At 65.1% G+C, this 115343-nt stretch carries 88 protein-coding genes, 1 tRNA gene and 5 pseudogenes (2 of these 94 running past the window's edge); 43 read left to right on the top strand and 51 right to left on the bottom strand.

Annotation, left to right across the window (positions count from 1 at the left end; genetic code table 11):
* Positions 1 to 2026 carry the 3' portion of a 5-methyltetrahydropteroyltriglutamate--homocysteine S-methyltransferase gene (metE, locus tag G6N08_RS11490; protein WP_163757394.1) on the top strand. It extends 251 nt beyond the left edge of the window, so the window shows 2026 of its 2277 coding nt (coding positions 252-2277); the start codon falls outside the window, past its left edge; its stop codon occupies positions 2024 to 2026.
* 91 nt (positions 2027 to 2117) lie between these two features.
* On the opposite strand, the gene G6N08_RS11485 is transcribed toward metE, so the two are convergent.
* Positions 2118 to 3875, bottom strand: a complete 1758-nt coding sequence (locus G6N08_RS11485) for a DUF3556 domain-containing protein (protein WP_163757392.1) — start codon at positions 3873 to 3875, stop codon at positions 2118 to 2120.
* A 122-nt stretch (positions 3876 to 3997) separates the two neighbouring features.
* Between G6N08_RS11485 and G6N08_RS11480 the strand changes: the two genes are divergently transcribed.
* A complete protein-coding gene (locus tag G6N08_RS11480) occupies positions 3998 to 5419 on the top strand; it encodes an RtcB family protein (protein ID WP_163757390.1) in 1422 nt (473 codons plus the stop codon).
* A gap of 2 nt (positions 5420 to 5421) precedes the next feature.
* Positions 5422 to 5838, top strand: a complete 417-nt coding sequence (locus G6N08_RS11475) for an archease (protein WP_308494709.1) — start codon at positions 5422 to 5424, stop codon at positions 5836 to 5838.
* A gap of 255 nt (positions 5839 to 6093) precedes the next feature.
* Here G6N08_RS11475 and G6N08_RS11470 read toward each other — a convergent pair whose 3' ends face one another.
* Positions 6094 to 6600 carry a DoxX family protein gene (locus G6N08_RS11470; protein ID WP_163757387.1) on the bottom strand — a complete coding sequence of 169 codons (507 nt, stop codon included), beginning with the start codon at positions 6598 to 6600 and terminating at the stop codon, positions 6094 to 6096.
* A 429-nt stretch (positions 6601 to 7029) separates the two neighbouring features.
* Here G6N08_RS11470 and G6N08_RS11465 point away from each other — a divergent pair, with 429 nt between their 5' ends.
* Positions 7030 to 8730, top strand: a complete 1701-nt coding sequence (locus tag G6N08_RS11465; protein ID WP_163757385.1) for a pyruvate, phosphate dikinase — start codon at positions 7030 to 7032, stop codon at positions 8728 to 8730.
* Positions 8723 to 9328, top strand: coding sequence for a MarR family transcriptional regulator (locus tag G6N08_RS11460; protein ID WP_163757383.1), 606 nt, complete (start codon positions 8723 to 8725; stop codon positions 9326 to 9328). The genes G6N08_RS11465 and G6N08_RS11460 overlap by 8 nt, the downstream gene beginning before the upstream one ends.
* Positions 9329 to 9875: 547 nt before the next feature.
* Here G6N08_RS11460 and G6N08_RS11455 read toward each other — a convergent pair.
* The 3 genes from G6N08_RS11455 to G6N08_RS11445 all read right to left on the bottom strand — a co-directional run bounded on the left by G6N08_RS11455 (position 9876) and on the right by G6N08_RS11445 (position 12078).
* Positions 9876 to 10781 carry an alpha/beta fold hydrolase gene (locus G6N08_RS11455; protein ID WP_163757381.1) on the bottom strand — a complete coding sequence of 302 codons (906 nt, stop codon included), beginning with the start codon at positions 10779 to 10781 and terminating at the stop codon, positions 9876 to 9878.
* A gap of 92 nt (positions 10782 to 10873) precedes the next feature.
* The gene (locus tag G6N08_RS11450) at positions 10874 to 11440 is read right to left on the bottom strand and encodes an Rv1363c family protein (protein ID WP_163757379.1); all 567 of its coding nucleotides are present in this window, start codon (positions 11438 to 11440) and stop codon (positions 10874 to 10876) included.
* Positions 11437 to 12078, bottom strand: coding sequence for an Rv1363c family protein (locus tag G6N08_RS11445; protein WP_163757377.1), 642 nt, complete (start codon positions 12076 to 12078; stop codon positions 11437 to 11439). The genes G6N08_RS11450 and G6N08_RS11445 overlap by 4 nt, the downstream gene beginning before the upstream one ends.
* Before the next feature lie 37 nt (positions 12079 to 12115).
* On the opposite strand from G6N08_RS11445, the gene G6N08_RS11440 reads away from it, so the two are divergent.
* From G6N08_RS11440 to G6N08_RS11430, 3 genes and pseudogenes are all read left to right on the top strand, one after another.
* Positions 12116 to 12283 carry a hypothetical protein gene (locus tag G6N08_RS11440; protein ID WP_163757375.1) on the top strand — a complete coding sequence of 56 codons (168 nt, stop codon included), beginning with the start codon at positions 12116 to 12118 and terminating at the stop codon, positions 12281 to 12283.
* Positions 12261 to 12504, top strand: a pseudogene (locus G6N08_RS20245) (IS607 family transposase); the annotation flags it as partial. The gene G6N08_RS11440 and the pseudogene G6N08_RS20245, both read left to right, overlap by 23 nt.
* Before the next feature lie 96 nt (positions 12505 to 12600).
* Positions 12601 to 13470, top strand: a complete 870-nt coding sequence (locus tag G6N08_RS11430; protein WP_163760494.1) for an alpha/beta fold hydrolase — start codon at positions 12601 to 12603, stop codon at positions 13468 to 13470.
* A gap of 60 nt (positions 13471 to 13530) precedes the next feature.
* Here G6N08_RS11430 and gnd read toward each other — a convergent pair whose 3' ends face one another.
* Together gnd and G6N08_RS11420 are read right to left on the bottom strand one after the other, a co-directional pair.
* A complete protein-coding gene (gene gnd / locus G6N08_RS11425; protein ID WP_163757373.1) occupies positions 13531 to 14559 on the bottom strand; it encodes a phosphogluconate dehydrogenase (NAD(+)-dependent, decarboxylating) in 1029 nt (342 codons plus the stop codon).
* 25 nt (positions 14560 to 14584) lie between these two features.
* Entirely contained in the window at positions 14585 to 15988 is a 1404-nt protein-coding gene (locus G6N08_RS11420; protein WP_163757371.1) for a glucose-6-phosphate dehydrogenase, read from the bottom strand.
* Positions 15989 to 16160: 172 nt separating this feature from the next.
* Here G6N08_RS11420 and G6N08_RS11415 point away from each other — a divergent pair, with 172 nt between their 5' ends.
* A complete protein-coding gene (locus G6N08_RS11415) occupies positions 16161 to 16979 on the top strand; it encodes an adenylate/guanylate cyclase domain-containing protein (RefSeq protein WP_163757369.1) in 819 nt (272 codons plus the stop codon).
* 613 nt (positions 16980 to 17592) lie between these two features.
* Complete coding sequence (locus G6N08_RS11410; protein WP_281352787.1) at positions 17593 to 18375, top strand: RNA polymerase sigma factor SigF; 783 nt, start codon at positions 17593 to 17595, stop codon at positions 18373 to 18375.
* Between the two features lie 66 nt (positions 18376 to 18441).
* Here the strand turns inward: G6N08_RS11410 and G6N08_RS11405 are convergent, their stop codons facing one another.
* The gene (locus G6N08_RS11405; RefSeq protein ID WP_163757365.1) at positions 18442 to 18651 is read right to left on the bottom strand and encodes a hypothetical protein; all 210 of its coding nucleotides are present in this window, start codon (positions 18649 to 18651) and stop codon (positions 18442 to 18444) included.
* Between the two features lie 54 nt (positions 18652 to 18705).
* Here G6N08_RS11405 and G6N08_RS11400 point away from each other — a divergent pair, with 54 nt between their 5' ends.
* Entirely contained in the window at positions 18706 to 19386 is a 681-nt protein-coding gene (locus tag G6N08_RS11400) for a guanylate cyclase (protein ID WP_163760492.1), read from the top strand.
* Here G6N08_RS11400 and G6N08_RS11395 read toward each other — a convergent pair.
* The 3 genes from G6N08_RS11395 to ychF all read right to left on the bottom strand — a co-directional run bounded on the left by G6N08_RS11395 (position 19383) and on the right by ychF (position 21595).
* Positions 19383 to 19706, bottom strand: a complete 324-nt coding sequence (locus G6N08_RS11395) for a putative quinol monooxygenase (RefSeq protein ID WP_163760490.1) — start codon at positions 19704 to 19706, stop codon at positions 19383 to 19385. The two genes, G6N08_RS11400 and G6N08_RS11395, sit on opposite strands and share 4 nt — an antisense overlap.
* A gap of 214 nt (positions 19707 to 19920) precedes the next feature.
* Complete coding sequence (locus G6N08_RS11390; RefSeq protein WP_371869056.1) at positions 19921 to 20403, bottom strand: peptidoglycan endopeptidase; 483 nt, start codon at positions 20401 to 20403, stop codon at positions 19921 to 19923.
* A 118-nt stretch (positions 20404 to 20521) separates the two neighbouring features.
* Entirely contained in the window at positions 20522 to 21595 is a 1074-nt protein-coding gene (ychF, locus tag G6N08_RS11385; protein WP_163757364.1) for a redox-regulated ATPase YchF, read from the bottom strand.
* A 138-nt stretch (positions 21596 to 21733) separates the two neighbouring features.
* On the opposite strand from ychF, the gene G6N08_RS11380 reads away from it, so the two are divergent.
* Positions 21734 to 22813 carry a DUF6542 domain-containing protein gene (locus tag G6N08_RS11380; protein ID WP_163757363.1) on the top strand — a complete coding sequence of 360 codons (1080 nt, stop codon included), beginning with the start codon at positions 21734 to 21736 and terminating at the stop codon, positions 22811 to 22813.
* A gap of 79 nt (positions 22814 to 22892) precedes the next feature.
* Here the strand turns inward: G6N08_RS11380 and G6N08_RS11375 are convergent, their stop codons facing one another.
* Positions 22893 to 23894, bottom strand: a complete 1002-nt coding sequence (locus G6N08_RS11375) for a 4-hydroxy-3-methylbut-2-enyl diphosphate reductase (RefSeq protein ID WP_163757362.1) — start codon at positions 23892 to 23894, stop codon at positions 22893 to 22895.
* Positions 23895 to 23982: 88 nt separating this feature from the next.
* On the opposite strand from G6N08_RS11375, the gene G6N08_RS11370 reads away from it, so the two are divergent.
* The 3 genes and pseudogenes from G6N08_RS11370 to G6N08_RS11360 all read left to right on the top strand — a co-directional run.
* Positions 23983 to 24594: a lipid droplet-associated protein gene (locus G6N08_RS11370; protein WP_163757361.1), complete on the top strand. Its 612-nt coding sequence runs from the start codon at positions 23983 to 23985 to the stop codon at positions 24592 to 24594.
* On the top strand, positions 24591 to 25835 hold the full coding sequence (gene xseA / locus G6N08_RS11365; RefSeq protein WP_163757360.1) for an exodeoxyribonuclease VII large subunit: 1245 nt from the start codon (positions 24591 to 24593) through the stop codon (positions 25833 to 25835). Before G6N08_RS11370 ends, xseA begins: the two co-directional genes overlap by 4 nt.
* Positions 25825 to 26055, top strand: a pseudogene (locus G6N08_RS11360) (exodeoxyribonuclease VII small subunit); the annotation flags it as partial. The gene xseA and the pseudogene G6N08_RS11360, both read left to right, overlap by 11 nt.
* An 80-nt stretch (positions 26056 to 26135) precedes the next feature.
* Here the strand turns inward: G6N08_RS11360 and G6N08_RS11355 are convergent.
* From G6N08_RS11355 to G6N08_RS11340, 4 genes are all read right to left on the bottom strand, one after another.
* On the bottom strand, positions 26136 to 27875 hold the full coding sequence (locus G6N08_RS11355; RefSeq protein WP_163760488.1) for an AMP-binding protein: 1740 nt from the start codon (positions 27873 to 27875) through the stop codon (positions 26136 to 26138).
* A gap of 566 nt (positions 27876 to 28441) precedes the next feature.
* On the bottom strand, positions 28442 to 29554 hold the full coding sequence (pe, locus tag G6N08_RS11350; RefSeq protein ID WP_163757358.1) for an acyltransferase PE: 1113 nt from the start codon (positions 29552 to 29554) through the stop codon (positions 28442 to 28444).
* Between the two features lie 68 nt (positions 29555 to 29622).
* Complete coding sequence (locus G6N08_RS11345) at positions 29623 to 32625, bottom strand: MMPL/RND family transporter (RefSeq protein WP_163757357.1); 3003 nt, start codon at positions 32623 to 32625, stop codon at positions 29623 to 29625.
* 105 nt (positions 32626 to 32730) lie between these two features.
* Positions 32731 to 34152, bottom strand: coding sequence for a condensation domain-containing protein (locus G6N08_RS11340; protein WP_163757355.1), 1422 nt, complete (start codon positions 34150 to 34152; stop codon positions 32731 to 32733).
* 289 nt (positions 34153 to 34441) lie between these two features.
* Between G6N08_RS11340 and G6N08_RS11335 the strand changes: the two genes are divergently transcribed.
* Together G6N08_RS11335 and G6N08_RS11330 are read left to right on the top strand one after the other, a co-directional pair.
* Entirely contained in the window at positions 34442 to 45523 is an 11082-nt protein-coding gene (locus tag G6N08_RS11335) for a type I polyketide synthase (RefSeq protein WP_163760487.1), read from the top strand.
* Between the two features lie 285 nt (positions 45524 to 45808).
* On the top strand, positions 45809 to 46570 hold the full coding sequence (locus tag G6N08_RS11330) for an SDR family NAD(P)-dependent oxidoreductase (protein ID WP_163757353.1): 762 nt from the start codon (positions 45809 to 45811) through the stop codon (positions 46568 to 46570).
* Positions 46571 to 46610: 40 nt separating this feature from the next.
* Here the strand turns inward: G6N08_RS11330 and G6N08_RS11325 are convergent, their stop codons facing one another.
* Positions 46611 to 47408 (bottom strand): dienelactone hydrolase family protein, encoded by a 798-nt coding sequence (locus G6N08_RS11325; protein ID WP_163757351.1) that lies wholly within the window; start codon positions 47406 to 47408, stop codon positions 46611 to 46613.
* A 14-nt stretch (positions 47409 to 47422) separates the two neighbouring features.
* Positions 47423 to 48058 carry a DUF4245 domain-containing protein gene (locus tag G6N08_RS11320; protein ID WP_163757349.1) on the bottom strand — a complete coding sequence of 212 codons (636 nt, stop codon included), beginning with the start codon at positions 48056 to 48058 and terminating at the stop codon, positions 47423 to 47425.
* A gap of 121 nt (positions 48059 to 48179) precedes the next feature.
* Between G6N08_RS11320 and glpX the strand changes: the two genes are divergently transcribed.
* On the top strand, positions 48180 to 49256 hold the full coding sequence (gene glpX / locus G6N08_RS11315; RefSeq protein ID WP_163757347.1) for a class II fructose-bisphosphatase: 1077 nt from the start codon (positions 48180 to 48182) through the stop codon (positions 49254 to 49256).
* 30 nt (positions 49257 to 49286) lie between these two features.
* Positions 49287 to 50711 carry a class II fumarate hydratase gene (locus G6N08_RS11310; protein ID WP_163757345.1) on the top strand — a complete coding sequence of 475 codons (1425 nt, stop codon included), beginning with the start codon at positions 49287 to 49289 and terminating at the stop codon, positions 50709 to 50711.
* Positions 50712 to 50887: 176 nt separating this feature from the next.
* Here G6N08_RS11310 and G6N08_RS11305 read toward each other — a convergent pair.
* The 5 genes and pseudogenes from G6N08_RS11305 to G6N08_RS11285 all read right to left on the bottom strand — a co-directional run.
* Positions 50888 to 51767, bottom strand: a pseudogene (locus G6N08_RS11305) (polysaccharide deacetylase family protein); the annotation flags it as partial.
* A gap of 25 nt (positions 51768 to 51792) precedes the next feature.
* Positions 51793 to 53085, bottom strand: a complete 1293-nt coding sequence (gene phoH2 / locus G6N08_RS11300; protein ID WP_163760485.1) for an RNA 5'-3' helicase PhoH2 — start codon at positions 53083 to 53085, stop codon at positions 51793 to 51795.
* Positions 53086 to 53465: 380 nt separating this feature from the next.
* The gene (locus tag G6N08_RS11295; protein WP_163757341.1) at positions 53466 to 54293 is read right to left on the bottom strand and encodes an acyl-ACP desaturase; all 828 of its coding nucleotides are present in this window, start codon (positions 54291 to 54293) and stop codon (positions 53466 to 53468) included.
* A gap of 137 nt (positions 54294 to 54430) precedes the next feature.
* The gene (glyA, locus tag G6N08_RS11290; RefSeq protein ID WP_163760483.1) at positions 54431 to 55711 is read right to left on the bottom strand and encodes a serine hydroxymethyltransferase; all 1281 of its coding nucleotides are present in this window, start codon (positions 55709 to 55711) and stop codon (positions 54431 to 54433) included.
* Positions 55712 to 55907: 196 nt separating this feature from the next.
* The gene (locus tag G6N08_RS11285) at positions 55908 to 57374 is read right to left on the bottom strand and encodes a glycine hydroxymethyltransferase (RefSeq protein ID WP_163757339.1); all 1467 of its coding nucleotides are present in this window, start codon (positions 57372 to 57374) and stop codon (positions 55908 to 55910) included.
* A gap of 409 nt (positions 57375 to 57783) precedes the next feature.
* Between G6N08_RS11285 and coaA the strand changes: the two genes are divergently transcribed.
* Positions 57784 to 58722, top strand: coding sequence for a type I pantothenate kinase (gene coaA, locus G6N08_RS11280; protein ID WP_163757337.1), 939 nt, complete (start codon positions 57784 to 57786; stop codon positions 58720 to 58722).
* A gap of 85 nt (positions 58723 to 58807) precedes the next feature.
* Here coaA and G6N08_RS11275 read toward each other — a convergent pair whose 3' ends face one another.
* Both G6N08_RS11275 and G6N08_RS11270 read right to left on the bottom strand, forming a co-directional pair.
* Positions 58808 to 59044 carry a hypothetical protein gene (locus G6N08_RS11275; RefSeq protein WP_163757335.1) on the bottom strand — a complete coding sequence of 79 codons (237 nt, stop codon included), beginning with the start codon at positions 59042 to 59044 and terminating at the stop codon, positions 58808 to 58810.
* 65 nt (positions 59045 to 59109) lie between these two features.
* A complete protein-coding gene (locus G6N08_RS11270; RefSeq protein WP_163757333.1) occupies positions 59110 to 59904 on the bottom strand; it encodes a (2Z,6E)-farnesyl diphosphate synthase in 795 nt (264 codons plus the stop codon).
* A 132-nt stretch (positions 59905 to 60036) separates the two neighbouring features.
* Between G6N08_RS11270 and trhA the strand changes: the two genes are divergently transcribed.
* Positions 60037 to 60774: a PAQR family membrane homeostasis protein TrhA gene (trhA, locus tag G6N08_RS11265; RefSeq protein WP_163757331.1), complete on the top strand. Its 738-nt coding sequence runs from the start codon at positions 60037 to 60039 to the stop codon at positions 60772 to 60774.
* Positions 60775 to 60976: 202 nt separating this feature from the next.
* On the opposite strand, the gene G6N08_RS11260 is transcribed toward trhA, so the two are convergent.
* The 4 genes from G6N08_RS11260 to mca form a co-directional block, all read right to left on the bottom strand.
* Positions 60977 to 61405, bottom strand: coding sequence for a nuclear transport factor 2 family protein (locus tag G6N08_RS11260; protein ID WP_163757329.1), 429 nt, complete (start codon positions 61403 to 61405; stop codon positions 60977 to 60979).
* 13 nt (positions 61406 to 61418) lie between these two features.
* Positions 61419 to 63419 (bottom strand): thioredoxin domain-containing protein, encoded by a 2001-nt coding sequence (locus G6N08_RS11255; protein ID WP_163757327.1) that lies wholly within the window; start codon positions 63417 to 63419, stop codon positions 61419 to 61421.
* Positions 63420 to 63485: 66 nt separating this feature from the next.
* Positions 63486 to 63851, bottom strand: a complete 366-nt coding sequence (locus tag G6N08_RS20735; RefSeq protein ID WP_246216739.1) for a hypothetical protein — start codon at positions 63849 to 63851, stop codon at positions 63486 to 63488.
* The gene (mca, locus tag G6N08_RS11245) at positions 63848 to 64720 is read right to left on the bottom strand and encodes a mycothiol conjugate amidase Mca (protein ID WP_163757325.1); all 873 of its coding nucleotides are present in this window, start codon (positions 64718 to 64720) and stop codon (positions 63848 to 63850) included. Before mca ends, G6N08_RS20735 begins: the two co-directional genes overlap by 4 nt.
* Before the next feature lie 456 nt (positions 64721 to 65176).
* Between mca and greA the strand changes: the two genes are divergently transcribed.
* On the top strand, positions 65177 to 65671 hold the full coding sequence (gene greA, locus G6N08_RS11240; protein ID WP_163757324.1) for a transcription elongation factor GreA: 495 nt from the start codon (positions 65177 to 65179) through the stop codon (positions 65669 to 65671).
* 74 nt (positions 65672 to 65745) lie between these two features.
* Here greA and G6N08_RS11235 read toward each other — a convergent pair whose 3' ends face one another.
* The 4 genes from G6N08_RS11235 to G6N08_RS11220 form a co-directional block, all read right to left on the bottom strand.
* A complete protein-coding gene (locus G6N08_RS11235; RefSeq protein WP_371869055.1) occupies positions 65746 to 66894 on the bottom strand; it encodes a cystathionine gamma-synthase in 1149 nt (382 codons plus the stop codon).
* Between the two features lie 129 nt (positions 66895 to 67023).
* Positions 67024 to 67722 (bottom strand): RDD family protein, encoded by a 699-nt coding sequence (locus G6N08_RS11230; protein ID WP_163757319.1) that lies wholly within the window; start codon positions 67720 to 67722, stop codon positions 67024 to 67026.
* Between the two features lie 189 nt (positions 67723 to 67911).
* Positions 67912 to 69306, bottom strand: a complete 1395-nt coding sequence (locus G6N08_RS11225) for a cystathionine beta-synthase (protein ID WP_163757317.1) — start codon at positions 69304 to 69306, stop codon at positions 67912 to 67914.
* A 103-nt stretch (positions 69307 to 69409) separates the two neighbouring features.
* A complete protein-coding gene (locus G6N08_RS11220; RefSeq protein ID WP_163757314.1) occupies positions 69410 to 70456 on the bottom strand; it encodes an alpha/beta hydrolase in 1047 nt (348 codons plus the stop codon).
* A gap of 239 nt (positions 70457 to 70695) precedes the next feature.
* Between G6N08_RS11220 and G6N08_RS11215 the strand changes: the two genes are divergently transcribed.
* On the top strand, positions 70696 to 71670 hold the full coding sequence (locus G6N08_RS11215; RefSeq protein WP_163757312.1) for an SGNH/GDSL hydrolase family protein: 975 nt from the start codon (positions 70696 to 70698) through the stop codon (positions 71668 to 71670).
* A 188-nt stretch (positions 71671 to 71858) separates the two neighbouring features.
* On the top strand, positions 71859 to 73076 hold the full coding sequence (locus G6N08_RS11210) for an acetyl-CoA C-acetyltransferase (RefSeq protein WP_163757310.1): 1218 nt from the start codon (positions 71859 to 71861) through the stop codon (positions 73074 to 73076).
* Between the two features lie 137 nt (positions 73077 to 73213).
* On the opposite strand, the gene G6N08_RS11205 is transcribed toward G6N08_RS11210, so the two are convergent.
* Positions 73214 to 74080 (bottom strand): Bax inhibitor-1/YccA family protein, encoded by an 867-nt coding sequence (locus tag G6N08_RS11205; RefSeq protein WP_163757308.1) that lies wholly within the window; start codon positions 74078 to 74080, stop codon positions 73214 to 73216.
* Between the two features lie 212 nt (positions 74081 to 74292).
* Here G6N08_RS11205 and G6N08_RS11200 point away from each other — a divergent pair, with 212 nt between their 5' ends.
* The 3 genes from G6N08_RS11200 (at position 74293) to G6N08_RS11190 (ending at position 77371) form a co-directional block, all read left to right on the top strand.
* On the top strand, positions 74293 to 75330 hold the full coding sequence (locus tag G6N08_RS11200; protein WP_163757306.1) for an enoyl-CoA hydratase/isomerase family protein: 1038 nt from the start codon (positions 74293 to 74295) through the stop codon (positions 75328 to 75330).
* A 10-nt stretch (positions 75331 to 75340) separates the two neighbouring features.
* The gene (locus tag G6N08_RS11195; protein ID WP_163757304.1) at positions 75341 to 76114 is read left to right on the top strand and encodes an enoyl-CoA hydratase; all 774 of its coding nucleotides are present in this window, start codon (positions 75341 to 75343) and stop codon (positions 76112 to 76114) included.
* Between the two features lie 219 nt (positions 76115 to 76333).
* On the top strand, positions 76334 to 77371 hold the full coding sequence (locus G6N08_RS11190; RefSeq protein ID WP_163760481.1) for a patatin-like phospholipase family protein: 1038 nt from the start codon (positions 76334 to 76336) through the stop codon (positions 77369 to 77371).
* On the opposite strand, the gene G6N08_RS11185 is transcribed toward G6N08_RS11190, so the two are convergent.
* The 8 genes from G6N08_RS11185 to G6N08_RS11150 form a co-directional block, all read right to left on the bottom strand.
* Positions 77368 to 78225 carry a patatin-like phospholipase family protein gene (locus tag G6N08_RS11185; RefSeq protein ID WP_163757302.1) on the bottom strand — a complete coding sequence of 286 codons (858 nt, stop codon included), beginning with the start codon at positions 78223 to 78225 and terminating at the stop codon, positions 77368 to 77370. The two genes, G6N08_RS11190 and G6N08_RS11185, sit on opposite strands and share 4 nt — an antisense overlap.
* 2 nt (positions 78226 to 78227) lie before the next feature.
* Positions 78228 to 79094, bottom strand: coding sequence for a class II glutamine amidotransferase (locus tag G6N08_RS11180; protein WP_163757299.1), 867 nt, complete (start codon positions 79092 to 79094; stop codon positions 78228 to 78230).
* Between the two features lie 74 nt (positions 79095 to 79168).
* A complete protein-coding gene (locus G6N08_RS11175) occupies positions 79169 to 80227 on the bottom strand; it encodes an NAD(P)H-dependent amine dehydrogenase family protein (protein ID WP_163757297.1) in 1059 nt (352 codons plus the stop codon).
* 51 nt (positions 80228 to 80278) lie between these two features.
* The gene (locus G6N08_RS11170; protein ID WP_163757295.1) at positions 80279 to 81910 is read right to left on the bottom strand and encodes a long-chain fatty acid--CoA ligase; all 1632 of its coding nucleotides are present in this window, start codon (positions 81908 to 81910) and stop codon (positions 80279 to 80281) included.
* Between the two features lie 163 nt (positions 81911 to 82073).
* On the bottom strand, positions 82074 to 82301 hold the full coding sequence (locus G6N08_RS11165; RefSeq protein WP_163757294.1) for a YncE family protein: 228 nt from the start codon (positions 82299 to 82301) through the stop codon (positions 82074 to 82076).
* A complete protein-coding gene (locus G6N08_RS11160) occupies positions 82283 to 83173 on the bottom strand; it encodes a YncE family protein (RefSeq protein ID WP_163757293.1) in 891 nt (296 codons plus the stop codon). Before G6N08_RS11160 ends, G6N08_RS11165 begins: the two co-directional genes overlap by 19 nt.
* Positions 83174 to 83713: 540 nt before the next feature.
* Complete coding sequence (locus tag G6N08_RS11155) at positions 83714 to 84016, bottom strand: DUF732 domain-containing protein (protein WP_163757292.1); 303 nt, start codon at positions 84014 to 84016, stop codon at positions 83714 to 83716.
* Positions 84017 to 84564: 548 nt separating this feature from the next.
* Positions 84565 to 84638 (bottom strand) — tRNA-Leu (locus G6N08_RS11150).
* A 794-nt stretch (positions 84639 to 85432) separates the two neighbouring features.
* On the opposite strand from G6N08_RS11150, the gene G6N08_RS11145 reads away from it, so the two are divergent.
* The 6 genes from G6N08_RS11145 to G6N08_RS11120 all read left to right on the top strand — a co-directional run bounded on the left by G6N08_RS11145 (position 85433) and on the right by G6N08_RS11120 (position 90925).
* Entirely contained in the window at positions 85433 to 86344 is a 912-nt protein-coding gene (locus tag G6N08_RS11145; protein WP_163757291.1) for a PPE family protein, SVP subgroup, read from the top strand.
* Positions 86345 to 86390: 46 nt separating this feature from the next.
* On the top strand, positions 86391 to 87593 hold the full coding sequence (locus G6N08_RS11140) for a PPE family protein (protein WP_163757290.1): 1203 nt from the start codon (positions 86391 to 86393) through the stop codon (positions 87591 to 87593).
* Positions 87594 to 88628: 1035 nt separating this feature from the next.
* Positions 88629 to 88928, top strand: coding sequence for a PE family protein (locus tag G6N08_RS11135; protein WP_163757288.1), 300 nt, complete (start codon positions 88629 to 88631; stop codon positions 88926 to 88928).
* Positions 88929 to 88942: 14 nt separating this feature from the next.
* Complete coding sequence (locus tag G6N08_RS11130; RefSeq protein WP_163757286.1) at positions 88943 to 90184, top strand: PPE family protein; 1242 nt, start codon at positions 88943 to 88945, stop codon at positions 90182 to 90184.
* Between the two features lie 140 nt (positions 90185 to 90324).
* On the top strand, positions 90325 to 90621 hold the full coding sequence (locus G6N08_RS11125) for a WXG100 family type VII secretion target (RefSeq protein ID WP_163757283.1): 297 nt from the start codon (positions 90325 to 90327) through the stop codon (positions 90619 to 90621).
* 19 nt (positions 90622 to 90640) lie between these two features.
* Positions 90641 to 90925, top strand: coding sequence for a WXG100 family type VII secretion target (locus G6N08_RS11120; protein WP_163757281.1), 285 nt, complete (start codon positions 90641 to 90643; stop codon positions 90923 to 90925).
* 70 nt (positions 90926 to 90995) lie between these two features.
* Here the strand turns inward: G6N08_RS11120 and G6N08_RS11115 are convergent, their stop codons facing one another.
* Positions 90996 to 92327, bottom strand: coding sequence for a PPE family protein (locus tag G6N08_RS11115; protein ID WP_163757279.1), 1332 nt, complete (start codon positions 92325 to 92327; stop codon positions 90996 to 90998).
* Positions 92328 to 92817: 490 nt separating this feature from the next.
* On the opposite strand from G6N08_RS11115, the gene G6N08_RS11110 reads away from it, so the two are divergent.
* From G6N08_RS11110 to G6N08_RS11075, 8 genes are all read left to right on the top strand, one after another.
* Positions 92818 to 93591 (top strand): response regulator transcription factor, encoded by a 774-nt coding sequence (locus G6N08_RS11110; protein WP_163757277.1) that lies wholly within the window; start codon positions 92818 to 92820, stop codon positions 93589 to 93591.
* Positions 93588 to 95084: a sensor histidine kinase gene (locus G6N08_RS11105; RefSeq protein WP_163757275.1), complete on the top strand. Its 1497-nt coding sequence runs from the start codon at positions 93588 to 93590 to the stop codon at positions 95082 to 95084. The genes G6N08_RS11110 and G6N08_RS11105 overlap by 4 nt, the downstream gene beginning before the upstream one ends.
* 275 nt (positions 95085 to 95359) lie before the next feature.
* Entirely contained in the window at positions 95360 to 95449 is a 90-nt protein-coding gene (locus tag G6N08_RS11100) for a K(+)-transporting ATPase subunit F (protein WP_163757273.1), read from the top strand.
* Positions 95449 to 97119: a potassium-transporting ATPase subunit KdpA gene (gene kdpA / locus G6N08_RS11095; RefSeq protein ID WP_163757271.1), complete on the top strand. Its 1671-nt coding sequence runs from the start codon at positions 95449 to 95451 to the stop codon at positions 97117 to 97119. The genes G6N08_RS11100 and kdpA overlap by 1 nt, the downstream gene beginning before the upstream one ends.
* Before the next feature lies 1 nt (position 97120).
* Complete coding sequence (gene kdpB, locus G6N08_RS11090; protein WP_163757269.1) at positions 97121 to 99253, top strand: potassium-transporting ATPase subunit KdpB; 2133 nt, start codon at positions 97121 to 97123, stop codon at positions 99251 to 99253.
* 1 nt (position 99254) lies between these two features.
* Positions 99255 to 100172 carry a potassium-transporting ATPase subunit C gene (locus G6N08_RS11085; RefSeq protein ID WP_163757267.1) on the top strand — a complete coding sequence of 306 codons (918 nt, stop codon included), beginning with the start codon at positions 99255 to 99257 and terminating at the stop codon, positions 100170 to 100172.
* A 7-nt stretch (positions 100173 to 100179) separates the two neighbouring features.
* Positions 100180 to 102726: a DUF4118 domain-containing protein gene (locus G6N08_RS11080; protein WP_246216738.1), complete on the top strand. Its 2547-nt coding sequence runs from the start codon at positions 100180 to 100182 to the stop codon at positions 102724 to 102726.
* 49 nt (positions 102727 to 102775) lie between these two features.
* Complete coding sequence (locus G6N08_RS11075; protein WP_163757263.1) at positions 102776 to 103456, top strand: response regulator; 681 nt, start codon at positions 102776 to 102778, stop codon at positions 103454 to 103456.
* A 68-nt stretch (positions 103457 to 103524) separates the two neighbouring features.
* Here G6N08_RS11075 and G6N08_RS11070 read toward each other — a convergent pair whose 3' ends face one another.
* The 5 genes from G6N08_RS11070 to G6N08_RS11050 all read right to left on the bottom strand — a co-directional run bounded on the left by G6N08_RS11070 (position 103525) and on the right by G6N08_RS11050 (position 107833).
* A complete protein-coding gene (locus G6N08_RS11070; RefSeq protein WP_163757261.1) occupies positions 103525 to 104472 on the bottom strand; it encodes a Ppx/GppA phosphatase family protein in 948 nt (315 codons plus the stop codon).
* 52 nt (positions 104473 to 104524) lie between these two features.
* Positions 104525 to 105016, bottom strand: a complete 492-nt coding sequence (locus G6N08_RS11065) for a DUF501 domain-containing protein (RefSeq protein WP_163757259.1) — start codon at positions 105014 to 105016, stop codon at positions 104525 to 104527.
* On the bottom strand, positions 105009 to 105668 hold the full coding sequence (locus tag G6N08_RS11060) for an FtsB family cell division protein (protein WP_163757257.1): 660 nt from the start codon (positions 105666 to 105668) through the stop codon (positions 105009 to 105011). Before G6N08_RS11060 ends, G6N08_RS11065 begins: the two co-directional genes overlap by 8 nt.
* Before the next feature lie 34 nt (positions 105669 to 105702).
* Positions 105703 to 106992 carry a phosphopyruvate hydratase gene (gene eno, locus G6N08_RS11055; RefSeq protein ID WP_163757255.1) on the bottom strand — a complete coding sequence of 430 codons (1290 nt, stop codon included), beginning with the start codon at positions 106990 to 106992 and terminating at the stop codon, positions 105703 to 105705.
* 109 nt (positions 106993 to 107101) lie between these two features.
* On the bottom strand, positions 107102 to 107833 hold the full coding sequence (locus G6N08_RS11050; RefSeq protein WP_163757253.1) for a lytic transglycosylase domain-containing protein: 732 nt from the start codon (positions 107831 to 107833) through the stop codon (positions 107102 to 107104).
* Positions 107834 to 108021: 188 nt separating this feature from the next.
* On the opposite strand from G6N08_RS11050, the gene efeU reads away from it, so the two are divergent.
* Complete coding sequence (gene efeU / locus G6N08_RS11045) at positions 108022 to 108921, top strand: iron uptake transporter permease EfeU (RefSeq protein ID WP_163757251.1); 900 nt, start codon at positions 108022 to 108024, stop codon at positions 108919 to 108921.
* A gap of 272 nt (positions 108922 to 109193) precedes the next feature.
* Here efeU and G6N08_RS11040 read toward each other — a convergent pair.
* Together G6N08_RS11040 and mfd are read right to left on the bottom strand one after the other, a co-directional pair.
* Positions 109194 to 110141: pseudogene (locus tag G6N08_RS11040) on the bottom strand (nucleoside triphosphate pyrophosphohydrolase); the annotation flags it as partial.
* Between the two features lie 56 nt (positions 110142 to 110197).
* A pseudogene (gene mfd / locus G6N08_RS11035) lies at positions 110198 to 113882 on the bottom strand (transcription-repair coupling factor).
* 106 nt (positions 113883 to 113988) lie between these two features.
* Here mfd and G6N08_RS11030 point away from each other — a divergent pair.
* Positions 113989 to 115272, top strand: a complete 1284-nt coding sequence (locus G6N08_RS11030) for a diaminopimelate decarboxylase family protein (protein WP_163757244.1) — start codon at positions 113989 to 113991, stop codon at positions 115270 to 115272.
* A 4-nt stretch (positions 115273 to 115276) separates the two neighbouring features.
* On the opposite strand, the gene G6N08_RS11025 is transcribed toward G6N08_RS11030, so the two are convergent.
* Positions 115277 to 115343, bottom strand: partial view of a TetR/AcrR family transcriptional regulator gene (locus G6N08_RS11025; protein ID WP_163760479.1) — the 3' end only. The gene runs 527 nt beyond the window's last position; 67 of the gene's 594 nt are visible here — the last part of the coding sequence; the start codon falls outside the window, past its right edge; it ends in the stop codon at positions 115277 to 115279.

Here is a 115343-nt window from a genome sequence, read left to right as displayed (position 1 = left end):
GGCGCGGGTGGCGCATCTTTCCGATGAGCTGGACCGCTACTTCGCGGCGGCGCGGGGCACCGATGAGGTCGCGCCGCTGGAGATGACCAAGTGGTTCGATACCAACTACCACTACCTGGTTCCGGAGATCGGCCCGGGCACCCAATTCACGCTGCACCCGGGCAAGGTGCTCGCTGAGCTGAAAGAAGCGCTAGCGCAGGGAATTCCCGCACGCCCGGTGCTCATCGGCCCGCTCACGTTCCTGCTGCTGAGCAAGCCGGTGGACGGTGCGGGTGCGCCGATCGAGCGGTTGGACGAGGTGGTGCCGCTCTACTCCGAGCTGCTGTCGCTGCTCGCCGGGGCCGGCGCCGCCTGGGTGCAGCTCGACGAACCGGTGCTGGTGACCGATATGCATGCCGGCGCGGCCGCGCTGGCCGAGCGCGTCTATACCACGCTGGGGTCGCTGACCGACCGGCCCGGTATCCATGTGGCCACCTATTTCGGCGACCCGGGCGCTGCGCTGCCCGCGCTGGCGCGCACACCCGTTGAGGCCATCGGCGTTGACCTGGTCGCCGGGGGCGGCGCCCCCGTGGCCGCGATCCCGGAGCTGGCCGGCAAGCTTGTGGTGGCCGGCATCGTCGACGGGCGCAATGTGTGGCGTACCGACGTGGAGGCGGCGCTGAGCCGCCTGGCCACGTTGCTGGGCTCGGTGGGCAACCTCGCGGTCTCGACGTCATGCTCCACCCTGCATGTGCCGTACTCGCTGGCTTTGGAAACCAGTGGCGCGCTGGACGACAACTTGCGCAGCTGGTTGGCGTTCGGCGCTGAAAAAGTGCGTGAAGTCGTGGTGCTGGCGCGTGCGCTGCGCGAGGGACGCGACGCGGTGGCCGACGAGATCGCGGCCTCCAATGCTGCGGTGGCGTCGCGCCGCTCGGATCCCCGCCTGCACAACGAGCAGATCCGCGCCCGCATCGACACGCTCATGGCCTCGGGCACCAAACGCGGCAACGCCGCTGAGCGTCGTGAGAGCCAAAACGCCCGGTTGCACTTGCCGCCCCTGCCGACCACCACGATCGGCTCGTTCCCGCAGACCCCGGCGATCCGCAAAGCCCGCGCGGCGCTGCGGAACGGCGAGATCGACCGGGAGGAATATGAGCGGCGGATGAAGACTGAGATCGCCGAAGTCATCGCGCTCCAGGAACGGCTTGGCCTGGATGTGCTGGTTCACGGCGAACCCGAACGCAACGATATGGTCCAATACTTCGCCGAGCAGCTCGACGGTTTCTTCGCCACCGACAACGGCTGGGTGCAGTCCTACGGCACCCGCTGTGTCCGCCCGCCGATCCTCTACGGCGACGTGTCGCGGCCGCACCCGATGACGGTCGAGTGGATCACCTACGCGCAGTCGCTGACCGGCAAGCCGGTCAAGGGCATGCTGACCGGGCCGGTGACGATCCTGGCGTGGTCGTTCGTGCGCGACGACCAGCCGCTGGCCGATACCGCGTATCAGATCGCCCTGGCGATTCGCGATGAGACGGTGGATCTGGAGCGGGCGGGTATCGCCATCATCCAGGTCGATGAGCCTGCGCTGCGGGAGCTGCTGCCGCTGCGCCGGGCCGAGCAGGACGCGTACCTGCAGTGGGCGGTGGGCGCCTTCCGGCTGGCGACCTCGGGGGTCTCCGACTCCACCCAGATCCAGACACACCTGTGCTATTCGGAGTTCGGTGAGGTCATCGGCGCTATCGCGGAGCTGGACGCCGATGTCACGCTGATCGAAGCGGCCCGCTCGCATATGGAAGTGCTCGACGACCTCAACCAGGCTGGCTTTTCCAACAGCGTGGGGCCCGGGGTCTACGATATTCATTCGCCGCGGGTGCCAAGCACCGATGAGATCGCGAACTCGCTGCGTGCCGCGCTGAGAGCAGTGCCGGCCGAACGGTTGTGGGTTAACCCCGACTGCGGGTTGAAGACCCGAACCGTCGACGAGGTGACGGCGTCGCTGCGCAATATGGTCGCCGCGGCCGCACAGGTGCGGGCCGACATCTGATCGCACGGTTCGCCCAGCGTGCACTGGCGGCGGAAAAATCGTCGAACCTCGCCACAGTTGCACGCTCGGCGCGCGATGGGGTGGACCTGCCCTAATCGCTGCCGCCCGCATCGACAGCAGAAGTGGACAGCACGTGCACCGGTAGGTCGTCCTCCCACGGCTGGCGGGTCACCATATCGGCCACCCGCACATAGCCCCGCTCGAATTCGCCGGTGGCGGCGTCGACTAACCGGTACTCCTGGGTTTGACGGTGAATCGGCTGGGCATCCAGCAGCACAACCCGCACTTCCCCGGGTTCGAAATGGCAGCGCTCCTGCATCGCGGCGATCAGCTGCTCGTTATGCATGTGGCCGTCGCCGAAGTTCCAACCGATCGCGGTGCTGCAGATCCGTTCGCCGTCGGTGATGACATAGTCGTCCTCGTTCTCCCCGGCCATGGCGCGATGGGCCAACGTGAACAGGGCCCGGCCGTGGGTGTTCATAGCGCGAAAGGCATACCCGAGATACATCGGAATCTGGGCTCGCTCCTTGCCGTAGTACCGCTCTAGCTGGGCGGCCGGCATACTGGCGATGGCGACGAGGCCGCGGTTGATCTTCTCGTCGGCGGAAGGTTTCACACACCACAGGGTGGTGTCCCAGTTGCCGGCGTAATAGCGCATCCCCGGCAGGAACGAGATCTTGCGCGGGAACAGATTACCCGCGATCACGATCCCGGTGATCACAACGAACAAAACGGCCAGCGGAACAGGCTGTTTCAGGTTGCTGAGCCCGAGATTGGCGTACGCGACGAACAACGCCCCGATGCCGTAGATCATGAACACGTTCCACTCCAACGGCACCCCCATCGGGATCGCGGTCAGGATCGCCAGATGAAAGCACACCATTACCGCCGCCGCTACCGCGGTCAGCCAGCCGCCGCGGGAGAAGAACAACACCACCGGCACACACATCTCCACGGTGGTGCCGCCGTGGGCGACGATCCGCGACAAAATACCGGGCCGCAGGTCGTCGGGGAACTTCTCGAAGAACGCCCGCTTCAGCGACTTCGCCCGAATGAGCGGATTGTTGGACATCATCGTGGAGATCACGAACGGGAAATGGTGGTTGAGTTTTGAGGTGGCCGCGCCCATCCAGATGACGACGAACACCACTTTGGCGGCGACGATCATGTCGACAGGGCTCCAGGCCGTGAACAAGAAGGTGACCGCCAGCGTGGCGTACACCTCGCCGCGCGCGGCCAAAAAGATGACTTTGTCGCGCAGGCCGAGCACGGCGAGCAGGCCGAGGATCACCCAGATCTGCCAGACCGGCAGTACGCCGATAGCGGTGCCGAGCTCGGGTATCGGCCCGGTGCCGTCCGAAAACAGGGCAACCAGAATCATTATCAGCAGCGCCGCGTAGAGCGCGACATCGGCACCAGTACGTGCACTCCCCCGGGTGAACGGAACTTTGCCGGGCCACGGCGGAAGCCGGATGGTGTTAGGCCGCAACCAGTACAGGATCGAGCCCATCGGCGGGAAGAACCGGTTGTTCAGCGGCCCGAAGCCACACCCCAGTCCGACGACTTCAAACAGCATCGTGTAGAGCACGACCTTTTCGAACACGATCGGCTCCCACCACCACGAGGCCACCTCAGTGAATCCGCCGATACCCGGGGTCGCCAGCGCGAACAGCCAGCCACCGAGGATGTAGAGGCCGATCTTGATGACGTAGAACAGATGCAGCGCGACCGGCGTGCCGAACCCCACCTCGGCCCAGTGCCGTGCCATCGGGCGGATCTTCTCGCTGCGGGTGCCTTTGCTCCATTCGGCCATGTCGATCTGCGGCAGTTGAGGCCTGAGAAATCCCATGACCACAAAGATTAGAACGTGTTCTAGACGCGGGGCTATGGGTTTCCGCGTAAGAAGGGGTTAGCGGGTTCGGTGGCCCGCCCCGTACAGTGTCAGACGCTCACAAGCGACAGGAATCGACGATGGAATTGGTGCAGGAAACGCCATTTCGGTTCCGGATCAACCCGTCCGGCGCCATGAGGGTGCCCGGGGTGATTTTCGCTTCGCCGTCGCTGCTGCCCGACACTCATCTGCAGCCGCTGCTGCAGCAGGTGGCGAACGTGGCGACTCTGCCGGGCATCGTGGAGGCGTCGTACGCGATGCCGGACATCCACCTCGGCTACGGCTTCCCGATCGGGGGCGTGGCGGCTACCGCTGTGCGCGAAGGCGGGGTGATCTCCCCCGGCGGAGTGGGATTCGATATTTCCTGCGGGGTGCGGTTGCTCGCGTCCGATCTGCAGCGAAACGACTTCGCCAAAGTCGCCAGCCTGGTAATGGACGGCTTGAGTCGGCGTATTCCGCGCGGTGCGGGCCCGGGAGGGGTGTGGTCCGACCTGAGCGACCGGGACTTGGACGAGGTGCTGCGGGGTGGTTCCCGCTACGTGGTCGAGCATCGGGTCGGGTCCCAGCGTGACCTGGACCGCTGCGAGGACGGCGGCGGGTTCGAGCACGCCGACCCAGCCGCGGTCAGCGAGCAGGCGCGCGCCCGGGGACGGCATCAACTCGGCAGCCTGGGTTCTGGTAACCACTTTCTGGAGGTGCAGGCGGTAGCCGAGGTGTTCGACGAAGCGGCCGCCCACGCTTTCGGGCTGCACGCCGGACAGGTGTGTGTGATGATCCACTGCGGCTCGCGGGGACTCGGCCACCAGATCTGCACCGACCAGGTGCGGACCATGGACCGCAGTATGTCACGTCACGGCGTGCACGTGCCGGATCGTCAGCTGGCTTGCGCGCCAGTAGATTCCACAGAGGGCCGCGCCTACTTGGCGGCAATGCACGCGGCGGCGAATTTCGCGCGCGCCAACCGCCAGCTTCTCGGCTCAGCCGCCAGCGACGTGTTCCGCTCGGCCACGGGCGAAGGATTGAAGCTGGTCTACGACATTTCCCACAATCTGGCCAAGATCGAGCGCCACGAGGTTCATGGCCGGAGCCTCGAGCTTTGTGTGCACCGCAAGGGCGCCACCCGGGCGCTGCCCCCCGAACACCCCGACCTACCGACGGATTTGAAAGACGTCGGGCAACCGGTGCTGATACCCGGCTCGATGGGGACCTCCTCCTACGTGTTGGCCGGGGTGCGTGGCGGTGGCGCGTTTCATTCCACCTGTCATGGCGCCGGTCGGCGGCTCAGCCGGCACCAGGCTGCCCGCTCGGTGAGCCCGAAGGCGCTGCGAGACCAACTCGAACGGCGACAGGGCATCCTGGTGCGGGGCGCTTCATCACGCGGACTGGCTGAGGAAGCACCCTCTGCCTACAAAGATGTTTCCGAGGTCGTCACGGTCGCTGAACAAGCCGGACTCTGTCGTACTGTGGCCCGGTTGGTGCCCCTGGGTGTGGTGAAAGGCTGACCGTGCCGAACAGCGGGCACCGGGCTGTGCCCCATCCAGCGGACGTGACGATCGAGGCATGGGGGCCTACCTGCGAGGCTTGTCTGGGCGAGGCGATCAGCGCGCTGGTGGACAGTTTCGCCGATCTTTCCCGAGCACAGCCGGTGGACACCGTGGTCGTGGATCTGCCCGCCGGCGACGCGGCTGACCGTCTGGTGACCGCGCTCGACCACGTGATCTACCTTCTCGACACCCAGGGACTGATTCCCCTGGCCACCAGCGTCGACATCGGCCCGGCCACGCTGCGGTTAACCATGTCGGTGGCCCGGATCGACAGCGTCGAGCTGATCGGAGCAGCGCCCAAGGCGGTGTCCTTGTCCGGGCTTGAATGCACGCAGCTCGGCGGGCAGTGGCGCTGCCGCGTGACGATCGACGTGTAAAACGCCGAGACGACTTCGCGGTACGAGCAGCCCGGGGCGACATCGTGTGCCTGCTCCCGGTGCGGCCACCGGCCGCGTCGGACACACGCCGGTACTGGTCGCGTCCGGCGTCAAGCGGACCGCTGACCAGCGATCACCGGCGGTTTAGGCCGCCGGTGATTCGTTCGTGTTACCCGGCCGGCAGCGTGCACAACAGCCGCTTTCGTGCCGACCCGGTTTCCCGAAATGGTCTGCTGGCTACCACGGCGTAGTCGGCTAGCCGGCCTGTTTCACCGGCGGCCGGTAGAAGATCAGCAACTGGCCGACGGCGCCGGCAAGGCCCAGCAACACGGCCAGCAGCAAACCGGCCCAGCCGTCCAGCCAGTTATGCCCAAAGATCAGCTGATCGAGGCTGAGTTTCCCGGCCCCCAAAGTAGCTACGGCGACGGCGCACGCGGCCAGCACAAGGTTGTACTCCCAGCCTTCTTTGACGATGAAAAAGCCGTTGGGCCGGTGCACAGTCCAGGCGGCCACCAGCATCAGGGCGACAAATCCCGCCGCCGGGATTGGCGTCAGCAGCCCGGCGGCCAGCCCTAGCCCGGCGGTCGTCTCGGCGGTGGCAGCGACTACGGCGTGAAACGTTCCAGGCTTCATGCCGATGCTTTCAAACCAGCGCGCGGTCCCCGGTATCCGGCCGCCGCCGAAGAACTTGTTCAGACCATGGGCAGCCAACGTGAGGCCCAGCACCAGCCGCAGGATCAGTAACGCGACATCAGTAGTCATAGTTTCAAAGGTAGTTCAGGTGGCAACAATGTCGCCGGACGGGTTGGTTTACCGGTGTGATGTGTGGGCGCCGTGTTCATCGGCCTCGCTGCGGCAAGCCGGGTTGAGCGTCGCCCTTTGCGCCGCAGCGGCACAGCAAACCGGGCGAAGCGGCTACCGCAGGACCGAACCGGCGACCGGCGAGTCGTCACCTCGGCGTCGACACCGGTGACGCCGCCGACCGCACCCTGCTCGGGCCGCTGCAGCGATACCCAACTACTCTGGACCCACCTGGAGCTGTGTCGCGAGCTGGGCACCACGCTTCGGCTTCCGCCACGGCCCGTCCTGCGGGGCGGCCCACCCGGGTGTGGGCACCACAGCCGGTGTTTCGTGTCTGCCGAGCGGGTGGAGAGGGCCCGACACAGGTATTAAGCGACGAGGATTATCAGCATGACTCGTGTCGTACCGGGGAACGGTGCGCACCACCGCACGTCGAGCACACGGTCGGCGAGCCGCCGGACTGCACCCACAGTCGTGCTGTTGGACGGCGGCGCAAACCAGCCGGCGGATATTGTGGGCACCAAAGGCCACAGTATCGACATGATGCGCCGCCACAGATTGCCGGTGCCGCCGGCGTTTTGCATCACCACCGAGGTCGGCGCTCAATATCTGGTCCAACCTGAAGCGACGATCAACGCGATCTGGGATGACGTGCTGGCCCACATGAGCCGGCTGGAGGCCGAAACCGCGCGCACGTTTGGCCGGGGACCGCGTCCCTTACTAGTCAGCGTGCGCTCCGGTGCCGCCCGATCGATGCCGGGCATGATGGACACGGTGCTGAATCTGGGTGTAAACGACGCGGTCGAGCACGCCCTGGCCGAGTCGAGCACTCCCGCGTTCGCCCGCGACATCCGCCAGCGGTTCCTCCGTGGCTATCGTCGTGCTGTCGGTGGCGGCATACCTTCGGCTGATCCGTACGCCCAGCTGCGCGGTGCCATACAGGCCGTGTTCGCCTCCTGGAACGCTCCCAGGGCCATCGCCTACCGCACCCACCACGGCCTCGATGATCGCAGCGGCACCGCTGTGGTGGTCCAGGCGATGGTTTTCGGGAACATGGGTGCCAATTCCGGCTCCGGGGTGGTGTTTTCACGCAACCCGATCACCGGCGCCAACGAGCCGTTCGGCGACTGGTTATCGGGCGGCCAAGGTGATGACGTCGTGTCGGGCACAGTCGACGTCCAGCCGATCGTGACCCTCAGGCACGACCAACCTTCTGTGTACGCCGAACTGATGGCTGCTGCGCGCAGCCTGGAACACCTCTGTTCAGACGTGCAACAAATCGAGTTCACGGTCCAACACGGTGCCCTGTGGCTGCTGCAGACGCGCGACGCCGAACGGTCACCCCGGGCGGCGGTGCATTTTGCCCTGCAGTTGCGTCGGGAGGGACTCATCGACGACACCGAAACGCTGCAGCGAGTGAGCCAAGCCAATATCGAGACACTGCTGCGCCCGTCGCTGCAACCGCAAACACGGCTAGCGGCGCCACTTTTAGCCAAAGGGCTGCCGGCATGTCCCGGGGTGGTATCGGGCCGGGCCTATACCGATGTCGAGGAAGCGGTGCAGGCGGCCGACCGTGGCGAATCGGTCATCCTGGTCCGCACCTACACCACACCCGACGACGTTCCCGGCATGCTCGCAGCGCGCGGCATCGTCACCGAGGTTGGCGGCGCCTCCTGCCATGCGGCAGTGATCAGCCGCGAATTCGGTCGGGTAGCTGTCGTCGGCTGTGGCCACGGGACCGCTGCAGCGCTGGCCGGCAAACAGATCACCGTCGACGGCACCGAAGGCGAAGTTCTCGGCGGCGTTCTGGATCTCTCCGCGTGGTCGGAGACTGACTCACCCGAACTCGGCGAATTGGCCGACATCGCGCGCCGGATCAGCCCGTTGCGGGCGCACCCCGATGGTGACTACCCGCGGCTGGATGACGATTCCGACGCTGCGGTGCGCACGGCGATGGCAGCCGGACATGCCGACGTGGTATCGCCCACCCCGCTTGTCACCATGTTGACGGCGTTGCGGGTAGCCGGTCACGGTAAACCCAGCGAGTCCGAGTACGGCTCTGAGCCCACGCGTTCGCGACGCGATGAGTGAATTGACTGTGTTGCAGGCGGTCCGGCTGAAAGGCCGGGTTACGTTTACCGAACTAGCTGCGACCTTAGTGGAGGATGCCGCCGGCGTCGCCGAGACAGTCGAGCAGCTGATTGCCTCGGGCCTGATGGTCGGTGGTGCCGTGTTGAAGCTCACCGACCGGGGGCGCGCGCGACTGTCCGAGTTGCTGGACGAGGAGCGCACCGGCGTCGACGCCACCGCCCTGGCCGCCGTCTACGACGAATTCCGGCCGGTGAATGCCGATTTCAAGGCAGTTGCCACTGATTGGCAACTTAAAGCCGGTGAACCCAACACGCACGACGACTCCGACTACGACGCAGCAGTCCTTAACCGACTCAACGACCTACACCAGCGTGCCATGGCGATCATCGCGGCCGCCGCGGGGCACGTGCCACGGCTGGGTGTCTACGCCGTGAAGTTGCAACGCGCGCTGGACAAGATCAACTCCGGTGAAACGGTCTGGTTGACGCGACCCATGATCGACTCCTACCACACCGTGTGGTTCGAACTGCATGAGGAACTGATCCTCGTCACCGGACTGACGCGGGAAGACGAAGCCAGCGCCGGTCACGCGCAGTAATTTCAAGGGTGGCGTCCAGCCGTTGCAGGTAACCGTCGTTATCGCCGACCGCCGACTCGGCAGGACGGTGTCACCGATACCGCGCACACCGTGGGTCAGCCCCATTGATGGTGAGAACGCGGGGTATCCGCCGTGGGTATTACCGGCGCATCGCCGAAACGCAGGTCCGCTGCACCGCGGCGCAGGCTGGACACCACCGTGTTGCCGGTGACCGGCAACGGTTTCGCCTCGCCGGTGAACCGGGCCACCCCCAACGCAGGAGCGGGGCGGCTACTGAAGCAAAAGCCTGGTCGGCGGAGGGGCCCGGCTGGATGCCCGAATCGCCGGTGGGCATCGGCCAATTCTGCGCCGATCGGCTCGACACGAGTCCCTAGCTGAAGTTGCGGGTACAGCCCTATGACCACATTGCCGAAGTGGTTATGTGCATGTGACAGAACAGGTTTAGCCATAGGGACCTCGGCTGCCGGCGCAGGCCCGACGGCGGCGATCCCGCGCGTTGTCACGGCAGCCGCCGGGCCAAGGTTGACCGGCGCGGCATCCACGGCTCTCAGGACACCGGGCCGATGAACGCCAGCACTAACTCGGCGACCTTTTCGGGCTGTTCGAGCTGCAGGAAATGCCCGGCATTCTCAACGATGGTCGCCGCACTGCCCTCGGGCAGCGCCTTTTCCGCCCAGCGAACGAAAGCTGGTGCAGCGCAACCGTCGTCGCGACCGTGCAGATAGAGCGTCGGTAGCCGGGGTGGCTGAGTCCAGTACCGGTGGAGTTCGGCATAGTGTGCCGGAGGTCGGGTGTTGCGAATGGTGGCACGGTAGGGTCCGAGCGCGGCCCGCCAACCCGCCGGTGCCCCTATCGCAGCGTCGACGTGGCGCAGATCCTCCTCAGCGTCGTAAGCGGGCGACCATCGTTTCCACAGCAGCGGCGGCACCCAGGAAGCAGAACGCTCCGGCAGCCAAGGCAATTGGAAATAGGCGATATACCAGCTGCGCAGGAACTGATGCGGTAGCTGCCCGATCAGCCGGCCACGGTCGGGCACCCGGCTGAGGGGACGGAACGCCGCCGCCGGTGGCACAGACATGATCACCGCCCTGGCGAACGGGCTGTCCGGCATCGCGGCCAATCCGGTGGCGGCGATCGCGCCCCAGTCGTGGCCTATCACCACATCGCGAGCCGTACCCGCGGCCGCCGACCGCACACGCAACGCATCATCCATCAGCGCCCCGATGTGATAACTGCCGTCAGCGGGGATCGAGGACGGCGCATAGCCACGCATGAACGGTGCGACTACCCGCCAGCCGGCCTCGGCCAGCCGTGGTGCGAACTTGCGCCATCCGTATGCTGTATCGGGAAAACCGTGCAAACATAGCGCCATCGGGGCGTTGGGGGCCCCCCATGTCAACGCCTTCACATCCACCACCGGGGTCTGCACGTCAAGCCAGCGTGGTTCAGTCATCGCGTGGTCCTCCACGACGAGTATTACCCGGCTTAGGCGCCATCCCCGGGCGCCCGAGCCGGCCAACGGCATCAGCGGCGCTCACGTCCCACCTAAAGCTGATCGAATCCGGAGACCAGCCAACGTCCACCGACCTTGTCGAGGGTCACCCGCACGCTGGAGGTGGCGTGAGCCGGCGGGGAAGTGCCCGCAATGACGGTCTGGTCGACGAAGACCAGTACCACGGCGTGGTTTTCGGTCGCCGACACTGCAGCGGCTGCGGGGATCCCGGCAACCGCGGAGATGTGCTTTTCTTTCGCGTTGGGTATCAGCACATCCTGAGTCACCTGTGTGTACGTTTCGCGAAAGCCGCCGGTCAACCGGTCGCGTGCGGCTGCCACATCCCTATCGACGGTGTCGGACCGAAACGACAGCAAGGCGTTGGTGGTTTGCCTTGCGGCCGCGACAGATTCGAGACGGGCCAGGTCGGCCTCCCGGATCGATGAATCCGCCCACTTCAGCACGCCTGCCACCACCGCGAGCAACAGCGCCAGGCCGGGAAGCACAGCGGAGACCACCAGGTGCGCCCAGTTGACGCGTCGCCGGGCCGCGGTTGTCCGTTGCGTCGCGGCGTTCTCGTCATTGGTGCCGGCGTGGCCGGTGTGCGGCTGCTTCGTCATGATACGAACGCGACGTGAGAAACCTTGGCTGCGCCGCCCACCTTCTTCACCGTGATCCGCATCCGCCACGCCTGCGGCTGCTCCTGGCCGGTCTTGGCGTCCACCGGCTGCACCGTCACCGCGACAAGCACGTGGCCCTCGTCGCCAGCCTCGGATTCCAGACCGGCCTCGGCGACGGTGCCCACCAGTTTCGACCGCGATTGCCTGAGATTGTCGATGAAGGCTTGTGACCGGCGGGAGAAGTTTTCGTAAAAGGTGCCGGTCGCCAAGCCGAGGATGCGCTGCACATCGGCGTCGGCATGCTCATAGTCGACCGTGCTGAGATTTACCGCGCACTGGCGCGCCGCCTGGACGAACAGGTCACGGTTCGCCGCGGCAGTGTGTCCTTCGTAGGCGCGGCAACCGAGCCAGCCGGCCAGCCCGGCCAGCGCTGCCACAAATACCAGCCCGGCCGCCAGCGCCCACCGGTCAACCGGGATCAAGCGCCGGGCAGGGGCCGGCGGCGGACTGTGCCCGGCCGCGCCGGCTTGCTGCCCTTCAGCGCCGTCGCCGGCCGGCTCATCCACATCCCGCTGCGGCGAGGCGCCCGCCGCCGAAACGGTGTCCTGCGGGCGCGGGGTCGCGGCGTCGTCTGCCATGTTGGCTCCTCGTTGGCGCATCGGGACAATTCGACCGATGAGGGGTACCCGTACCCGTGGCGTCAAACCTAACCTGCCCCGGCATCACTTGACACCCACGACCGCGACCACAGCTGAGGGCTGCCAGCTGTTGTGGGGTGAGTGGCCGGTAGCTGTCGGTGGTGTGCTGCAGAAACAGGTGTATGAATCTGGCGGTGTGGGCTGAGCGCAACGGTGTTGCGCGGGTGACCGCGTATCGCTGGTTTCGGGCCGGGTTGTTGCCGGTTCCGGCGCAGCATGTGGGCGGGCTGATTCTCGTCGATGAGGAGCCGCTCGGCGCGGTATGTCGAAGCGGCACTGGCCGCGCAGGGCCGTGTGCTGGTGGCGGTGGGCTCGGCGGAGGTCGATGACGACCCGGTGCGCGATATGACCGAGATCCTCAACGCGCGCGCCACGGTGAGCAGGAGCCGGCCCGATCGGGTCCCTGCCCGGGCAGGATCCGCTATCGGTAACGTCAGGCGGGTAGCAACCGAGAGGACATTCGTGAGCACCCGGAGCAGCACACCGCAGACCGTCGAATTTTCTGGTGTCGGCGGGATTACTCTCGTCGCCGACGAGTGGAACCGCGGCTCAGGCTCAGCGGCTGAGCGGCCAAGCATACTGATGCTGCACGGCGGCGGCCAGAACCGATTCTCCTGGAAGAACACCGGCCAAATACTGGCCGACGAGGGTTTTCACGTCATCGCACTCGACGCCCGGGGACACGGTGACAGCGATCGCGCGCCCGGTGCCGACTACGCCATTGAAACCTTGACCGCCGACGTCATGCATGTCCTCGACGCCATTGGCCGGCCGGTGGTGCTGATCGGGGCCAGTATGGGCGGGCTCACTGGCATTCTCGCTGCCGACCGGGCCGGGCCGGACCGGGTGACAAAACTCGTGCTGGTCGACGTGGTGCCGCGGTTCGAGAAGAGCGGCAGCGCCCGTATCCGCGAATTCATGTTCAACCATCTGCATGGTTTCGATTCACTCGAGCAGGCCGCCGACGCCGTCGCCGCATACCTGCCGCACCGCAGAAGGCCGCGCAGTCCGGAAGGGCTGAAAAAGAATCTGCGCCTGCGCGATGGCCGCTGGTATTGGCACTGGGATCCGGCGTTCATGACCAAACCCGGAGACGACCCCACACTGCGCACCGAGAAGCTCGAGCAGGCGGCCATCAATCTGAAGATCCCGATCCTCCTGATCCGCGGCAAGCTTTCTGACGTGGTCAGCCCCCAAGGTGTTCGCGATTTCCTGGCCAAAGTGCCCACCGCGGAATTCGTCGAACTCTCCGATGCCGGGCATACGGCGGCCGGTGACGACAACGACGCGTTCAGCGAAGCGGTCGCTGCCTTCGTCAAGCGGTCACCGTGACACAGCAGTTGAACAATGCATTTTTCGGAAACCCATGACACAACGGGTCATTCGACCGCGCTACTCACCCGGTTTCTCATCGTGGCCGCCGAATTGTTTGCGCATTGCTGACAGTGCTTTGTCGGCGAACTCGTCGAGACGACGCGACGCGAAACGCGAGTACAGCGCCGACGTCAACACCGGCGCGGGTACGCCTTCGTCGATCGCGGCGATAGAGGTCCATCGGCCCTCCCCGGAGTCGGAGACCCGCCCGGCGAAGTCGCTCAGCTCCGGCGATTGGTGCAGGGCAATCGCCGTCAGGTCCAGCAGCCAGGAACCGATCACACTGCCGCGGCGCCACACCTCGGCGACCTCGGGGATGTCGATGGTGTATTGGTAGAACTCCGGATTGGCCAGCGGTGCGGTTTCGGCGTCACCCTTGCCCTTTTCGATGCGGGTTCCAATGTCCGCGTTGCGCAAGATGTTCAGCCCTTCGGCGAGCGAAGCCATCATCCCGTACTCGATACCGTTGTGCACCATTTTGACGAAGTGTCCCGCCCCGGATGGGCCGCAGTGCAGATAGCCCTTCTCCGATTGCGCGACCTCGCCGTGCCGGCCGGGGGTGCGCGGCGCCGCATCCACCCCCGGGGCGACGGTGGCGAAAATCGGCTCGGCGTGCGCGAACGCGTCGGCGTCGCCGCCGATCATCAGGCAGTAGCCGCGCTCCCGGCCCCACACACCGCCGCTGGTGCCGCAGTCCAGCAGACGAATCCCCTTGTCAGCGAGAATCTGTGCATGCCGGATGTCATCACGGTAGTAGGAGTTTCCGCCGTCGATGACGACATCGCCCGCTGCCAGTGTGGTGGCCAGCTGCGTGATCACCTCGGTGGTGATGTCCCCCGCGGGCACCATCACCCACACCAGTCGCGGGGGGGCGAGTTTTTCGGCGAGCTCCGCGAGCGATGACACCCCGGTGATGTTGTCCTCGCCCGCCAGCGCCTTGACCGCGTCAGGATTGTGGTCGTAGACCACGCACTGGTGCCCGTCTTTGACCACCCGCCGAACAATGTTCGCGCCCATCCGCCCCAACCCGATCATTCCTAGCTGCATTTTCTCCCCAATTCTCGGTGAACTTTCAGCTCCGTTTGCTCTTCGGCAGCCATGGCTCGCGCCAGCCGTGGTGGTCACGCTGCAGTGACTGGGCGGCCTGCGGCCCCCACGAACCGGGTTCGTAGGGGTGCACCTGACCGGGCCTGTCCAGCAGTGGCTGCACGATCCGCCAGGTCTCCTCGATACTGTCTTCACGGGCGAAAAGCTGGTGGTCGCCGATCAACCCGGCGTGCAGCAGACGCTCATAAGGGCGCACGGGTTCGCCGAGATCCTCGGCGAACGAGGAGTCCAGATGCACGTCCTGCCACGAGCGGCTGCCCCGGGCCGACAATTGCAGGCGCATTCCCGGATCGGGGTCGATGCGCAGCACAAGTTGGTTGGGCGCCACCCGAGTGGGGCTGGGCAGGAACGCCAACGCCGGGGTGCGATGCAAAAACAACCTGACCTCGGTTACCTTCACCGGCAGCGCCTTGCCCGCACGCAAGAAGATCGGCACACCCACCCAGCGCCAGTTGTCGATTTCTGTCCGCAGCGCCACAAAGGTCTCGGTTTGCGAATCGGCCGCCACCCCCGGCACCTCGGTGTAACCCCGATACTGGCCCCGCACATACCGCGCCGGATCCATCGCGGGCATCGCCCGGAAAACCTCCGCCTTTTTATCGTTGAGATCGTCTGCGCTCGGACCCACCGGCGGCTCCATCGCCACCAGGGCCAGCACCTGCAACAAGTGGTTTTGCACCACGTCACGCAGCGCGCCCACTGCGTCGTAGAACGTGCCCCGGTCATCGACACCGAAATCCTCGGCCATCGTGATGTGGATCTCCGAGATACTCTGGCGGTCCCACAACTCCACCAGCGCCTGGTTGGCAAACCGCAAATACTCCAGCTCGACAACCGGCTGCTTGCCCAGGAAATGATCCACCCGCAGGATCTGCTCCTCGCTCAGCACCGCGCGCAGTCGGCTGTTGAGCTCCCGCGCGGAAGCCAGATCGTGGCCGAAAGGTTTTTCCACTGCGACGCGTGAGCGCTCCAACAAGCCCGCCTTGCCCAGGTTCTCCACGATCGGGGCGAACAGCGCCGGCGGCATTTCCAGGTAGTACAGACAGCAGCGGTCGGAGCCGATCTGTTCAGCAAGTGAAAGGTAGAGTGCCTCGTCGGTGACATCACCGTGCAGATAGGACAGCCGCTTGGCCAGCCGGGCGAACACGCGCTCATCGAACACCTCACCGGATGCACGGATCGCCTCACGCGCCCGGTTGACCAGCGCCTCGAGGCTTATCTCATCACTGGCCACACCCAGGATCGGGCATTTCAGCAGTCGGCGGCGTTCCAGGCGGTACAACGCCCGAAATGTCATCTTGCGGGCCAGGTCTCCGGTAATCCCGAAGATCACTAGCAGATCTGCGGAACCGCCACCGCGTACGGCCAATCCACTACCTCCATGACATCGCACCGATAACTCGCTCCCCGCGGCGGCCAAGCTCAACCCTAGGCAAGGTCGGTTTGGGTAACAACCGCGGCCGGTACGGCGGTGCGCGATCGACCGGAGAGCACACCAACCCACGCGGCGTGTCACCGACCCGCGGCCCGCGTCGGCAAGAATGCCGGGTATGGGTGCTGCCCCGGCGAGCGCGGTCTATGCTCTCGCTGCTCTCGCGGTGATCGAAGCAGCGGGCCTGGTCGCGGTGTCGGGTCTGCTGGTCCGCAGCCGGCGTGAGGCCGACGCGTTGCGGCGCCGAGTCGACACCCGAAACCGGCTGCTGGCCAGTAGTCGCGAAGCTGTCAAGACGGTTTGGCACACGGCTAACCTGGTGCGCCGAGAAGGTTTAGGGGCCGCGGTGCGCAGTTCCATCGAGGAACTCGCCGACTGGGCAGAAGTCGAGCGTCCCGATCTCGCCCGCGTCACCCACGATGGACGGGTGGTTATCCTCTTCACCGATATCGAGGGGTCCACCGCGCTCAACGAAAAAATTGGCGATCGTGCGTGGGTCAAGTTGATCGCCGCCCACGATAAGCTGGTGCGCCGACTTGTCGACCAGCACGCTGGACACGTGGTGAAAAGTCAAGGTGACGGCTTCATGATCGCCTTCTCGCAGGCCGAGCAGGCGGTCCGGTGCGGCATAGCTATCCAGCGCGCCCTCCACGGCCAGGCAACCAGTAAGCGGAATAACGGCCTGCGCGTGCGGATAGGCATCCACATGGGCCGGTCGGTGCGCCGTGGTGACGATCTCTTCGGTCGCAACGTCGCGATGGCGGCACGTATCGCCGGACAGGCTGCAGGCGGCGAAATCCTGGTCAGTCAGCCCGTACGAGACGCCGTCAGCGACGGCGGCGAGCTCTGCTTCGACGAGGGTCGCGACACCGAGCTGAAGGGCTTCACCGGCCGTCACCGCCTGTACCGGGTCGACACTCGACGGTGACCGGTCGCTCGGCGACCGAATTTCCGGATCACCCCAGTGCCCAGCGATTCGCGCGGAGAACCATTACCGCATTGTCGTCGCTCAATCTGGTTTGGCACCGGTGAGAAGCACGAGCAAGTGTCAGGCGACTAGCTTTTTGCCCGGCCGCAAAGCCACATAAATCCGGAAATGCCGGAATTCCTGATTCAGCAGCGTGTTATCCACGAATCCCAATACGCAGATGACGTGGTACTGAGATACTTATCCACGGAGTTACGCGCACCCTGATGACGGATCGAGTGGATCTGGCTGCCATGAATATGGTCAGCTGCCCGGCCCAGATGTAGGCAATCTCACTGGGTAACTATTTTGGCTTACGAATTTCATAGAGATCTCCTGAAAAAACGCTTAGATGATGTGCTCTCTCTCAACTAGCGACTTAATATGGGCGGCGGACCAGTTGATTGTGATGCACCCGGCACTTCGCAGCGCGGTTCGCGGGCGCGGTACCGCCGTTTTGTCCGATGCGCTGGGGCCGTACGCCCTCCCGGTTGCGCAGACGACTGGGCCCACTGCCACCGCCACCACCCGGCTGACGGCTGCTGGTGTCGCGGCTAACACCGATCTGGCGGAGGTGATCGCTGTGGGAGGTCCAGCGCTGCGATCGAATGACTACGCCGATGTTGTGGACATGTTTGGTGAGCTGGCCGCGTTTGATGCCGGCTCGCCGGAGTTTCAGCGTCAGCGCGACAAGATCGTGGAACGCTGTTTGCCGTTGGCCGATCACATCGCGCGGCGCTTCGAAGGCCGCGGCGAGCCGCGTGAGGACCTCGTGCAGGTGGCACGGGTGGGGCTGGTGAACGCGGTCGCGCGGTTCGATGTGGGCGCGGGATCCGATTTCGTGTCTTTTGCGGTCCCGACCATCATGGGCGAGGTCCGGCGCCACTTTCGGGACAACAGCTGGTCGGTGAAGGTTCCGCGGCGGCTCAAGGAGCTGCACCTGCGACTGGGCACCGCCACTGCGGAGCTGTCGCAACGGCTCGGGCGGGCGCCCACCGCCTCAGAACTGGCCGAGGAACTCGACATGGACCGTCTTGAGGTGGTCGAGGGCCTGGTGGCGGGCAGCTCCTATAACACGTTGTCGATCGACAGCGGCAGCGGCGGCGGTGACGACGACGTCCGCGCCATCGCCGACACCCTCGGCGACGTCGATACCCGGCTGGAGCGGATCGAAAACCAGCAGGCGCTGCGTCCCTTGCTCAGCGCGTTACCCGAGCGCGAACGAACAGTGGTGGTGCTCAGGTTCTTCGAGTCGATGACCCAGACCCAGATCGCTGAGCGGATCGGGATCTCCCAGATGCACGTGTCACGCCTGCTCGCCAAATCCCTCGCACGGCTGCGAGACCAGTTGCAATAGGCGCCCGCTCGGCTACCTCTCAGTTTTTCTGTGACCCATCGTCGTTAGGCACGTTCGGGCGCCCAGTCAATGGCCCGGCTGCTCCTCACCCCGCTGCGCGGGCCGCATCGTCGCCGGGCGGCGGCTCTCGAGTTCGGCCAACCGCTGGTGCAACCGGTCCCGGATTTCTTCGGGCGTGTAGGCATTTCGTTTGCGCTGATCGCGAATAACCAGCACTCCCCCGGCGGCAACACCCACGACACCGGCCAGTCCCAGCCACTTCCACCCGTTGCGCATTGCCCCAGGCTATCTGGGTCCGGGTGTGCCTAAGCTGCGCTTGTGGAGAGTTCGGTGACCCTGGAACAGGCATTGGAGCAAACCCGGACCGGCGACATCTGGCTGTTTCGCGGCGCTTCGGGTGCAGACCGAGCCATCCAGGCATTGACGAATGCGCCGGTGAACCATGTCGGCATGACAGTCGCCATCGACGATTTGCCACCGCTGCTTTGGCATGCCGAACTCGGTGACAAGCTCATCGATGTCTGGACTGGCACCAACCATCGCGGCGTGCAGCTCAACGACGCCCGCCAAGCCGTCGAGCAGTGGATGGACCGCTACCGCCAGCAGTGCTGGCTGCGCCAGCTCACCCCCTATGCGAACCGCGACCAGGAGGACCGGTTACTGCGCGTCATCGCACGAATGGACGGTATCCCGTTTCCTGCTACCGCGCGGCTCACCGGCCGCTGGCTGCGCGGCCGCATCCCGACTGCCTACGACTGGGTACGGGGAATCCCGCTGGTTGACAGGAAGATCCGCGAGTCGACACAGCGACGCAAGGCGCAGCGGCGCGTGACCGGCCTGGAAACCGCCTACTGTGCAGAAACGGTAGCGCTCACCTACGAGGAGATGGGGCTGCTCACCACAGAGAAGTACCCGAACTGGTTCGATCCCGGTTCGTTTTGGAGCGGTGACAAACTCCCGCTCACGCCCGGGTATTGCCTGGGCGACGAGATTGCTGTGGTCATTGGCTAGCCGACCGACATCTCGGCCATCTCCGACCACCCGGTGGCGTCGATCGTCTGACTGATGATCTTGGGTGTCGACGCCAACGCCTGCGGCAGCTCCCCCATGGCCCGCTTGAAATGCTCGCTGTTCACGTGCGCGTTACCGGCGTCTGCGTCACGGAACGCTTCGACAAGGACGTATTCGGCGGGGTTCTCCAGGCTGCGCGACCATTCGAACCACAGGTTGCCGTCCTCAGCGCGGGTGGCCGCGGTGAACGGGCCCACCAGATCCGGCCACCGGTCGGTCCAGTCAGGTTTGGTCTCGAACTTGACGACGATGAAGATCACTGCCACCCCCTCGGGTCGCACGCCCGCCACACCCGTTGACCGATGCCGGCGGGCACTCGTGCCGCGGCCGCGATGGCAGACCAACCGCGGTGCGATGATAGCTCGTCAACACCCGCCCATGCTCGCCGGGTTCAGCGAGGTCTCTGGGCCGGCTGTTCGGTGCGTCGCCGCTGATACAGAACGTCCGAGGGGCCGGTCCGGGCAGAACACCCCATTAGACGTCGGCACTACCGAGGTCACCACCCGGTTCTGAATCGGCAACCGGCGGCTGTGTATCCTGCGTCGGGTTAGCGCTATCCGCGGACGTCGAATCGTCGGCCGCTTCGGCGGCTATCGGCAGATACATATGGTGGGTGAATTGGGCCTGGTAAGCTCCGTCGCCACCGATTTTCACCCCGCCCGGCTCGCCGCTGGACACGGAAGTCCCATCCGGAAGGGTCACCGCCGTGTGGTAGCTATTCCAGCCGATGACCAGGGCTCCAGGTGCACTGCCATACCGAAAACCCCTTTCCAACAGAGCAGATTCCTCATTCCTTGTGTCAAACCTGTCACCGAAAACGGGCCGGCCAGTCGCCATATTCGATATCCACGATGCTAGGCCCGAGCAGTCCGTCCCGGCCGGAGAATCCCCACCGGCGACATATGGCGTACCCGAGACCTGGTTGATAAGTGTGATCAATGACGCAAGCAAAAACATGGCTCGCGACATTAACAAAATAGGCGAGCGCATCCAAAAATCTGTGGTGTCCATCACCTTCTGGCCAAATAATGGCACACGTTACACAAATACGAAATAGCCATATGAGGGAAGATTTTTATACGTGGAACCGGAATTCGACGACGTCACCGTCGGCCATCACGTAGTCTTTACCTTCGATCCGCACTTTGCCCGCCGCCCGAGCGGCCGCCATCGACCCTGCGGTGACCAAGTCGTCATAGGAGACCACCTCAGCCTTGATGAAGCCCCTTTCGAAGTCGCTGTGGATCACTCCCGCCGCCTTTGGTGCGGTAGCGCCTTGGTGAATGGTCCACGCCCGTGCCTCTTTCGGCCCCGCGGTCAAGAACGTCTGCAGCTTGAGCGTGTGAAAACCCGCGCGGGCCAGCGCATCGAGTCCCCGCTCGGCCTGCCCGATCGACTCGAGTAGCTCTGCGGCCGACTGGTCGTCGAGCTCGGTCAACTCGGACTCGATCCTGGCGTCGAGGAAAACGGCGTCCGCGGGTGCGACCAGCTCACGCAGCTCGGCGACCCGGGCGGCATCAGTCAGCACGGACTCGTCGGCGTTGAAGACATAGAGGAACGGTTTGGTGGTGAGCAGATTCAACTCGCGCAGCGCGGAACCATCCACCCCGGCGGCACACAATGTGGTCCCGCTGTCGAGCACCTGCCGGGCGGCCACGGCGCTGTCGTACACCGGCTTCCGCTCCTTGTGAGTGCGGGCCTCTTTCTCCAGCCGCGGCAACGCGCGCTCGAGCGTCTGCAGGTCGGCCAAAATCAGTTCGGTCTCGACGACCTCGATGTCGGATTCGGGGTCCACCCGCCCGGACACGTGTGCGACGTCGTCGTCGGAAAACACTCGTACCACCTGGCAGATCGCGTCGCATTCGCGGATGTGGGCCAGGAATTTATTCCCCAGCCCAGCCCCCTCGGAGGCTCCCTTGACCAGGCCGGCGATGTCGACGAAGGTCACCTGCGCCGGAACGATCCGATCCGAGTGGAACATCTCGGCCAGCTTCGCCAACCGCGGATCGGGCAGCGGCACCACGCCCTCGTTGGGTTCGATCGTCGCGAACGGGTAGTTGGCGGCCACCACGTTATTGCGCGTCAGCGCGTTAAACAGCGTCGACTTGCCGACATTCGGCAGACCGACGATACCGAGGCTCACGCTCACCGGAACCCAAGTCTAGGCGGCGACGAGAACGCGGCCGTCACACCGGCCCTGCGGTCTTCGCAGCGGGAGACATGGCACGCCAGCACGACTGGCCGACTCCTTCCAACCCTTCGGGCGATAAGCCGGTACGGTCGACGTGTGTCTGCGCAGCGGGCGAGGTCAGCGGTGGCGATAGCGCACCGCTCAATTCACCCCAATATCCCCGGTGTGCCCTGGTGGGCAGCGGTGCTGACCGCTGTGACCGCCACGGCCATCGGCTTCGCCTTCGATGCTGGATCGGGCAATAAACAGCTGACGAATGTCTTCGCGGGCTTATACCTGGCCGGCTGCGTAGCGGCCGTCCTGGCGGTCCAGCAGTCGGGGATCTTCACCGCTGTCGTCCAGCCACCGCTGATCTTGTTTTTCACCGTGCCCGGTGCGTACTGGCTGTTCCACGGAGCCAAAATTACCGGTGTCAAAGACATTGTGATCAACTGCGGCTACCCGCTGATCGAGCGCTTTCCGCTGATGCTGTTCACGTCGGCCGGCGTGTTGCTGATCGGGATAGCCCGCTGGTATCTCGGAATGGCACGGCGCAGGGCCAGCACTGCGAAGTCGTCGAGCGCCCAGACCGGGAAACCCGCCATTATCGCCACATTGGCCGCGATTTTCCGCCGCAGTTCCGAGGACAAAAGCGCGGCGGTCTCCCCGGGCCGCTCACATCGGGTCCACGCGGTCAGCCGCTCGTCGAGGGCGGCAGACCGGCGCCGCGGCGGTCGCGCTGCCCAGCGCGCCGCGCCGAGCCGCTCACGGCATACCCGACCGGCGATGGGCGACTCTGACGGGACCGACGACCGTGTCATACGCCGGCGTCCGACGTCCACCCGCGGTTTCGAGCCGTCCGCGGAGCCACCCGCGGCGACCCGCCGCTCCTGGCCGCGTGATTCTGACCTGCGGGCCCACCCGCTGCGGGAACGTCGCGATCCGCCCGTGCGCCAGGGTCGGCCCCGTCGCGGTCGCGTCGACCCGCATGTGCCCCGGGAATCGCCGGAGACCCATGAATCCCAGCTGCGTCGGCCGGCATCGGCCGGGGCGAATAGTGTGAACGCGACCCATCACCCGATTTCGCGGGTGCGCTATCGCGGATCGGCCCCCGAGGACGAGCCCGACACCCGGCCGCGGGACCGGTACCGGCCGCCACAACCGTCCACCGCCGAAACCTGGGAATACGACATCTGACCTCTCGCGAGTCCACGACAGCCCGGGAGGCCGGGGCCGGTCGATGTGACCGTCGTGGGTGTCACCGCCAGTCGGCGCGTCAGCGCCGGCCGGAGCGGATCTCTCGCGGCAACGCGAAGACCAACGTCTCATTGGCCGTCGTCACCGGCTGGACTACGTCATAGCCACAGCCGGCCAGCCGATCAAGCACACCGCGCACCAGCACCTCGGGAACCGACGCGCCAGAGGTGACACCGACTGTGGTGACACCCTCCAACCAGGCCGTGTCGATGTCGTCAGCACTATCAACCAGGTGGGCGGCTTGAGCGCCAGCACCCAACGCCACCTCGACCAGTCGCCTCGAGTTCGACGAATTCGAGGATCCGACAACGATCACCAGCTCACACTCCGGTGCCATCGCCTTGACCGCCACCTGGCGGTTTTGGGTCGCGTAGCAGATGTCGTCGCTGGGCGGGTCTTGCAGCTTGGGGAAACGCTGACGCAGCCGCTCCACGATGGTCATGGTCTCGTCGACACTGAGCGTGGTCTGCGAGAGCCAGACCACCTTGTTCTCGTCGCGAACGTGGACCTGGTCCACGGCCTCGGGGCCGTCAACGATCTGCACGTGTCCGGGGGCTTCCCCGGCGGTACCGATCACTTCCTCGTGACCCTGATGACCGATGAGCAAGATGTCGTAATCGTCTCGGGCGAAACGCTTGGCCTCGTTGTGCACCTTCGTGACCAGCGGGCAGGTGGCGTCGATGACCTGCAGCTTGCGCTCAGCGGCCGACGCGTGCACGCTGGGCGCCACGCCGTGCGCGGAGAACACGACGATGGCGCCCTCGGGAACCTCGTCGGTCTCGTCGACGAAAACCGCGCCGGCCTCAGCCAGGCTGTCCACCACGTGACGGTTGTGCACAATCTGGTGCCGCACGTACACCGGTGCGCCATGCTTTTCCAGCGCACGCTCAACGGTCTCGACCGCACGGTCCACGCCGGCGCAGTAACCCCGCGGTTCAGCCAGCAGCACCCTTTTGCCGGTGTTGATGCTGGCGACGGAACCGGATGCGCCGGGAATCCCCATATCGACGGTCGGCGGCATGGCACTGAGCCTACTTTCTGCTGACACAGGGCCGCCACCTCACACCGTCAGCTTGGACTTGACCGCCGCTTAAGGCAGTCTGGGACTCATGGCTACTGCACCATATGGGGTCCGGCTGCTGGTGGGAGCGGCGACAGTTGCCGTCGAAGAAACGATGAAGCTGCCGCGAACCATCCTGACGTACCCGATGACGCTGGCAAGCCAGGCCGCACATCTGGTGATGCGGTTCCAGCAGCACCTGGCGGAGCTGGCCATCAAAGGCGATGCGACCTTGGAGACACTATTCCCGCCGCGGGACGAGCAGCCGGAGTGGGCAACATTCGACGAAGATTTGAACCACGATGTGGCCGAGGCAGGTGAGAACCAGACGCCCGGCGCCGCAGGCACTGATCGCCGCACCGAGGGACGGTTTGCGCTGTATTCACTGACCGAAGGATCGGAAATCCCGCATGAGCCCGGCACCGTATCCACGCCCGCGGCCCAGACCTCGAAGCCACCAGCCGACCAGGCCGTGCCGGCTCCGCCGGTGGCGGCTGAGCTCAACTACGACACGCTGACGTTGGCTCAGCTCCGGGCCAGGTTGCATACGCTGGATGTCGAAGAACTCGAGGCTCTGCTGGCCTACGAGGAGGCCACCAGAGCCCGTGCCCCGTTCCAGACGTTGCTGGCCAACCGAATAACCCGCGCAACCGCGAAGTGAGCCGAGCCGCCCCGGCGAATTCGCCTGAAAACCCGTTCCCGGTACGCGCGGTGGCCGTCCGGATCGCAGGCTGGATCGACAAACTGGGCACCGTCTGGGTCGAGGGTCAGCTGGCCCAGATCACGATCCGCCCCGACTCCAAGACCGTATTCATGGTGCTGCGTGACCCGGCCGCCGACATGTCGCTGACCGTCACATGTTCGCGCGAGCTGGTCCTGGACGCGCCGGTCGAATTAACCGAAGGCACCCAGGTGGTGGTCTGCGGCAAACCCACGTTCTACACCGGACGCGGCACATTCTCGTTGCGGCTCAGCGATATTCGGCCAGTCGGTATCGGTGAGCTGTTGGCTCGCATCGAGCGGCTGCGGAGGCTGCTGGACGCTGAAGGGCTTTTCGACCCCAGGCTCAAACGGCCGATTCCATTTCTGCCCAACATGATCGGGCTGATCACCGGCCGAGGCAGCGCTGCCGAGCACGATGTGACGACAGTGGCCGCCGCACGCTGGCCGGCGGTGCGTTTCGCGGTGCGCAACACAGCTGTGCAGGGACCCCATGCCGTGCCGCAGATTGTCGACGCACTGCGTGACCTCGACACAGATCCGGATGTTGACGTGATCGTCTTGGCCCGCGGCGGGGGCAGCGTGGAAGACTTGCTGCCCTTTTCCGACGAGACGCTGTGCCGGGCCATCGCCGCCTGCCGAACACCGGTGGTCAGCGCGGTCGGTCACGAACCCGACAACCCGCTCTGCGACCTGGTTGCCGATCTGCGTGCCGCCACGCCCACCGATGCCGCAAAGACCATCGTCCCGGATACCGTCGCCGAACAGCTGTTAATCGACGATTTGCGGCGGCGCAGTGCACAAGCGCTGCGTAATTGGGTATCCCGCGAACAACGCGCGCTAGCCCAGTTACGCAGCCGGCCGGTCCTGGCCGATCCGCTGCGCGCATTGACCACACACGCCGAGGAGATACACCGTGCCCGGTCAGCGGTTCGTCGCGATATCAGCCGGCTCGTGGAGGCAGAGACCGAGCGGGTCAGCCATCTCGCCGCCCGGCTGGCTACCTTGGGCCCGGCGGCTACCCTCGCCCGCGGGTACGCCGTCGTGCAGACGGTCACGGCAGAGGGCCCGGCCTCGGTGCTGCGCTCGGTTGACAATGCTCCCGCCGGCACCCGGCTGCGGGTGCGGGTTTCCGATGGAGCGCTCACCGCGGTAAGTGAAGGACCCGCCGATGGGACATGACCAAACCGACTCCACGACTCCGATTAGTCAACTCGGTTACGAAGAATGCCGTGATCAACTCATCGAAGTCGTGCGCCTGCTCGAGCAGGGAGGGCTCGACCTCGAGACGTCGCTGAAACTGTGGGAGAGAGGCGAGAAGCTGGCAAGAAGATGCGAGGAGCACCTAGCTGGTGCCCGTCAGCGGATCGAGGATGTCCTCGCTGCCGAGGATACTGAGGACGCGTCGGCACCACGGTCGGGCGGAGCCGGCATGCCCGCACCGGGCATCGGCTCGCCAGCCAACACGCCCCCGCAGCCGGCTTAGGCGTCCAACCGGATGAACTGGTCGCGGCGGTACTGCTCCACACAGGCAGCACGCCGGATTTTGCCGCTCGTTGTGGTGGGAATCGATCCCGGCGGCACCAAAACGACATCCCCCACATTCAAACCGTGCACGTGAGATATTGCGGAGGTGACGTCGCTTTTGACGCAGCTGAGCCAGTGCATCACCTCCTCGTTGGAATCGCCTCGCTTCTTGAGTTCGATGATGGTGACCAGCTGCTCGGTGCTCTGGAGCCGGACCGATATCGCCGCGACCCGGCCACGGGTGATCTCGTGGACCGTCGCCTCGATGTCCTCCGGGTAGTGATTACGCCCGCGGATGATCAGCAGATCCTTGATGCGGCCGACAATGAACAGCGCATCCTCGAAAATGAAACCGAGATCGCCGGTTCTGAGCCAGGGCGCGTCAGGCGTTCCCGGTGCAGGATCGACGAGCGTTGCGCCGAAACAGCACTGCTCCTCCGGCGGTTTGCGCCAGTAGCCTTCGGCGACATTGTCACCATGGACCCAGATCTCGCCGACCAAGCTTGGCGGGCACTCGCGGTGCGTGTCGGCGTCGACGATCCGCAACGTGGGTGATTGCGGCACTGTGTATTTGACCAGTGCCGTGCCCTGCCCAGCCGCGCACCGTCGAGCGCGGCCCGAAGACAGCTCCCCGGCATCGAAGTGAACCGTTCCCGACGAACCGCTCCAGATGCCAGTCGCCACGAAGACAGTTGCCTCTGCCAGGCCATAGGACGGACGCACCATGTCTTCCCGAAAATTGAAGTGAGCAAACCGGTCGACGAAGCGTCGCACTGTGGCCGGCTCGACTCGTTCGGCGCCGCTGATGATGCCCAGCACGCCGCCGAGGTCGAGCCCGGCCAAGTCGTCATCAGTTGTTTTGCGGGCCGCCAAGTCAAAGGCGAAATTGGGTGCTGCCGACCACGCATGGGGGCTCGCGGCCAACGATCGTATCCACCTGGCGGGCTTCTCCAAAAACGACATCGGACCCGTCAACTCGGCGTGGTAGCCACTCAGGATCGGCGCGCAAACGCCCAGCATCAAACCCATATCATGGTAGAAGGGCAACCACGACACAATCGTCGTATCCGCCGGCGCTTTAACGTTGGAGTCCGCGAAGAAACAGCGCATCAGCTGGTCGAAATTCACCTGGAGATTGTGGTGCGAGATCATGACTCCGGTCGGCAGTCTGGTTGAACCTGAGCTGTACTGCAAATAGGCTGTGCTCGGCAAATCAACAGTGCCATCGCTGATTTCCAGATTGGCGTCCAGATTCATCGAATCGATTTCGACAATCTTCGGAACAGCATCCAGATGGGCTTGCTCAACATATTCCGCGATATCTTCGGCGACCGCGGAAGTCGTGAGAACAACTGCGGGCGACGTATCAGCAAGGACCAGACTTACACGTTCATGACTCGAGCCGCGGTGCGGCAACGGGAGCGGAACTGCTATCTGCCCGGCCTGCATCGATCCCAGGAATGCGGCAATGTAATCAAGGCTTTGGGGAGCCAGAATTACCGCCCTGTCTCCGACCGATCCATGACGGCCGAGCTCGTGTGCCACGTTCAGTGTGCGGCGGGATAACTGCGACCATGTGAGACTTTCGGAAACCCCCGCCCAATCGTCATCGTAATTGGTAAACGTGAATGCGACGTCGTGGGGCCGTAGGCTGGCGCGCGCGTGCAACATGGCAAGAATCGACGACTGAGCCATAGCCATCACAATACCGTACTATAAACTCTGCCAAACGATTTCGTGCTTTCGAAGGCCTATCGTCGCCGGCGCGGCGGCCCCGGCCCCGATGAGCGCATGGCTGAGTGTCAGTAGTGGTCGGCCTGTCGGGGTATCCGCAGGGCGATCACCGCCCCCAGACCTGCCGCCAAGACCAATCACAACCCGCCCATTCCCGGCGCAGTCGGTGTTGACGAGGCAGGCAAACGTGAAGACCATCCGGCGGCAGCAGCAAACGACGCTGTACGCCGGCGGTGGTCCAGAGGCCAACGGGAACACTTTCTTTGCGGCGCTGAGGCATTCGTAGTGTGAGTACCCGCGCGGAGGTCGAAGTCGGGCTGACAGATAAGCGCAGCAGCGCGCCGCAGATTTAAAACGCCAGCACCCCGCAGAGGCGTCGCTGTCGTCATCGGCTGTGCCGTGAGGCGGTCGTGATCGGACACCTCGGCTGTCCCGGTGTGTGTGATGCCGCTTGTATCGGCTGGGAAAACGCGCGGCACCGACACGACCGAAGTGATGGCCGGCCCGGCCTGTGGCAGCATACTTTGTCAGCCCTTACCCTGTGACAATACAGACAGGGCACCATTGAGGATTTGCGAAAAAGGGTCGGCGCCACCACCGAAAGTCGCCTGGGTGGCCGGCGCGGTGACGGCCGCGGGGTCGAAACCGTGCACGGGGTCCACTTGGATCGGCGCGGTCGCGGGATCGTCGTTTCGTGAATAGCCGGCGTTTACCCGGGGCGCCAATATTGCGTCGAGCTTATTCAGCGTGTCCTCGTCAATGCCGATGTAAGCCAACGGCATGACCAGCGGAAGGTGCTTTTCAGGGATTAAATACGTCGTCGTTGTCGCACCCTTGGAGTTAACCGTCGTTCTGATGTTTTGCGGCGGCACCATGTCTGGGTTGGTGAATGCCACCGCAGTGTGGCCCGTAGCGAGGCCCATAAGCGTGTTGGCGAGAGCGAACAGGTTGTCCGGCCGGTCGGGGAAGTCGGCGATCGAGTCGTAAGCGGAGACGAAAACCTTGGTGTCGTATTGGCTCTCGACCGGAGGTGGTATGCGATAGTCGAGTGCCGGAACAATGCTGCCCACCGGGAACATAGCGGTCAGGAAACTCTGCCCGAAGGCATGCCGCGCAACTGGGTCGCCGAACGTGGCGAAGCTCAGTTGATCTGGCGGTGGTGCGGTGGGATCGTTCGCGAGCCGCGCCTGCTCGGCCTCCAACACGAGTGAACCCTCGGAGAGGCCGATCGCGGTGCCGTGACCGCCGTGGCGGATGGCCGCATCGAGATTAGCGGCTCCCGCATCGACTGATTCGCCAACGCTGGGACCGTTTACGCCCAGGCCCGGGAAGAATTCATCAAGCCGACCGATGCCCGGGAACAGCCGTTCCAGCACATGGCCCTGAACCTGACCCGCCGGGTAGGGCACGATCTGTCGCTTCAGGCCGGGAAACCATTCAGCGCCTTCCCGGCGAATGTACTCGTCGTAGGGGATGCCCAAAACGTGAGCACCGCCCAGCGCGTAGGCCGTCCCGTCGGCTGATGTACCGGCCGGTGCCGCACCGGACGGCGTGTCGTCGGCCGACACAGACCCGGTACCAAAACATCCTGTGGCGCCGACAGTCACCAGCGCGGTAACTCCGGCGAGTAGTCTTTTCATCCCTGTCCTTGACTGCTCGGCGTCGTCTTGTAGTCTCACATACCTCACGTGCGGGCGCTAACCTGTGCTTATTCCGCCCGCCGCTCCGCCCGGCGACGGTGGCCTTGATCCGACATGCGCACCCGTGACGGCCACCAGTTCGCCCGCCCGACCAGGGCAGCAATGGCAGGCACGGTCATTGTGCGTACCACGAAGGTATCCAACAGAATACCGACACCGATCACAAAACCGCCCTGTACCACGGTGCTGATGCTGGAAAACAAGAGGCCGCACATCGAGGCAGCGAAGATCAAACCTGCTGCAGTGATCACGCCGCCCGTCGAACCCAGCGTGCGGATGACGCCGTAACGCATGCTGTGCACAGACTCATCCCGCATCCGGGAGATGAGCAGCATGTTGTAATCGGCTCCCACTGCGATCAACACGACGAACGCCAGGGGCGGCACACTCCAATGTAATTGCTGGCCGAGTATGAGTTGAAAGACCAGCGCACCGATGCCCACCGCTGACAAATAGGAAATGACCACGGTAGCAACCAGATACAGTGGCGCCACGATCGCTCGCAATAGGGCGACCAAGGTCAGTTGCACCACGACGAGGGTTACCGCGATGATGAACCGGATGTCGTGTTCGTAATAATCGCGTGTATCGCGCAGGCTCGCGGTGTATCCCGCTATCGACACCGTAGCGTCCGCTAACGTGGTGTTCGGCTGGGCTCCCCGAGCGGTCGCACTGATCGCGTTGACCTGATCCATCGCTGCGGTGCTGAACGGATTGAGTTTGGTTTGAACCAAGTACCGCGCGGAGTGGCCGTCGGGCGAAATGAAAACCCTGGCGGCCTTCTGAAACTCCGCGAGATGCAGCAGCTGGGCCGGGATGTTGAACCCGGCCATTGCCGGCCGCGCCGCGTCATGTTTCAGCGTCAGCAGAAACGTCGCTGCCTCACCGAGCTCAGCGCCGAGCTGTTTGACCTGCTCGACGAGTTGAGCCACCGCGTCAGCCACTTGTCGGCTTCCACCGGCGAAGCGGTCGGCACCATCTTGCAGACCGCTTAGGTTGGCCTGCAGGCCACCGGGCTGGTCCATCCCCATGGAATGCATCACCCTGGTGAGGTTGGTCAATGCGCCGCGTACCCGGTCCATCGACGCGTCGAGGGTCTTTTTGTCCGGCAACGACTGCAGTTGCCGAAGGAGATCGTTGATCGCGTCGAGGTCGCCCTGATCACGCACACCGATCAGCCGTTCAAAGTCCCCGCGGGTGGCGCTGCAGGTCTCGTCGGCATCGCAGACCGGGTTGCCGCGCAGCGCCGTCAGCACCGGGCCTATCCAGGCGAACATGTCCTTGCCGGCTGAAAAGTTCCAGCCCATGGCGTTGCTGAGGGAATTAACGTGGTCGACGAGCTTGGCTGCCGTGTCGACCTCCTTGACCAAGGTGTCGCCGCTGTACTGGGTTTTCATGGAGGAGACGGCGTCGAGCAGACTCTGAATGCTGGTCGCGAGCAGGTTGACTTGACCACGCACGTCGCTGAGGTTGTCGGCCAGGGTGCCGGCCCCTTCGACCAGCCGATTGAGGTCATTGGTGTGCTCGTTGATCAGGGTGGACCCGCCGGCCAGGAGGGTGCCAACGGCCCCCGCCTGGTAGGTGGCTCTGAATTCTTTCGGCACAGTTCCGGTCGGGCGCGTGATGCCGCTGACGGCAGCGATATTCGGCAATTGGCTAACTCGGTCCGCCATTTGCTCCAAGTCGGCAAAGGCCTGTGGTGTGCGGAGATCATGCGGTGATTGGACGAGGATGTACTCCGGAATAGACTCATTCACCGGAAAATGGCGTTCCAGCGCTGCGTAGCCAATGGAACTTGGAGCGGAGGGCCGCAAGGCCTTGCGATCGTCGTAGTTGTAACGCACCAAGAAAGCACAGCTGGCCAGCGTGATCAACACAAGCACGCTGGCAACCAGATGGATCACCGGCCGGCGCACGATGCGTATGCCTGAACGCCGCCAAAACCGAGCGGTCAGTTCGCGCCGCGGCTTAACCCAGCCGCGTGGCCCGGCGAGCACCAGAATAGCCGGCAGCAATGTCACCGCGGCGAGGAATGCCACGCCGATCCCGATCGCTGCCGACGCTCCAACCGTTTTGAACACGCCCATTTGAGCGAAGCTTATGACGAGAAAGGTAATACCGACGGTGGCTGCCGATGCGGCGATTACTTTTCCGATCGAAATCAGCGCTCTCTTGACCGCCTGATCGAAATCCGCACCTAACCGTCGATAGTCGTGATAGCGGCTAATGAGAAAGACCGTGTAATCCGTTCCGGCGCCGGCCATAATCGCGCTCAGAAAGACGATGGACTGGTTCGAGACGCCTGAGCCGCTCAGTTGGGAGTATGCCGCGACGGCCGCCTGGGCGATCACCAGGGAGACCCCGATCGTCAGCAGCGGCAGCACCATGGCGACCACGCTGCGATAAACCACCAGCAAGACGATCAGCACCAAAGCGGCAATCGCCACCTCAATCGGCGTCCGGTCACGATTACCCGCGACCGTCAGATCGGCAACGGTTGCCGCGGGACCGGTCAGATACGCCGTCAAGGGTGTTCCGGTGACTGCGTGTTTGACGATGTCACTGATGTGGTTGAAAGCGGCGTACGAGCGTGGAGTGCCCAACTCGCCGGCGACACCGACCGGCAACACCCAAGCTTTGTGATCCTCGCTGGTCAAGACCGAGCGCAAGGGCGGTGTGCTGAGGAAATCCTGCACCATCACGACGTCACGCGTGTCCCGGCGCAGCGCGTCCACGAGTTTGCGGTAAGCGGTTTCGTCGGCGGGGCCAAACCCTCTGTCGTTGGTCAGCACCACCAGCAGGAGGTCTTCTGAGCCGGATTCGTGAAACGCCTCGGTCATCTTTCGCGCGGCGACACTCGAGGGCGCATCGCTGGGCAAGATCGCGAGCGGATGCTTCTGGGCCATCTCGTCCAGGGGCGGACACGTTAATGGCAGTGCGACCGCGACCGCGGCCCACAGCCCGATGACTAACCAGGGCCACCGCACCACGAAATCTGCTAACCGTCGCATATTGCCCTCACCCCCGGTCGGCGCAGCGGGGTGCTCCCGCCGGCGCCGCTCGCCGGCGCCGTGTAGCCGCGCACTTTCGCGCTCTGCGCCATCGATTGCTCCAGGCTAGGCGACACGTCCCCAGTGCCCGCTGGCGGCGACCCGCACACACACGGACTTCATCGCCTCCATATACCGGGCGATAGATTTTTCGGCGATGGGGTTGTCGGGGTACATAACCGCCATTACGGTGCCCTCCCCGTACCGAAATATATAGATGGTCAGTTGATAGGAATACCGGCCATCCGAGTAGATTCCGATATTGTTCGCAAGGCCGAGGTCGGCCGCGGCGAGCACTGCGTTAAGCGGAGCAGCGCCGCCATGCAAGAAGTTCGACACCGGAAAGTTCGGTTGTGGCCATCTCAACCACGGCGCCAACTCCAATACGCGATAATACGGCACCTTCGCCAAGTCCAGACCCGAATCGAAAGACGCTTGCGCAGCCCACGCGGCCTCGCTGAAAGACGCCGCAGCTACTGGGACCGTGATCGGGATCAGGCCGGTAAACCAGCCTTGGGTCGAAAAATTGTCCGTGGTTCTGCGGGTATCCCTGGGAGTAAGTCCGTAATACGTGACAGCACCGGTAAACTCGTGCTCCACCAAAGCGATGCAGGCGAACAGGCCCCCGACAAAGCGCGCTCCCGCGGCTGCGCAGGCGGATTCGAATCGCTCCGTTTGTTCCGCATCCATCAAGACTTCGGAAGCTATGTCACTACCGCTCGGCTCCCACGGGTTGCCCAGCGGAAGAGGAAAGTCAGGAAAGCCGCCATTGTTGTTTTCGGCGAAGTCGATCCACGCACGCACTTCAGGCGAATCGAGGGTGAGCGTTGAGGTGTACTGGCGCTCGCGGGCACAGAAGTCGTCAAAACTGCCGGCCTGCGGAAGCACCAGGGGCTGACCGCCTCCGCTGAAGGCTGAATACATCGCGTTGGCCTCCAGCATCGTGGTGCCGATCAATGTCGCATCCCCGTGAACATGATCCATGGCGGCAAAGAAAGTGAAGTGCCCCTGGCTTTGAACGATCCCGAAGGTGAAGCAGCCCCACTCCAGCGGATTGGGTATGGCGATCACATGAGCGCGTATTTCCTCAACTGTCATGTCGCCGTAATGGATCGGCGCAAACTCAATAGCAGCAGGATCGGTGATGGTGTGCTTAATAAACTGGCCATTACCAGTGTGCTCGAACCAGCTACGGAACGTGTCATGCCGGCGCAGGTATGCGTTGACGGCGTGGTTCATGGCAGCGATATCACATCGGCCGGGTACTTCGCAGGTGGCGATGATTTGCCGCGAGAAGTCCAAACCCGCGGCTGTTCGTTCGTGATAGTTGCGAAGATGTTGGCCCTGCATGTAGCTGACCGGCACCGAACTGACCGGCGCTTGCCGGACTTTTTCCGCGGCCGCGGCCGTCGGGTGCCATGAGGTGACTGTGCCCGGGGTCAACGCCCAATCATCAAGCGAGCCGATCGTAATTTTCCCAATACGCAAAACTAGGTCCTCCTCGGCTGGAACGGCTCCGGCTCCGCCGCGCTGGCAGCGAGACCAACATAACCCTCCGGGCGGTTAGTGTGGCCGACATGGACCGACGCCCGCGACAGCTCATGGATTCGTCGGGCGCAAAGCTCCCCGGCGTCAAACGCCGACCGGCAGCCATGGCGTAGGCTGGCCGGTCACAACGTCGTACTTGCAATACTGGGCCGGCGGAGCGATTCTGGTGCGCAACCGGGCCGCCCACACCGATCCAATCTTCAGCGCCGTCAGCAGGGAGGACAACGGCATGGCATCCGTGGAAGGTCAGCAGGAGCCAGCACCGGGCTTTGCGATCATCGGCTACGCGGCCCGTTTCCCGGGTGCTGCGGACGCAAACGAGTTCTGGCAGCTGCTGCGCGACGGCCGTGAAGCGATCTCGGAGGTGCCTCCCGATAGGTGGGATGCCGACGAATTCTTTGACCCCAATCCCGACATCCCCGGCAAGGTCGTGACGCGTCGGGCCGGCTTCATTGCTGACGTAACGGGTTTCGACGCACCCTTTTTCGGCATGTCGACGCGCGAGGCCAGGTTGATGGATCCGCAGCATCGGCTTTTGCTGGAGACCGCGTGGCGAGCAGTGGAGCATTCAGGCATCGCGCCAACGGATTTGGCCAACACCAACACCGGTGTATTCGTCGGTCTGTCCACGCATGACTACCTGGGAATGGCATCCGACGAGCTGACTTATCCCGAGATCGAAGCCTATATGGCAACCGGGACCTCGAACGCCGCGGCAGCGGGCCGGATCAGCTACCGATTGGGGCTGCAGGGTCCGGCGGTCGCCGTCGACACCGCGTGCAGCTCGTCGTTGGTGGCCATCCATCAGGCGTGCCAAGCGCTGCAGTTGGGTGAATGCGAGCTCGCGCTGGCCGGCGGCGCGAATGTTCTGCTCACCCCGGCAACCATGATCACGTTTTCCCGCGCACGCATGCTCGCGCCCGACGGGCGGTGCAAGACATTCGACGCTGCCGCAGACGGCTACGTCCGCGGCGAGGGCTGCGGTGTCGTCGTCGTGAAACGCCTTGAAGATGCGCTCCGCGACGGCAACCGGATTCGAGCCGTCATCCGAGGCAGCGCGACCAACCAGGACGGAGCATCCGGTGGCCTGACCGTACCCAACGGCATTGCTCAACAACGAGTTATCAGACAGGCGCTGCAGCGCGCCGGTATCGCACCCGGCGACATCGACTACCTGGAGGCGCATGGGACCGGGACGTCGCTGGGCGACCCGATCGAAGTCCAGGCCGCAGGTGCGGTGCTCGGCGCCGGGCGGGATCCGAGTCGGCCCCTTTTGATCGGCTCGGTGAAGACGAATATCGGGCACCTGGAAGCAGCCGCGGGAATCGCGGGGCTGATCAAGGTCATCCTGTCCCTCGAGCACGGGGTCTTACCGAAGCACCTGCATTTTCGTAATCCTTCCCCGCACATTCCGTGGGAGCGGCTCCCAGTGCAGGTTGTGCGGGAGGCCACCGCCTGGGAACGCAACAGCCGGCCACGCATCGCCGGAGTCAGCTCGTTCGGGTTCGCCGGCACCAACGCGCACCTCATCGTCGCAGAGGCCCCCGGTGAACTCGGTCAGTTTGCGAGCGCGCCGAATCCGGTCGACGTGCCCGACAACCGACGGTTCAGCATCCTTCCGCTATCGGCGCGCACACCCGCAGCACTGATCCAGATCGCCGATCAATACCGCACCTGGTTGAACGCCCACCCGGAGGCAACTTTGGCGGATGTGTGCTTTACCGCCGCGGTGGCGCGGGCACACTTCGAGCACCGGGCCGCGTTGGTGGTCAACTCAAAGAAATCTGCCATTGACTTGCTCGGCGCGCTCGCCGACGACCGGCCGGCACCCGGACTGGTGCGCGGAGTATGCGATGACACGCCGAAGACCGCGTGGCTGTTCACCGGTCAAGGCAGCCAGCACGCGGGCATGGCCCGCGAGCTCTTCGAGACCGAGCCGGTGTTCGCCCAGACGCTGACCCACTGCGCGGCAACGGTTGCCGACATTCTCGACAAGCCTCTGCTTGATGTAATTTTCGCCGCGGATGACTCCGTCGGTGAAGAGACACTGCGCCAGACCACCTATGCCCAGCCCGCCTTGTTCGCGGTGGAGATGAGTTTGGCGCGCCTCTGGCAGTCATGGGGTTTCGAACCCGATGTGGTGCTGGGCCACAGCGTCGGCCAGTATTCGGCGGCCTGCGTCGCAGGTGTCTTCACCCTCGAGGACGGAATGCTGCTGATGGCCGAGCGCGGCCGTCTTTTCGGCAGTCTGCCGGCGGGCGGCCGGATGGTTGCGGTCTTCACCGCCGCCGAGCGCGTCGAGAGCATCATCGACGAGTTCCCAAGTCTTTCCGTTGCCGCCTACAACGGCGCCAATACGGTCTTGTCTGGGCCCGCGCAGGATCTGGATCAGGCGGTGGCAGGCTTGACCGCCGACGGTGTGCGCTGCGACTGGCTGGACACCAGCCACGCTTTCCACTCGGCTCTGCTCGATCCAATCCTCGACGAGTTTGAATCGTATACAGACCGGTTTAGTTTTGCTTCGCCACAACGGATCTTAGTGTGCAACCGCACTGGTGACGCGCTTGGCAGGGACGTGAAACTCGACGGATCCTATTGGCGCCGCCACGCACGCCAACCCGTGCAGTTCGCCAAAAGCATTCGAACACTGGCTGATCTGGGCTGCAAGATGTTGCTGGAGGTCGGCCCGCAACCGGTGCTCACCGCCGCTGCCCTGCGGGCATGGCCCGATACCGTACCTGCACCGCAGCCGATCGCCTCCCTGCGCCGAAACACCGCCGACCACCGCCAGATCACCGAAGCCCTCGCTGGCACCTACGCCGCGGGCCATCTGCCCGACTTCGGCGCTGTCATGGGACCCGCGCGAAAGCTGGACCTGCCAACCTATCCATTCCAGCATCGCCAGTATTGGTTTACTGAGAAGCGGTCCCGGCCGACGAACAGGACCGCGAGCACCGAAACCGTCCGACTTCTCGAGGACGGCCGCATCGAGGAACTCGCAGCCCTACTCGACGGAACCGGCAACCAGCAGACCGTAGATGTGCTGACGAAGCTTGCCGCACACCATAACCTCGAGCGTAAAACCGAGTCGATCGCAGACGCGCGCTACGAGATTCGGTGGGAGAAATCCAGCGCGGAGGCGCCGCGGACCGCAGATGCGGAAGCCGACGGGGCGGCGAGCTGGCTTGTTGTCGGCGATGATGCCGACGCAGTCCAGCCGTTGGTCGATACCCTGACCGCACACGGGCACCGGTATCGGATTGTCGGGTTACCAGCATCCGACGCCGACGAGGAGCGGCTTCAGGCCGCGTTGCGCGCTGCGGTGGCAGACGACCCGACGCTACGCATCCTGCATGTCGCAGCCCTGGGTTGCGATAACGCAGCGTCGACGCAGTCGCTGTCAAAGATGCAACGCCGAGTCCTGGGCGGAACACGACGACTTTTCCGCGCGACGGCCACCGCCGATTTGCGGGTACCTATTTGGCTCATAACCTGTGGTGCGCAACAGGTCACAGGAACTGACAAGGTATTACCGGATCAGAGCTGCCTCTGGGGATTTGGTCGTTCCGCCGCCCTCGAGCATCCGCTGGTATGGGGCGGGCTCGCGGATCTGGCGCAAAGCACCATCGCCGACTGGTCGCTGCTGATCCGGCAGATCGTCTCAGCGCGACCCGACGCGGCTATTAAGGAAGACCAACTCGCACTGCGCGAGCATGCGGTGTATGTCCCGCGATTGGTTCGGCGCGTCGGGCAACCGCTTGCAGCACCGGTATTGCGCTCTGATGCAACGTATTTGGTCACCGGTGGGCTGGGTTCGATCGGGCTGGAAATCGCCGGGTATCTGGCCGCGCAGGGTGCCCGGCATCTGGTGTTGACCGGCCGGCGCCCGCCTACCGAAGCCGCCCAACGGCGCATCGACGCCCTGCGCGAACAGCGGGCCTGCGAAATTTACGTCATCACAGCCGATATCGCTGACGTCCAGGACGTCGCACGCCTGCTGGCTACGGTGCAGGCCGAACTACCTCCGATTGCCGGCATTGTGCATACCGCTGGCGAGATGGGCACCAGCCCACTGAGCACCCTGGACGACGCCGAGGTGGAGCGCGTTTTCTCGGGTAAAGTCTGGGGTGCTTGGCATTTGAGCGAAGCGGCCACTGAGTTGCAACTGGACTTCTTCCTCAGTACTTCCTCGATCGCCTCGGTATGGGGCGGGTTCGGCCAGACGGCTTATGCGGCGGCGAATGCCTTCCTCGACGGGCTGGCCTGGCGGCTGCGCGAGCGAGGAATTCCTGGAATCAGCGTTAATTTCGGCCCCTGGTCGGTGGGCATGGCCGACGAACAGGCTCGTGCGCGACTGGATCAGCGTGGAATCCGGACCTTGTCTCCTGCCGATGCCCTAGCGGGGCTGGCCGACGTTATGGCGGCCTCTTCCCCGCACAGGACAGTCCACGGAATAGTGGCGCGCATCGACTGGGCCCGCTTCCTGCCCCTCTACCAGCAGGCGGGGAGGCGCTCACTGCTGGCGACGTTGGAGCGCGAGGTGGCTGATTTAGCTCCGGCACCAACGTTCTCAGGTAAAACTCCACTGGTGGAGCAGCTCACCAACGCTCCAGCACAGCAGCGCAAGAAACTTCTCGCGGATTACCTGCGCGATGCGGTTGCGGAGGTGACGCGGGTTGACGCCGCAGAGATCCGCGAAGACGCCGGATTCTTCGACCTGGGGATGGATTCCCTCATGGCCGTCGAATTGCGGCGCCGTATCGAGCAAGCCGTAGGCAGGGACGTGCCAGCGACTCTGGCTATGGACCACCCCCGGCTATCCGACGTGGTGGACTACCTGCTTTGCGACGTGCTTAAACTCAGCGACCAGGAATCCCCCGGCTCGGGCCACCACCGGGCCTGGGCAGTGGCCGCGCGCACGGACGAGCCGATCGCGATCGTCGCGGTGGCGTGCCGGTTTCCCGGCGCTCCCGATCCTGAAGCTTTCTGGGAGCTATTGTCCGGCGGTGTGGATGCGATCCGGGAAATTCCGGATGACCGGTTCGACATCGACGAGTTTTACGACCCGGATCCTGAGACCCCGGGCAAGATCTACAGCCGCTTCGGCGGTTTTCTCGACGGAATCGACGGCTTCGACCCGGAATTCTTCGGCATCTCCCCGCGCGAGGCTGTGTGGATCGATCCGCAACAGCGGCTGATACTGGAAACCGCTTGGGAGGGCTTGGAACGTGCCGGGTATTCGCCGGAGGCTTTGCGCGGCAGCCGAACCGGAGTCTTCGTTGGCGTGGGCGCCAACGAGTATTCGCATCTGCTGTCCGCCGAGTCCGTCGAAAAGATCGAGCCCCACTTCATCACAGGCAATGCGCTGAACGCCATTTCGGGTCGGGTCGCCTTTGCGCTGGGACTAGAGGGACCAGCTGTCGCGGTCGATACCGCGTGCAGTTCGTCGCTGGTGGCGGTTCATCAGGCTTGCCAGGCGTTGCATGCCGGTGACTGCGATTTGGCATTGGCCGGCGGGGTCAACGTCCTGCTGAGTCCAGTAACCATCATCGCTGCCTCGCGGGCCAGGATGCTTTCTCCGGTCGGGCGCTGCAAGACCTTCGACGCTTCCGCCGACGGCTATGTGCGCAGTGAAGGCTGCGGAATTCTGGTGCTGAAGAGGCTGAACGACGCCATGCGCGAGGGCGATCGCGTGTGCGCGGTCATCGCTGGCAGTTCGGTCAATCAGGACGGTGCCTCCAGTGGTTTGACGGTACCTAATGGTGGTGCCCAGCAACGACTTATCAGCGCGGCGCTGACTCGTGCCGGTCTTAGCGGCAGGGACGTGGACTACCTTGAGGCACATGGAACAGGTACCCCGCTGGGTGATCCGATCGAGGTGCAGGCAGCCGGCGCTGTCTATGGCGTTGGCCGTGACACGCCGCTGCTGATCGGATCGGTGAAGACCAACATCGGCCACCTCGAATCGGCATCAGGTGTCGCCGGCCTGATCAAGGTCGTATTGTCGCTGCAGCACGACCTGCTCCCGCAGAGCCTGCATTTCGAGAATCCATCTCCGCATATCCCGTGGGATTCGCTGCCTGTGCGGGTTGTGGACAAGCCAACTCCCTGGCACAGCAACGGGAAACCGCGACGCGCCGGTGTAAGTTCATTCGGATTCACTGGTACAAACGCGCACGTACTGATCGAAGATGCGCCAAAGCAACTGCCGATCTCCGCGGATGGGCCGCCAACTGACGACGTGATCGTGGCGTCGACGCCGCATGTTCGAGATGAATCGCTGAATGTGCTGGTGCTGTCCGCGCGCTCACCGGAGGCGCTGGTGGCGTTGGCACGGCGTTACGACTCTTGGTTAGACACCCATCCCCAGGTCGACATCGCTGATGTGTGCTCCACCGCCGGGGCGGGACGTTCCCATTTCGAATACCGGGCCGCGCTGGTGGTCGATTCGGTCCAGGGCGCTCGCGAGGGCCTGGCGGAGTTGGTCGAGAACCGGGTGAGACCCGGCGTGCTACGTGGCGAGTGCACTGACCGGCCGATGACCGCGTGGTTGTTCACCGGGCAGGGCAGTCAGCATCCGGGAATGGCGCGCGAACTGTTTGACGCGGAGCCAGTGTTCGCAGACACCGTGAAACGCTGCGCGCACGCAGTCAACGAGATTCTGCCACGCCCATTACTGGACGTGCTGTTCAGCACAGACCGCGACGCCGCTGAAACATTGCGGCACACCTCGTTCGCACAGCCCGCACTTTTCGCCGTCGAGATGGGCCTGGCCCGGCTGTGGCAGTCGTGGGGCGTCGAGCCCGACGTGGTGCTGGGACACAGCGTAGGCCAGTACGCGGCGGCATGTGTGGCCGGAGTTTTCAGTCTCGAGGACGGAGCGCGCCTCATAGCCGAACGCGGCAGACTGTTTGGCAGTCTGCCCGAAGGGGGGCGAATGATGGCGGTATTCGCCGATGCCAAGCACGTCGAGGGAATCGCCAACGAATTCCCCCGGGTGTCGGTCGCGGCCTATAACGGACCCAACACAGTGCTGTCCGGTCCAGGAGCGGATCTAGAACAGATCGCCGCCAGATGTGGTGAGGACGCCATCCGCTGCACCTGGATAGAAACCAGCCACGCCTTTCATTCGGAGTTGCTGGAGCCGGTGCTTGGTGAATTCGAATCGTACGCGGCGCAGCTGCAGTTCGCGGCACCGACGTTGCCGCTGGTCTGTAACCGCAGCGGGGCTGTGCTCACAGCCGCGACTCCGCTTGACGCACAATATTGGCGGCGACATTCTCGCCAGCCGGTGCAGTTCGCCGAAAGTATCCGCACCGTTGCGGCGCTCGGATGCTCGGTGTTGATGGAGATCGGTCCGCAACCGATTCTGACCGGCGCCGCCGTCCAGGTCTGGCCAGAACATTTGGCCGCGCCACGAGCGATCGTCTCACTGCGCAAGGGTGTTGCCGACCGGCGTCAGATCGCCGAGGCGCTGGCCGCGGCCTATGTCAGCGGTCATCGTCTCACGTTCGCTGCGCTGCACCATCAACCTCGCCGCAAACTCGAACTGCCCACGTACCCGTTCCAACGGCGTCGCTTCTGGCCTAAAACGTCAGAGATCGCCGGTCTCGACGGGCAGGCGGTATCCGGAATTCTCGGCAGCGCCAAAGACCTCGCCTCCGGCGACTCCGTATACACCAGCAGGCTGTCCGTCAAATCGCAGCCGTGGCTCTCCGATCACGTCATCTACGGCACCGTTGTTGTTCCGGGGGCAACGTATGCGGCAATGGCCTTGGCCGCGGTTGGGCCGCCGGGACGCGTGCAAGACGTCTTCTTCTATGAACCGATCATTCTGCCCGAGAAGAGTTCTCGCGAGGTGCAGCTGACTTTGCATCCACTCGAGGACGGCACCGGCTGGAGTTTCCGGGTGCACAGCCGCCCCTACGGCGTCCGTGATGCCGAATGGTCGTTGAACGCCGACGGCACTGTGAGCACCGTGGTCACCGATTCCGGCGAGGAGTCGGCTGGCGCGCTGTCGGATTCGATTGACGAGGCTATCGAGGCAATGAACCGCATGCGTCCGCAGCAACTGTGCGAGACGTTCGCCGACATGGAGCTGGTATGGGGACCTGTGTGGTCAAATTCTCTCAAATCGCTGTGGGTCGGCGAGGGTGAGGCGATCGGCGATATCACGGTCAGCGAAGAGCTTGCCCCACACCTGGGAACCGAGCCAATCCATCCGGTGCTACTCGACCTGTGCACCGGAGTAGCCTTCCCGGCTTTCCCGGCGCTCCTGGCCGCCGAGCAGGGAGTAACCGATTTGTTCTTGCCGTTGCGGTACGGGCGGGTAGAGCTGCACGCGAAAATGCCTCGACGCTTTTACTGCCGCGCGAAGTGGCGCACTAGCGGCCTGGATAGCGAAACCCAAGTCTTCGACCTCGACTTTGTCGATCGGGACGGCCGTCATCTCGGCGGGATTCGCGAATTCACGGTCAAACGAGCACCCCGAGAGGCGTTGTTGCGGGGACTCGGCGGGGACGCCACCCGGCTGCTGTACACCCTTGGCTGGCACGAGGTGCCGCTGCCGGCATCGGGCAGTGGTATCGAGGGCGCCGGAAACGCTATCGGCACCTGGCTGATTGCCGGATTCAACCAATTGGCGGCTGAGTTGCCGGGCAGCATCTCGATCGACCGGGCCACACTTTCAGCAGACACAGAGCCTCTGGGGAAGCTACTGGAACAAGCTCGCGAAAGCGGTATGCCGTTCTCCGGCATCGTTTGGCGCAGCGCAGGACCGGGTGCAGAAGAATCGAGCGCGGACTCTGCCGCGCGGCTGGAGACCGAGATCGCTCACTTGCTCAGTGTCGTGCACACCGTGCAGGCGAACCAGTCGGTGAAACTTCCCGGCGGGCTGTGGATTATCACTGAACGAGCGGTGGCAACCGAATCGGGCGAGCCTGTCGACCCGGTCCAGGCGGCACTGTGGGGACTCGGCCGCACCATCGCTAACGAGGAACCGGCCTTGCACTGCAGGCTCGTCGACTGCGACGGATCAACGGAAGCCGCCCACGTGTTGGCGTGCCTCCTCGGCGCGCCGATCGAGGAACCCGAACTCGCCCTGCGGCAAGGAAAGTTCCTGGTGTCACGGTTACTGCCATGGGCCCGAAGTGGTCATCTCACGGTGCCGCGTGCAAGCGATTATGTCCTGGCGCCCACCGAGCGCGGCGCGATCGACAACCTGCGCCTGACTGAGACCGACGTACCGCCGCCGGATGAGGGCTATGTGCAGGTCCGGGTGGAGGCTGCCGGCTTGAACTTCCGGGATGTACTCAACGTGCTGGGCCTTTACCCTGGCGATCCGGGCCCGATCGGCGGTGACTTCGCTGGGACCGTTACCCAGGTGGGTGATGGCGTCACCGGAATCGAGGTCGGCCAGCGCGTCTTCGGTTTCATGCAGGGGGCGTTCGCGAGCCGTTTCAACGTGCCGGCCCAGTTGCTGGCGCCGGTGCCCGACGGGGTGAGCGCGGCAGCGGCGGCGACAATTCCCGCTGCGGCACTTACGGCCCGGCTCGCGTTCGACTGGGCGCAGCTGAAGCCCGGTGACCGCGTGCTCATTCACGCCGCCAGCGGCGGTGTCGGATTGGCGGCCATTCAGATGGCGCAGCGGCGCGGTGCGATCGTCTTCGCCACCGCCAGTAAGTACAAACGCGAGACGCTGTGCAGGCTGGGTGTGAAATTTGTCTATGACTCGCGCACAACTGATTTCGCCGACCAGATCCTCGCAGACACCGACGGTGCCGGCGTCGACGTGGTGCTCAACAGCCTGACCAACGAGGGGTTTGTCGAAGCGACCGTCCGGGCTACCGCACAGAATGGCCGTTTCGTCGAGATCGCCAAACGAGACATCTGGACACACGAGCAGATGGCGGCGGCACGTCCCGATATCGCCTACGAGATCGTCGCATTGGACGCAACCACCTTCCGGGAGCCGGAGCGTATCCGTGGCTTGCTTCGCGAGGTGTCGGACGGATTGGCCAGGAGCGAGTGGATTCCGCTCCCCGCCGAGATTTACCCGCTGACGGAGGCGAAGACGGCGTTTCGCCGCATGCAGCAAGCGCGGCATATCGGAAAAATCGTGCTGCAAATGCCTAGCCCGCTACAACCCCGTTCCGAGCGGAGCTACCTCATCACCGGTGGACTTGGCGCGATCGGTCTGCACACGGCGTCGTATCTGGCCCAGCTCGGTGCCGGTGACATCGTCTTGACCAGCCGGCACGCACCCGATGAGAGCTCGCAACGGGCAATCGAGGACATCACCGAACGCTACCGGTGCCGCATCCACACCTTCGCGGCTGACGTCGGCGTCGAATCCGAAGTCGTTACGCTGCTGGAGCGGATCCGCGCGGAGTTGCCGCCGCTCGCTGGCGTGGTGCATTTGGCAGGTGTGCTCGATGACGCGCTGTTGTCACAGCAAAGCGTAGAACGTTTCCGAAAGACATTGGCGCCCAAAGCGTTCGGTGCCTGCCATTTGGATCGTTTGACGAGAAGCGACGACCTCGACTTCTTCATTGTGGCCTCCTCGGTCTCCAGCTTGCTCGGCCCGCCCGGCCAGGCCAACTACTCGACCGCCAATGCGCTGCTCGACGGACTGGTCGCGAAACGAAAGGCGCAGGGCTTACCGGCGACCGGCATCAACTTTGGCCCCTGGGCCAGCGAGGGCATGGCATCTTCGGAGACCGCACAAGCCAATCTCACTGCGCAAGGCCTCATTCCGCTGAGACCCGCGGCTGCCCTCAACGCGGTCGGCGAGGTCGTTGCCAACGGGACCGGGCAAGCGGCCGTCATCAAGGCCAACTGGCAGCGCGCCGCGAAGGTGCTGGGCAACTCTCGCCCACCGATCCTCGACCACGTGTTGCCGACTGCGGTGGCGGAAACAACCGGTGACAGTCAGCTGCTCCGGCAACTGCAGAACATGCCGGTGGCGCAGCGTGCCGATTTCATTACCGAATTCCTGCAGCGCGAAGTTCAGCAGTTCCTGCGGCTCGCGCAACCGCCCGCCGCAACCAGCCGGTTCCTGGACCTGGGCACGGATTCACTGATGGCGGTGGAACTTCGCAACCGGTTGCACAGCCAGTTCGGTGGCGTGTTCACGATCAACGCCACCGCGGTATTCGACTATCCGACCATCGGCGGGCTCGCGGAGCATCTCGCAGGTCAGCTGTCGGAATCACCGTCCGGTGGGGCCGAACCTCCAGCCGCGCCGGAGTCGAACGCAGCTGCAGAAGCACACGAGGACTCAGAACCCGTCACAGCACCAGAGCCGAGTTGACCCCAGCAGGTCAGCGGCAGTAAACGCCCAACCAAGGTGTGACCGGGCCAGCAACCAGCGCACCGGAAACAGCGTGCTACCAACCGGACTCGCTGACGTGGTGCGCGCCCGCCCGGCGTCGCCGCCGGCGTGGTGCTCTCACGCCCCCGGAGACCGGCGGGCTCAGGGCAGCCCCGGCAGCGGATAGGTTGGGCCGGTGCCACACCCCCTACTATCACTACCCGGGACGCGACGCCGACCCCTCGCGATCCGTGAGAGCACCCCGCGACCGGACAGGAGCCCGCCATGACCACCCGCACAGCCGTCGTCGTTGGAGGAGCATCGGGCATCGGCAAGGCAGTCGCCCATGCGTTGGCCGCGGAGGGGTGTCATGTGACCGTTGCCGACCGCAATAGCCAAGGTGCACACGCCGTCGCGGCTGAGCTCGGCCACCCCCACACCGCTGCCGCTGTCGAGGTCGGCGATGAAGATTCCGTGCAGCGGGTCTTTGAGAAATGCCACGCGCTCGACGTTGTCGTGAATGCCGCCGGGTTCAGCAGTTTTGGCCTGATCACCGAGCTGCCCGCCGACCAGTTCCGCGCCATCGTCGACGTCTGCCTCACCGGCGCTTTTCTGGTCATGAAGCACGCCGCGCCGCGGCTCCGAGACGGCGGCACGCTGGTATCGATCGGTTCGCTGAACGGTCGCCAGCCCGCAGCCGGGATGAGTGCATACTGTGCAGCCAAAGCGGGGTTGGCGATGCTCACCCAAGTGGCTGCCCTCGAATTCGCGCCGCGCGGGATTCGGGTCAACGCAGTCGCTCCCGGTTTCGTGCACACGCCGCTGACCGCGCCCGCCACCCAAATTCCCGGTGTTGTCGAGGAATACGTGGAGAACACTCCGCTGGGGCGGGTCGGCACGCCCGAGGATGTCGCTGCGGCGGTGGTGTTTCTGTGTTCGCCCGAAGCGTCCTGGCTGACCGGCGAGGTGCTCGACCTGAATGGAGGCGCACACCTGCGGCGGTATCCGGATGTCTATGCCCACGTGATGAAGCTGGCCGCTCAGTGAGCCGCGGCCGCCCGCGCGCACGGGCCAAGCCGGCCCGGGTTCAGGCCAGCCGCTGGGTGAGAAACTCGACCACCCGTTTCCGCGCCTCATAGGCCGGGTGACCGTCGATCTCGCGCAGCTCCTCGGTCAGCACCGAATGCGCCATGCGGCTGAAACCGTGCTCGTTACCCGGCCCGGAGTTGATCTCGATCACCTCGAATGCGTCGCCGAGACGCTCTTTGAGCGTCTGGAAACGTTCGCGCGGGGAGAGCCTGTCTTCACTGAACCGAAGACCGAGCGCGCACAAGCCCTCGGCGGCGGCGCGATCGGCGACAGCGTTCAGCTCGGGATCGCTCACCCCGGCATTACGCCGCTGCGCTGGTGTCAGCGGTATCGGCAGTGACGGCTGGCTCAGGACCGGCGCCAGCACGCTATCGTCGACTGCAGCGGCCAGCGCGAAGCCCCCGGTGAAGCATTGCCCGATCACCCCCACACCCTTGCCCGGGGTGGCCGCGTTGAGGTCACGAGCCAGCGCACGTAAAAACACCGACACCGGACGCTGTCTGTTGGTGGCAAATGCCGCGAATTCTCTTGCCACACAAGCACGGGTCATTGTGGCAAGCGCATAGCCCGCCGTCACTGGCCGCCCCGGGATGCCGAACAGCGACGGCAGGGCCACGGTGAAGCCGTGGTCCACGAGATGGTTACCCAACGCCAACACACCGGGATGAATGCCAGGAATCTCGGGAATCAGAATTACCCCCGGGCCCTCGCCTTTGCGGTAGACGTCATGTGTATAGCCACCGGCGGTGAACGGGGCCGCGGCCCACCCGGCGAGATCGGCTTCTGGCGTGCTCAACAGCGGTCTCCCCTCTATCGGCTGACCGGAAGCGGCGGCTGGGATTGTGTCGCCGCCGCGAGCGTACGGAACTGATCGCTGCCTCCGGCACCGGTGATCGCCACCTGCGACCACCCCGCCGGACTGGGCAGCCTGGCGGTCCATACCGGCTCAGCACCATCACCCTGGTAGATGATCCAGCGAATACCGTCGACGTCAACTGCGCCGACCGGATACATGGACGGGTGGATCGAGCCCACTAGCGCGTCCTCGTCGGCGTTGCTCTGAGTCAGGCTCACATACATGCCGGTGGGGGTGATGTAGCCGACGGTCGAAGTCGCCGCGTTGAGCCGCTGACCGGTCGCCGGGTCGGTGCGCCCGTTTTCGATGCCCCCGCGGCTTCCTGAGTTGGACCGCCAACCCTCAGGCACACGCGGCAGCCGGACCGGAAAGCCCAGCGTCTGCGCGTCGGCGCGCAAAGCGCCGGCCGCGTCGTACGACGGAATCGCCGCCCTGTCGGGGCCTCCCGGCGCGAACGAGCACATTCCGGCGACACCGGCCAGGACGAGGCACGCTAGCACCAATGGGGTGATCGACCAGAACATGTCACGCCCGTCGTGCAATAAGCGTGGCTTGGCCGGTTTGGGGGCCGGGCGCGGCTCGATGCTCACTCCCCGAGTATTCCAGCCCACCGCGGGCCGCGGCCCGTGCGGCAGGCGGTTACGGAGCGGGCCCGTAAAGCCGGCCAGCCCAGCTCCCGGCCGCTGAGCCGGTTCTGGGAGAATCCACCGTATGAGCACTACTGCCGGCGCACCCGGCTCCTCGCGCAAGTCCGGTTCGCCGCCGCGCTCGCGCGGTGAGGCCCCCGACCGCAACCTCGCCCTGGAACTGGTGCGAGTCACCGAGGCCGGGGCCATGGCCGCCGGGCGCTGGGTGGGCCGCGGCGACAAGGAGGGCGGCGACGGCGCAGCGGTCGACGCGATGCGCGAACTGGTGAATTCGGTCTCGATGCGCGGCGTCGTGGTCATCGGGGAGGGCGAAAAGGACCACGCACCGATGCTGTACAACGGTGAGGAGGTCGGCAACGGGGACGGCCCGGAGTGCGACGTGGCCGTCGACCCGATCGACGGCACCAGGTTGATGAGCAACGGCATGCCCAACGCCATCTCGGTGCTGGCGGTGGCGGAGCGCGGAGCGATGTTCGACCCGTCAGCGGTGTACTACATGAACAAGGTGGCGGTAGGCCCCGAAGCCGGGCACGTGCTGGACATCACCGCGCCGATCGGCGAGAACATTCGCGCCGTCGCCAAGGTCAAGGATCTGTCGGTGCGCGATATGACAGTGTGCATCCTGGACCGCCCCCGCCACCAGCAGCTGATTCACGACGTCCGCGCGGCCGGTGCCCGAATCCGCCTGATCACCGACGGCGATGTGGCCGGGGCGATCTCGGCGTGCCGACCCAACTCGGGCACCGACATGCTCGCCGGTATTGGCGGGACCCCAGAGGGAATCATCGCTGCCGCGGCGATCCGGTGCATGGGCGGGGAGATCCAGGCGCAGCTCGCACCGCGTGACGAGGCCGAACGGCGCAAGGCGCTCGACGCCGGCTACGACCTGGACGCCATCTTGACCACCGAGGATCTGGTGGCCGGTGAGAACGTGTTCTTCTGCGCCACCGGGGTCACCGACGGTGATCTGCTCAAAGGGGTCCGCTACTACCCGGGCGGTTGCACCACCCAGTCGATCGTGATGCGTTCGAAATCGGGCACGGTCCGGATGATTGAGGCTTATCACCGGCTTTCGAAACTTAACGAATATTCCGCCATCGACTTCACCGGCGACAGCAACGCCCAGTATCCGCTGCCGTAATCCGGCACCACCACGTGAGGAATCCCCGCTATGGCCGATAGCGCCGCCGAGACTGACTACCGCATCGAGCACGACACTATGGGCGAGGTGCGGGTGCCGGCTAACGCGTTGTGGCGTGCCCAGACCCAGCGCGCAGTGGAGAATTTTCCCATCTCGGGCCGGGGCCTGGAACGTCCGCAGATCAGGGCGCTGGGCCTGTTGAAGGCTGCCTGTGCGCGAGTCAACAAGGATCTCGGTTTGCTGGAGCCAGAGAAGGCGGACGCGATCATCGCCGCCGCGTCCGAGATCGCCGAGGGTCACCACGACGACCAGTTTCCCATCGACGTGTTCCAGACCGGCTCAGGCACGAGCTCAAACATGAACACCAACGAGGTGATCGCATCGATCGCCGCCAGGCGCGGCGTCACGGTGCACCCTAACGACGACGTCAACATGTCGCAGTCTTCTAACGACACCTTCCCCACCGCCACGCACATCGCCGCTACCGAAGCGGCGGTGCGCCAACTCATCCCGGCACTGCAGATGTTGCACGACGCGCTGGCCGCGAAAGCGCGGGAGTGGCGGACCGTGGTGAAATCAGGCCGCACGCATTTGATGGACGCGGTGCCGTTGACGCTCGGCCAGGAGTTCTCCGGCTACGCCCGCCAAGTCGAGGCCGGTATCGAGCGGGTGAGGTCGACGCTACCGCGCCTGGGTGAACTGGCGATCGGCGGCACCGCGGTCGGCACCGGGCTCAACGCTCCGGACGGCTTCGGCGCCAAGGTGGTCGAGGTGTTGGTGGCTGAGACTGGCCTCACCGAATTACGCACGGCGCGTAATTCATTCGAGGCCCAGGCTGCCCGTGACGGGCTGGTCGAGGCGTCGGGCGCGCTGCGCACCGTCGCGGTGTCGCTGACGAAGATCGCCAACGACATCCGCTGGATGGGGTCGGGCCCGTTAACCGGCCTCGCGGAGATCCAGTTGCCGGATTTGCAGCCGGGCAGCTCGATCATGCCCGGCAAAGTGAATCCTGTCATCCCTGAGGCGGTGACGCAGGTCGCAGCGCAAGTCATCGGCAATGATGCCGCCATCGCGTGGGGTGGCGCCAATGGCGCCTTCGAACTCAACGTCTACGTTCCGATGATGGCCCGCAACATCCTGGAGTCTTTCAAGCTGCTGACCAACGTGTCCAAGCTGTTCGCCGACCGGTGCATCTCGGGACTGTCCGCTAACGTCGGCAGGCTGCGTGAGCTCGCTGAGTCGTCGCCCTCGATCGTGACACCGCTGAACTCGGTGATCGGCTATGAGGAAGCGGCCGCAGTAGCCAAAGAAGCGCTGAAGCAACACAAGACCATTCGTCAGGCCGTCATCGACCGCGGACTGGTCGGCGAAAGGATCTCTCTGGAGGAATTGGATCGCCGACTCAACGTCTTGGCGATGGCCAAGGTCGAACCGGAGCAGGATCATCAGCGCTGAAGCCGCGCTCGAGGGCCAGACCGGGCAACACGAGCCCAGGTTTTCGCCGCCGACACCCACGGCGCGCACCGCCCAGCCAGGCTCGGCCGCACACGGCCGCGGGCTGCGACATCGCCCAGGACGGCGATGATGTCGCCGCTGTCACCCCCGTCGGACCCACTCCTGGCCACCTGTTGAGAACCGTTATTGGGGTCCGCCCGAGTTTTGGCCCGGAATGTCAGTGATCGGGAAATTAGCCATCGGCTTGGGTGAGGGGGTATTCGGCAAGGTCGGAATCTGGGAGACCGGGATGTCACACAGGTCGTTGGCCGGTGGGCCGTTCTCGCGGCCGCCGTAACTACTGCCGGGAACCCGTGACCCGAGCAAGTGACTGACCGTCACCAACCGATAACCATTAGCCTTGAGCACCGGGATGAATTGGTATACCAGATCGACCGTACTGGAGTAAGTGTCGTGTAATAACACGACCGAGCCAGGCTTGACATACGTCATGAGCATGTATCGCGTTGCCGCCGTATTGGAGTCGTTGATCCAGTCGTAGGGAACGACATCCCAGAGGATCTCGGCCAGCCCGAGACGGCCGGCGGCCTGCCGTACCGTGTCGTTGGACAGCCCGCCGGCGGGGCGGTACAGGGTGGGGGTCCGCCCAGTCGCGGCCCTGATAGCGTCATTGGCCCTGGAGAACTGGCTGACGATGTCCTCGGGCGGGATCGTCGTCATGTTGGGGTGCTCCCATGTGTGGTTGCCGATCTCCATCCCCGCTTCGGCGATGCGCTGAGCTCCTCCGGGGTTGGCAGCAACCTTGTTGCCGATCAGAAAAAACGTGGCTTTTGCGTTGTTGTCTTTGAGGATCCCCAGCAGCCGGTCGGTGTACGGGGTCGGGCCGTCGTCAAATGTCAGGGCCACGCAACGGACCACCGAACAATCGACATCGTCGGCACTGGCCCGCTTGACGTGACCCGTGAGACCGCCGATCACCAGCACCGCGACGACCCCGGCGGCTCCCACAAGAGTCCACCGATACCGCCAAACCTGGCTATCGGATCGTCTCGGCACATTGGCAGCCTACCGAAACACGCGCTCAACGCGGCCCGGCGATCTCCTCGAGCATCTCAGTGACCAGCGCGGCGATCGGTGACCGTTCGCTGCGCAGCAAGGTGACGTGCGCGAATAACGGATGGCCTTTGAGTTTCTCGATCACAGCCGCGACGCCGTCGTGGCGGCCCACCCGCAGGTTGTCGCGTTGAGCGATGTCGTGAGTCAGCACCACCCGCGAGCCGGTGCCCAGCCGGGACAGCACGGTCAGCAGCACGTTGCGCTCCAACGACTGTGCCTCATCGACGATGACGAACGAGTCGTGCAGCGAGCGACCCCGGATATGGGTCAGCGGCAGCACCTCCAGCATGCCGCGGGACAGGACTTCATCGAGCACAGCCGGGCTGGCCAAACCCTCGAGAGTGTCGAAGACGGCTTGCGCCCACGGGCCCATCTTCTCGCTTTCGCTACCCGGAAGGTAGCCGAGCTCTTGCCCGCCGACGGCATAGAGCGGACGAAACACCACCACCTTGCGGTGGGTTTGGCGCTCCAGCACAGCCTCTAAACCCGCGCACAAGGCCAGTGCCGACTTCCCGGTACCGGCTTTGCCGCCCAGGGACACGATGCCTACCGAGTCGTCCAGCAGGAGATCCAGCGCGACACGCTGCTCAGCGGAGCGGCCGCGCAGCCCAAACACCTCGCGGTCACCACGAACCAATTGGACGCGTTTGTGGGCGTTCACCCGGCCAAGGGCATGCGAGGTGCCGCCCAATAGCCGAATCCCTGTGTGGCAAGGTAGATCGCGGGCAGCGGCCAAGTCGATCTCACAGTCGCGGAACAGCGCGTCGATATCCTCGGCGGCAGTCTCGATCTCAACCATCCCGGTCCAACCGGAGGTGACAACGTCCTGCGCGTGATACTCGTCCGCGGCCAAGCCCACCGCACCGGCTTTGACCCGAAGTGGAATATCCTTGCTCACCAGTACGACTCGCTTGCCTTCGGCGGCGAGGTTGGCGGCGCAGCTCAAGATCCGGCAGTCGTTGCTGTCGCCGCGAAAGCCGGCGGGCAGCACCGCGGGGTCGCTGTGGTTGAGCTCGACATGCAACGTGCCGCCGTGTTTACCCACGGGAATAGGCTGGTCAAGTCGCCCGTGCTCGAGCCGCAGATCATCCAACAAGCGCAGAGCCTGCCGAGCAAACCACCCCAGCTCATGGTGATACCGTTTGGCCTCCAGTTCGCTGATCACCACAAGCGGTATTACCACTTCGTGCTCGGCGAACCGGGTGCACGCCCACGGATCGGACAGCAGCACCGAGGTGTCGAGTACGTAAGTCCGGATACCGTCCTGTGAAGCCGATGGGGTAACAGTCACACAGCGCTCCTCGAGAATGGCCCGCCTCCGCAGCCGTCCGCTCCGCGGGCCGCATCGTCGCCGGGCGTGGGTTAATGGTCCGCCTCCGCAGCCGTCCGCTGCATCGTCGCCGGGCTGCACCCGTGCGGCCCCGCACGGGCATATCGGCGGAGGCAGCGGCACCAGGACCGGGGCCGGTCCTGCCATAGATGTGACCAGAGGTGCCATCCGGACAGCAGAGCATGTCGCTAGCCATCACCTGCGACGCTACTCCCGTCGCCGCGGACCCGCCGGACAGGCGCGCCGGACCTGCGCCACATGTAACAGCCCCCGCGCCGGCGTGGTGGCCACCGGCGGGCAGGGCGGCTCTAGCCGGTGACGAACTGTCGCAGACCGGGCTCGCCCGCTAACCCCCATGCACTAATCCGGTCCGAAATCACTTGGCGCAGCTGCGTCGGGCCGAAAATCCCGGCGTCGGCGACGTTTCGGACCTTGTCCTGATAGGCGTCGATGTCGCCGCCGATGACTGGCATGTCGGCCGCCCGCGCAGCAATCGCGGCCACCGTCTCGTCGCGGGTGTATTTCAAACAGTGTGCGACCAGGTTGGCGAAGAATTCCTCGTGGCGCTCTTCATCTTTGGCGATCCGGCTGACCAGCCCCGCGAGAATGGGCTCCTCGGTCTTCGCGGCCAGATTACGGCAGAACACCTCGTGCGAACGCTCGTAGAAGGTCATGTACACCAAGGTTTCCACTTGCGTGTAGCGGTCAGCGCGATAGCCTTTCATCACGTGCTCAACGCGGACGCTCTCGTTCGCGGCCGGGTCAACCTCCCGCGTCACGACGAGGTATTCCCGCAAGGCGATAGCGTGCAGATGCTCCTCGGCGGTCCACCGCCCCAGCCAGCGACCCCATTCTTCTTCCAGGATGAAGTGGTCGACCAGCTCGCGGTGACGACCCGCCAAGTTGTCCTTGTTGATCAGCAGGATCTCACACGCGTCGGTGATTGACCTGGGCAGCGTGACCTCTGACGGATCCCAGTCACGCCCACCCAGCAGAGCGAAGTTCTCCCCCTGCTCGAACGGCACGTAGTCGTGGGCGAACCACAACTCTTCTGTGTCGAGGTGACGCTCCAGGTTCTCGGCCACCACCGGGAGAAGTTCCAGGGTCAACGCATTAGGTACAGGTTTCTGTGCCATGCAGTAACGGTAACTCGGCACGCCTCGGTACGCGAAATCAGACCGTGCGTGTTGCTGTGCGGGTTTCAGGCCCGGTGTTCTCGTGTCGAGTCCGGGCAGTCCGGCCGTTTCGGTCTCGATCGTGCGCGGAGCCAGCGCTAGCGATCGACCAGTGTCCAGTCCTCCAGCCCTTCGTAAAGCGGGAACTCCCTGGCCAGCCGCGTCACCCGCGCCCGCAGCCCCGTCACATCGGCCGAGGCGCCGGCCGCCAACGCGGTGGCGATGATGTCGGCGACCTCGCTGAACTCGCTGTCGCCGAAGCCGCGGGTGGCCAGCGCTGGGGTACCCACCCGCAGGCCTGAGGTCACCATCGGGGGCCGGGGGTCGTTGGGTACCGCGTTGCGGTTGACGGTGATACCGATCTCGTGCAGCAGGTCCTCGGCCATCTTGCCGTCCAGTGGTGAGTTGCGCAGGTCGACCAGCACCAAGTGCACATCGGTGCCGCCGCTGACCACCGACACTCCGGCGCCGGCCACGTCAGCGGCCAGCAGCCGCTCGGCGATGATACGGGCGCCTGAGACGGTCCGCCGCTGCCGTTCGGCGAATTCGGGTGTCCCCGCGATCTTGAGCGCCACGGCCTTGCCCGCGATGACTTGCATCAACGGACCACCCTGCTGGCCGGGGAAAACCGCGGAGTTGATGGCCTTGGCGAACTCCCGCTTACCCAGGATCAGTCCCGAGCGGGCGCCGCCGAGGGTCTTGTGCACCGTGGTGGAGACCACATCCGCATGCGGCACCGGTGAGGGGTGCAACCCGGCGGCGACCAGCCCGGCGAAGTGCGCCATGTCGACCCACAAATGCGCGCCCACCTCGTCGGCGATCGACCTGAACGCCGCGAAATCCAGGATCCGCGGATAGGCCGACCAGCCGGCGATGATGACCTTGGGTCGGAATTCGCGCGCGGTAGCCCGCACAGCGTCCATGTCGATCAGATGGGTCACCGGATCGACTCCGTAGAAGCCGGTGTCGTAGAGCTTGCCGGAGAAGTTCAGCGACATCCCATGGGTCAAATGCCCGCCGTTGGCGAGGTCGAGCCCCAGCAGCCGCTCACCGGGCGTCATCAGGGCATGGAGCACCGCGGCGTTGGCCTGTGCACCGGAATGCGGTTGCACATTAGCGAATTCAGCGCCGAACAGCGTCTTGGCGCGGTCGCGGGCGATATTCTCCACGGCGTCGACGTGTTCGCAGCCGCCGTAATAGCGCCGACCGGGCAACCCCTCGGCGTATTTGTTGGTGAGCACGCTGCCCTGGGTCTGCAGTACCGCGCGCGGAGCGAAGTTCTCCGAGGCGATCATCTCCAGGGTGTCACGCTGCCGGCAGAGCTCCTTGCGCAACAACTCGGCGATATCGGGATCGACCTGGGCCAGCGGAGCAGACATAACGGACGTCTGGATTTCGGATGTCTTATCGGGTGTCATGGCCACGGGGCCAGTCTGACACGCAGAGCCTGAAACCGGGCACCGCGCGCCGGCCGCCGGCACTGCACACGCCCGGCGCGGGTCGCTGGGTGCCGGCCCGCTCGCGAGCCGGTGTCCGTGATCGGCGTTCGACGCCGGTTCCCGCGTGTGCAGCCGGCTAGAGGGCGAGACCCGGGTACAAGGGATTGGCGGCCAGGAGTTCGGCGGCGGCGGCGCGCACCCGCTCGGCGGTGCCGTCGGCCAGCCGGTACCTGGCCTTCGAGGAGCCCTCCGGCTGGGTGTTGGTCAGCACGTCGACCACCAGCTCAGCCACCCGGTCGAATTCGGCGACACCGAAGCCGCGGGTGGTCAGCGCCGGGGTGCCGAACCGGATGCCGCTGGTATACCACGCGCCGTTGGGGTCGGCCGGAATGGAGTTGCGGTTGGTGACAACCCCGGCCTCCAGTAGTGCCGACTCGGCCTGGCGCCCGGTCAGACCAAACGATGTGACATCGAGCAGCACGATGTGGTTGTCGGTGCCGCCGGTGACCAGCCGCGCCCCGCGCCGCAGGAACCCGTCGGCGAGGGCCTTGGCGTTCTCGGCGATGCGCTGCGCGTAGACGCGGAACGCGGGTTGACGGGCTTCGGCCAGCGCAACCGCCTTGGCCGCCATGACGTGCGGCAGTGGCCCACCCAGCACCATCGGACAACCCTTGTCCACGGCATCGGCGTATTCCTGTTGGGCGAGCACCAAGCCGCCGCGCGGACCCCGCAGTGACTTATGGGTCGTGGTCGTGGTGACATGGGCGTGCGGCACCGGGTCGTCGTTGCCGGTAAACACCTTCCCGGCCACCAGCCCGGCGAAGTGCGCCATATCCACCATCAACGTGGCGCCCACCTCATCGGCGATCTCACGCATTGTGGCGAAGTTGATCCGCCGCGGATAGGCCGAGTACCCGGCGACCAGGATCAGCGGCTTGAATTCACGTGCCGCGGCGGCGACGGCGTCGTAGTCCAGCAGACCGCTGTCCGGATCGGTGCCGTAGCTGTGCTGAGAGAACATCTTGCCGGAGATGTTGGGCCGGAAACCGTGGGTGAGGTGCCCGCCGGCGTCCAGTGACATACCCAACAATCGCTGGTTGCCGAGCTTGTGCCGCAGTTCTTCCCAGTCTTTCTCGGAGAGGTCGTTGACGTGGCGGGCCCCGGCCTCGGCCAGGCTGGGCGCTTCGACGCGGGAGGCCAGGATCGCCCAGTAGGCAACCAAGTTCGCGTCGATGCCCGAATGCGGTTGCACATAGGCGTACGGCGCTCCGAACAGCTCACGGGCGTGCTCAGCGGCCACACTTTCGACGGTGTCGACGTTCTGGCAGCCGGCGTAGAAGCGATGCCCGACAGTGCCCTCGGCGTACTTGTCGGAGAGCCAGCTGCCCATAGTAAGCAGCACCGCCGGCGACGCGTAGTTTTCACTGGCAATCAATTTGAGTGAATCGCGCTGATCGGCAAGCTCTTTGCGGGTCGCGGCGGCAATGCGGGGTTCGACAGACTCGATGACCTGGAGCGCCGCCCGGTAGGCCGTACTCGCGGTATCGGCGCATTCGGTGCCGGGCGCGGGGGCCGAGCTGGTCACGGTGGAGTCTGCTGCCATGGGCTCGAGCGTAGTCCGCCCCTGCGCGGTGGATGGGCGGTGCGGGTCTCGGCATGAGACGGTAGGCGCGCACAACGACCGCCCGGGGGCGCCATCGCACCTGAGTCTTCGCAGAACAAGCGGCAAAAGGCGTTCACGACAGCCTAAGGTCCGGGAGCGATCGGCACAGCGCGGTGATCGTCGCGGACGAGCGGTCCGAGATTACCGCGGACGCGCCCGCCCGCGAGAGCTCGGCAACCGGGTCGGCAGCGCTGCGAGTGGCCGAGACGGACCGGTCGGCCGCCGGATCGGGCTGCCACCCAGGTCAGGCAGATGGTCACCGGTCGTGAAGGCAGGCCGGACACCCGCTGACGCATGCGGTGTCGCCCCAGCCCTTCGCGGCCCGGGCACTGCTGCAAGACTGACAGCTATGCCGCGGCTTAGCGAGCCGAGCCCCTACGTCGAGTTCGACCGAAGTGAGTGGCGCGCGCTGCGCATGTCGACCCCGCTTGCCCTCACCGAGGAAGAACTGACGGGCCTGCGCGGCCTTGGTGAGCAGATCGACCTGCTGGAAGTCGAGGAGGTGTATCTGCCGCTGGCGCGGCTGATTCATCTGCAAGTCGCCGCCCGCCAGCGCCTCTACGCCGCCACCGCGGAATTCCTCGGCGAGCCGTTACAAAACCCCGACCGGCCGGTCCCGTTCATCATCGGCGTGGCCGGCAGCGTGGCGGTCGGCAAGTCGACCACCGCCCGTGTTCTGCAGGCTTTGCTGGCCCGGTGGGACCACCACCCCCGGGTGGACCTGGTGACCACCGATGGCTTCTTATACCCCAACGCCGAGTTGCAGCGGCGGAACCTGATGCACCGCAAGGGATTCCCGGAGAGCTATGACCGGCGGGCGCTGCTGCGCTTTGTGACGCTGGTGAAATCCGGTGCCGACTACGCGTGCGCACCGGTGTATTCGCATCTGCGTTACGACATCGTCCCGGGAGCCAAGCACGTCATCCGCCATCCCGACATCCTGATCCTGGAGGGCCTGAACGTCTTGCAGACCGGGCCAACCCTGATGGTGTCGGACTTGTTCGACTTCTCGCTGTACGTGGACGCGCGGATCGAGGACATCGAGCAGTGGTATGTGTCACGGTTCCTGGCCATGCGCACCACCGCGTTCGCCAACCCGGAGTCGCACTTTCATCACTACGCACGGCTGACCGACGAGCAGGCGATCGCTGCGGCCAAAGAGATCTGGCGCACGATCAACCGACCGAACCTGGTCGAAAATATCCTGCCGACCCGGCCGCGGGCCACCCTCGTGCTGCGCAAGGACGCCGACCACTCCATCAACCGGGTGCGGCTGCGCAAACTGTGACTGCGGGTGCGCTAGCCCGGCAGGCCGGGGCGGGTCCGCGCACCGCCACCTGGTACGGCGGCGCCCCGCACCGGCGGGAAGGAAGTCACGCCGACAGGCGGCGCACCCCGGAGTAGTGCGGGGAGGCGAACAACGCAGTGGAGCCGCCGCTGGCGATGCCGCGCCCACACCGGCGGCCGTCAGCGGTGCCATTGTGGCCGCCACAACTGCCGCCGCCGTGGCGACGAGACGACGCCAATGCCGGGCGCGGCGTGGGCAGCCCGGCGAGGGTGAACACCATCAGGCCAGACAGCACCACTCCTTGCGATCGTGGCCCGGACATCTTCGAGCGTGCTGCAGCAAAGCTGCCCGATCGATATAGGGCACTGTAGTGCCCGACGCTGCCAGTTAGATCCCGTAACGGCGGTGACGCAGGCTGTAATCCCGCAGTGCGCGCAGAAAATCGACCCGGCGAAACGCGGGCCAGTACGCTTCGGTGAACCACATCTCTGAATACGCGCTCTGCCACAGCAGAAAACCGGACAACCGCTGCTCCCCTGAGGTCCGGATGACCAAGTCCGGATCCGGTTGGCCCGAAGTATAGAGATTTTCGGAAATAGCTTCGACGGTCACGGCGTCGACAAGCTCTTCGGCGGTCGCGCCGTCAGCGAGTTTTTTGCCGAGTAAGGCACGCACCGCGTCAACGATCTCCTGACGGCCCCCGTAGGCCACCGCGACGTTGACGTGGAAATCGGCATTCTTGGTCGCAGTTGTCCCTTCTACAGCGTCACGTAGCCGTCGCGCGGGTTCTTCCCCCAGCAGCTCCAGATCGCCCACCGTGCGGACGCTCCAGCGGTTGGCCGGCGCGCAGATCTCTTCGACCACGTCGGTAATGATTTCAATCAGGGCTGCCAGCTCGTCGGGATCGCGTCGCAGGTTCTCGGTGGAGAGCAAATAGACGGTGGCCATTTCGATACCGGCGTCCTGGCACCAGCGCAGCATCTCGGCGATCTTGGCCGCCCCCATCCGGTAGCCGTAGCTCACGTCGTCGTATCCCGCGCTGCGCGCCCAGCGCCGGTTGCCGTCACATAAGACAGCGATGTGGCGGGGCAGCGCAGATTTCGACGCCGCCAGGCCCTGGCGCAGCCGCATCTCGTAGATCCGATACAGCGGTTCCTTGAGACGCGCCGGAATGATTTCCACGAACAGTCAGACTAGCCGGGCCGGCAATAATTCTCGCTGACCGTCCGCGCGTCACAAAGTGTCTGCACAGGTAGGCCTACTACCGTGGTCGACAACCGTGAGCGAGCACCGAGAAATGAGGTAGCAGCGGATATGGCAAGCCCGGTCAGCGCGGCAGCCAAAGCGGAGCATGAGCTGCCGTCTTTGTCGACGGTCCTCCCCGCTGATCGGCCCGATGGCGGCGATCGGCGTCTGGCCAAGCCGCGCTTCCGCGGCTGGATTCATGTGCACTCCGCCGCCGTGACCACCGTCGCGGGGGCGGCACTGGTAGCGGTCTCGTGGACGATGGTATCCACCCGCGCGGGACTCGCCACCCTCACCTACGTTATGTCCGCCGTGGCAATGTTCGCGGTCAGCGCGATCTACCACCGCGTTCAGTGGAAATCGCTGACCGCCCGGCATCGCATGAAACGGCTCGACCACTCAATGATTTTCCTGTTCATCGCGGGCAGCTACACTCCGTTCGCGGTGCTGGCTATGCCACCGCAGGCTGGGCGGCTGGTGCTGGGGATCGTGTGGGGCGGCGCGCTGGCGGGCATTGTGCTCAAAGTGTGCTGGCCGCTGGCGCCGCGCTGGGTGGGTGTGCCGCTGTATCTGCTGTTGAGCTGGGTGGCGATCTGGTTCACCGGCACCATCTTGCACGGGGCCGGGGTCGCCGCGTTCGTGCTGCTGATCGTCGGTGGCGTGGTGTACAGCATCGGAGGTCTGCTCTACGGGCTGCGCTGGCCCGACCCGTGGCCGGCGACGTTCGGTTACCACGAGTTTTTCCACGCTTGTACCGCGGTGGCCGCCATTTGTCACTACGTCGCCATGTGGTTCGCAGTGTTCTGACCCGATACCGATCCGGGGCCCAGACCCAACCTCTGACAAGTCGCTGCTGATCGGGATATGCCGGCCTGAGGAAATACCACGCGGTCACCCACCTGACCACTCGTCACCGGCCACCGTGCGGCAGCGCAAGAAGCTGCTCAGGCCGGGTGGTTCACGCGACTGTACACGCCGGAAAACGTGGCGGAGCGCCGCACGGCGGCGCTCATCCCGACTGTCCGGGTCCTGAGCGGACCGCTTCGTCACCGGATCCAAGCTGAGTGACGTCGGCCGCCGACCAGTAAGCCTTCATCGCAGTGACCTTGCCGTCGTCGGCGAAAGCCATCACGTCGATCGGCTCGATCCGCACCACGCTGCCACCGGTTGCCACCGTAAGCCGAAACTGGAATGCCGCCTCGTTGCCGGCAACCCGCAGCGACACCAACTCACAGTCTCGCTCCGCGCCGTCGAGAGCCGAATAAAAACTGCGGATCGCTTGCCGCCCAATGTGCACCTCACCGCCGACCGGATCTTCCACGGTGGCGTCAGCGGCGTACATCTCGACCAGATCGTCCACGCTGCCGTTGGCGAGCAAGCCAAGGTAGCGGTGCACGGCGTTGGTTATGGCTTGAGTTCTTTCCGGGGCACTCCGCATGGCAGGCACGCTACTACTCGGGCACGCCCAACGCGGCCATCAGCTCCGGTGTGGTGGTGACCGGCATGTCGCAGACCCCTCCCCGGCAAACATAGGCGGCGTCCGCGCCGTCGACTCGGCCCCGCCCGGCGAGCAGCTGCGACGAGCCCGCTGCGCCGCCCACCACGACCGCCCCGCCGGGCGCCAGTCGACGCGCCTCCGCCAGCAACGCGGACTGCGACGGGTCGCACGCCACCGCGATCTGTAGTGGTCCGCGGACAGCACATTCGGCGACCGCCAGCCAGTGACCCGCCGACCGTGGCGCGCGCTGCAGCAGCGGCGAATGCGCGCGCAGTGCATCGGCCGCCGCCTGCCGATATCGTTCGGCACGCTCACCGCTGACCAGGTGCGCGGCAATGAGCAGCGCCTCGGTCACCGACGAGGCGCCCGACGGTGTCGCCCCGTCCAGTGGGTCGGCGGGCCGCAACACCAGTTGCTCTGCGTCATCGGCGCTGTCGAACCAGCGGCCGGGCCGGTCGGGATCGGCGAAATGTGCCAGGGCAATATCGAGTAGCTCGGTCGCTGTGGCCAGCCACGTCCCGTCGCCGGTGAGTTGATACAGCGTCAGCAGGCCGGTGGCCAGCATGGCGTGGTCTTCCAGGATGGCTGCGCTCTCGCCGACTACCCCGCCCAGGCTGGCCCGACGCAACCGCCCGTCGACAAGGTGCAGGCTTATCAGCGCTGCCGCGCAGCGGCGTGCGGCGTCGGCCAACTCAGGAGCCTGCAACGCCACACTGGCTTCGGCCAACGCGGTGATCGCCAGCCCGTTCCACGCGGTGACGACCTTATCGTCGCGGTTGGGCTGGGGCCGGTTGAGCCGGGCCGCCCGTAGTGCGTCGCGAACCCGCTCGAAGCGAGCCGGGTCATCAGGGTCTTTCGGCAGCTGCAGCACCGAGCTGCCGTTCTCAAACGTCCCGGATGGGGTGACTGCGAAAATGTCTGCCGCCCAACGTCCGTCAGCGTCACCGAGCACCTCCGCGAGCTGTGCGGGTGTCCAGACGTACGTCGAGCCCTCCCGGCCGTCGGCGTCGGCGTCCAACGACGAGGTGAACATGTCGGCATCGGTCAGCTCGACGAGCAGGAAGCGTGCGGTCTCACCGGCCACCCGACGCGCCAGCGCATCTCCGGTCCGACGAGCCCAGTGCGCATACACCCGGAGCAGCAGTGCGTTGTCGTACAACATTTTCTCGAAATGTGGCACCACCCAGGCGTCGTCAACGCTGTAGCGGGCGAAGCCGCCGGCCAGCTGATCGTAGATGCCGCCGCGCGCCATCGCGGTACACGTTCGGGCGACCGCCGTTAAAGAGTGAGGAGACCCGGTGCGCTCGTAGTGACGCAGCAGCGCCTCCAGCAGCGCCGACGGCGGGAATTTCGGTGCCCCGCCGAACCCGCCGCGAACGGTGTCCTCATCGCGCAGCACCGCGGCAACGGCGTGGTCACAGAGCGCCGGTTGCACCTCCGGGCCGCCGCCGGGCAGCCCCGACGCGATCGCGCGCAGCTCGTCGGCGATGCGGTCAGACGCCTGCTCGACCTCGCCGCGACGGTTGCGCCACGTCTCGGTGATAGCCGAAAGTAGCTGCAAAAAAGCGGCTTTCGGATAATAGGTGCCGCAGAAGAAGGGGCGGCCGTCGGGGGTGAGAAAACACGTCATCGGCCAGCCGCCCTGCCCGGTCAGCGCGACGGTCGCGTTCATGTAGACCGCGTCGATGTCGGGCCGCTCCTCGCGGTCGACTTTCACGCAGACAAATCCCGAATTCATCACGGCAGCCACCTCATCGTCTTCAAACGATTCGTGGGCCATGACATGACACCAGTGGCAGGCGGCGTAGCCCACCGACAGCAGGATGGGAACGTCGCGCTCCGCGGCCTCGGCCAGCGCCTGCGGCGTCCACTGTTGCCAGTGCACCGGGTTGTCGGCGTGCTGACGCAGATACGGGCTGGCGGCCCCGCCCAGGGTGTTGGCGGCGGGGTTCATCGACGGATCCTTGGGCTCGGCCCGCCGGCCCGTATCTGCGGGGTTCCGGCGCCTATCATCGCCGGACTAGTGCTCACCGTTAGGCTCATGTGGTGATCCGCTGCTCTCGGTACGGGCACTGCCGCCACGGGTGTCCGTCGCGGTATCGGCAGGCCGGTCGGCGGCGGGGCCGGCAGCCTCGCCGGGGGGCCGGGTGTCGGCCGCCGCTGCGGTGCGCTCGGTAACGGGCCGATCCGGCGCGTTCTTTTCCTCGAACGATGCCGGAACTTTCCGTAGGTGCCGGTTCATCGACCGGATCAGCACCACCGTACCCAGCATCAGTAACACGATGACCAGCAGCCCTAATGGGCTGGCCTTGCCGAAATCGGGCCCGGTGTTGCGGGGGGCGTCATCGGCGAAAAGACGCCACGCCGTGAGCAGTCCCCGGTTCACTGCTCGGCCTCGATTCCGGCGAACAAATCGGTCTCCGGAAGGCACACCGGGACGCGTGAGCGGGCCAGCTCGAACTCCTCAGTGGGCCATAGCCGCTGCTGCCAGGCGATGGGAGCGGCGAAAAAATCGCCATCCGGGTCGATCTGGGTGGCGTGTGCGCGCAGCGCATCGTCGCGCTGACTGAAATACGCCGAACACTCCACCCGGGTCGTCACGCGGTCAGCGAAGACGTCGTGCTTGGGATCCCAGTGTGCCAGCCATTTCTCGAACGGGCCTCGCTGGCCATGTTTGGCGAACTCGTCCTGCAGCAGCTGCATTCGTTGGCGCAAGAAGCCGTGGTTGTAGTACAGCTTGGACACCGCCCACGGCTCACCGGCATCGGGAAAGCAACGAGGGTCCGCGGCCGCCTCATACGCGGCGACCGACACCTGGTGACACCGGATGTGGTCGGGATGGGGGTAGCCGCCGTTTTCGTCGTAGGTGGTCATGACGTGAGGGCGAAATTCGCGCACCACCCGCACCAAGGCTTCGGTAGCCACCTCCAGCGGCACCAGGGCGAACGAATCCTCCGGCAGCGGCGGCGGCGGATCCCCTTTGGGCAGGCCCGAGTCGACGAAACCCAGCCACCTATGCTCCACGCCTAAAATCTCGGCGGCCTTGGCCATCTCATCGCGGCGAATATCGGCGATGCGTCCACGCACTTCGGGCAGATCCATCGCCGGGTTGAGGATCTCTCCGCGTTCGCCCCCGGTCAAGGTGACCACCAGCACGCGGTGGCCCTCATCGGCATAGCGGGCCAGGGTAGCGGCGCCCTTACTGGACTCATCGTCGGGATGGGCGTGCACCGCCATTAGCCGAAATCCGCTCACGTGCTCCCTGTTCGTCTGCTGTCGAGCGCCGGACCTTTATTCCAGTTCTAATCGTTGCATGTCCTCGACGGGTGACCCCGGGCCGGAGAGACGGCGTCGTCTCCGGTGCCGGGCGGCTGAGATGATGCGAGTGGGGACGTCCAGCAAACCACCGGTGACAAGGGTCATCCACCGCTGTGACATCGACGTGCCTGCTGATCTCCACGCCCGTGAACGTGCAATTCTTCTGTCGACCCATGAGACGTCGCGAGTGAATACGTCGTTAGCTGAGCTCTCGCGGTGGTAATCTTATGAGATGCACGGTTCCTACTGGGACCGTGTATTGCTGCATTAGCGGCTATAGATGGAACAGAGCGGCAATACACGCAGTGGAACCGCACTCCCCCAGCAACGAGACAGACGACAAGCTAGCCCGCGCGAAGACGGCAGAACCTACGACACGAGGAGCGCGACGAAATGGCGGACACGCAGGTGACCTGGTTGACCCAGGAGTCACATGACCGACTTAAGGCTGAGCTCGACCAGTTGATCGCGAATCGCCCTGTTATCGCCGCGGAAATCAACGCCCGCCGCGAGGAGGGAGACCTGCGGGAAAACGGCGGATACCATGCCGCCCGCGAGGAGCAGGGCCAGCAAGAAGCCCGCATCCGTCAGCTGCAGGAACTGCTCAGCAATGCCAAGGTGGGTGAGCCTCCCACCCAGTCGGGGGTAGCGCTGCCCGGTTCGGTGGTCACCGTCTACTACAACGACGACGAATCCGACACCGAGACGTTCCTGATCGCCACCCGCCAAGAGGGCGTCAATGACGGAAAGCTGGAGGTGTACTCGCCCAACTCGCCGCTGGGGGCCGCGTTGATCGACGCCAAGGTGGGCGAAAGCCGCACCTATAAGGTGCCCAACGGCACCACGGTGAAGGTCACGTTGGTCAGCGCCGAACCGTATCACCCGTAGTCCGGGGCGGGCCGAGCGGCTCGCCTCCGTGGGACAGGCACCCACCCCGGGGATTGTGCGGCGCCCGCACCCCACTACCGCAGCGCCTGCTCGAGGTCGCCCAGCAGATCGGTGATGTCCTCGATACCCACCGACAGCCGTACCAGGTCGTCGGGGACTTCCAGCCGCGAGCCTGCCGTCGACGCGTGTGTCATCGCGGCCGGGTGTTCGATCAGCGATTCCACGCCGCCCAGTGATTCGGCCAGGATGAACACCGTGGTGTTGGCGCAGAGCTTCTCGGCGGCTTTGCGCCCGCCACGCATCCGCAGCGAGACCATGCCGCCAAAACCGCGCATCTGCCGCGCGGCGATCCGGTGCCCGGGGTGGTCCGGCAGACCCGGGTAGAGCACCGTGCTCACCGACGGGTGCCCGGTGAGGAAATCGGCGACAGCGGCGGCGTTTTCGCTGTGCCGCTGCATCCGCAGCACCAGGGTCTTCAGGCCGCGCATGGTCAGATACGCGTCGAACGGTCCCGGCACCGCGCCGGCACCGTTTTGCAAGAACCCGAATGCGCTGTCGAGCTCTTCGTCGTTGGTGACGAGCGCACCCCCGACCACATCAGAGTGACCACCGATGTACTTGGTTGTCGAATGCAGCACCACGTCGGCGCCCAGCGTCAACGGCTGCTGCAGTGCGGGCGATGCGAACGTGTTGTCCACCAACACTTTTGCGGAGTGCTCGTGACCAAGCTGGGCAATGGCCGCGATATCGGCCACTGATAACAAGGGATTAGTGGGCGTCTCCACCCAGATCAGCCGGGTACGCGACCTGATCGCGGCGCGCACGGCATCGAGATCGGACAACGCCACCGGTGTGTAGTCCACATTCCACTGGGTGAATACCTTGTCGATCAGCCGGAATGTGCCGCCGTAGGCGTCGTCGGGGATGAGCAGGTGGTCTCCGGGTCGCAGTAAGGCTCGTAGCGCGCAGTCACCGGCGGCCATCCCGGAGCTGAACGCGCGGGCGTAAGCCCCCTCTTCGACGGCGGCCAGCGCGGCCTCCAACGCCGTGCGCGTCGGGTTGGCGGTGCGGGCATATTCGAACCCCCCACGCAAGACGCCGACACCGTCTTGGGCGAATGTGCTGCTGGCATAGATCGGGGCGTTTACTGCCCCGGTCGCCGGATCCGGGGGAGAGCCGGCGTGGATGGCCTTGGTCGCCAGTCCGGTGACCCGCTGCCCCATCGTGCCGCCGGGTATGCGGTGCTGTTCGCTCATCGACGAACAGCCTAATGACAGCCGCCGGCGGAGCGGGCGGCTGCCGTTCGGGCGGCGGCTGTCGCGACTATCCGAACCGGATCGGCGGGTGCTGTCTCAGCCTGCTTTGCCCTCGGCGGTGCTGCAGTGCTGGCGCCCCGCCCCGGCGGGCAGACACACAGTCGCCATGATCTTGTCGGCCAGGGTTTGTCGTTTGGCATCCCATAACGGCAAGAAGAACCCGATACCGAGCAGAACCAGGTCGACACAATGCGCAAGCTGGCGCACTATGGATAACCCAAAACCGATCGGCTGACCTGTGTTCTCGCTAACAACCGTGAACTTCATCACCGACTTGCCGATGCTGGACCCAGTGGTGCCCTGGCGATAGCCGTAGTTCCACAGCAGATAACCCAACGCCACCATGACGGCCAGCCAGAAAGCCGTCAAACCCATGGTGGTCGGGCCAGTTGCACACACCTCGTCGATGTTGTAGCGCGAGATGTCGGTAAGACAGGCCGTCTCCCAACTCGAGGACAGCACCACCGCACCAATGCCGATGAGGGCAGCACAGGGAACAATGTCGACGATAAACGCCAGCAGCCGGCTGGACCACGACGTGTAGCCCTGCGGCGGCAGACCCCGGACCGCGGGTCCGGGCGGCGGTGGCGCATAGCCGCCCGCAGACGGGGGCGGTGGTGGATAGCCACCCGCGGGCGGCGGCGGGGGTGGCGGGGGGGTAACGCGGTCCGGGGCCGCCGTATCCGCATCCGGTGGCGGGGTCTTATCAGCAGACTGCGCAGGCTGATCGGTCATGGACACCTCAGGTGAAGGATTAGCTGGCCGCACTACAGTACCCGAGACCTGTCATCGGGCACGCGTCGCCGGGCACTTTCAGGCAGGAGCACAGCCCAGGCCACCCGGCACCCTAGCCCGGCCGCGATCACCTTCGTGGCGGCAGGACGGAGTCTGGTAGCCGAAGTAACATGCTCTCCGGCCGCCCCGCTACCGCCGTGGCGACCCCTCGGACAAGAAACCCAACAAATCGTGCCGGGTGATCACCCCGACCGGCTTTCCGCCTTCCACCACCATCAGCGCATCGCAGTCTCGCAGGGCCTTGGCGGCCGCGCTGACCAACTCACCGGCGCCGATCATCGGTAGCGGCGGGCTCATGTGCAGCGACACGGCGTCGGCAAGTTTGGCGCGCCCCTCGAAGACGGCCGAGAGCAGTTCGCGCTCAGACACACTGCCGGCGACCTCGCCTGCCATCACAGGCGGCTCCGCGCCCACCACCGGCATCTGGGACACCCCGTACTCGCGCAGAATGCCGATAGCGTCACGTACCGTCTCCGACGGGTGGGTGTGCACCAAGTCGGGCAGCGCACCCGATTTTCCGCGCAGCACATCTCCGACCGTAGGCTGCTCGACGGAGCCGTCCAGCCGGCTGCGCAGGAATCCGTACGACGACATCCACGCGTCATTGAAGATCTTCGACATGTAGCCCCGCCCGCCGTCGGGCAACAGCACCACGATCAGGGCGTCGGGTCCGGCTTCCCTGGCAACCTTCAGTGCCGCCACCACTGCCATACCGCACGACCCGCCCACCAGCATCGCTTCTTCACGAGCCAGCCGCCTGGTCATTTCGAAGGAATCGGCGTCAGAGACCGCGATGACCTCGTCGGGCACGCTGGGGTCATAAGCCGCGGGCCAAAAATCCTCGCCGACCCCCTCGACCAGATAGGGCCGCCCACTACCGCCGGAATAGACCGAACCCTCCGGGTCGGCGCCGATGATCCGCACGGTGCCGCCGGAGACATCCTTCAGGTAGCGGCCGGTGCCGGTAATCGTGCCTCCGGTACCGATACCGGCCACGAAGTGGGTTACCTTGCCGTCGGTGTCGGCCCAAATTTCCGGACCGGTGGTCTCGTAGTGGCTGGCGGCGTTGTCCGGGTTGGCGTACTGGTCAGGTTTCCACGCGCCGTCGATCTCGGTGACCAGCCGGTTGGACACACTGTAGTAGCTGTCCGGATGGTCGGGCGGCACGGCCGTCGGACACACCACGACCTCCGCGCCGTAGGCGCGCAGCACATTCTGTTTGTCCTCGCTCACCTTGTCCGGGCAGACGAACACACACTTGTAGCCGCGCTGCTGGGCGACCATGGCCAGCGCCACACCGGTGTTGCCCGAGGTCGGTTCGACAATGGTGCCACCTGGCTTGAGCCGCCCGCTGGCCTCGGCGGCCTCGATCATCTTGACCGCGATGCGATCTTTGGAGCTGCCGCCGGGATTGACGTACTCCACCTTGGCCACCACCGTGCCAGCCCCGGGGGGGACGACGGAATTCAACCGAACCAGGGGGGTGTTGCCGATGAGTTCACTGATGTGCCGCGCGATCCGCATACGTTCATCGTCTCAGGCGATTTGCGCAGATGTTTGCTCGGCTCCGCACTCGCGGGCTGTCGCTCCCTCGCGGCCGCCCTGCCTGCGCGGCTGGCCGTACGGGTTAGTCGGTGGCTTCGCGAATGTACGCACCGATCTGCCGCAGCGAGCGGGTCGCCTCCGGCACCAGAGGCGCGGCGAGCTGGAAGTCGTGGATCTGGCCGGGCCAGACCCGCACCTCCGTCGGCACCCCGGCCGCCGCCAGCAAGCGCGCGGCCAACCGCGCGTCGTGTAGCAGTACCTCAGACCCGGATACGTGGATCAACGTCCGCGGCAGGCCCGGCTCGATGTAGTCCAGCGGCTCGTACAATTCCTCCGGTTTCCCGTTGACCGGGTGTTCAGCTGCCGCGCTGGCCACCAGCGCGACCAAGGCGTCGAATGCCCTGGCCGGAAACATCGCGTCGGTCTTGATATTGGGATGGGCCTGTTTCGGTTGCTTTGCCAGCTGCAGCAGCGGCGAGATCGCCACCAGCGCGGCAGGTTCGTCGCCTTCTTTGTGCAACCGCTGAGCAAGCGCGAGCGCGAGATAGCCGCCCGCGGAGTCGCCCGCCAGCACGATCTGGTCCGGCTCGTAGCCGCGTAACCGCAGCCAGCGATAGGCGTCGTGGCAATCATCGAGGGCCATCGTGACCGAGTGCTTGGGAATCAGCCGATAATTGACCACCAAGACAGGCGAGTCAGCGAACTTTGACAGCGCGTTGACAATTCTGCTGTGCGAATTCGCGCCACATGTCAAAAATGCACCGCCGTGCAGATAGAGCACCACGCGTCGGTGACCATCTGCGGGTAACACACCGGGCGCTCGGACGAGTTGGGCGCTGGCGTGGGGCAAACTCACAGTAGTCCGAATAGTGCCCGGGGTCGGCAGCATGACCCGGGAAACAAAGTCGATAATGCCGAACGGCCACGGCATATGCGGGAGATAACTCAACGCCGCCACGGCCGGCCTGATAGTTAGCCACGATGCCAGCCACACCAATCTGGCCGCCACGCTGGGGCCGGTTTCGATGACTTCGACGGGAACTCCGTCGCTGACCGAAAAGCGCCGAGAAGTCCTACGCCTGCGCAGATCATGGCGGAACGAGCCGGATACCGGGCTGAATGCGGTCATGCTCAACACTTCCTACGCCGTTGTAGTCATGTCGACGAGGCGGCGCGACACCCGTGCGACCGGTCCCATTTGTCCGGTGTACCCGCCCAGGCGCTCAGCCAACCTCGCACACTTAGCTTGACACGCTCATTAATTTGAACAATCAAAGAGTCTGATTCGATACCGCATCTGTTCCAGTCCGTGACCACGACGGCCGGCGGCTACCCGGTCTGGGATGGTGGCGCACCTAAACTGGTGATGTGGACGTTCGTGTACCGCGGCGTTCGGTGATTGCACTTGCCGCAGCGGGTGTGCTTGCCTCCACAGGCACGGCCTGTTTAGGGGCACGCAATTTGCTGGTCGGTCAAGCGACGCAAGCGCGCGCTGTCATTCCCAAGGCATGGGGGGATATGCCGCCGCGCGCCGACGGCGTGTACACGCGCGGCGGCGGACCGGTGCAGCGGTGGCAGCGGGGGATGCCCGTCGACGTGCATCTGATGATCTTCGGCGATTCGACTGCAACCGGCTACGGCTGCCACAACGCCGAGGAAGTCCCGGGCGTGCTGCTCGCGCGTGCGCTCGCCGAGCAGACAGGCATGCGAGTCCGGCTGAGCACGAAGGCCATCGTCGGCGCCACTTCTAAAGGGCTGTCCGGCCAAGTCGACGCCATGTTTGTGGCCGGACCGCCGCCCGACGCGGCGGTGATCATGATCGGAGCCAATGACATCACCGCGCTCAATGGGATCGGCCCGTCCGCGCGCCGGCTGGGTGCGGCGGTGCAGCGGCTGCGGGCCAGTGGCGCGGTCGTCGTCGTCGGCACCTGCCCGGATTTTGGGGTCGTCACCGCGATCCCCCAGCCGTTGCGCTGGCTGGCCCGCGCTCGTGGTCTGCGGCTCGCCCGTGCCCAAGCTGTCGCCGTCAAAGCTGCCGGCGGCGTGCCGGTGCCGCTGGCAGACCTGCTGGCCCCCCGCTTCCGGCACGCTCCGGAGCGGTTGTTTTCCCACGACGGTTACCACCCATCAGCGGCCGGCTATGCGCTGGTGGCCGACCAACTGCTCCCGGCCTTGCGCCATGCGCTCGGCGAGGCCGCTGGCACGACGACATCCGATCGTTCGTCACCGTCGGTCGCGGCAGAACCTGGTCACGGCCGGCTGCGACTCAAGCTCATGGCGCGGTTGTGGCGGCGGCCCACAACCGGGGTGCCGGCACCCGTCATCGTGCCGAGCGGCAGCTAGCGACTACATTCGGTCTAGCCCGGCGACGTACGGCCGGTCTGCGCCCAGTGGTAAAGCCGGCGATACCGGTGAGGCTTGGCGCTGTCTCGCGCCGACAACGGACCGGCGGGATCCCACCCGCCGGCCGGGGCACGTCCGGGCGATCGGGTTAGCCGATATCGATGCAGCGCCTGGAAGGAGGCACAAGGGTGCCAGAAGCCGTCATTGTCTCAACTGCTCGCTCGCCCATCGGCCGCGCGGCCAAAGGATCGCTGGTGAACATGCGACCCGACGACCTGGCCGCGCAAATGGTGCGTGCCGCGCTCGACAAAGTGCCCGCGCTAAATCCCCACCAGATCGATGACCTGATGATGGGCTGCGGGTTGCCCGGCGGCGAGTCGGGATTCAACATCGCCCGCGTGGTGGCAGTCATGCTCGGTTACGACTTCCTGCCGGGCACGACCGTGACCCGGTACTGCTCATCATCGCTTCAGACCACACGGATGGCTTTCCACGCGATCAAAGCCGGCGAAGGCGACGCGTACATCTCGGCGGGCGTGGAGACGGTGTCCCGTTTCGGCAAAGGCAACTCCGATTCGTGGCCGGACACCAAAAATCCACTGTTCGCCGAGGCCCAGGAGCGCACAGCAGCCGCAGCCGAGGGTGCGGAGGAATGGCACGATCCGCGCGCCGACGGGAAACTGCCCGACATCTACATCGCCATGGGTCAGACCGCCGAAAACGTCGCACTGCTGACCGGGATTAGCCGCGAAGACCAAGACCGTTGGGGCGTGCGCAGCCAGAACCGCGCCGAAGAGGCGATCAAGAGCGGTTTTTTCGAACGCGAGATCGAACCCGTCACACTTCCGGACGGCACCACCGTCAGCACTGATGACGGCCCGCGACCCGGCACCACCTACGAGAAGGTAAGCCAGCTCAAACCGGTGTTCCGGCCGAACGGCACGGTGACCGCCGGCAACGCCTGCCCGCTCAACGACGGCGCCGCGGCGTTGATCATCACCAGTGACACCAAAGCCAAGGAACTCGGGCTCACCCCGCTGGCTCGGATCGTGTCCACCGGGGTGAGCGCCCTGTCACCGGAGATCATGGGGTTGGGCCCGGTCGAAGCCACCAAGAAAGCACTGACCAACGCCGGCATGTCGATCCGCGATATCGACCTGTTCGAGATCAATGAGGCCTTTGCGGTACAGGTGCTCGGCTCTGCCCGTGAGCTGGGCATTGACGAGGACAAGCTCAACGTCTCCGGCGGAGCGATCGCTTTGGGCCATCCGTTCGGCATGACCGGAGCCCGGATAACGGCCACCCTGGTCAACAATCTGCAGACCTATGACAAAACGCTGGGTCTGGAAACGATGTGCGTCGGCGGCGGGCAGGGTATGGCGATGGTGCTCGAGCGGCTGAGCTAACCGGCTTGGACAGCGATCAGCCGGCACGGCGGCACCCCGCGGTGGACCGGTGGGGCGCGGATCGGCCCGGTACGGGGCGAACCACCAGGAAAAGCCGGCGCTACCAGCGCGCCGGCTTTTCTTCGCGGCCCGAGCTGCTAGTCGTTCTGCAGATAACTCAGCAGACGCAGGATCTCGATGTACAGCCAGACCAGCGTCACCGTCAACGCCAGCGCGATACCCCATGCCGCCTTCTCCGGTGCTCCGGCGCGGATCATCTGGTCGGCGGCGTCGAAGTCGATAAGGAAGCTAAAGGCTGCCAAGCCGATGCAGACCAGCGAGAACATGACCGCCAGCCAGGGGATACCGGCTTGGTGCGGGCTGCCCTGGATACCAAGGCCCGCTCCCCCGTTGACACCAAACATGCCCAATAGCATGTTGCCGACCATCAGAGCGAGCACACCGAACAAGCCGGCCACAACCATGCGGGTGAATTTGGGGGTAACCCGGATCGCGCCGGTTTTGTAGACCACGAGCATCCCCGCGAACACGCCCAGCGTCCCCAAGATCGCCTGCCCGATCAACGTCCCCGCATTGGTGGTGGACACGCCGATGTTGGCCAAGATGAACGAGATGGCGCCGAGGAACATACCCTCAAGCGCGGCGTAGGTGAGCACTAGTGCCGGGTTGTCCTGGTGCCGGCCCAGGGTGGCCGCGAACACCACCGCCAGTCCGCCGAGTCCTCCGATCAGGGTCAGCGGCATCGCCAGGGCAAGATTTGCCGACACCATGAAGTAGGACACCACGGCGGCAGCCGACAACACCGCCAGCGTCACACCCGTCTTGGTCACGACATCATCGATGGTCAGCGGCCGGGTCACCTTGGCCTCGCGGTACGGGGCGTAGGGATTGGCCTGGTAGCCCGCGTACATCTGCTGGCTGCCGGCTACACCGGTACCGAATTGCGCGTATCCGCCCCTCTGCTTAGGCAGCGAACGAAATACCGGGTTGCTTGTCTCCCGCACCGTCGGATCCTCTCTCGTCCTGTGGCTTCGAGCTGTAAAAACACCTCGTCAACGACCGGCGGCCCGGCCCGGTTCCCAACTGCCGTGCGGTACCGTCCGGCCGGCCCTCGAACTAAACCTTACCTGCGGGCGCCCCTCAGCGGGTAACGATCTAGATTGCTGACCAAGTCTTGGGCCGTATGCAACTAAAGGACCGACGGGAGGCTACCCGCATGACAGGCGAATCGGGTGAGGTCCTGACCCGCATCGCTGACGGTGTCGGCTTTGTGACCCTCAACCGGCCGAATGCGATCAACTCGCTAACCCGAAACATGGTGAACAGGCTGAGCGCGGTACTCACCGACTGGGCGCACGACGACGCGGTACGTGCCGTCATACTGTCCGGGGCCGGGGAACGCGGACTCTGCGCCGGCGGTGACGTGGTGGCGATCTACCACAGCGCCCGCGCCGATGGCGTCGAGGCGCGCCGGTTCTGGCGTGACGAATACCTGCTCAACGCACAGATCGGACGTTTTCCCAAACCCTACGTGTCGTTGATGGACGGCATCGTGATGGGTGGCGGCGTCGGTGTCGGCGCCCACGGAAACATCCGGGTAGTAACCGACACCACCACAATGGCGATGCCCGAGGTGGGCATCGGGTTCATCCCCGACGTCGGCGGCAATTATCTGTTGTCCCGCGCGCCCGGGTTGCTGGGCTTGCACGCGGCGCTGACCGGTGCGCCGTTCTCCGGCGCTGACGCTATCGCGCTCGGGTTTGCCGACCACTACATCCCGCGCGCCAAACTCACCGAGTTCACCCAAGCGATCGTCGCTGACGGCGTCGAACGCGCACTCGCCAACCACACCGTCGAACCACCGCCGAGCAACCTTACCGCGCAACAGGATTGGATCGACGAGTGTTACGCGCGCGAGACCGTCGCCGATATCGTCGACACGCTGCAACACCACGGCAGCCAAGCGGCGCGTGACGCGGCGAAGCTGATCACCACCCGATCGCCGATAGCGCTGTCGGTCACGCTCGAGGCGGTGCGCCGCGCCGCCAAGCTGGACACGCTGGAAGATGTTCTCACCCAGGACTATCGGGTGTCATGCGCAGCACTGCGTTCACACGACCTGGTGGAGGGCATCCGCGCCCAGCTTATCGACAAGGATCGCAATCCAGTGTGGTCCCCGGCGACGCTGGCGGATGTCAGCGCAACTGAGGTTGAGGGGTATTTCGCACCGGTCGACGACGACCTGAAGTTCTAGAGAGGCAACCATGGCTTACCAAACGATTCTGACCGAGCGGGATGGGCGCGTGGGCGTCATCACGCTTAACCGGCCACAGGCCCTCAACGCGCTCAACACCCAGATGATGAACGAGGTCACCAGCGCGGCAATCGAGTTCGACAACGATGAGGGTATCGGCGCCATTATCGTCACCGGTTCGGCCAAAGCGTTCGCCGCGGGTGCGGATATCAAAGAGATGGCTGCGCTGACGTTCAGCGACGTCTTCGGCGCCGACTATTTCGCCGCCTGGACCAAGCTGGCGGCGGTACGCACGCCGACGATCGCCGCGGTTGCCGGCTATGCCCTCGGCGGGGGCTGTGAGCTGGCGATGATGTGCGATCTCATCATTGCGGCTGACACCGCCAAATTCGGCCAGCCGGAGATCAAACTGGGTGTCCTCCCCGGTATGGGCGGATCGCAGCGGCTTACCCGCGCCATCGGCAAGGCCAAGGCCATGGACCTGATCTTGACCGGGCGAACCATTGATGCCGCTGAGGCCGAACGCAGCGGGCTGGTGTCACGGGTGGTGCCCGCGGACAACCTGACGGCCGAGGCCAAGGCCGTCGCCAAGACCATCTCCGAGATGTCGCTGACGGCAACCCGGATGGCCAAGGAAGCGGTCAATCGTGCCTTCGAATCGACCCTGAGCGAAGGTCTTCTCTACGAACGCCGGCTGTTTCATTCGGCATTCGCCACTGCCGACCAGTCCGAAGGGATGGCGGCATTTATTGAGAAGCGTCCCGCGAATTTCACTCACCGATAAGGCGATTCAGCGTGCGATCGATGCCCGGCTACGCTCCGCCCTGCGCGATCCGGAGCCGCCGTCCCGGCATGGTGGCCGAGAACCGGTCTTTGCCGGCCCGCGGATGAGGGGTTTTCCTCGCGCCGAGACGCGCACAATGGGCGTATGCCCGATCCCGCTGGGCGTGGCCCTTCGCAGCCCGATGCAGTGCGTGTCACCGGCTCGCCCCACAGCGCTGCGATGCGGGCGGGCAGCTCATCACCGACCCGCGTCGCCCTGGCACTGGGCAGCGGTGGCGCTCGCGGGTACGCCCACATCGGGGTGATCGAGGAGCTGCATGCTCGCGGCTACCGTGTGGTGGGCATCGCCGGTTCATCGATGGGCGCACTGGTCGGCGGGCTGCACGCAGCGGGCAAGCTCGACGAATTCACTGAGTGGGCAAAGTCGTTGACACAACGCACGATTCTGCGCCTACTCGACCCATCCATCAGCGCCGCCGGAGTGTTGCGCGCTGATAAAATCCTGGATGCAGTCAACGACATTCTCGGCCCGGTCAGCATCGAACAGTTGCCAATTCCATACACCGCGGTGGCGACCGATCTGTTGGCCGGCAAGTCAGTGTGGCTGCAGCGAGGCCGTGTCGGCGAAGCCATCCGGGCCTCCATAGCGATACCCGGGGTGATTGCCCCATACGCCGCCGAGGGCCGGCTGCTCGCCGACGGGGGAATCCTGGATCCGCTGCCGATGGCGCCGATAGCCGCAACCAATGCCGATCTCACCATCGCGGTAAGTCTCAGCGGCAGCGAGACACCCGGAAGCCGCGACGCCGAGACCCGCGCCACACCGGAATGGCTTCACCGCATGCTGCGCAGCACGTCTGCGCTCTTCGACGTCACCGCTGCACGGTTGCTGCTGGATCGGCCGGCGGCGCGCGCGGTGCTGAGCCGGTTCGGGGCGCCGGCGCCGGAATCCGACAGCGAGTCCGATATCGGCGACGGGACCCCCCTCAGTGCCGCCGAGGAGCCCGACGTGCCCAGACTCGGCACCTTCGAGGTGATGAACCGCACCATTGACATCGCACAGGCCGCGCTGGCGCGTCACACCCTCGCCGCCTACCCGCCCGACGTGCTGATCGAGGTGCCCCGGTCGACGTGCCGCAGCTTGGAATTCCACCGCGCGGCCGAGGTGATCGATGCCGGCCGGGTACTGGCCGCGCGCGTCTTGGATACTCACGAAGCCGTGACGGACGAAGCCCCACCACCTACGGTCGACCGTTAGACGCCCAGGAACCCCTCCACTCTCGCGGCCTCACGCCGGCCCTGCGCACGTCCCGCGACCGCCGAGGCCACGCGGCACCGGGGATCCAGCGGGTTGGTCCCGAACGCTGCCACCGCGTCGTCGTCAGCGAACACACCCAACGCCCTGCCGGCGAATGCCGCGATCTCGGCTGCCGGGCCCGGGCCGAATAGTGATGGCGCCGACGCGGCCATGGGAACCAGCACAACCGCCAGTTCACAATCACCGGCGACGTCAAGGTTGATCGAGCTGCCGATGCCGCCGTCCATGTATCGCCGGTGCCCGATTCTCACCGGCGGCCACGCGCCGGGCACCGCGCAACTGGCTGCCACCGCGTCGACCAGCTCGACGCCGGAGTCGCGGTGGAAGACAACCCGCTCTCCGGTGGCGATGTCGATAGCGGTGATCCGCACCGCCCGGTCCGGCCACTCGTGCGACGGCAGCCGGCGGGCGATCACCTCGTGACGGATCGGCCCGGCCACGGTTTCGGCGGTCGACGCCATCGCTCCGATGCGCTGCCGCTTCTGCGCGGCCGTGGTGTCCGGTGCGGCCATGGCGGCCAGAAAAAGCGCGGTCACCTGATCCACGCCAACACCGGGATCAAGCTCAGCAGACGTTTCAGCGACTTGCCGGGTGAACAGATCCTCAAGCGCGGTCCCGCTGCTGACCTGAGCCGCCACCGCGGAACCGGCCGACGTCCCGACCAGCACCTCAGAATCAAGCAGCCGCCGGGCCACTTCCGGCGACTCGTCGGCGATACCGCGCAGAATGCCAATCTCCCAAGCGATTCCCGCTACTCCACCGCCTCCGAACACGAGAGCGCACCTGGTTGTCACGGTTACACCGACTCATGCTGCGCCGCCTGCGCCGCCGGGCTCAGGTCCTCTCGGCGCAGCTGGTGCGCGGGTGGATCCGGTAGTGCCAGGCGGCTGGTGATCTGCAGCGTGGCGTCGACGTGGATCAACTCTCCCGGCGAGAGCAGCCGCCACCGCGGGTCGTCATCCATTGGTTCACTCGCGAACACCACCGATGGCGCGACTGCCAGCTGTTCAGAACGTGCGCGAATCCGGTTAGTGCGCAACTCAAAAGCTCGATCGACCGCACGTTCCCGGCGGTCCAAGACATACAGCTCGTGTGGCTCCGGGTAGCGCAATGCCCACACATCGGTAGCGGTGCTCAGCAGGATGTTGGCGGCGTAGATCGGCACATTGGCAGCCAACCATCTCATGGCGTCCAGCAGACCGGCCGGCACGTCACCGGCGCGAGCACGGATCGAGGCGGTAATCAGCGCGAATACCCGCTCGGAATCCGTCTGGCCGGCTACCAGACCGGCGGTACCAAGCTCGCGAAGACGTTCATCGAGCGGGTCCAGGCGTTCCAGCACCCCGTTGTGGGCGAAGATCCGGCCGTCCTGCATAAAGGGATGGGTGTTGACAATGTCATGTGATCCCGCTGTCGCGTAGCGGACATGGGCGAGGAAGGTGGTGCCGGTCATGTGATGAGCTTCGAGCGCGAAATCGATGTCTTGCCAAGCCGCGATCGGCTGCTTGCGCACCTCTGGCCGTCCGTCTGCATCGAAGACACCCAGCCCCGTGCCATCCGGGTTCCTTCTGCTCTGCACGGCCAGGTTGTTCGGAGCATCGAGCAGCCAAAACGTTGCCTTGACAACGTTGGTGCCGGCGTGAAGGGCGAAGAGTCGACACATAACCCCGACGGTAGTTCAGCCCACCAGCTGGACCACCGTTGCCCCATACGGGCGCACCCGCGATCGCGGTGCCCTCAACGCGCTAGCCCGGCTGCGGACCGTCCGGTGATAAGCGGCAGGTCGAAGAAACCTTGGATGCCCGCCGGGGCCGCGCACACCGCCGGAACCGCGTTCACGCAGTGCGCGGCGGTCGCCACGATGCCGGGGTTGCTCTTCAACCCTGCTTCGACACTGTCCGGTTGCCACCCTTTGATGGTGACGAAAGTGTCCGGATTCCCGCGCACTTCGATCTCGTAGCGTTCCCCCGCCGGCCCAAAAGACCATGGCGGGTCGAGGTTTTGCTGACCCATCAGCCAGTTCACGGTGATCCGTACGACGACCTCGTCGCCGACCAGCGCCTCCCAGTGGAAACGACGCCCGGCGACCTGGCCGGGCTCGATCACCCCGATCGGCGAGTCGATCGGCGCGGTTGCGACAGCCACCTCCTGCGACGCGCGGATCTCGGGGTCAGCGGCGAACCCCAACCTGTCGACGCACAACCGCACCGATTGGATGAACCCACCGTCCAGGAGCTTTTGCATCGGACCGGTCAACGCACTCTCCGGTGTTCCGCCGAAACCCATCACATAGCGCAGCACATCCGGCGCTCCATACGTTCGCAAATCCGAAAACTCTTCGGAGCGAACAAAAGTCACACCCGTGGACATCACCGACAGCATCAGGGGGAACAGTTCGGTCACCGCACCGGGTCCGATGCCCGCGCCGTGCAGCGTCGCATTTCCGGCCTGTGCCGCGACCTCCAGCGGGGCGGCCTCCTTCTCGCTCGGGTAGAACCAGCCCACCGGGGTGACGACGTTTTTACCCGACCGTAGCAGTGCCGCGACGTCCTCGACGTTAGGCAGCAGCGGCGCGTAGATCACTGCGTCGGCGTCGAGCGCCAGCACATCATCGACGTTGTTGGTGGTCGTCACGCCTAACGGCGCGGTCCCGATGATCTCGCCGACGTCTTTACCGCTTTTGGCTTCCGAATGCACCCAGCATCCAGCCAGTTCGAGCTCGGGATGTTCCAGCACCCCTTTGATCGCGGCCACGCCGACCGATCCGGTCGCCCACTGAACGACCCGCAGACCCATGAGATCCCCTTTCTCCTTCCCCGACCAGCCGAGAAGCACCGTGTCGCGTACTCAGTCGCGGACCTCGCTTACTGCGTAGTCGTTCTGGGCATACCGTGCGCGAATGGCTTTCTTGTCGAATTTGCCGACGCTGGTGCGCGGAATCGCATCGACGAAGGTCCACCGCTCCGGCAACCACCACCGAACAACCTTGTCCGCGAGGAAGGCTCTCAGCTGTTCGGCACTGACCGATGAGCCCTCCCTCGCCACGATCACAGCCAGTGGCCGCTCCTGCCAGCGCTCGTCGGGAACCCCTACTACCGCGGCCTCGATCACATCGGGGTGAGCGATCAGCACGTTTTCTAATTCAACCGAGGAGATCCATTCTCCGCCTGACTTGATGACGTCTTTGGCGCGGTCGGTCAACGTGATGAAACCCTGCGGGTCGATACGCCCCACATCGCCGGTGCGGAGCCAGCCGGAGTCGAATTTGGACTCGTCGCGCCCCAAATAGTAGGAGCCGGCAATCCACGGGCCGCGAACCTCCAGTTCACCGACGGCCTTCCCGTCGTTGGGCAACACGGTGCCGTCGTCGTCAACGATGCGGGCTTCGACACCGCACACCGGCTGCCCCTGGGTTGCGCGCAGCGCCCAGTGCTGGTGGTCCGGGGTCCCCGGGGGTGGCCACGCCATGGTGGCCATCGGCGAGGTTTCGGTCATGCCCCACAATTGCCGAATCTGCACACCGTATTTCTCTTCAAAAGTGCGCATCAGTGACATCGGAACCGCTGAACCACCGCAGGCCACCAATCGAAGCGACGATATGTCGTGGGCAGGATCTTTCTCCAAGTAGTGCATGACGTCGTTCCAGATCGTCGGAACCGCGCCGGCAACCGTCGGCCGCAGTTTCTCGATCATGCCGATCAACGATCGGGCATCGAGGTGGCGATCGGGCAGCACCAGATCAGCACCCGCCATCAACGCCGCATACGGCAGACCCCATGCGTTGGCGTGGAACATCGGCACAACGGGCAGCACGCAATCGGTTGACCCGATCCCGATGCCGTTAGAGGTACACACCGCCATGGCATGCAGGAAACTTGAACGATGGCTATAGACGACGCCCTTCGGGTTGCCGGTGGTGCCGCTGGTGTAACACATCGCGGCCGCGGAGTACTCATCGAGATCCGGCCAACTGAATTCGGTGGACTCTCGTGCCAGCACGTCGGCGTAGCGCAGCACGGTCTTACGCCCGTGCTCGAGCGGGGCGGTGTCGCCGTCACCCACGGCGATCACAGTGTGCACACTATCCAGACGCGGCAGGATGGGCGCCAGCAGCGCGGCCAGCGACATATCGACCACGATGACCGCGTCTCCGGCCTCATTGGCGATATAAGCGATCTGGTCGGCGAACAGCCGGATGTTGAGGGTGTGCAGCACCGCACCCATCGCCGGTACGGCCAGATACGTCGTCAGATGTTCGATGTTGTTCCACATGAATGTGGCGACCCGCTGGTCGCCGGTGATACCGATGCGGCGCAACACGTTTGCCAACTGTGCCGCCTGCTGCCCCAGCTCGCGGTAGCTGCACTGGCGGTAACCGCCCTCGGTCGCGGCGGTAACGCGGCGCGCTCTGTGGACGCTGGTGGCATGCCTGAGGATAGCGGTGATCGTCAACGGGTAGTTCTGCATGGTGCTATGCATGGATGGACCGCCTCACCTCGGCGCTGCGTCACCTTGTGTCACGTGGGGATGCTAGCTCTGGGACCGGCCGTTATCGAGACCGCCTGGCAGATGTCCTGGTCAGATGTGGTCGCACGCAGGGGATCACCCACCGGTGGGCCAACGCCGGTCACCTGGCTGTGATCTAGAGTCGCACTCGCTCCGGCAGACGACATTCGCCGGCGGCGCATTCCCCGTCGGCGGGGTCGACGGCACTCGATGCGCTGACCGCGTCGATCGCTACCACGGTGACCGAGCCGCGGTGGTCGGCGACGTACAGGCAGGTTCCATCGGGGCTTTCGACCACACATGAGGGCTCCCCACCGACACCGAGGCTGCCGATGATGTCGTGGGTCAGGGTGGACAGCACCATAACACCGCCGGTGTCGGTGAGGTAGACCCGCGCCCCGTCGCTGCTTGGTGTGAGCTGGGTGAGAAAGCCGCCAAGCCCGCGTATCGAGTATGTGCCGGTAACCAGGTGCGTGCCGGTGTCGATGAGGTCGAGCACCGGCCCGGCGTCCGCATCGCAACGGGCAACATAGGCGGTGCCTCCCGTAGGGCTGAGCGCGACATCGCTAATGGCAGATGGATCTCGATAATGTCAACGGCCTGTTGACGGCATGCGTCGATCACGACAATCCGACCACCGGATGGGCCGTTGGTCGCGAGGTACAAGCGTTCCGCGTCCGAACTGATGCGCAAACATTGCGGGGTCGTTCCTGGCGCACCCGCGATGGTGATCGCATCGACTCGCCCTGAGCCGGTGTTGAGGATCGCCACATCGGCGCAGTCGACTCCGGTACGGCTGAGGTAGACGCGCTGTCCGTCCGGGCCGATGGCCAGGTCACGCACACTGAGCGCGATCGGATAGACCGCGGCAACCGTCCTGGTGCACAAATCGACCGCCGCGATGGCGTCATATGCCGGCGATGCGGTGCTGATGTGCGCCCGGTCGGGTGCGGCCTCGCTCATGGCAACCGCAAAGGGTTCGGGGGTGCCGGCGACGGTGTCGACGACGGTGCAGGTGCGGGTGTCGACCACCGAAACGCTGTGAGCACCATGGTTCGTTACCACCAGGCGCCGACCGTCAGAAGTGATGTCCATCCCCCCGATAGGGCCGTTGTTCACAGCGACATCAGCGACCACGGTGAAACACCACCCGGTGCCGGCGTCGACAAACGGTGCCGCCGCGACCTGACGTTCGGCGCCGCCGGCCAGACCGACAACTTCAATTCCCTCATTCACATCGCTACCCAGCCATTTTCCATTCGTCGGCGGCAAACGTTCACGAGATTCGCAGACACACCGACTGCCCGGTTCGGGACCGTACGTATCCGCAGGTGCTGCTTCCGCGCGAGTGTAGCGGCCGGATTCGCTGCTGAGAGGATCGTCTTTTTCAACGGGTGTTACCTGCACCACGCTGCAGGCTCAAGATGTGCTTGAGCAAAACCTTTCGCAACATATCGGATCTCAGTCGGCAGCACACGCAGAAATGGGTTCGACCAGCAGTCTTGACCTGTCATAGTGTCGCCCATAGTGTCGCCGCACCCGGCGGAACGCGCTGCCGATGAGATCTTCTCAGGCTCTCAGCGCCATGTCCGAGGCGAACATCACAGCAGAGCTGTGCTACGGCCACCATCGCGACCCGGAACTGTCCCCGCACAGCGCGAATTCGAACAGACGAGCAGTGGCTGTCCCGCTGTGGATACAGCACAAATCCGTTAACCTGCGCGACGGCGCGTCGATTGCGGCCTCGGCCGGACCCGCGTTCCGCGCAGGTCCCGGTCAGAGATGTTCGGGGCAGTACGCGCTGGCCGCGATGCCAGCAAATTTTGCAGCATGCTCAACCGTGAATCCGGGATTGGTGGTGCGCACTGCGTTGACGGTGTCGATCGGAGAAAGACCGTTGTCCATGAGCTCACACACCGCTTTACCGGCCGCGATAGCACGGTCCGGCCCGCGATGGCTAAGACCCGCCTGCTCGAGTGCGGCAAGAAATCCCGCGTCGTTACCGGAGCGCTCGGCCTGCGCAGGGGCTGCCAGACCGACGGCGGCTGCGATGCTCGCCAGCACGAGTAAGCTTTTCATGGCTGTCATTCTGGCAGCGCGACGGTTACAGCCGTGTTACCGCTGTTTCACCATCCTCGAACGGAATGTTAAATCGGTGTTACCGGCTCGGTCGCTGGTGTCGCGCTCTTTTCAGGCAGCCCCGTTTCGGGGACGAGCCGTGGGTATGACGAGCGTCGCACCGCAGCGGGAGCTTACGGTGACAACGTTGACTTATTCTTCCAATTACCTTGCGTAGCAAGAGAATTACGCTCGATGGCGAGCGTCGCCACATAGGATCGCGCAGCTTGTCGGCGGCGGACGGTCACGCGGGCCGCCCGGTTGTGATCAACGACCTTCAGGCGTTGGTGTTCGCACGTTTGTGGGCTTCTTATTCGACTGAACGACTCGCGAGCTCACTTTTTACTGAGGCCCAACGTTTTTCATTGCTTGAGGGGAAGCCGAATACCACGGTGCTTGCAGCGGCACCGGGCGCCCGCTCGGCCTCTTTCGCCACCGCGGTGGCAACCCTTGCCAGCTCCACAGCTGAACGACAGTGTGAGTCGAAGGCAAAGCGGGTGCCTTTGAGGTGCCCCCACTGGGACTCGAACCCAGACTGGACGGATTTTAAGTCCGCTGCCTCTGCCGATTGGGCTATGGGGGCTTGGCGGTGAATCTAGCGCGGATCGACCGCGCCAGGGCACTGCCCCACCCGGCGCCTCCCGGGCACAAGAAATGTAACACGTGTCAACTATTTTTATGGTTCGCCTTTTCGTCGTCGGGACGTCATAATTGCCGCGACACGTGGCGTCGACGCCCCGCGGCATCATGTCGGGAATATGGTCGCCACCATGACAAAACTGTTCGTGTGCTATCCGCCCCTGGCCCCTCCCTCTTCCGGTATTTCCAACGCAGTAGCTCAGGCCAGCGCATTTTCCGGCCGGCGCTCGATGTGTTGGTGAGTCTAACCGTACCGTCCGACACACCCGCGGCCGCGCCGGGCGAACTGAACACCACAGCGGGCGTTGCCGTGCCCGGTCGGCCGGAGGCTTGTCGCAGCTGACAACACATCGCCGATAACCGCTAGCCGCCGGTGATATGGCGCATCGTCATGCGTGCGGTGCCGGCAGCGGACTCAGGTCCTGAAGACACGGTGCAGCAAACACACGTCCCCGGTCGGGCACTATAGTAAACGAATTATTAAAGAAATCTCACGGTCGGACTTTCCATCGTTGAACATCAACGGCGTGTAAACGAAATTTCACTGTTAATGGCACGAGGCGGTCATGTTAGCGATCAATTACCGTCATCGTCAGAAACCCGCGAATCTGTTAACACACAAGGCATGGCCGTTAAAAGATAGTTACTGCACCCTTCGTAGTGGAAAACTATCGGCGAAACTCATGACCGTACAGCGCGGTACGAATTCATCAGCAGCGTCTTTCCAAGGAGAACGTGATGCCTTTTGTGACCGTGCACTCTGCAGCGCTCGCCGCCGCGGCGAGCAAGTTGGCCGGTATCGGTTCGGCGGTGACCGCGCAAAACGCCGCAGCCGCAGCACCGACCACAGCGGTGGTCCCCGCGGCCGCTGACCAGGTGTCCGTGCTGCAGGCCGCGCTGTTTTCCGCTTATGGCCAGCTCTACCAGCAGATCAGCGCCCAGGCCACCGCCATCCATGAGATGCTCGTGCACACTCTGGGTGTCAGCGCCGCGTCCTACGAGACCACCGAGGCGGCTAACTCTGCGGCGGCCGGGTCGGGCTTGTCTGGGCTCGGCGGAATCCTGGGCGGGCTGACCGGGTCCGGCTCGCCGTCCAGCGCAATTTCGGCGGCCTGGAGCGCCTTCACCGGGTTCCTTGGTAATACCGGGCCCCTGGGTCCCTCGGGTGCGATGACCTCTGTGGTGATGAGCGAGATGGGGAATTTTGCCTCCGCGTATTCCGACGTCATCGCGCTGGGCGGTGGCGGCCTTCTTACCGCCCTCGCCGGGGAAAGTGAGGAGATCGGCGGCGTGGCCGGCGCTACGGGACTGGACGGAACGCTGCTGGCGGGTGCTGTGGGGCCGGCCGCTTCGGCCGGGTCAGGTGGCCCCGGTGCGATGCCGGTGTTGGCAGGTGTCGGCCAGGCGTCAGCGATCGGGGGGTTGTCGGTACCACCGAGCTGGGCCGCCGAGGCTGTCCCGGCGCCGAGCCCCGCCCCGGCGACATTGGTGGGCGCCGGCTGGACCACTGCCGCGCCGCACGCCGCCCCGGTGGCGACCATGCCGACCAGCATGCCGTCAGTGCCGTCGGCCGGCCGTGGCGGCTTGGGCTTCGGCACGCCGCGCTATGGCGTCAAACCCACGGTCATGCCCAAACCGGCGGTCGTCTAGCGGCCAGCCGATCACCAGCAAACGTAACGAGGAGCACATCGACCCCATGGATTTCGCAGCGCTACCACCCGAGGTGAACTCCGCTCTCATCTACTCCGGTCCCGGGTCGGGCCCGCTGATGGCTGCTGCGTCGGCCTGGACCAGCCTGGCCGACGAGTTGGCGACGGCGGCGGACTCGTACCAATCGGTGCTCGCAGAACTGAGCGGGGAGGAATGGCTGGGCCCGGCGTCGACATCGATGGCCACCGCGGCCGCACCGTATATCGCGTGGATGACATCCACGGCCGCGCAGGTTCAGCACGCCGCCGGGCAAGCCGCCGCGTCGGCAGCAGCCTACGAGTCCGCGTTCGCGATGACGGTGCCCCCGGCGGTGATCGCGGCAAACCGCGCTCAGCTGGCCGCCCTGGTGGCCACCAACTTCCTGGGCCAAAACACTCCTGCGATCGCGGCCACCGAAGCCCAATACGGCGAGATGTGGGCCCAGGACGCTGCCGCCATGTACGGCTACGCGGCCTCCTCAGCCGCCGCCGGGAAACTGACGCCGCTCACCTCCCCGAACCATGTCACCAATCCTGCCGGTCTCGCTGGGCAAGCCGCCGCCGTCACACACGCCGCTGCCAGCGCCACCAGCAATCAAACCGGGTTGATCGGGCTGATCTCCGAACTGCCCAGTGCAGTGGAAAGCCTTGCCTCCCCGCTCGCATCGGCTGTCGAATCATCCCCGATCGGGGCCATGGCAAACGCGATCAACAATTTTCTTGGTATTCCGTTCGTTTCCAATGTCATCTACAACGTGGGAGTCACTCTGGCCTGGAACGTCGCCATGATGACAGCGACATTCCCGCTCCTCGGACATTTCATTGCCGCCGCGCCAGCGGGGTTCACTGTCTCCGACGTCACCCCCCTGGACGGGGCCGGTCTGAGTGGCGGAATGGTGCTGGCAAGCGCGGCCGGCCCGGCGGGCGCTGCCGGTTTCGTCGACTCTCCGGTGCTGGCCGCCATGGGCTCGGCTCCCGCACTGGGCGGGCTGTCGGTGCCGGCAAGCTGGTCTGCAGCGGCGCCGGGCGGCACCGGCGCCGTCACGCTGGCAGGCACCGGCTGGACCGCGGCCGCCGACGAAGGCACCTCGGTGGCTGGCGTGCCGGCCGGAATGTCATCGCCGCCGTCAGCAGGGCGGGGAGGTTTCGGCTTCGGAACTCCCCGATACGGGTTCAAGCCCACGATCATGCCCAAAAAAGTCTTGGTGTGACGTGACGGCCGCTCACCCGCTGCCGTCACGTCGAACCCTGAAGCAGGGGCCGCGACTGGCCGCACCGCTGGAGGCGGCCGCGCCGGGGCACGATACGAGACAGGTCATCGGCAGCTGACCCCCCGGACCGAGGGTGGCCCGAGCCGTGCTGACAGTGTCGTGTGTGCCGGCCCGTGCGGTGCGTCCAGCCGGATCAGCTGACGCGCCGGGTAGTTAAATGTCGCGCACACCGATCCGGCCGCAACCCAGTTCGGGTTGGACGGGTTGGATGTAGTGTGCCGAGCCGCCGCCGCAGTGCTGCCTCGAGTCCTTACTCTTCGACACACTGCTGTTCGCCCAGCCGGGAGCCGGTTTCGCTCCGTGTCACTGGTGCATGGCGCAGATCAGCGCGGCGCGCAGCTCATCGCCGGCGCATGGCGAAGCTCGGCGCCCCTGCGTCAAAGCGGACCGGGCTGCCCGGTCTCAGGGAGCGCTGCACAGTCGGCGTGATCCGGCGTGCTGCGTCGCACGTCTTCCTCGGCGAAACCTAAATCGCTTGCTCAACAACCCCTTCAGCTTTTCACGACGGGTAGCTGACTGCATCCGAGTTCCATGTGATGTGAAAAACACTGCCGACCTTCGCGTTCCGTCGAGCTTGCCGGAACCGCACCCGATGATGCCGACCACATCGAGGAGCGCCGGGCCCGCCGGTGCCCGCTCGCCACCGGTACGGTGCGGCGGCGATTAGAACAGCCGTGCCGGGTGCTCGGTGCTCGGGAGCTGCGAGCGGCGCTTGAGTCGACTGCGGCCCTGGCACCCTCGACGCGCCCGCCGGCGCATCAACATTCGTGGTTCGACAGACGAGGCCTTTCGACGCGAGAGCCAGATTAAGACGACATCACTGTGTTAAATATCGGCACCTGTTGTTAAAAAGCGGTTAATGACCTATCACTTCGGGTTGCCCCCGCGTCACAGTGGGAACCGTGCCATCTCTCGTGCGACAGCACCGTAGCGACCAGGTCTGCGGTGGGGTCGCTTGGTTTTCAGGAGGGTTTGATGTCGTTTGTCACCACACAGCCTGAGGCGCTGACAGCAGCGGCAGGCAGCTTACAGGGAATCGGCTCGGCGATGGCGGCCCAAAACGCCGCTGCGGCTGCACCAACGACCGGCGTGGTTCCCGCTGCCGCAGACGAGGTATCAGCGTTGACGGCAGCGCAATTCGTTGCACACGCTCACATGTACCAGGCGGTCTGTAGCCAAGCCGCGGCAATTCACGAGATGTTCGTCAACACCTTGGGCGCCAGCGCCGGTTCGTATGCGGTCACCGAGGCCGCTAACGCCGCTACAACACGTTAAAAAGGCTGAAAACAATGGATTTCGGAGCACTACCCCCAGAGGTCAACTCTGCGCGCATGTACGCCGGTCCGGGAGCGGCGCCGATGATGGTGGCGGCCTCGGCCTGGAACAGCCTGGCTGCTGAGTTAGCCTCGGCGGCAACGGGTTACCAGTCTGTGATCTCCGGGCTGACTGGCGAAGAGTGGCTGGGCCCAGCATCGGTGTCGATGGCCGCCGCGGCCGCCCCCTATGTGGCCTGGATGAGCACCACCGCTGCGCAAGCGCAGAAAGCGGCCACCCAGGCCACCGCTGCAGCGGCCGCATACGAGGCAGCGTTTGCGATGACAGTCCCGCCGTCAGTTGTCGCGGCGAACCGCGCTCAGCTGGCGGCGTTGGTCGCGACGAATTTCCTGGGCCAAAACACGCCGGCGATTATGGCCACCGAGGCCCACTACGCCGAGATGTGGGCCCAGGATGCCGCGGCCATGTACGGTTACGCCGCGAGTTCGGCCACCGCCTCGCAGTTGACGCCATTCACCTCCCCAACACAAACCACCAACCCGGTTGGGATCGCCGGGCAAGCCGCCGTGGTTGCCCAGGCCGCCGCCAGCGCGGGGGGTGCTCAAACCCAAACTCACATCGCGCAATTCATGTCGACACTACCCAGCGTGCTGCAGAGCATGTCATCGCCGGCGTCATCCACTGCCCCGGCGTCATCGAGGCTGGGCGGTATCGGCGCGATCCTGGCAGCTCTGGGATCTGCCAGCGCGTCGACGGACTACCCGTCGGTGGTTTTGAACGGCCTTTCCTCCGGAAGCGCAACAGCCATGATGTATATACCGTCGACGTTGATCCCGAACATGATTGGTTACTTCGCCGGGCCGGGTGGAAACGCGGCCGGCGGTCCGGTCGGACCTCTCGGCGGCGGCCTTGGGGCCTTGCTCGCTCCCAGCGGTCCGCTCAGCGCCCTGGGCGCGCTGGGAGGCGGTGCGGCCGGTTCGGCCAGCGCCAGCACTTCGGCGGTGAGCGCCGGGATAGGCCACGCGTCGATGGTCGGGGCACTGACGGTACCGCCGAGTTGGGCCGCGACAACCCCGGCAAGTGCCGCGGCTTCCGCGTCACAAGGCACCGGCTGGGCTGCGGCCCCCGAAACCCACCTGGCGGCCATGCCGCCCGGTATACCGACGGGCGGTATGGGCAACCGCAACTTCGGCTTCGGCGCGCCGCGATACGGTTTCAAGCCGACAGTGATGGCACGCCCCGTGGCTGCCGGATGACAGCCAGGACCGCGCACGGAAACACACTGAAAAAAGAAATTACGCCACCTCTTAGACGCCAACCGTTTACCATCGTGTCGTAGTGTCCCGGTATCACAGTAGCCGCTCGCCAACCCCGAACAAGTAAAGGAGTGAGTAGGGTGCCTGCGCGTTTTATGACGGATCCGCATCAGATGCGGGCGATGGCTGGGCGTTTTGATGTGCACGCTCAGACGGTGGAGGATGAGGCCCGCAAGATGTGGGCGTCGTCGCAGAATATTGCCGGTGCCGGGTGGAGCGGGACCGCGCAGATGACGTCGTATGACACGATGGGTCAGATGCATCAGGCGTTTCGCAACATTGTGAATATGTTGCATGGGGTGCGTGATGGGCTGATTCGTGACGCGAATAATTATGAGGCTCAGGAGCAGGCCTCTCAGCAGTTGTTGAGCAGCTAGGGCAGAGGAGTTTTGGGTTATGACGATTAATTATCAGTTTGGTGATGTGGATGCGCATGGCGCCACGATTCGTGCTCAGGCGATGGCGTTGGAGGCTGAGCATCAGGCGATTGTGCGTGATGTGCTTGCGGCTGGGGATTTTTGGGGTGGTGCCGGTTCGGCGGCTTGCCAGCAGTTCATCACCGAGTTGGGTCGCAACTTTCAGGTGATCTACGAGCAGGCCAATGCCCATGGTGCCAAGGTGCAGACCGCCGGCTCCAATATGGCCGACACCGACGCCGCCGTCGGCTCCAGCTGGGCCTGACCAAGCCACACACCATGGCCGCACCCCGACGGGGTGCGGCCATGGTGTGTGTGCTGATCACTAGAACTCGTTACCCGGTGGACACCGAATGGCCGATCACTCTGGGACGAAACCCGATTTGAGGAACGCCCCCAACGACCTCACGGCCGGCCAGACCCGGTATCGACATGGTGGGAATGCTCGACTTGCCTGCCGCTGCCGCGGAGACGGCCCCGAGACCACCGGGCGGTAAGGGCATCGCGCTCGCCGGGCCCATCGTCGCTGCCGAAAGCAGTTCGCCCCAGCCCTGCGGCACTGACATGATGCCCAGCGAACCTGCCTGCCCCATGTGCGCCGCGGCAGCACCCAAGCCACCCAAGGGTGCTAACCCGACTCCCCCGCCTACCCCCGGCGGCACGACTCCCAGCGGCCCCAGCCCACCGGATTCGGTCAGCTCGTCGGCGCCCAACAACTCAAGCCCGACACCGATCGTGTCCAGACCGACACCGCCCCCGTCGAGTCCGGCGAAGCCTGCCGCATCCATGCCGAAGCCCGCGGTGTCCTCGGCCAGGCCGATCGACTGCCCACTGGACGCGGCCGCCAGCGGTGATGACAAGGCCGCACCCGCAGCGGCGCCCTTCCCGGCGCTTTTGAGGGCGCTTTTACCCGATGCCCCGGTGAGCCCCGGTAGTACGCCGGCCGGTGCATATCCGGCGCAGGAAGCCCCCGACGACACCAGCGACTGCGATAGTCCCGCAGTAGGCGCAGCGGGAGACGACAGTCCCTGCAGGGCCCGGGGTATCGCGGATACAGCCGGGATTGCCGTGTGCGTGCGAGTGCCAGTCGCGGCACCGGCGGCTCCAGCCACGGCGACGGCCTGTCCGGCCAACCCACTGCGGTGAGCAGCGGGCTGCGGCGAAGTGAACGGTGGCAATGTCGCGGCTGCTGCCGAGTTGCTGGCATACCCGTACATAGCGGCGGCGTCTTGGGCCCACATTTCGCCGTATTGCGCCTCGGTGACCGCGATTGCCGGGGCATTCTGCCCCAGAATGTTTGTCGCCACCAATGCCGTCAGCTGCGCGCGGTTGGCCGCGACCACCGGCGGCGGCACAGTCATGGCGAAAGCCGTCTCGAAAGCACTTGCGGCCGCCCTGGCGTGATTCGCCACCTGCTCGCAGTGGGCGGCGGTGGCGGTTATCCAGCTCACATAGGGCGCCGCCGCAGCGGCCATCGTCGACGCCGCCGCGCCCTGCCAGGTCCTGTCCACCAGTGCGGTAATCACCGACCGGGACGAGACCGCCGCCGAGTACAGGCCGGCGGCGAGGTCGTCCCAGGCCGCCGCGGCTGCCAGCATCGGCTCCACACCCGGGCCGGCGTACATCCGCGCAGAGTTGATCTCCGGAGGTAATGCACCGAAATCCATTTCTCTTGACCTCCTGTTTCAGTCGCCGTGATCGCTTAAGCGGTCCGGTGGCCGCATCTGTGACGCACGTCGCAAACCCGATTCCCTGCCGGGCCGCTGACAACTCGTTGCATTCCCGGACCCGAGGGCAGCAAAAATGTCACGAATAGCATTGGCTCTCAGGTCTTTTACGCATCACTGCTTGTCGCCACCGCTGGCCTGCCACCGAAATATCGAACTCATCGCTACTGCGTTTTCCCTGTGATCGAAGTAGACGAATGTTGTTCGTGCACAAGCTATCAGCTTGTCAACGAAACGATTGCGGACTGGTAATTCTCAGCAATTACACTGACTCACACTATTTTTCGTTCTGATCTCTGCCAAGGATTCCGGCGTGACGCATAGAAACCGCATATCTGGCACTGGACGCATGCGCCACCAGCAGGAGCAACATTTGAAAACGCTATGAAACCCGTGACAACCAGATATGCACTCGGGAGAATGTAGGAACATGACCGCAACGTCGGGATATGCACGTGATCAGCGCCCGCGTCCGGCCATCCTCGGCCAGTTGCCCCGCATCAGCCGTCCCGATGGTTCGCCGATACGGGTCTTGCTGGTCGACGACGAGCCAGCACTGACCAGCCTGGTTACGATGGCCCTGCGCTACGAGGGTTGGGCTGTCGACGTCGCCCACAACGGGCGGCAAGCCCTCGCCAAATTCGACGAGACCGGCCCCGATGTGCTCGTCCTTGACATCATGCTCCCGGATCTGGACGGACTGGAGATCCTGGACCGCGTTCGTGAATCCGACTCCTACACACCCACTCTGTTCCTCACCGCCCGTGATTCGGTGTTGGACCGGGTCACCGGCCTAACCGCAGGTGCCGACGATTACATGACCAAGCCGTTCAGCCTGGAAGAACTCGTGGCCCGGCTGCGCGGATTGCTGCGCCGTTCCGGTCATCTGGCCCCACCCGCCGACGAGACCCTCAAAGTCGGCGACCTCACGTTGGATAGCGCGAGCCGGGAAGTCAGGCGCGCTGGTAGGCGCGTGTCGCTCACCGCAACCGAGTTCGAACTTCTGCGCTTCCTGATGCGGCATCCGCGCCGGGCGCTGAGCCGCGCCGAGATCCTGGACCGAGTGTGGAACTACGATTTTGCCGGACGTACCAGCATTGTCGATCTTTACATCTCGTATCTGCGCAAGAAGATTGACGCCGACTGGGCGCCAATGATCCACACGGTGCGCGGCGTCGGGTACATGATACGACCGGCGGAATGACACGCGCAGGCACCCCGGTATGCTGGCGACCGAAAACTTTGCGCCGACAGTTGTTGCTGGGCGTGTTAGCTGTCGTCAGCGTGGTGTTGGCGGCGATGTGTGTGGTATCCGTGGTAAGCTTGCGCGAGTATGTCACCGCGATGAGCGACGCGGAGGTTTCCGAATCGCTGGCTGCGCTGGACCGCTCGTACGCCAGATTCCGTGAAAGCCCGGCGGCACGCACCGGCGCACTGAGCCTTCGGCAGGCACTGCTGGGATTTACCGGTCAGAACGAGGGCAACGTCATCGCGGTGCTGCACAACGGTGTGGTGATCGCGTCGGCGGTCTTCTCCCAAGATGAGCCGAAGCCCGCTCCCGACGATGCGGTTCGCGCTCTGCAAGCGCAACCCTGGCACGACGGTCCGCCCCGCACCGAGGAACTGGGCAGCCTGGGCCCGTACCGCGTCGCCAGCCGCGCCGTCCATGACGACCGCCTTGTGGTTGGCGTGTCGCTGGAACTCGCAAACCGAACCGTGTCACGTAGAATAGTCAGCGCTACAGCACTTTTCGTGGCTGCATTGCTGATTACGGCAGCGCTCACAATTTCGGTGGTTCGCTATGCGCTGCGCCCGCTGCGTCGTGTTGCTGCGACAGCAACGGAGGTCGCCAGCATGCCCCTGACCGGTGGCGACCATCGGATCACCGCCCGAGTGCGGCCGCAGGACACCGATCCAGACACCGAAGTCGGAATCGTTGGTAATACGTTGAATCGGCTGTTGGACAACGTGGACAGCGCACTGGCGCATCGCGCCGAATCCGACCGGCGGATGCGGCAGTTCATCACTGACGCCAGCCACGAGCTGCGCACCCCTTTGGCCGCGATTCAAGGCTACGCCGAGCTGACCCGACAAGACAGCGCTGCGCTGCCGCCGACCACCGAATACGCGCTGGCCCGCATCGAATCGGAAGCGCGGCGCATGACATCGCTGGTCGAGGAGCTGCTGCTGTTGTCACGCCTGGGCGAAGGCGAAGACCTGCAATCCGACGATGTCGACCTGACTGATCTGGTCCTGCACGCCGTGAATGACGCAGCGGTCGCGGCGCCTACACATCGCTGGATCAAAAGTTTACCGGTCGATCCCGTGTGGGTACGGGGGGACCGGGACCGACTGTACCAACTCGTCACCAACTTGCTGAGCAATGCGCGGGTGCATACTCCGGCCGGCGTCACGGTGACTACGGCGATCGCTCGCCACCGGAATGGCACTGACCCGCCCTACGCCGAATTGACAGTGGCCGACGACGGGCCCGGCATCGACCCCGACCTGCTTCCGCACCTCTTCGAGCGATTCGTGCGTGCGGACACGTCTCGATCCGACAGTTCGGGCAACGGCTTGGGACTGGCCATCGTGGCGTCAATCGTGAAAGCACACAATGGGTGCGTAACAGCCGAGAGTGATGAGGGGCAGACTGTTTTCCGCGTCCGGCTGCCCATGATCGAGCAGCAACGCTGAGGCTTTCTGCCCCGATCACGGGGTTAGCCAGAGAATCCCCATAAAAGCGGCAGCTCGACCCGTAAAGAAAACGTCAACGAAGCTCCCACCGGCTCCCCTTCCGACTTAATGTCGTTGCAGTGCAGCTCGCCAAGGTCGTGCTGACGGTGTCTGTACGTCTTGCGAGGGTCGACCGGTCGTGAACGGAGGCTAGATATGTCGGTGATGGCGTATCTGCTGTTGACGATGATGGTGTTTGCGCTGCTCCACGTCAGCTTGAAGTTGATGGAGAGGCTGTGACTATCGTTAATGCGATCGGGCTGGCGCTGGCCGTTCTGGTTACCCTGCTGCTTGTGGCCGCGTTACTGGCAGCGGAAAAGTTCTAGTGAGTAGCACAGCAGCCCAATTTGTGTTTTTTGCGGTGCTTGCGGTGGCGCTAGCCGTTGTGCATGTACCGCTGGGCGATTACATGTACCGTGTCTATAGTTCCCAAAAGCACTCGCGCACAGAGATTCTCATCTACAGACTGATCGGCGCCAACCCAAGCTCTGAGCAGACCTGGACTGCCTATGCCCGGAGCGTTTTGGCGTTTTCCGCGGTCGGCATCGTGTTCTTGTTCACTATGCAGCTTGTGCAGCAGTGGCTCCCGCTGCACTTGCATCATCCGGCGACACCGATGACTGCGGCGTTGGCCTGGAACACCGCCGTCAGCTTCGTGACGAACACCAATTGGCAGAACTACGCCGGGGAATCCACACAGGGCTATCTGGTGCAGATGGCCGGCCTGGCGGTGCAGAACTTCGCGTCCGCCGCGGTCGGTATGGCGGTTGCTGTCGCCTTCGTACGCGGTTTCGCCCGGCAACACAGCATCGAACTCGGCAACTTCTGGGTGGATCTGGTGCGCGGCACGCTGCGCATCCTGTTGCCTATCGCGTGCCTAGGCGCGGTCGTTTTGATCGCCGGCGGCGTCGTCCAGAACTTCCACCTGAACGACCAGGTTGTCCACACGCTGGCGGGTTCTCGCCAGATAATCACCGGTGGACCGGTGGCCAGTCAGGAGGTGATCAAAGAGCTCGGCACTAACGGCGGCGGATTTTACAACGCCAACTCCGCGCACCCGTTCGAGAATCCCACCCCGTGGACCAACTGGGTGGAGGTTTTTCTGATTCTGGTGATCGGCTTTTCGCTGCCGCGCACCTTCGGGCGGATGGTGGGCAACACCAAACAGGGATATGCGATCGTCGCGGTGATGGGGGTCATGGCCGCCATCAGCCTCACCCTGATCACGCTGTTTCAGGTGCGCCACCACGGCACCGTACCCACGGCAGCGGGCGCGGCGCTGGAAGGAGTCGAACAGCGCTTCGGGGTTGCCAATTCCGCGGTTTTCGCCGATGCGACCACGCTGACGTCCACCGGCGCCGTCGACTCGTCTCACGACTCCTACACCAGCCTGGGCGGGCTGATGACCATGTTCAACATGCAGCTGGGCGAGGTCGCGCCGGGTGGTGTCGGTTCGGGCCTCTACGGCATGCTCATCTTGGCAGTGATCACCGTATTTGTTGCCGGGTTAATGGTCGGGCGCACACCCGAATACCTCGGTAAGAAAATCGCTGCGCGCGAGATCAAGCTCGCAGCAAGCTATTTCCTGGTCACCCCGCTAATTGTGCTGCTGGGCACCGCGATCGCGATGGCGCTGCCGGGTGAACGCGCCGCCATGCTCAATACCGGACCGCACGGCTTGTCCGAAGTGCTTTATGCGTTCACCTCCCCGGCGAACAACAACGGCTCAGCGTTCGCGGGTTTGGCGGGCAACACCGTGTGGTATAACACCGCCCTGGGCCTGGCGATGCTGCTGGGCCGCTTCGTGCCGATGATCCTGGTGCTGGCGCTGGCTGGTTCGCTGGCCCGTCAGGGCCGGGCGCCGGTGTCCCTCGGCACGCTGCCCACCCACAAACCTCAGTTCGTGGGCCTGGTTGTCGCGGTCACCGCTATCCTGGTCGCCCTGACTTTTCTGCCCGCGCTGGCGCTGGGACCTCTGGCTGAAGGGGTTCACTGATATGCGTGCGACCACACAGGATTCCGTAGCTGAGCCGGTGCGCGGTGGTTTGCTCGATCCCGCGATGGTGTTCCGGTCGCTGCCTGCTGCGCTGCGCAAACTCGATCCGCGCACCCTGTGGCGCAACCCGGTAATGTTCATCGTCGAGGTCGGCGCGGTGTGGTCGACCATATTGGCGGTGGGCAAGCCCAGCTGGTTTGGCTGGCTCGTGGTGTTCTGGTTATGGCTGACAGTGCTGTTCGCCAACCTGGCCGAGGCGGTCGCCGAAGGGCGAGGCAAGGCACAGGCCGACACGCTGCGAAAAGCGAAGGCCGACACCATCGCACGCCGCCTGCGCGATTGGTCGCCCGGTGCCCCCGGTGTTGAGGAGCAGGTCCCCGCGTCGCTGTTGCAGCAAGGCGATATCGTCGTGGTCGAAGCCGGCCAAATCATCCCCGGCGACGGCGACGTGGTGGAAGGTATTGCGTCGGTAGATGAATCGGCTATCACCGGCGAATCGGCGCCGGTGATCCGCGAATCCGGTGGCGATCGCTCAGCGGTGACCGGCGGGACGATCGTGCTCTCGGACCGTATCGTGGTCAAGATCACCCAAAAGCCCGGCCAAAGCTTTGTGGACCGGATGATCGCCCTAGTCGAGGGCGCCAATCGGCAAAAGACGCCGAACGAGATCGCGCTCAACATCCTGCTGGCGGCGTTGAGCCTCATCTTCGTGTTCGCGGTGGCAACCCTGCAGCCGCTGGCGATCTACTCCAAGGCCGACAATCCGGGCGTGCCCGATACGGTGGCCCTCGGCGGTGACGGAGTCGCCGGGATCGTCTTGGTAGCGCTGCTGGTATGCCTGATTCCCACCACGATCGGTGCGCTGCTGTCGGCTATTGGCATCGCCGGGATGGACCGGCTGGTCCAGCGCAACGTGCTGGCCATGTCCGGACGCGCCGTCGAGGCCGCCGGGGATGTCAACACCTTGTTGCTGGACAAGACCGGAACGATCACGCTCGGCAGCCGGCAGGCGGCGGAGTTCATCCCGGTCGGCGGGGTCACCCCCGAGGAGCTCGCCGACACCGCTCAGCTGGCCAGCCTGGCCGACGAAACACCGGAAGGCCGGTCGGTGGTGGTGTATGCCAAAGAAACCTACGGGATACGGGCGCGAGAACCCGGGGAGCTGACCGACGCGTCCTGGGTGGCATTTTCTGCCACCACCCGGATGTCCGGTGTCGACATCGACGGCCGCCGACTGCGCAAGGGTGCCGCCAACGCGGTCGCCGAGTGGGTGCGCAGCCACGGCGGTATTGTGCCCACCGCGCTCGGCCGGATCGTGGACGGCATCAGCGCCGCCGGCGGGACCCCGCTTGTCGTGGGCCGAGTCAGCGCGGACGCCGACGGGCAAAAGGCGGAAGTGCTCGGCGTGATCCATCTCAAAGACGTCGTCAAACGCGGCATGCGCGACCGGTTCGCCGCCATGCGTCGCATGGGTATTCGCACGGTGATGATCACCGGTGACAATCCGCTGACCGCCAAGGCGATCGCGGACGAGGCTGGTGTCGACGACTTCCTCGCCGAAGCCACCCCCGAAGACAAGCTGATGCTGATCAAACGTGAGCAGGCAGGCGGCCGGCTCGTCGCGATGACCGGCGACGGCACCAACGATGCTCCTGCGCTGGCGCAGGCCGACGTCGGTGTGGCGATGAACACCGGCACCACCGCAGCCAAAGAGGCCGGCAACATGGTGGACTTGGACTCCGACCCCACCAAACTGATCGAGATCGTCGAGATCGGCAAACAGCTGCTGATCACCCGCGGGGCGCTGACGACCTTCTCCATCGCCAACGACATCGCCAAGTATTTCGCGATCATCCCGGCGATGTTTGTGGCGCTGTTCCCGGGTCTGGACCTACTGAACGTGATGCGGTTGCACAGCCCGCAGTCAGCGATTCTGTCGGCGGTCATCTTCAACGCACTGGTGATCGCTGCGCTGATTCCGCTGGCCTTGCGCGGTGTGCGCTACACACCCGCCAGCGCGTCGAAACTGCTCAGCCGCAACCTTTACCGCTACGGATTAGGCGGCATCATCACCCCGTTCATCGGCATCAAACTCATCGACCTACTGATTCAACTGCTTCCCGGGATGTCGTGAGATGAACCGCACCGGCCTATTGCGCCAGCACTGGGCGGCGCTGCGCGCGCTCGTTGTCCTCACCGTCATCCTCGGCGCCGGGTATCCGATACTGATCTGGCTAATCGCCCAGTTGCCCGGCCTGCATTCGCACGCCGAAGGCTCTCTCGCCAGCGCCGCGGGCAACCCGGTCGGCAGCAGGCTGATCGCCCAGCCATTCACCGACCGCGCCGGCCGCCCCCTGGCGCAGTATTTTCAGCCCCGGCCCTCAGCAGTCGGCTATGACCCGCTGACAAGCGGTGCCAGCAACCTCGGGCCGGAAAGCATCGTCGACATCCCCGCCGACCCGGCCAAGCTGGCAGCCGGCGCCACACCGGCCGACGCCGGATTCAAGCCGAGCCTGCTCACCCAGGTGTGTTCGCGCAGTAAGGCCGTCGGTGACCTCGAGCATGTCAACGGCTCGCGGCCGTTCTGCACCCCGGGCGGGGTCGGCGCCGTGCTGTCGGTGATCGGCCCGCGTGACGCGCACGGCACTGTGGTGCATCCGACCCGCGTCATCAGCGTCAACGAGCCCTGCACCACCACCCCCCGGCCGTTTCTGCTCAGCTACGAGGGCGTTCCCGTCGAGTGCGCACGCTACGGCGAAAACTATGCCCTCGGCCAGATCGTGCCCGTCGAGGGCATAACAACCCAACCACCGGCGGTGCCGCCCGATGCCGTCACCGCAAGCGGCAGCGGCCTGGACCCCGACATTTCCCCGGCCTACGCCGAGATCCAGGTCGCCAGGGTCGCCGCCGCCCGCCACATCACTCCCGATCAGGTCCGTGATCTGGTGCGGCAGGTCCAACATGGCCGCGACCTGGGCTTCCTCGGGGAACCCCGGGTAAACGTATTAGCGCTCAACCTGGCCCTCGACCAGAAGTATCCAACCGCCAGCTAACCCGCGCGTGGTGGATGATGTTCACGTGAGCTCTGTCGACCACCCGCGTAAACGCGGGGAGCTGCGCATCTACCTCGGCGCAGCCCCCGGTGTCGGCAAAACCTACGCCATGCTCGGCGAAGCACATCGGCGGCTGGAACGCGGCACCGATGTGGTGGCGGGTGTGGTGGAGACCCACGGTCGCCGCAAAACCGCCGAACTGCTCGACGGTATCGAGGTCATCCCGCCCCGCTACATCGAATACCGTGGCAGCCGCTTTCCCGAACTGGATGTCGCGGCGGTGCTGGCGCGCCGTCCGCAAGTGGTCCTGGTCGATGAACTCGCCCACACCAACGTCCCCGGTAGCAAAAACCACAAACGCTGGCAAGACGTCGAAGAGCTTCTCGACGCGGGCATCACCGTGATCTCCACCGTGAACATCCAGCATCTGGAGAGCCTCAACGACGTCGTCACCCAAATCACCGGGATTGAGCAACGGGAAACGGTGCCTGATTCGGTCGTACGGCAAGCGTCTCAAGTCGAACTTATCGACATCACACCGGAAGCTTTGCGCCGCAGGCTATCCCATGGAAATGTCTACGCACCCGAAAAGATCGACGCTGCGCTCTCTAACTACTTCCGCAGCGGAAACCTGACGGCCCTAAGGGAATTAGCGCTGCTGTGGCTGGCCGACCAGGTCGACACGGCGCTGGCCAAATACCGTGCGGACAAAAAAATCACCGACACCTGGGAGGCCCGCGAACGGGTCGTGGTGGCGGTCACCGGCGGACCGGAGTCAGAGACACTGGTACGGCGAGCGTCCCGCATCGCGTCTAAGGCCAGCGCTGAGCTGATGGTCGTGCACGTGTTACGCGGCGACGGACTCTCCGGTGTCCCCGCGGCGCGGATGGGCAAAATCCGCGAGCTGGCGAACAGTCTGAACGCGTCCCTGCACATTGTGGTCGGCGACGACGTACCCACGGCTCTGCTGGATTTCGCCCGCGAGATGAACGCCACCCAGCTCGTGATCGGCACCTCACGGCGTTCGCGGTGGGCACGCATCTTCGACGAAGGTATCGGCGCCACCGTGGTGCAGCGGTCCGGCAAGATCGACGTGCACATCGTGACCCATGAGGAGTCCAAACGGGGTTTTCAGGCAGGGTCAATCTCACCTCGCCAACGCCGAGCGGCGTCCTGGCTGGCGGCGATTGTCGTCCCGTCCGCACTCTGCGCAGTAACCCTGGCCTTTCTGGACCCGCTGCTGAACACCAGCGGAGAAAGCGCGCTGTTCTTCGTCGGAGTGCTGCTGGTGGCCTTGCTCGGCGGCGTCGCCCCCGCCGCCCTGTCGGCGGTGTTATCCAGCCTGCTGCTGAACTATTTCCTCACCGATCCGCGGCACACCTTCACCATCGCCGAACCCGACGCCGCCGTCACCGAACTAGTGCTTCTGGTGGTCGCAATCGCGGTCGCGGTTCTCGTCGACGGCGCCGCCAAACGTGCCCGGGAAGCCGGACGCGCGACCCAGGAAGCCGAACTGCTGACACTGTTCGCCGGGTCAGTACTGCGCGGCGCGGACCTGGAGACACTGCTCGAACGGGTGCGTGAGACTTACTCCCAACGCGCGGTCAGCATGCTGCGTGAAACTGCCGACGGCAGCCACGTCGTCGCCAGTGTCGGCGAAAACCCTTGCACAACAGTTGATCGTGCAGACACTGCAATCGAGGTCGGCGACGACGAGTTCTGGATGCTGATGGCCGGTAAGACGTTGCCGGCCCGTGACCGCCGGGTACTGTCCGCGGTGGCTAAGCAGGCCGCGGGCCTGGTCCGGCAGCGCGAACTGGCCGAGGAGGCCAGCCGGGCCGAGGCGATCGGACAGGCCGACAAGCTGCGCCGGTCGCTGCTGTCCGCGGTCAGCCATGACCTGCGTACTCCGCTGGCGGCCGCCAAGGTTGCGGTATCGAGTCTGCGCGCCGAGGACATCGACTTCTCCGCCGAAGACACCGCCGAGTTGCTCGCCACCATCGAAGAGTCGATCGACCAGCTCACCGCGTTGGTGGGTAACCTGCTCGATTCGTCACGGCTGGCAGCGGGCGTGGTCCGCCCGCAACTGCAACTCGTCTACCTGGAAGAAACGGTGCAACGCGCGCTGGTCAGCATCGGCCGCGGCGCCACCGGGTTTTTCCAGTCCGGTATCGACCGCGTCAAGGTCGACGTCGGCGGCGCGGTGGTGCTGGCCGATCCCGGGCTGCTGGAACGGGTGCTGGCCAATCTGATCGATAACGCACTGCGCTACGCACCGGACTCTATTGTCCGCGTCAACGCCGGTCGGGTGGGCGATCGGGTGCTGATCAACGTCATCGACGAGGGCCGCGGCGTCCCGCGCGGCACCGAGGAACAGCTCTTCGAAGCGTTTCAGCGGCTCGGCGATCAGGACAACACCGCCGGCGCGGGCCTCGGATTGTCGGTGGCACGTGGTTTCGTCGAAGCGATGGGCGGCACCATCCAGGCGACCGACACACCCGGGGGCGGACTCACCGTGGTGGTGGATTTGGCTGCCCCACAGGGGAACCGATGACCCGCGCCGGCACCGATGCACAGCGCAGCGACGGCGAGGAGCAGCGCAAGTGACTCGGGTGTTGGTCATCGACGACGAGCCGCACATCCTGCGTGCGCTTCGGATCAACCTCTCGGTGCGCGGATATGAGGTCATCACCGCGGCCACCGGCGCCGGTGCGCTGCGCGCGGCCACCGAACACCGCCCCGATGTGGTCATTCTCGATCTCGGTCTGCCCGATATGTCCGGTATCGACGTGCTGGCCGGGCTGCGCGGCTGGCTGACCGCGCCGGTGATCGTGCTCTCGGCGCGTACCGACTCCGCGGATAAGGTCGAGGCACTCGACGCCGGGGCCGACGACTACGTCACCAAACCGTTCGGGATGGACGAGTTTTTGGCCCGGCTACGCGCCGCGGTGCGTCGCTACACCGCCGCCGCTGAAACCGACCAGCCGGTGATCGAAACGGATTCATTCACGGTTGATTTGGCCGCCAAGAAGGTCACCAAAAACGGTGTTGACGTTCACCTGACACCGACCGAATGGGGGATGCTCGAGGTGCTGGCCCGCAACCGCGGCAAGCTGGTGGGCCGCGAGGAGCTCCTCAAGGAGGTGTGGGGCCCGGCCTACGCCAAAGAAACCCATTATCTGCGTGTGTATCTGGCGCAGCTGCGGCGCAAACTCGAAAACGACCCCTCTCATCCCAAACATCTTTTGACCGAAGCGGGGATGGGTTACCGCTTCGAAGCGTGAAACCGGGCCGGCAAGCTCCGTGCGGCCCGTGTTGTGCCCGCCTTGGACTGACAACCCACAGCTGATCGTCACACCCCGGCGATTGACAGCGCGATACCGTCGAGGATGTCGTGTTCGCTGACGGTGAGCTCGGTGATGCCGGCGCGCTGACGCAGTTCGTGGGCCAGCTCTTGCACGATGATGGCACCGGCGCCGATCACGTCGGCACGGCCCGCGTGCATCGGTCCCAGCGCGGCGCGCTGCGCTCGTTTCATACCGATCAGCCTGTCGCAGACCGCCTGTAATTCGGTGTCGCCGACTCGCGAAAGATGTATGGCCGCCGAGTCATAGGTCGTCATGTTCTGTGCCAGCGCGGCGAGCGTGGTCATCGTGCCGGCCACGCCCACCCAGGTGCGGGCCTCTTCGACGGGCACCGTGCGCAGCGCTGCGCTGAGCCATTCACGAACTACCCGGCGGGCTGAAGCTAGCTCGGCCGAGGTGGGCGGGTCAGAGTGCAGACAGCGTTCGGTGAGCCGCACACAACCGATATCCGCCGAGTAACTCGCCCGCACCCCATCGGCTCCGCCGAGTACGATCTCGGTGGAGCCGCCGCCTAAGTCGACGACAACGAAAGGTGCACCGGCAGAATCTAGTTCGTTGACAGCGCCGCGGAATGATAGTTGGGCCTCCTCGGCGCCGGAGATCACCTCCGCCACCGCGCCCGGTGCGACCGCGCTCAACACGTCAGCGGTCATCGCGAAGAAGACATCACGGTTGGCCACGTCGCGGGCGGCGGACGTGGCAACCATCCGGAGCCGCTCGGCACCCAAATCCCGGCACAGGCGGGCGTAGTCGAGCAGCGCAGTGCGCGTCCGGGCCAGGGCGTCGCCCGCGAACTCGCCGGTGGCATCAACACCCTGCCCCAGACGCACGATCCGCATTTCGCGGTGCACATCCCGCAGGTGCCCGTTGACCGTGTCGGCGATCAGCAGCCTGATCGAGTTGGTGCCGCAGTCGATCGCAGCGACTCTGCTCACGTGCGTTGCTCCCCAATCCCGGTGGCATCGTCACCGTCGGCGCCGGCACGGCTCATCGCCACTGCCCCGGCACCAAGATTCCGGCCATGGCCGGCTCGTCCGCCAGCATCGCCAGAGCCTCATCGCCGAGAGGATTGACGCCCCGACCCTTGGCCAGCGAATGCGCGATCAGCACGTGCAAGCACTTGACTCGGTCGGGCATACCGCCGGCCGAGATGCGCGTTCCGAGCGGCTCGATGGCGTCACGTTCGGCCAGATACGACTCGTGGGCCTTGCGATAGGCGGCCGCCAGTACGGGGTCGCGCCGCAACCGCTCAGTCATCTCACGCATGACCCCCGCGGATTCCAGCCTGCCCGCGGCGGCGGTCAGCACCGGGTGCGTCAGATAGTACAGTGTCGGAAACCGTGTGCCGTCAGGCAGTTTCGGCGCCGTTTTCACCACACCAGGTTCTCCGTTGGGGCATCGGTAGGCGATCTCAAGCACACCGCGGGGCTCGCGACCGAGCTGGCGGGCCACCGTTTCCAGATCAGCACGGTCAACCACCGGGTGACGCGGGGCCGGCCGGTGCGGTGGACGCCCCGGGTGCCAGTGACGGCGCCGCAGGGCTGGGCGAGGGCGCGCCGTGCGGGGTGTCGGCGATGGTATGCCATAGCGCGGTGTACCAAGGATCGGAGGATTTGGCAGTCGTCGCCTCGGATGGCGGTTGCGCGGCCAACGCCGCTGTCGGCGGGAGCTGCACCTGATAGGGAATGTCACCCGGCTTGACGAAGCCGAGGCGCTCACGCGCCTGTGCGGCAATGTATGCAGGGTCCGCGAGCTTGGCCTTCTGCTGCTCGAGATCGGCGATCTGCCGGCGCAGGGCAGATTCCGTCGCAGCCAACTGGCTCATCTCGGTGCGCTGCGCGAAGTAGGTGCGCACCGGGCCGGCGATGGTGAGCGTTAGAACGCACACAATCGCGGCCAGCACCGCGGCCCGCCGCGCGGTCAATCCAAGCCGCTGCTCAGAGCGCTGCGCGGCCGACTCGGCGATGGAGCGCCTGATGGGTTCGACAACCGGCTCAGTCAGGGCGCGCACATTGCGGGCACCCCGGGCCCGCAGCGACGTGCGCCGCGGACCCCCGGCCGCCTCCCCGGCCTTGCCCGGCCGCGAGGCCGGGGAACGCGGCTTCGGGTCCGGTCGTTTTCCCTCGGGCATCTGAATCCAAGAGGTTTTCTCGTTGCTTGCCAGGCTATTTCGCGTCCGGCGCGTACCGGGGGAACGCCAGGTCGCCAGCGTAGCGGGCGGCATCACCGAGCGCTTCCTCGATCCGCAACAGCTGGTTGTACTTAGCGACGCGTTCACTGCGGGCCGGTGCGCCGGTTTTGATTTGGCCACAGCCGACAGCCACTGCGAGATCAGCGATCGTGGTGTCCTCCGTCTCACCGCTGCGGTGACTGATCATCGTGCGGTATCCGCTGTGGTGGGCCAACGCCACCGAGTCCAGCGTCTCGGTCAGCGTCCCGATCTGGTTCACCTTGACCAGCACGGCATTTGCCACACCCTTTTCGATACCCTCCTCGATACGCTCGGGATTGGTGACAAAGATGTCGTCCCCGACGACTTGCACTCGGTCGCCAATCGAGGCTGTCAACGCCACCCAGCCGTCCCAGTCGTCTTCCGACAGCGGGTCTTCAAGAGATACCAGCGGATAGGCGTTGAGCAGGTCGAGGTAGAACTCGGTCATCTGCGCCGCCGTGCGCGTCTTGTTTTCGAACGTGTAGCCGTCGGCGCCGGCGTGGAACTCGGTGGCTGCGGCGTCGAGAGCCAGCGCCACGTCCGCGCCGGGCCGCAGACCCGCCGACTCGATCGCCGCGCTGATCAAATCCAGCGCCGCTTTGGTGCCGGCCACGTCGGGGGCGAAGCCGCCTTCGTCGCCCAGGCCGGTGGAAAGACCCTGCTTTTTCAGCACCGACTTGAGCGCATGGTAAACCTCAGCACCCCAGCGCAAGGCCTCAGAAAAACTGGGCGCTCCGATCGGCGCAACCATGAACTCCTGAACGTCGACCCCGGTGTCGGCGTGCGCGCCGCCGTTGAGGATGTTCATCATCGGCACCGGCAGGATGTGCGCGTTCGGCCCGCCCAGATAGCGAAACAGCGGTAGCTCAGCCGAATCGGCAGCGGCCTTGGCGACCGCCAACGAAACCCCCAGTATTGCGTTGGCGCCCAGCCGCGACTTGTCGGGGGTGCCGTCAAGGTCCACCAGCGCCTGGTCGACCAGCCGCTGGTCGTCGGCGTTGAGGCCGATGACCGCCGGCGCGATTTCATCCAACACCGCCTGCACCGCCTTTTTCACGCCCTTGCCCCCATAACGCGCACCGCCGTCACGCAACTCGACGGCCTCATGCTCTCCGGTGGACGCGCCCGCCGGTACCGCAGCCCGGGCGAATGTCCCGTCGATCAGAGCCACTTCGACCTCGACGGTCGGGTTGCCCCGCGAATCGAGGATCTCGCGGGCACCGACCTGCTCGATAATGGGCACTGGGTTCTCCTTGCCTTCTAGCCGACGCTACGGACTTCCCGCGGGGATCGCCGGCTCGCCCGGTCCGTAGCTGCCGATAGCCTAATGCCGCGGCAGCACCGCGCTGGTTTCAGAGCGGGTGACCCGCCGCGTAGGCGGTGGCCCAGTCGCGGACAGCACGCGCATAGGGACCGGAATTGTTGTAGGCGCGCAGCGCGGTTATCCAGCCTCGCGGTGTCGCGAGGTCTTTTCCGCGCCAGCACAAATAGCCCGCTGCCGACAGTGCGGCGTCGTCGATGTTGTCGACACTGGAGACTCCGTCGTTGTGGGCGTCCACCCCGTACAAACGCCAGGTCTCCGGGATGAACTGCATCGGCCCCATCGCCCGGTCCGCACCCGAATCGCCGTCCATGCCGCCCTCATCGCTGTCGACGATGTGCAAGGTGCCTCCGCTGCCGTCGAGGCGAACTCCGCGAATCGGCGGACGGACATCACCGTTGGGCGCAATCGTCGCGTGGTGATAGGTCCCGTGGTGACTCTCCACCTCCCCGATGCCGGCCAAGGTGGTCCACGCCAGATGGCATTTCGGGTTCTCCACCTCGGCGACGCGGGCCGCATACGCGTACGCTTCCAGTGCGATGAGCGGGATGCCCAGCGCCGGGGCGCGCCGCGCGGCCCAGTCGTGCAGCTGGTCGGCGGGCCGGCCCTTCACATGCGTGTCCACCGGCGGCACTGGATCCCCCGCCGGCGGGGGCACCCCTTCGGGGATGAAAGCGTCGAGCTGCCAGGTGCAACTGGATGACAGCAGCAGCGCCGTCGCCCCCACGACAGCAACCGCCCGCAACCACCGCACCGGCGACACCACACTCCCTCAGCTGTCTTGGTTACCCCACCATCGTCGCATGGTTTCCCACCCTGCTGTGCGTGTTCGGGCCGGCTCACCGAGGTTTACCGACCCTGCTCCGCCATTGATAAGGTGAGCCCAAACCGGCTCTAGCAAGCCTAAACAAGCGCGCGACATGACCGCCAAATGACGGAGCAGACACGTTTGTGACAGTGGTAGCCAACCTTCCGGCGTGCCTCGCGGCCAGTGCTGCGAGCATTCCGTCGCAGTTGCTCGGCAGCGGTGTGATCGGTTTGCGCGAGGGTCTTGAGAGCGCCATCGTCGTGACGATTCTGGTCGCGTTCCTGATCCGGTCGAACCGCTATGACGCGGTTAAATGGGTGTGGCTGGGTGTCGCTGCTGCCATCGCCGTCACCATCGGTGTTTTCCTGACGATTCAGTTCACCGCATACACGGTCAGCGACCGGGCCGCCGAGGCGATCGGCGGCGTGGCGTCGCTGGCCGCCGTCAGCATCGTCACCACGATGGTGCTGTGGATGAAGAAAGCCGCCGCGGGCCTGTCCGGGGAATTGCGCGACGAGATGGCGCGCGCCTTACAGGCGGGTTCGCTGGCGGTGCTGCTACTGGCGTTCCTGGCCGTGGGCCGGGAAGGCATCGAGACCGCACTGTTCATGGTGGGGTTCGCTAAAGCCGACACAGCGTGGCCGCTGACCGGCCTGGTCCTCGGTGCGGGGGCGGCGGCCCTGATCGCCTACGGGATGTACGCCGGCGTGATCCATCTCAATCTGAGCACATTCTTCACCTATACCGGTGCTTTTCTGGTGCTTGTCGCGGCCGGAATCCTCGCTTCGGGTGTCGGCGCCTTGCAGAAGGTGGGGTGGCTTCCCGGCGCGCACACCCGGGCATTCGACGCCAGCATGTGGTTCGACTGGTCGTCGTGGTATGGGCAGCTCATCCGGGGCGTATTCAGCATCACCCCGACACCTACCGTGCTGCGGTTCGGGGTGTGGTTCGCCTACCTGATCATCGTGCTGCCGCTGTTTTTGCGCCGCCCCGCCGGCGCATCAGCACGGATATCGGGACACGCCCCCGGCCAACCGGGGTAGCGCCCGGCGTTGCGGGTGTGACCAGCGCCCGGTCAGGGCGGGTTGCCCGGCGCATCTGCCGGCGTCTGCGCCGGCGGCGCACCCGGTGTGCTCATCTGGGCCACCGCCTCGTCTGCGGACTGCGCCGGACCCTGGGCATCACCTGCGTCGCCGGTTGGGGATTCTGCTGGAGGGACGGGCTGCGCCCCCACCTCGGCGACCGGCTCCACGGATTCGCCGGCCTGAACGTCCGGCGGTTCGAGGGCTTCGTCGATCTGTACTTCGGTGACCGGCTCCTCCACCGCAGGCGGCCAGTAGGCCCGCCACTCTTCCTCGCTGATGGCCCCGAGCGGAGTGACGTCGAGTTCTTCGGGAACATCCTCACCACGGCGCTCAGCCGCTATAGCCTTCTCCGTGCTACGGACACACTCCATGAACTCCAAAACCGCTGTGCGCAAAGTATTCTCCGCATCGCCATCAGCCGATACGGTGATCGAGGTGATCTCGGGCGGTATCAAATCGGCTGGCACGCCGGCTTTATTAGCTCGCTGGATCACCTTCTGCGCCAAAGCCAATGCTGGTTGTCCGGTAGAAACACCGTCCATCACCGAAGTTCGCGACTTTCGCGCATTTTCGACGGCCTTGGCTTTCTCCCATTGCGCCAACTGCTCGTCAAGCGAAATCTCTTCGCCGGCAAGTACTGCGGGTACCCGGTTGGTCAACTTTCGCACCAGCGTGTCGGCGACGTCATCAATGGTGAACGGGTGCTGCGGCGCCTCTTCGGCGATACGAGCATGGAAAAGCACCTGCAACAACACATCACCGAGTTCCTCGCGCAGCTCGTCAGCATTGCCGCGGCGGACTGCGTCGAAAAGCTCGTAGGTCTCCTCCAACAGATAGCGGCGCAACGAGTCGTGGGTCTGTTCGCTTTCCCACGGGCCGGAGGTGCGCAACTTGTCCATCATTGCGACCGCATCGACGAGTCGCTCCCCGGGTTGCCGGCCAGGCGCCGAAATCAGCCGCTCCCCACCGGCCAGCCGGGTCCTCACAGCGGGGTGGTCGGGATCGGAGGACAACAGCACCGGGGCGTCGTCACCAGCATGCACTGGCCGCGCCGCCGGCAGCGACCAGGGCACCGCGACCGGCATTTCCTCGGTGTACTGCACGTCGCCGCGGAGTAGTTCGATGGCTTCAACCGGTACCAACGACGGGCGGCGGGGATCGACCAAGACCACAGTCACGTGCTAGTCGCTCCTCACTCGGCACCGGCGAGTCACCCGGCTGCTGGTCGGGCCGCTCAGCGGCCCGCATCCTCATCGGGCGGGTACGGAACTCGTTATACCAACTTCTGCCTGCGATTTTCCATTGAGCGCTGCTACCAGGCCGGCCACCATCTGCACCAATTCCAGGTCACGAAGCCGGGGTGCACTGACGCCGTCCCCGGCCCGGGGGATCGGAACCTGCACGGTCGCCGTGGTGGCGCGATAGCGCGCGCCCGGGTACAGGCGCTTGAGCCGCACCTGCGCGGAATCCGGAAGCGTCACCGGCGATAGTCGCACGGTCGCCTCCGAGACGGCGGTTACCTCGGTAATACCGGAGGAGCGGCACAACAGCCGCAGCCGGGCCACCGCCACCAGCCGACGGGCAGGCTCGGGCAACGGTCCATAGCGGTCGGTCAGCTCGTCGACAACGGCCGCCACCTCGGTGTCAGAGGTGGCGGCGGCCAGCCGCCGATAGCCCTCCAGCCGCAGCCGGTCGCTGGCGATGTAGTCCACGGGCAGGTGCGCGTCGACCGGCAGGTCGATGCGCACGTCTTTGGGTTCCTCGGCGCTGGTGACGGTCTGACCGTCGACGGCCGCGCGGTAGGCTTCGACGGCCTCTCCGACCAAACGCACGTACAGGTCGAATCCGACGCCGGCCACATGGCCGGACTGCTCCACACCCAAGACGTTGCCGGCGCCGCGGATCTCGAGGTCTTTCAGCGCGACCGCCATGCCTGCACCCAGTTCGTTGTTCTGTGCGATGGTGGCAAGCCGGTCATAGGCCGTCTCGGTGAGCGACGCGTCGGGCGGGTAGAGAAAGTAGGCGTAGCCGCGCTCACGGCCGCGACCGACCCGGCCGCGCAGCTGGTGCAGCTGGGAGAGCCCGAACATGTCGGCGCGCTCGACGATCAGCGTGTTGGCGTTGGAGATGTCCAGACCGGCCTCCACGACCGTGGTGCACACCAGGATGTCGTATTCACGGTTCCAGAACCCCTGCACGGTGCGTTCCAGCAGATCTTCGGGCATCTGTCCGTGCGCCACCGCCACCCGGGCTTCGGGCACCAGCGCGCGCACCCGGGCGGCGGCGGCGTCGATGGAACTGACCCGGTTGTGGATGTAGAACGCCTGGCCATCGCGGAGCAGCTCGCGCCGTAGGGCAGCGGCGATCTGCTTGTCATTCTGCGGACCGACATAGGTCAGCACCGGGTAGCGGTCCTCGGGCGGGGTGAGGATTGTCGACATCTCCCGGATCCCGGCCAGACTCATCTCCAGTGTGCGCGGGATCGGGGTGGCACTCATGGTCAGCACGTCGATGTGGGTGCGCAGGCTTTTGATGTGCTCTTTGTGCTCAACCCCAAAGCGGTGCTCCTCGTCGACAATCACCAGACCCAGGTCTTTCCAGCGCACCCCGGTCTGCAGCAGCCGATGAGTGCCGATCACAATGTCCACGCTGCCGTCGGCCAGACCGTCGAGCACCGCACGTGACTCGGCCGGACCGGTGAACCGGGACAGGCCTTTGATCGTGACCGGGAAACCGGCCATGCGCTCAGTGAAGGTTTGCAGGTGCTGGTCGGCCAGCAGCGTGGTGGGCACCAGCACGGCAACCTGTTTGCCGTCCTGCACCGCCTTGAAGGCTGCCCGAACCGCGATCTCGGTCTTGCCATACCCGACGTCGCCGCAGATCACCCGGTCCATTGGGATCGGCTTTTCCATGTCGGCTTTGACCTCGTGAATCGCCGTGAGCTGATCGGCGGTCTCGGTGAAGCCGAACGCGTCCTCCATCTCGGCCTGCCACGGGGTATCGGGGCTGAACGCAAAACCCGGTGTGGCCTGGCGCTTGGCGTACAGCGCCACCAGTTCGCTGGCGATTTCACGCACCGCACGACGCGCCTTGGTCTTGGTGTTGGCCCAGTCGCTGCCGCCCAGCCGGGAAAGCGCCGGCGCCGGTCCGCCCACATAACGCGACAGCAGATGCAGCGAATCCATCGGGACATAGAGCTTGTCGGTTTGCTGGCGAGTCTTATTCGATGACCGGCTCGCCGCGTACTCCAATACCAAGTACTCGCGGCGGGCCCCGCCGACGGTGCGTTCAACCATCTCCAGAAATCGCCCGATCCCGTGCTGGTCGTGAACCACCAAATCACCGGGGGTCAGCGCCAGCGGGTCGACGACATTCCGGCGTTTGGCCGCCAGCCGTTTGCCGTCGGTGCCGCCCAGCCGGTTACCGGTCAGATCGGTCTCGGTGACGACGACCAGGTTGGCGCCGGGCACCACCACACCGTTGTGCAACGGACCCTTGAGCACCCCGACAACACCCGGCCTCGGTACCGCCCCAGATTCCAATATGGTTGCCGGCGTGTCGGATTCGGCCAACTGCTCCAAAACGCGGTGCACGGTTCCAGTTCCGGGCGCAACAACCGCCGCGTATCCGCCGGTGGCCCCTCCGGTCAGCACGTGTGCGCGCAGCATCGCGAAGATGTTGTCGATGTCGCGCTGGTGCCCACGCGCCGACGGCGCAGCGCGGATGTCCAGCTCGATCGCCGACTCGCCGGACAGCTGACTCAACGTCCACCATGGATGGCCCGACCGCCGAGCCGCAGTGACCAGCTCCTCGTATTCGATGAATCCCGAACCGCCCAGCTGCGTGACGTCGATGGGTGCGCTGGGTTCCGTGCTGGTGCCCAGGGCGGCCACCGACCAGGAGGCTTCCAGGAATTCGCGGCCGGTTGTGATCAGGTCGGCGGCCCGGGCGCGGACCTTCTCCGGATCGCAGACCAGCACCGGGGTGCCTTCGGCCAGCTGGTCGACCAGCAGTGTCAACTGGCCGGGATACAAAACGGGTAACAGGGCCTCCATACCGTCGACCGGGATGCCGTCGGCCAGCTTGGCCAGCATGTCGGCGGTGCTGCCGCTCATCGCATCGCTGCCCGGGGGATATTGTGCGGCCAATGCGGCTGCGCGGCTTCGCACGTCGTCGGTCAACAGCAGTTCACGGCATGCGACCGCAACCACCGTGTCGATGCGGATCTCGGGCAGAGAACGCTGATCGGCGACCGAGAACATCCGCATCTCGCTGATCTCGTCGCCCCAGAACTCGACGCGCACCGGGTGCTCAGCGGTCGGTGGGAACACGTCGAGGATTCCGCCGCGGACTGCGAATTCGCCGCGCCGCCCCACCATATCCGACCTGGTGTACGCCAGCTCGACCAGCCGTCTGATCACGGTCTCGAAGGCGATCTCCTGACCGACAGTGAGGGTCAGCGGCTCGATCTCGCCTAAACGCTGCACCATTGGCTGAAGCAGCGAACGCACGGGCGTCACCACCACCCGAAGCGGGGGCCCCAGGCGGGCATCTTCGGGGTGGGCGAGCCTGCGCAGCAGCGAAACGCGCGCACCCATCGTGTCCACACCCGGCGAGAGCCGCTCATGCGGCAGGGTCTCCCAGGCCGGGAACATCGCCACCGCGTCGCCGAAGACCCCGCCCAGCTCGGCGGCCAAGTCCTCAGCTTCCCTGCCGGTGGCGGTGACCACCAGCAGTGGCCCCTGGCGGCTCAGCGCACTGGCCACGAACGGCCGGGCGCTGGCCGGTCCGACGAGCGCCAGCTCGGCAGGCCGGTCAGCGGTGCGCTCGATGAGTTCCTGGAATGCGGGCGCGGTCAGCGCTAATTCGACGAGCCCCGCGATCGGGGTGTCTGGGGAGGCAGGCCCCGGTGCGGTCATGATGCCGCCATTGTAGGGCGAAGAAGTTCGTCAATTTTCGGTCCGGCGCCGTCAAGGATCTGTAAGGAAGGCCACATCTGCTGCGGCTCAGGCGCACCGTGAATGCATGAGCACAACCTTGGTGGACGTCCTGCCGTCCGTCGGCCGTGCCGCCCCACCGCGGTTCGATCCGTTGATCTGGCCGATCACCACACACGCCGACGAGGAGGGCCGGCTCTGTATTGGCGAGGTGCCGGTGACCGATATCGCCGACCAGTTTCGAACGCCGGTTTACGTGCTCGACGAAACCGACTTCCGGTATCGCGCCCGCCGTTATCGCAAGGTGTTGCGCGGCGCCGAAATCGTCTACTCCGCTGCAGCGTTGCTGACCATCGCGGTGGCGCGATGGGCACGCGAAGAGGGCCTTGGCCTCGCTGTGTGCTCAGCCGGTGAGCTGACGACCGCGATAGGCGGTGGTGTCGACCCGGCCCGCATCGTCATGCACGGCAACGCCAGATCGGTCGAGGAGTTGCGCGCGGCGGTGCGGGTGGGAGTCGGGCGCATCGTGGTTGATCCCGACATCGAAATCGCCTACCTCGCGGGCCTGGCGGCCCGCCGCCAACGGGTACTTCTCCGGGTGACACCGGGTACGGATATCCACCAGCAACCCGAGGATGTGGCGCGGGTGCTGGCCCATCACAACCTCGATCTGGTCGGGCTGCACTGCCATATCGGCTCGCAGATCACCGACGCGGCCCGCTACGGCGAGCCGATTCGGCAGATGATCGCGGCGATGGCCGACATCCATGCCCGCTGCGGCGTCATCCTCACCGAGTTGAATATCGGCGGGGGCCACGGCATCCCTTATGGCTCGAATGATCCAGAACTGGACCTCGTGCAGCTGGGCGATGTCATCGATGACACGCTGGATATGGCCTGCGCGGCGGAACGGTTTCCCCGCCCGGTTGTGGTCGTCGAACCCGGTCGGGGCATCAGCGGCCGCGCCGGTGTCACGCTGTACCGGGTGTGCTCGGTCAACACGCGGCCGGGCGGCGGGACCTCGGTCGTTGTCGACGGCGGAATGAGCGATAACCCGCAGGCAGCACGGTACCGCGCGAAATGCACTGCGGTCCTGGCGAACCGGCACTCGCTAGGGCCGAAGCAGCAGGTGAGCGTTGCAGGCCGGCACTGTGCAGCCGGCGACGAGATCGCTCATGAGATCGAGCTCCCATCCGATGTGCATCCCGGCGATCTGCTCGCGGTGGCCTGCACCGGCGCCTACCACCACAGCATGGCGTCGAACTACACCCTGGTCGGCCGACCGCCGGTGGTCGCCGTCAAGGATGGCCGCGCCCGGGAACTGGTTCGCCGCGAAACGACCGCGGACCTGCTGGCACGCGACCGGGGCTGAGGGCTTATTCGTCCTGCAGATGCGGATCGGCTTCCAGGTGAGTCAGCCCGTTCCACACCAGGTTGACCAGG

The sequence above is a fragment of the Mycobacterium botniense genome (assembly GCF_010723305.1).
GTDB classification, from domain to species: domain Bacteria; phylum Actinomycetota; class Actinomycetes; order Mycobacteriales; family Mycobacteriaceae; genus Mycobacterium; species Mycobacterium botniense.
The sequence above is the reverse complement of the archived record's forward strand: the minus strand, read 5'-3'. Positions and strand labels throughout refer to the sequence as shown.

Excerpts from the sequence above, each read along its gene's own strand:
- G6N08_RS11485 (WP_163757392.1), bottom strand. The coding sequence starts at position 3,875 with ATGGGATTTCTCAGGCCTCAACTGCCGCAGATCGACATGGCCGAATGG.
- G6N08_RS11480 (WP_163757390.1), top strand. The coding sequence starts at position 3,998 with ATGGAATTGGTGCAGGAAACGCCATTTCGGTTCCGGATCAACCCGTCC.
- G6N08_RS11470 (WP_163757387.1), bottom strand. The coding sequence starts at position 6,600 with ATGACTACTGATGTCGCGTTACTGATCCTGCGGCTGGTGCTGGGCCTC.
- G6N08_RS11465 (WP_163757385.1), top strand. The coding sequence starts at position 7,030 with ATGACTCGTGTCGTACCGGGGAACGGTGCGCACCACCGCACGTCGAGC.
- G6N08_RS11460 (WP_163757383.1), top strand. The coding sequence starts at position 8,723 with ATGAGTGAATTGACTGTGTTGCAGGCGGTCCGGCTGAAAGGCCGGGTT.
- G6N08_RS11455 (WP_163757381.1), bottom strand. The coding sequence starts at position 10,781 with ATGACTGAACCACGCTGGCTTGACGTGCAGACCCCGGTGGTGGATGTG.
- G6N08_RS11450 (WP_163757379.1), bottom strand. The coding sequence starts at position 11,440 with ATGACGAAGCAGCCGCACACCGGCCACGCCGGCACCAATGACGAGAAC.
- G6N08_RS11445 (WP_163757377.1), bottom strand. The coding sequence starts at position 12,078 with ATGGCAGACGACGCCGCGACCCCGCGCCCGCAGGACACCGTTTCGGCG.
- G6N08_RS11440 (WP_163757375.1), top strand. The coding sequence starts at position 12,116 with ATGAGGGGTACCCGTACCCGTGGCGTCAAACCTAACCTGCCCCGGCAT.
- gnd (WP_163757373.1), bottom strand. The coding sequence starts at position 14,559 with ATGCAGCTAGGAATGATCGGGTTGGGGCGGATGGGCGCGAACATTGTT.
- G6N08_RS11415 (WP_163757369.1), top strand. The coding sequence starts at position 16,161 with ATGCCGGGTATGGGTGCTGCCCCGGCGAGCGCGGTCTATGCTCTCGCT.
- G6N08_RS11405 (WP_163757365.1), bottom strand. The coding sequence starts at position 18,651 with ATGCGCAACGGGTGGAAGTGGCTGGGACTGGCCGGTGTCGTGGGTGTT.
- G6N08_RS11390 (WP_371869056.1), bottom strand. The coding sequence starts at position 20,403 with ATGTTTTTGCTTGCGTCATTGATCACACTTATCAACCAGGTCTCGGGT.
- G6N08_RS11375 (WP_163757362.1), bottom strand. The coding sequence starts at position 23,894 with ATGCCGCCGACCGTCGATATGGGGATTCCCGGCGCATCCGGTTCCGTC.
- G6N08_RS11370 (WP_163757361.1), top strand. The coding sequence starts at position 23,983 with ATGGCTACTGCACCATATGGGGTCCGGCTGCTGGTGGGAGCGGCGACA.
- G6N08_RS11355 (WP_163760488.1), bottom strand. The coding sequence starts at position 27,875 with ATGGCTCAGTCGTCGATTCTTGCCATGTTGCACGCGCGCGCCAGCCTA.
- pe (WP_163757358.1), bottom strand. The coding sequence starts at position 29,554 with ATGAAAAGACTACTCGCCGGAGTTACCGCGCTGGTGACTGTCGGCGCC.
- G6N08_RS11345 (WP_163757357.1), bottom strand. The coding sequence starts at position 32,625 with ATGCGACGGTTAGCAGATTTCGTGGTGCGGTGGCCCTGGTTAGTCATC.
- G6N08_RS11335 (WP_163760487.1), top strand. The coding sequence starts at position 34,442 with ATGGCATCCGTGGAAGGTCAGCAGGAGCCAGCACCGGGCTTTGCGATC.
- G6N08_RS11330 (WP_163757353.1), top strand. The coding sequence starts at position 45,809 with ATGACCACCCGCACAGCCGTCGTCGTTGGAGGAGCATCGGGCATCGGC.
- glpX (WP_163757347.1), top strand. The coding sequence starts at position 48,180 with ATGAGCACTACTGCCGGCGCACCCGGCTCCTCGCGCAAGTCCGGTTCG.
- G6N08_RS11310 (WP_163757345.1), top strand. The coding sequence starts at position 49,287 with ATGGCCGATAGCGCCGCCGAGACTGACTACCGCATCGAGCACGACACT.
- G6N08_RS11295 (WP_163757341.1), bottom strand. The coding sequence starts at position 54,293 with ATGGCACAGAAACCTGTACCTAATGCGTTGACCCTGGAACTTCTCCCG.
- glyA (WP_163760483.1), bottom strand. The coding sequence starts at position 55,711 with ATGTCTGCTCCGCTGGCCCAGGTCGATCCCGATATCGCCGAGTTGTTG.
- G6N08_RS11285 (WP_163757339.1), bottom strand. The coding sequence starts at position 57,374 with ATGGCAGCAGACTCCACCGTGACCAGCTCGGCCCCCGCGCCCGGCACC.
- coaA (WP_163757337.1), top strand. The coding sequence starts at position 57,784 with ATGCCGCGGCTTAGCGAGCCGAGCCCCTACGTCGAGTTCGACCGAAGT.
- G6N08_RS11275 (WP_163757335.1), bottom strand. The coding sequence starts at position 59,044 with ATGTCCGGGCCACGATCGCAAGGAGTGGTGCTGTCTGGCCTGATGGTG.
- trhA (WP_163757331.1), top strand. The coding sequence starts at position 60,037 with ATGGCAAGCCCGGTCAGCGCGGCAGCCAAAGCGGAGCATGAGCTGCCG.
- G6N08_RS11260 (WP_163757329.1), bottom strand. The coding sequence starts at position 61,405 with ATGCGGAGTGCCCCGGAAAGAACTCAAGCCATAACCAACGCCGTGCAC.
- G6N08_RS11255 (WP_163757327.1), bottom strand. The coding sequence starts at position 63,419 with ATGAACCCCGCCGCCAACACCCTGGGCGGGGCCGCCAGCCCGTATCTG.
- greA (WP_163757324.1), top strand. The coding sequence starts at position 65,177 with ATGGCGGACACGCAGGTGACCTGGTTGACCCAGGAGTCACATGACCGA.
- G6N08_RS11235 (WP_371869055.1), bottom strand. The coding sequence starts at position 66,894 with ATGGGGCAGCGGGTCACCGGACTGGCGACCAAGGCCATCCACGCCGGC.
- G6N08_RS11230 (WP_163757319.1), bottom strand. The coding sequence starts at position 67,722 with ATGACCGATCAGCCTGCGCAGTCTGCTGATAAGACCCCGCCACCGGAT.
- G6N08_RS11225 (WP_163757317.1), bottom strand. The coding sequence starts at position 69,306 with ATGCGGATCGCGCGGCACATCAGTGAACTCATCGGCAACACCCCCCTG.
- G6N08_RS11220 (WP_163757314.1), bottom strand. The coding sequence starts at position 70,456 with ATGACCGCATTCAGCCCGGTATCCGGCTCGTTCCGCCATGATCTGCGC.
- G6N08_RS11200 (WP_163757306.1), top strand. The coding sequence starts at position 74,293 with ATGACAGGCGAATCGGGTGAGGTCCTGACCCGCATCGCTGACGGTGTC.
- G6N08_RS11195 (WP_163757304.1), top strand. The coding sequence starts at position 75,341 with ATGGCTTACCAAACGATTCTGACCGAGCGGGATGGGCGCGTGGGCGTC.
- G6N08_RS11190 (WP_163760481.1), top strand. The coding sequence starts at position 76,334 with ATGCGGGCGGGCAGCTCATCACCGACCCGCGTCGCCCTGGCACTGGGC.
- G6N08_RS11180 (WP_163757299.1), bottom strand. The coding sequence starts at position 79,094 with ATGTGTCGACTCTTCGCCCTTCACGCCGGCACCAACGTTGTCAAGGCA.
- G6N08_RS11175 (WP_163757297.1), bottom strand. The coding sequence starts at position 80,227 with ATGGGTCTGCGGGTCGTTCAGTGGGCGACCGGATCGGTCGGCGTGGCC.
- G6N08_RS11170 (WP_163757295.1), bottom strand. The coding sequence starts at position 81,910 with ATGCATAGCACCATGCAGAACTACCCGTTGACGATCACCGCTATCCTC.
- G6N08_RS11165 (WP_163757294.1), bottom strand. The coding sequence starts at position 82,301 with ATGGTGCTGTCCACCCTGACCCACGACATCATCGGCAGCCTCGGTGTC.
- G6N08_RS11155 (WP_163757292.1), bottom strand. The coding sequence starts at position 84,016 with ATGAAAAGCTTACTCGTGCTGGCGAGCATCGCAGCCGCCGTCGGTCTG.
- G6N08_RS11145 (WP_163757291.1), top strand. The coding sequence starts at position 85,433 with ATGCCTTTTGTGACCGTGCACTCTGCAGCGCTCGCCGCCGCGGCGAGC.
- G6N08_RS11140 (WP_163757290.1), top strand. The coding sequence starts at position 86,391 with ATGGATTTCGCAGCGCTACCACCCGAGGTGAACTCCGCTCTCATCTAC.
- G6N08_RS11135 (WP_163757288.1), top strand. The coding sequence starts at position 88,629 with ATGTCGTTTGTCACCACACAGCCTGAGGCGCTGACAGCAGCGGCAGGC.
- G6N08_RS11130 (WP_163757286.1), top strand. The coding sequence starts at position 88,943 with ATGGATTTCGGAGCACTACCCCCAGAGGTCAACTCTGCGCGCATGTAC.
- G6N08_RS11120 (WP_163757281.1), top strand. The coding sequence starts at position 90,641 with ATGACGATTAATTATCAGTTTGGTGATGTGGATGCGCATGGCGCCACG.
- G6N08_RS11115 (WP_163757279.1), bottom strand. The coding sequence starts at position 92,327 with ATGGATTTCGGTGCATTACCTCCGGAGATCAACTCTGCGCGGATGTAC.
- G6N08_RS11110 (WP_163757277.1), top strand. The coding sequence starts at position 92,818 with ATGACCGCAACGTCGGGATATGCACGTGATCAGCGCCCGCGTCCGGCC.
- G6N08_RS11105 (WP_163757275.1), top strand. The coding sequence starts at position 93,588 with ATGACACGCGCAGGCACCCCGGTATGCTGGCGACCGAAAACTTTGCGC.
- kdpB (WP_163757269.1), top strand. The coding sequence starts at position 97,121 with ATGCGTGCGACCACACAGGATTCCGTAGCTGAGCCGGTGCGCGGTGGT.
- G6N08_RS11085 (WP_163757267.1), top strand. The coding sequence starts at position 99,255 with ATGAACCGCACCGGCCTATTGCGCCAGCACTGGGCGGCGCTGCGCGCG.
- G6N08_RS11060 (WP_163757257.1), bottom strand. The coding sequence starts at position 105,668 with ATGCCCGAGGGAAAACGACCGGACCCGAAGCCGCGTTCCCCGGCCTCG.
- G6N08_RS11030 (WP_163757244.1), top strand. The coding sequence starts at position 113,989 with ATGAGCACAACCTTGGTGGACGTCCTGCCGTCCGTCGGCCGTGCCGCC.